This is a genomic window from Pseudomonas sp. LFS044 (genome assembly GCF_047978245.1).
In the GTDB taxonomy this organism is placed as follows: domain Bacteria; phylum Pseudomonadota; class Gammaproteobacteria; order Pseudomonadales; family Pseudomonadaceae; genus Aquipseudomonas.
On the sequence record NZ_JBFPFX010000004.1, the window covers coordinates 1 to 112,516 of the forward strand.

Annotated in this window: 107 protein-coding genes and 2 pseudogenes (1 of these 109 cut by a window edge); 55 read left to right on the top strand and 54 right to left on the bottom strand. The window is 62.6% G+C overall.

Annotation, left to right across the window (positions count from 1 at the left end; genetic code table 11):
- Window positions 1–177 precede the first annotated feature (177 nt).
- On the top strand, window positions 178–1,572 hold the full coding sequence (locus tag ACNQPL_RS04050) for a VOC family protein (RefSeq protein WP_416466038.1): 1,395 nt from the start codon (window positions 178–180) through the stop codon (window positions 1,570–1,572).
- A gap of 78 nt (window positions 1,573–1,650) precedes the next feature.
- Here ACNQPL_RS04050 and ACNQPL_RS04055 read toward each other — a convergent pair whose 3' ends face one another.
- The 3 genes and pseudogenes from ACNQPL_RS04055 to ACNQPL_RS04065 form a co-directional block, all read right to left on the bottom strand.
- Window positions 1,651–2,514, bottom strand: a complete 864-nt coding sequence (locus ACNQPL_RS04055; RefSeq protein WP_416466148.1) for a methyl-accepting chemotaxis protein — start codon at window positions 2,512–2,514, stop codon at window positions 1,651–1,653.
- A gap of 45 nt (window positions 2,515–2,559) precedes the next feature.
- Window positions 2,560–3,552: pseudogene (locus tag ACNQPL_RS04060) on the bottom strand (Cache 3/Cache 2 fusion domain-containing protein); the annotation flags it as partial.
- 259 nt (window positions 3,553–3,811) lie between these two features.
- Window positions 3,812–4,738 carry a LysR substrate-binding domain-containing protein gene (locus ACNQPL_RS04065; protein ID WP_346612627.1) on the bottom strand — a complete coding sequence of 309 codons (927 nt, stop codon included), beginning with the start codon at window positions 4,736–4,738 and terminating at the stop codon, window positions 3,812–3,814.
- Window positions 4,739–4,892: 154 nt separating this feature from the next.
- Between ACNQPL_RS04065 and ACNQPL_RS04070 the strand changes: the two genes are divergently transcribed.
- Window positions 4,893–6,281: a NorM family multidrug efflux MATE transporter gene (locus ACNQPL_RS04070; RefSeq protein WP_416466040.1), complete on the top strand. Its 1,389-nt coding sequence runs from the start codon at window positions 4,893–4,895 to the stop codon at window positions 6,279–6,281.
- A gap of 90 nt (window positions 6,282–6,371) precedes the next feature.
- Here the strand turns inward: ACNQPL_RS04070 and ACNQPL_RS04075 are convergent, their stop codons facing one another.
- Window positions 6,372–8,039 carry a putative bifunctional diguanylate cyclase/phosphodiesterase gene (locus ACNQPL_RS04075; RefSeq protein WP_416466042.1) on the bottom strand — a complete coding sequence of 556 codons (1,668 nt, stop codon included), beginning with the start codon at window positions 8,037–8,039 and terminating at the stop codon, window positions 6,372–6,374.
- A 298-nt stretch (window positions 8,040–8,337) separates the two neighbouring features.
- Here ACNQPL_RS04075 and rep point away from each other — a divergent pair, with 298 nt between their 5' ends.
- The gene (gene rep, locus ACNQPL_RS04080; protein ID WP_346612630.1) at window positions 8,338–10,347 is read left to right on the top strand and encodes a DNA helicase Rep; all 2,010 of its coding nucleotides are present in this window, start codon (window positions 8,338–8,340) and stop codon (window positions 10,345–10,347) included.
- Window positions 10,348–10,410: 63 nt separating this feature from the next.
- Window positions 10,411–10,983 carry a xanthine phosphoribosyltransferase gene (locus ACNQPL_RS04085; RefSeq protein WP_346612631.1) on the top strand — a complete coding sequence of 191 codons (573 nt, stop codon included), beginning with the start codon at window positions 10,411–10,413 and terminating at the stop codon, window positions 10,981–10,983.
- Between the two features lie 130 nt (window positions 10,984–11,113).
- Here the strand turns inward: ACNQPL_RS04085 and ACNQPL_RS04090 are convergent, their stop codons facing one another.
- The 5 genes from ACNQPL_RS04090 to dadA all read right to left on the bottom strand — a co-directional run bounded on the left by ACNQPL_RS04090 (window position 11,114) and on the right by dadA (window position 16,829).
- Window positions 11,114–12,970 carry an acetyl-CoA hydrolase/transferase C-terminal domain-containing protein gene (locus ACNQPL_RS04090; protein WP_416466044.1) on the bottom strand — a complete coding sequence of 619 codons (1,857 nt, stop codon included), beginning with the start codon at window positions 12,968–12,970 and terminating at the stop codon, window positions 11,114–11,116.
- 118 nt (window positions 12,971–13,088) lie between these two features.
- Window positions 13,089–13,493 (bottom strand): c-type cytochrome, encoded by a 405-nt coding sequence (locus ACNQPL_RS04095; RefSeq protein ID WP_346612857.1) that lies wholly within the window; start codon window positions 13,491–13,493, stop codon window positions 13,089–13,091.
- Between the two features lie 154 nt (window positions 13,494–13,647).
- Window positions 13,648–14,196, bottom strand: a complete 549-nt coding sequence (locus tag ACNQPL_RS04100; protein WP_346612633.1) for a cupin domain-containing protein — start codon at window positions 14,194–14,196, stop codon at window positions 13,648–13,650.
- Between the two features lie 110 nt (window positions 14,197–14,306).
- On the bottom strand, window positions 14,307–15,380 hold the full coding sequence (gene alr / locus ACNQPL_RS04105) for an alanine racemase (protein ID WP_416466046.1): 1,074 nt from the start codon (window positions 15,378–15,380) through the stop codon (window positions 14,307–14,309).
- Between the two features lie 147 nt (window positions 15,381–15,527).
- On the bottom strand, window positions 15,528–16,829 hold the full coding sequence (dadA, locus tag ACNQPL_RS04110) for a D-amino acid dehydrogenase (protein ID WP_416466048.1): 1,302 nt from the start codon (window positions 16,827–16,829) through the stop codon (window positions 15,528–15,530).
- 153 nt (window positions 16,830–16,982) lie between these two features.
- Here dadA and dadR point away from each other — a divergent pair, with 153 nt between their 5' ends.
- The gene (dadR, locus tag ACNQPL_RS04115) at window positions 16,983–17,471 is read left to right on the top strand and encodes a transcriptional regulator DadR (RefSeq protein ID WP_003258963.1); all 489 of its coding nucleotides are present in this window, start codon (window positions 16,983–16,985) and stop codon (window positions 17,469–17,471) included.
- A gap of 2 nt (window positions 17,472–17,473) precedes the next feature.
- Here the strand turns inward: dadR and ACNQPL_RS04120 are convergent, their stop codons facing one another.
- Window positions 17,474–17,827, bottom strand: a complete 354-nt coding sequence (locus ACNQPL_RS04120) for a YkgJ family cysteine cluster protein (protein ID WP_416466051.1) — start codon at window positions 17,825–17,827, stop codon at window positions 17,474–17,476.
- A gap of 193 nt (window positions 17,828–18,020) precedes the next feature.
- Here ACNQPL_RS04120 and ACNQPL_RS04125 point away from each other — a divergent pair, with 193 nt between their 5' ends.
- Window positions 18,021–19,313: an NAD(P)/FAD-dependent oxidoreductase gene (locus ACNQPL_RS04125; RefSeq protein WP_416466053.1), complete on the top strand. Its 1,293-nt coding sequence runs from the start codon at window positions 18,021–18,023 to the stop codon at window positions 19,311–19,313.
- Window positions 19,314–19,338: 25 nt separating this feature from the next.
- Here the strand turns inward: ACNQPL_RS04125 and ACNQPL_RS04130 are convergent, their stop codons facing one another.
- Window positions 19,339–19,569, bottom strand: a complete 231-nt coding sequence (locus tag ACNQPL_RS04130; protein ID WP_346612638.1) for a DUF1127 domain-containing protein — start codon at window positions 19,567–19,569, stop codon at window positions 19,339–19,341.
- Window positions 19,570–19,747: 178 nt separating this feature from the next.
- Between ACNQPL_RS04130 and ACNQPL_RS04135 the strand changes: the two genes are divergently transcribed.
- Together ACNQPL_RS04135 and ACNQPL_RS04140 are read left to right on the top strand one after the other, a co-directional pair.
- On the top strand, window positions 19,748–21,178 hold the full coding sequence (locus ACNQPL_RS04135; protein ID WP_416466055.1) for a PLP-dependent aminotransferase family protein: 1,431 nt from the start codon (window positions 19,748–19,750) through the stop codon (window positions 21,176–21,178).
- A 59-nt stretch (window positions 21,179–21,237) separates the two neighbouring features.
- Window positions 21,238–22,788: a phospholipase D family protein gene (locus ACNQPL_RS04140; RefSeq protein WP_416466057.1), complete on the top strand. Its 1,551-nt coding sequence runs from the start codon at window positions 21,238–21,240 to the stop codon at window positions 22,786–22,788.
- A 31-nt stretch (window positions 22,789–22,819) separates the two neighbouring features.
- On the opposite strand, the gene ACNQPL_RS04145 is transcribed toward ACNQPL_RS04140, so the two are convergent.
- Window positions 22,820–23,959 (bottom strand): MFS transporter, encoded by a 1,140-nt coding sequence (locus tag ACNQPL_RS04145; protein ID WP_346612641.1) that lies wholly within the window; start codon window positions 23,957–23,959, stop codon window positions 22,820–22,822.
- Between the two features lie 202 nt (window positions 23,960–24,161).
- Window positions 24,162–25,655 carry an aldehyde dehydrogenase gene (locus tag ACNQPL_RS04150; protein ID WP_416466059.1) on the bottom strand — a complete coding sequence of 498 codons (1,494 nt, stop codon included), beginning with the start codon at window positions 25,653–25,655 and terminating at the stop codon, window positions 24,162–24,164.
- 196 nt (window positions 25,656–25,851) lie between these two features.
- Between ACNQPL_RS04150 and ACNQPL_RS04155 the strand changes: the two genes are divergently transcribed.
- A complete protein-coding gene (locus tag ACNQPL_RS04155; protein ID WP_346612643.1) occupies window positions 25,852–26,211 on the top strand; it encodes a cupin domain-containing protein in 360 nt (119 codons plus the stop codon).
- 82 nt (window positions 26,212–26,293) lie between these two features.
- On the top strand, window positions 26,294–26,497 hold the full coding sequence (locus ACNQPL_RS04160; protein WP_416466061.1) for a hypothetical protein: 204 nt from the start codon (window positions 26,294–26,296) through the stop codon (window positions 26,495–26,497).
- Window positions 26,498–26,565: 68 nt separating this feature from the next.
- On the opposite strand, the gene rpmG is transcribed toward ACNQPL_RS04160, so the two are convergent.
- Entirely contained in the window at window positions 26,566–26,721 is a 156-nt protein-coding gene (gene rpmG / locus ACNQPL_RS04165; RefSeq protein ID WP_003253507.1) for a 50S ribosomal protein L33, read from the bottom strand.
- Window positions 26,722–26,732: 11 nt separating this feature from the next.
- Window positions 26,733–26,969: a 50S ribosomal protein L28 gene (gene rpmB / locus ACNQPL_RS04170; RefSeq protein WP_346612645.1), complete on the bottom strand. Its 237-nt coding sequence runs from the start codon at window positions 26,967–26,969 to the stop codon at window positions 26,733–26,735.
- A gap of 360 nt (window positions 26,970–27,329) precedes the next feature.
- Here rpmB and ACNQPL_RS04175 point away from each other — a divergent pair, with 360 nt between their 5' ends.
- Window positions 27,330–28,919 carry an ABC transporter substrate-binding protein gene (locus ACNQPL_RS04175; protein ID WP_416466063.1) on the top strand — a complete coding sequence of 530 codons (1,590 nt, stop codon included), beginning with the start codon at window positions 27,330–27,332 and terminating at the stop codon, window positions 28,917–28,919.
- A gap of 240 nt (window positions 28,920–29,159) precedes the next feature.
- On the opposite strand, the gene radC is transcribed toward ACNQPL_RS04175, so the two are convergent.
- A complete protein-coding gene (radC, locus tag ACNQPL_RS04180; RefSeq protein ID WP_346612858.1) occupies window positions 29,160–29,840 on the bottom strand; it encodes a RadC family protein in 681 nt (226 codons plus the stop codon).
- A 128-nt stretch (window positions 29,841–29,968) separates the two neighbouring features.
- Here radC and coaBC point away from each other — a divergent pair, with 128 nt between their 5' ends.
- From coaBC to argB, 4 genes and pseudogenes are all read left to right on the top strand, one after another.
- Window positions 29,969–31,180 carry a bifunctional phosphopantothenoylcysteine decarboxylase/phosphopantothenate--cysteine ligase CoaBC gene (coaBC, locus tag ACNQPL_RS04185; RefSeq protein ID WP_416466065.1) on the top strand — a complete coding sequence of 404 codons (1,212 nt, stop codon included), beginning with the start codon at window positions 29,969–29,971 and terminating at the stop codon, window positions 31,178–31,180.
- Between the two features lie 5 nt (window positions 31,181–31,185).
- Window positions 31,186–31,641, top strand: coding sequence for a dUTP diphosphatase (gene dut / locus ACNQPL_RS04190; protein ID WP_346612648.1), 456 nt, complete (start codon window positions 31,186–31,188; stop codon window positions 31,639–31,641).
- Window positions 31,642–31,775: 134 nt separating this feature from the next.
- Window positions 31,776–33,149, top strand: a pseudogene (locus tag ACNQPL_RS04195) (phosphomannomutase/phosphoglucomutase); the annotation flags it as partial.
- Between the two features lie 30 nt (window positions 33,150–33,179).
- Complete coding sequence (gene argB / locus ACNQPL_RS04200; protein WP_346612649.1) at window positions 33,180–34,085, top strand: acetylglutamate kinase; 906 nt, start codon at window positions 33,180–33,182, stop codon at window positions 34,083–34,085.
- A gap of 172 nt (window positions 34,086–34,257) precedes the next feature.
- Here the strand turns inward: argB and pyrE are convergent, their stop codons facing one another.
- The gene (gene pyrE, locus ACNQPL_RS04205) at window positions 34,258–34,899 is read right to left on the bottom strand and encodes an orotate phosphoribosyltransferase (protein WP_014861506.1); all 642 of its coding nucleotides are present in this window, start codon (window positions 34,897–34,899) and stop codon (window positions 34,258–34,260) included.
- A gap of 80 nt (window positions 34,900–34,979) precedes the next feature.
- On the opposite strand from pyrE, the gene ACNQPL_RS04210 reads away from it, so the two are divergent.
- Window positions 34,980–35,759, top strand: coding sequence for an exodeoxyribonuclease III (locus tag ACNQPL_RS04210; protein WP_012312131.1), 780 nt, complete (start codon window positions 34,980–34,982; stop codon window positions 35,757–35,759).
- A 138-nt stretch (window positions 35,760–35,897) separates the two neighbouring features.
- Here ACNQPL_RS04210 and rph read toward each other — a convergent pair whose 3' ends face one another.
- Window positions 35,898–36,620, bottom strand: a complete 723-nt coding sequence (gene rph, locus ACNQPL_RS04215) for a ribonuclease PH (protein ID WP_346612650.1) — start codon at window positions 36,618–36,620, stop codon at window positions 35,898–35,900.
- Window positions 36,621–36,850: 230 nt separating this feature from the next.
- Here rph and ACNQPL_RS04220 point away from each other — a divergent pair, with 230 nt between their 5' ends.
- Both ACNQPL_RS04220 and gmk read left to right on the top strand, forming a co-directional pair.
- On the top strand, window positions 36,851–37,714 hold the full coding sequence (locus ACNQPL_RS04220) for a YicC/YloC family endoribonuclease (RefSeq protein ID WP_346612651.1): 864 nt from the start codon (window positions 36,851–36,853) through the stop codon (window positions 37,712–37,714).
- A 13-nt stretch (window positions 37,715–37,727) separates the two neighbouring features.
- Window positions 37,728–38,348, top strand: a complete 621-nt coding sequence (gene gmk, locus ACNQPL_RS04225; protein WP_346612652.1) for a guanylate kinase — start codon at window positions 37,728–37,730, stop codon at window positions 38,346–38,348.
- Between the two features lie 124 nt (window positions 38,349–38,472).
- On the opposite strand, the gene ACNQPL_RS04230 is transcribed toward gmk, so the two are convergent.
- The 3 genes from ACNQPL_RS04230 to ACNQPL_RS04240 all read right to left on the bottom strand — a co-directional run bounded on the left by ACNQPL_RS04230 (window position 38,473) and on the right by ACNQPL_RS04240 (window position 42,245).
- Window positions 38,473–40,011, bottom strand: a complete 1,539-nt coding sequence (locus tag ACNQPL_RS04230) for an APC family permease (protein ID WP_416466069.1) — start codon at window positions 40,009–40,011, stop codon at window positions 38,473–38,475.
- 112 nt (window positions 40,012–40,123) lie between these two features.
- Window positions 40,124–40,897, bottom strand: a complete 774-nt coding sequence (locus ACNQPL_RS04235) for a gamma-glutamyl-gamma-aminobutyrate hydrolase family protein (protein ID WP_346612654.1) — start codon at window positions 40,895–40,897, stop codon at window positions 40,124–40,126.
- A 4-nt stretch (window positions 40,898–40,901) separates the two neighbouring features.
- Window positions 40,902–42,245 carry a glutamine synthetase family protein gene (locus ACNQPL_RS04240; RefSeq protein ID WP_416466149.1) on the bottom strand — a complete coding sequence of 448 codons (1,344 nt, stop codon included), beginning with the start codon at window positions 42,243–42,245 and terminating at the stop codon, window positions 40,902–40,904.
- A 244-nt stretch (window positions 42,246–42,489) separates the two neighbouring features.
- Here ACNQPL_RS04240 and ACNQPL_RS04245 point away from each other — a divergent pair, with 244 nt between their 5' ends.
- The 5 genes from ACNQPL_RS04245 (at window position 42,490) to ACNQPL_RS04265 (ending at window position 47,225) form a co-directional block, all read left to right on the top strand.
- A complete protein-coding gene (locus ACNQPL_RS04245; protein WP_346612656.1) occupies window positions 42,490–43,362 on the top strand; it encodes a LysR family transcriptional regulator in 873 nt (290 codons plus the stop codon).
- A 247-nt stretch (window positions 43,363–43,609) separates the two neighbouring features.
- Window positions 43,610–43,873: a DNA-directed RNA polymerase subunit omega gene (rpoZ, locus tag ACNQPL_RS04250; protein ID WP_012312123.1), complete on the top strand. Its 264-nt coding sequence runs from the start codon at window positions 43,610–43,612 to the stop codon at window positions 43,871–43,873.
- Window positions 43,874–43,932: 59 nt separating this feature from the next.
- Window positions 43,933–46,041 carry a bifunctional GTP diphosphokinase/guanosine-3',5'-bis pyrophosphate 3'-pyrophosphohydrolase gene (gene spoT / locus ACNQPL_RS04255; protein ID WP_346612657.1) on the top strand — a complete coding sequence of 703 codons (2,109 nt, stop codon included), beginning with the start codon at window positions 43,933–43,935 and terminating at the stop codon, window positions 46,039–46,041.
- Between the two features lie 23 nt (window positions 46,042–46,064).
- Window positions 46,065–46,445, top strand: a complete 381-nt coding sequence (locus tag ACNQPL_RS04260) for a RidA family protein (RefSeq protein ID WP_043199829.1) — start codon at window positions 46,065–46,067, stop codon at window positions 46,443–46,445.
- Between the two features lie 54 nt (window positions 46,446–46,499).
- Window positions 46,500–47,225: a hypothetical protein gene (locus ACNQPL_RS04265; RefSeq protein WP_416466071.1), complete on the top strand. Its 726-nt coding sequence runs from the start codon at window positions 46,500–46,502 to the stop codon at window positions 47,223–47,225.
- Window positions 47,226–47,361: 136 nt separating this feature from the next.
- Here the strand turns inward: ACNQPL_RS04265 and ACNQPL_RS04270 are convergent, their stop codons facing one another.
- The gene (locus ACNQPL_RS04270) at window positions 47,362–48,219 is read right to left on the bottom strand and encodes an NAD-dependent epimerase/dehydratase family protein (RefSeq protein ID WP_416466072.1); all 858 of its coding nucleotides are present in this window, start codon (window positions 48,217–48,219) and stop codon (window positions 47,362–47,364) included.
- 192 nt (window positions 48,220–48,411) lie between these two features.
- Here ACNQPL_RS04270 and exbB point away from each other — a divergent pair, with 192 nt between their 5' ends.
- From exbB to ACNQPL_RS04300, 6 genes are all read left to right on the top strand, one after another.
- The gene (gene exbB / locus ACNQPL_RS04275) at window positions 48,412–49,377 is read left to right on the top strand and encodes a tonB-system energizer ExbB (protein ID WP_346612660.1); all 966 of its coding nucleotides are present in this window, start codon (window positions 48,412–48,414) and stop codon (window positions 49,375–49,377) included.
- A gap of 3 nt (window positions 49,378–49,380) precedes the next feature.
- Window positions 49,381–49,809 carry a TonB system transport protein ExbD gene (gene exbD / locus ACNQPL_RS04280; RefSeq protein ID WP_028632883.1) on the top strand — a complete coding sequence of 143 codons (429 nt, stop codon included), beginning with the start codon at window positions 49,381–49,383 and terminating at the stop codon, window positions 49,807–49,809.
- The gene (locus ACNQPL_RS04285) at window positions 49,806–50,540 is read left to right on the top strand and encodes an energy transducer TonB (protein ID WP_346612661.1); all 735 of its coding nucleotides are present in this window, start codon (window positions 49,806–49,808) and stop codon (window positions 50,538–50,540) included. Before exbD ends, ACNQPL_RS04285 begins: the two co-directional genes overlap by 4 nt.
- Window positions 50,541–50,634: 94 nt before the next feature.
- Window positions 50,635–51,561, top strand: a complete 927-nt coding sequence (locus ACNQPL_RS04290) for a hydrogen peroxide-inducible genes activator (protein ID WP_346612662.1) — start codon at window positions 50,635–50,637, stop codon at window positions 51,559–51,561.
- 3 nt (window positions 51,562–51,564) lie between these two features.
- On the top strand, window positions 51,565–53,643 hold the full coding sequence (gene recG, locus ACNQPL_RS04295) for an ATP-dependent DNA helicase RecG (RefSeq protein ID WP_346612663.1): 2,079 nt from the start codon (window positions 51,565–51,567) through the stop codon (window positions 53,641–53,643).
- 78 nt (window positions 53,644–53,721) lie between these two features.
- Window positions 53,722–55,125 (top strand): aminoacyl-tRNA deacylase and HDOD domain-containing protein, encoded by a 1,404-nt coding sequence (locus tag ACNQPL_RS04300; RefSeq protein ID WP_346612664.1) that lies wholly within the window; start codon window positions 53,722–53,724, stop codon window positions 55,123–55,125.
- Between the two features lie 33 nt (window positions 55,126–55,158).
- On the opposite strand, the gene ACNQPL_RS04305 is transcribed toward ACNQPL_RS04300, so the two are convergent.
- The 4 genes from ACNQPL_RS04305 to ACNQPL_RS04320 form a co-directional block, all read right to left on the bottom strand.
- Window positions 55,159–55,533, bottom strand: a complete 375-nt coding sequence (locus ACNQPL_RS04305; protein ID WP_346612665.1) for a helicase — start codon at window positions 55,531–55,533, stop codon at window positions 55,159–55,161.
- A gap of 151 nt (window positions 55,534–55,684) precedes the next feature.
- Window positions 55,685–55,984: an HU family DNA-binding protein gene (locus ACNQPL_RS04310; RefSeq protein WP_346612666.1), complete on the bottom strand. Its 300-nt coding sequence runs from the start codon at window positions 55,982–55,984 to the stop codon at window positions 55,685–55,687.
- Window positions 55,985–56,171: 187 nt separating this feature from the next.
- Entirely contained in the window at window positions 56,172–57,320 is a 1,149-nt protein-coding gene (locus ACNQPL_RS04315; protein WP_416466073.1) for an NAD(P)/FAD-dependent oxidoreductase, read from the bottom strand.
- A 31-nt stretch (window positions 57,321–57,351) separates the two neighbouring features.
- Window positions 57,352–57,519, bottom strand: a complete 168-nt coding sequence (locus ACNQPL_RS04320) for a rubredoxin (protein WP_346612668.1) — start codon at window positions 57,517–57,519, stop codon at window positions 57,352–57,354.
- 127 nt (window positions 57,520–57,646) lie between these two features.
- On the opposite strand from ACNQPL_RS04320, the gene ACNQPL_RS04325 reads away from it, so the two are divergent.
- Together ACNQPL_RS04325 and ubiA are read left to right on the top strand one after the other, a co-directional pair.
- On the top strand, window positions 57,647–58,201 hold the full coding sequence (locus ACNQPL_RS04325) for a chorismate--pyruvate lyase family protein (RefSeq protein WP_416466074.1): 555 nt from the start codon (window positions 57,647–57,649) through the stop codon (window positions 58,199–58,201).
- Window positions 58,201–59,097: a 4-hydroxybenzoate octaprenyltransferase gene (ubiA, locus tag ACNQPL_RS04330; protein ID WP_416466075.1), complete on the top strand. Its 897-nt coding sequence runs from the start codon at window positions 58,201–58,203 to the stop codon at window positions 59,095–59,097. The genes ACNQPL_RS04325 and ubiA overlap by 1 nt, the downstream gene beginning before the upstream one ends.
- Before the next feature lie 114 nt (window positions 59,098–59,211).
- Here the strand turns inward: ubiA and ACNQPL_RS04335 are convergent, their stop codons facing one another.
- Window positions 59,212–59,583, bottom strand: a complete 372-nt coding sequence (locus ACNQPL_RS04335; RefSeq protein ID WP_416466076.1) for a hypothetical protein — start codon at window positions 59,581–59,583, stop codon at window positions 59,212–59,214.
- Between the two features lie 174 nt (window positions 59,584–59,757).
- Between ACNQPL_RS04335 and phoB the strand changes: the two genes are divergently transcribed.
- The 3 genes from phoB (at window position 59,758) to ACNQPL_RS04350 (ending at window position 63,260) form a co-directional block, all read left to right on the top strand.
- A complete protein-coding gene (gene phoB / locus ACNQPL_RS04340) occupies window positions 59,758–60,447 on the top strand; it encodes a phosphate regulon transcriptional regulator PhoB (RefSeq protein WP_003253341.1) in 690 nt (229 codons plus the stop codon).
- A gap of 48 nt (window positions 60,448–60,495) precedes the next feature.
- Window positions 60,496–61,803: a phosphate regulon sensor histidine kinase PhoR gene (gene phoR / locus ACNQPL_RS04345; RefSeq protein ID WP_346612672.1), complete on the top strand. Its 1,308-nt coding sequence runs from the start codon at window positions 60,496–60,498 to the stop codon at window positions 61,801–61,803.
- 116 nt (window positions 61,804–61,919) lie between these two features.
- A complete protein-coding gene (locus tag ACNQPL_RS04350; RefSeq protein ID WP_346612673.1) occupies window positions 61,920–63,260 on the top strand; it encodes a hemolysin family protein in 1,341 nt (446 codons plus the stop codon).
- Between the two features lie 39 nt (window positions 63,261–63,299).
- Here ACNQPL_RS04350 and ACNQPL_RS04355 read toward each other — a convergent pair whose 3' ends face one another.
- The 10 genes from ACNQPL_RS04355 to ACNQPL_RS04400 form a co-directional block, all read right to left on the bottom strand.
- Complete coding sequence (locus tag ACNQPL_RS04355) at window positions 63,300–63,599, bottom strand: addiction module antidote protein (RefSeq protein WP_416466077.1); 300 nt, start codon at window positions 63,597–63,599, stop codon at window positions 63,300–63,302.
- Window positions 63,596–63,898, bottom strand: coding sequence for a type II toxin-antitoxin system RelE/ParE family toxin (locus ACNQPL_RS04360; protein ID WP_416466078.1), 303 nt, complete (start codon window positions 63,896–63,898; stop codon window positions 63,596–63,598). The genes ACNQPL_RS04355 and ACNQPL_RS04360 overlap by 4 nt, the downstream gene beginning before the upstream one ends.
- A 41-nt stretch (window positions 63,899–63,939) precedes the next feature.
- Window positions 63,940–64,842 carry a M23 family metallopeptidase gene (locus ACNQPL_RS04365; protein ID WP_416466079.1) on the bottom strand — a complete coding sequence of 301 codons (903 nt, stop codon included), beginning with the start codon at window positions 64,840–64,842 and terminating at the stop codon, window positions 63,940–63,942.
- 238 nt (window positions 64,843–65,080) lie between these two features.
- Entirely contained in the window at window positions 65,081–65,974 is an 894-nt protein-coding gene (locus ACNQPL_RS04370) for a response regulator (protein WP_346612677.1), read from the bottom strand.
- A gap of 165 nt (window positions 65,975–66,139) precedes the next feature.
- Window positions 66,140–66,910 (bottom strand): phosphate signaling complex protein PhoU, encoded by a 771-nt coding sequence (gene phoU / locus ACNQPL_RS04375; protein WP_346612678.1) that lies wholly within the window; start codon window positions 66,908–66,910, stop codon window positions 66,140–66,142.
- Between the two features lie 79 nt (window positions 66,911–66,989).
- A complete protein-coding gene (gene pstB / locus ACNQPL_RS04380; protein ID WP_346612679.1) occupies window positions 66,990–67,823 on the bottom strand; it encodes a phosphate ABC transporter ATP-binding protein PstB in 834 nt (277 codons plus the stop codon).
- Between the two features lie 72 nt (window positions 67,824–67,895).
- Window positions 67,896–69,566, bottom strand: coding sequence for a phosphate ABC transporter permease PstA (gene pstA / locus ACNQPL_RS04385; protein ID WP_346612680.1), 1,671 nt, complete (start codon window positions 69,564–69,566; stop codon window positions 67,896–67,898).
- Between the two features lie 17 nt (window positions 69,567–69,583).
- A complete protein-coding gene (locus tag ACNQPL_RS04390; RefSeq protein WP_416466080.1) occupies window positions 69,584–71,872 on the bottom strand; it encodes a phosphate ABC transporter permease in 2,289 nt (762 codons plus the stop codon).
- Between the two features lie 138 nt (window positions 71,873–72,010).
- A complete protein-coding gene (locus ACNQPL_RS04395) occupies window positions 72,011–73,009 on the bottom strand; it encodes a phosphate ABC transporter substrate-binding protein PstS (RefSeq protein WP_346612682.1) in 999 nt (332 codons plus the stop codon).
- Between the two features lie 165 nt (window positions 73,010–73,174).
- Complete coding sequence (locus ACNQPL_RS04400) at window positions 73,175–74,464, bottom strand: MFS transporter (protein WP_416466081.1); 1,290 nt, start codon at window positions 74,462–74,464, stop codon at window positions 73,175–73,177.
- A 361-nt stretch (window positions 74,465–74,825) separates the two neighbouring features.
- Between ACNQPL_RS04400 and ACNQPL_RS04405 the strand changes: the two genes are divergently transcribed.
- Together ACNQPL_RS04405 and ACNQPL_RS04410 are read left to right on the top strand one after the other, a co-directional pair.
- On the top strand, window positions 74,826–75,224 hold the full coding sequence (locus ACNQPL_RS04405) for an acyl-CoA thioesterase (RefSeq protein ID WP_012274860.1): 399 nt from the start codon (window positions 74,826–74,828) through the stop codon (window positions 75,222–75,224).
- Between the two features lie 71 nt (window positions 75,225–75,295).
- On the top strand, window positions 75,296–76,192 hold the full coding sequence (locus tag ACNQPL_RS04410) for a D-hexose-6-phosphate mutarotase (RefSeq protein WP_416466082.1): 897 nt from the start codon (window positions 75,296–75,298) through the stop codon (window positions 76,190–76,192).
- Window positions 76,193–76,334: 142 nt separating this feature from the next.
- On the opposite strand, the gene ACNQPL_RS04415 is transcribed toward ACNQPL_RS04410, so the two are convergent.
- The 5 genes from ACNQPL_RS04415 to ACNQPL_RS04435 form a co-directional block, all read right to left on the bottom strand.
- Complete coding sequence (locus ACNQPL_RS04415; protein WP_346612693.1) at window positions 76,335–76,868, bottom strand: DUF3299 domain-containing protein; 534 nt, start codon at window positions 76,866–76,868, stop codon at window positions 76,335–76,337.
- Between the two features lie 48 nt (window positions 76,869–76,916).
- Window positions 76,917–77,162, bottom strand: a complete 246-nt coding sequence (locus ACNQPL_RS04420) for a GlsB/YeaQ/YmgE family stress response membrane protein (protein WP_027592121.1) — start codon at window positions 77,160–77,162, stop codon at window positions 76,917–76,919.
- A 108-nt stretch (window positions 77,163–77,270) separates the two neighbouring features.
- Window positions 77,271–78,353 (bottom strand): 5-(carboxyamino)imidazole ribonucleotide synthase, encoded by a 1,083-nt coding sequence (locus ACNQPL_RS04425; protein ID WP_346612694.1) that lies wholly within the window; start codon window positions 78,351–78,353, stop codon window positions 77,271–77,273.
- A gap of 10 nt (window positions 78,354–78,363) precedes the next feature.
- On the bottom strand, window positions 78,364–78,855 hold the full coding sequence (gene purE, locus ACNQPL_RS04430; protein WP_003253304.1) for a 5-(carboxyamino)imidazole ribonucleotide mutase: 492 nt from the start codon (window positions 78,853–78,855) through the stop codon (window positions 78,364–78,366).
- 240 nt (window positions 78,856–79,095) lie between these two features.
- Entirely contained in the window at window positions 79,096–80,010 is a 915-nt protein-coding gene (locus ACNQPL_RS04435) for a LysR substrate-binding domain-containing protein (RefSeq protein WP_416466083.1), read from the bottom strand.
- 182 nt (window positions 80,011–80,192) lie between these two features.
- Between ACNQPL_RS04435 and aspA the strand changes: the two genes are divergently transcribed.
- The 4 genes from aspA to ACNQPL_RS04455 all read left to right on the top strand — a co-directional run bounded on the left by aspA (window position 80,193) and on the right by ACNQPL_RS04455 (window position 85,128).
- The gene (aspA, locus tag ACNQPL_RS04440) at window positions 80,193–81,617 is read left to right on the top strand and encodes an aspartate ammonia-lyase (RefSeq protein ID WP_041168153.1); all 1,425 of its coding nucleotides are present in this window, start codon (window positions 80,193–80,195) and stop codon (window positions 81,615–81,617) included.
- A gap of 156 nt (window positions 81,618–81,773) precedes the next feature.
- Complete coding sequence (locus tag ACNQPL_RS04445; RefSeq protein ID WP_416466084.1) at window positions 81,774–82,766, top strand: AraC family transcriptional regulator; 993 nt, start codon at window positions 81,774–81,776, stop codon at window positions 82,764–82,766.
- A gap of 215 nt (window positions 82,767–82,981) precedes the next feature.
- Window positions 82,982–84,022 (top strand): histone deacetylase family protein, encoded by a 1,041-nt coding sequence (locus tag ACNQPL_RS04450; protein WP_346612697.1) that lies wholly within the window; start codon window positions 82,982–82,984, stop codon window positions 84,020–84,022.
- 2 nt (window positions 84,023–84,024) lie between these two features.
- Window positions 84,025–85,128, top strand: a complete 1,104-nt coding sequence (locus ACNQPL_RS04455; protein WP_416466085.1) for a polyamine ABC transporter substrate-binding protein — start codon at window positions 84,025–84,027, stop codon at window positions 85,126–85,128.
- A 123-nt stretch (window positions 85,129–85,251) separates the two neighbouring features.
- Here the strand turns inward: ACNQPL_RS04455 and ACNQPL_RS04460 are convergent, their stop codons facing one another.
- Window positions 85,252–86,781, bottom strand: a complete 1,530-nt coding sequence (locus ACNQPL_RS04460; protein ID WP_416466086.1) for a PLP-dependent aminotransferase family protein — start codon at window positions 86,779–86,781, stop codon at window positions 85,252–85,254.
- A gap of 90 nt (window positions 86,782–86,871) precedes the next feature.
- Here ACNQPL_RS04460 and ACNQPL_RS04465 point away from each other — a divergent pair, with 90 nt between their 5' ends.
- From ACNQPL_RS04465 to ACNQPL_RS04475, 3 genes are read left to right on the top strand one after another with little or no spacing between them, the layout of a single operon-like run.
- Window positions 86,872–87,501, top strand: a complete 630-nt coding sequence (locus tag ACNQPL_RS04465) for an FMN-binding negative transcriptional regulator (protein ID WP_346612700.1) — start codon at window positions 86,872–86,874, stop codon at window positions 87,499–87,501.
- Between the two features lie 12 nt (window positions 87,502–87,513).
- Window positions 87,514–87,960, top strand: coding sequence for a GNAT family N-acetyltransferase (locus ACNQPL_RS04470; protein ID WP_416466087.1), 447 nt, complete (start codon window positions 87,514–87,516; stop codon window positions 87,958–87,960).
- Between the two features lie 6 nt (window positions 87,961–87,966).
- Window positions 87,967–88,638: a GNAT family N-acetyltransferase gene (locus tag ACNQPL_RS04475; protein WP_416466088.1), complete on the top strand. Its 672-nt coding sequence runs from the start codon at window positions 87,967–87,969 to the stop codon at window positions 88,636–88,638.
- Between the two features lie 79 nt (window positions 88,639–88,717).
- Here ACNQPL_RS04475 and oadA read toward each other — a convergent pair whose 3' ends face one another.
- Together oadA and ACNQPL_RS04485 are read right to left on the bottom strand one after the other, a co-directional pair.
- Window positions 88,718–90,526 carry a sodium-extruding oxaloacetate decarboxylase subunit alpha gene (gene oadA, locus ACNQPL_RS04480; protein WP_416466089.1) on the bottom strand — a complete coding sequence of 603 codons (1,809 nt, stop codon included), beginning with the start codon at window positions 90,524–90,526 and terminating at the stop codon, window positions 88,718–88,720.
- Between the two features lie 11 nt (window positions 90,527–90,537).
- Window positions 90,538–91,953 (bottom strand): acetyl-CoA carboxylase biotin carboxylase subunit, encoded by a 1,416-nt coding sequence (locus tag ACNQPL_RS04485; protein ID WP_346612704.1) that lies wholly within the window; start codon window positions 91,951–91,953, stop codon window positions 90,538–90,540.
- A 203-nt stretch (window positions 91,954–92,156) separates the two neighbouring features.
- On the opposite strand from ACNQPL_RS04485, the gene ACNQPL_RS04490 reads away from it, so the two are divergent.
- Window positions 92,157–93,104 carry a LysR family transcriptional regulator gene (locus ACNQPL_RS04490; RefSeq protein ID WP_416466150.1) on the top strand — a complete coding sequence of 316 codons (948 nt, stop codon included), beginning with the start codon at window positions 92,157–92,159 and terminating at the stop codon, window positions 93,102–93,104.
- Here ACNQPL_RS04490 and ACNQPL_RS04495 read toward each other — a convergent pair.
- Entirely contained in the window at window positions 93,046–93,264 is a 219-nt protein-coding gene (locus tag ACNQPL_RS04495; protein WP_346612705.1) for a PA3496 family putative envelope integrity protein, read from the bottom strand. The two genes, ACNQPL_RS04490 and ACNQPL_RS04495, sit on opposite strands and share 59 nt — an antisense overlap.
- A 113-nt stretch (window positions 93,265–93,377) precedes the next feature.
- Complete coding sequence (gene hexR / locus ACNQPL_RS04500) at window positions 93,378–94,244, bottom strand: transcriptional regulator HexR (protein ID WP_346612706.1); 867 nt, start codon at window positions 94,242–94,244, stop codon at window positions 93,378–93,380.
- 103 nt (window positions 94,245–94,347) lie between these two features.
- On the opposite strand from hexR, the gene zwf reads away from it, so the two are divergent.
- The 5 genes from zwf to ACNQPL_RS04525 all read left to right on the top strand — a co-directional run bounded on the left by zwf (window position 94,348) and on the right by ACNQPL_RS04525 (window position 100,109).
- A complete protein-coding gene (gene zwf / locus ACNQPL_RS04505) occupies window positions 94,348–95,790 on the top strand; it encodes a glucose-6-phosphate dehydrogenase (protein ID WP_416466090.1) in 1,443 nt (480 codons plus the stop codon).
- 140 nt (window positions 95,791–95,930) lie between these two features.
- A complete protein-coding gene (locus tag ACNQPL_RS04510; RefSeq protein WP_416466091.1) occupies window positions 95,931–96,248 on the top strand; it encodes a hypothetical protein in 318 nt (105 codons plus the stop codon).
- 136 nt (window positions 96,249–96,384) lie between these two features.
- Complete coding sequence (gene uvrD / locus ACNQPL_RS04515) at window positions 96,385–98,574, top strand: DNA helicase II (protein WP_346612709.1); 2,190 nt, start codon at window positions 96,385–96,387, stop codon at window positions 98,572–98,574.
- Between the two features lie 158 nt (window positions 98,575–98,732).
- Entirely contained in the window at window positions 98,733–99,587 is an 855-nt protein-coding gene (locus ACNQPL_RS04520; RefSeq protein ID WP_346612710.1) for a Tim44 domain-containing protein, read from the top strand.
- A gap of 114 nt (window positions 99,588–99,701) precedes the next feature.
- Window positions 99,702–100,109: an SMI1/KNR4 family protein gene (locus ACNQPL_RS04525; RefSeq protein ID WP_346612711.1), complete on the top strand. Its 408-nt coding sequence runs from the start codon at window positions 99,702–99,704 to the stop codon at window positions 100,107–100,109.
- Window positions 100,110–100,243: 134 nt separating this feature from the next.
- On the opposite strand, the gene ACNQPL_RS04530 is transcribed toward ACNQPL_RS04525, so the two are convergent.
- Window positions 100,244–102,004, bottom strand: coding sequence for a cation:proton antiporter (locus ACNQPL_RS04530; protein WP_346612712.1), 1,761 nt, complete (start codon window positions 102,002–102,004; stop codon window positions 100,244–100,246).
- Between the two features lie 322 nt (window positions 102,005–102,326).
- Between ACNQPL_RS04530 and ACNQPL_RS04535 the strand changes: the two genes are divergently transcribed.
- The gene (locus ACNQPL_RS04535; protein ID WP_346612713.1) at window positions 102,327–102,812 is read left to right on the top strand and encodes an acyl-CoA thioesterase; all 486 of its coding nucleotides are present in this window, start codon (window positions 102,327–102,329) and stop codon (window positions 102,810–102,812) included.
- On the opposite strand, the gene pdxY is transcribed toward ACNQPL_RS04535, so the two are convergent.
- Window positions 102,809–103,681: a pyridoxal kinase PdxY gene (gene pdxY / locus ACNQPL_RS04540; RefSeq protein ID WP_416466092.1), complete on the bottom strand. Its 873-nt coding sequence runs from the start codon at window positions 103,679–103,681 to the stop codon at window positions 102,809–102,811. The genes ACNQPL_RS04535 and pdxY overlap by 4 nt on opposite strands.
- Before the next feature lie 120 nt (window positions 103,682–103,801).
- Between pdxY and ACNQPL_RS04545 the strand changes: the two genes are divergently transcribed.
- Entirely contained in the window at window positions 103,802–104,194 is a 393-nt protein-coding gene (locus ACNQPL_RS04545; RefSeq protein ID WP_346612715.1) for a DUF3301 domain-containing protein, read from the top strand.
- On the opposite strand, the gene ACNQPL_RS04550 is transcribed toward ACNQPL_RS04545, so the two are convergent.
- Genes ACNQPL_RS04550 through zigA form a run of 3 tightly spaced genes read right to left on the bottom strand, consistent with a single transcriptional unit; the run spans window position 104,195 to window position 107,037 of the window.
- Window positions 104,195–105,166: a CobW family GTP-binding protein gene (locus ACNQPL_RS04550; RefSeq protein WP_416466093.1), complete on the bottom strand. Its 972-nt coding sequence runs from the start codon at window positions 105,164–105,166 to the stop codon at window positions 104,195–104,197.
- 39 nt (window positions 105,167–105,205) lie between these two features.
- Window positions 105,206–105,832 (bottom strand): DUF1826 domain-containing protein, encoded by a 627-nt coding sequence (locus ACNQPL_RS04555; RefSeq protein ID WP_416466094.1) that lies wholly within the window; start codon window positions 105,830–105,832, stop codon window positions 105,206–105,208.
- Entirely contained in the window at window positions 105,829–107,037 is a 1,209-nt protein-coding gene (gene zigA, locus ACNQPL_RS04560; protein WP_416466095.1) for a zinc metallochaperone GTPase ZigA, read from the bottom strand. The genes ACNQPL_RS04555 and zigA overlap by 4 nt, the downstream gene beginning before the upstream one ends.
- 112 nt (window positions 107,038–107,149) lie before the next feature.
- Between zigA and ACNQPL_RS04565 the strand changes: the two genes are divergently transcribed.
- On the top strand, window positions 107,150–107,530 hold the full coding sequence (locus tag ACNQPL_RS04565) for a glutamine synthetase (RefSeq protein WP_346612719.1): 381 nt from the start codon (window positions 107,150–107,152) through the stop codon (window positions 107,528–107,530).
- Between the two features lie 27 nt (window positions 107,531–107,557).
- Window positions 107,558–108,445: a GTP cyclohydrolase FolE2 gene (gene folE2 / locus ACNQPL_RS04570; RefSeq protein WP_416466096.1), complete on the top strand. Its 888-nt coding sequence runs from the start codon at window positions 107,558–107,560 to the stop codon at window positions 108,443–108,445.
- Window positions 108,446–108,449: 4 nt separating this feature from the next.
- On the opposite strand, the gene ACNQPL_RS04575 is transcribed toward folE2, so the two are convergent.
- Window positions 108,450–108,977, bottom strand: coding sequence for a DUF3617 domain-containing protein (locus ACNQPL_RS04575; RefSeq protein ID WP_346612721.1), 528 nt, complete (start codon window positions 108,975–108,977; stop codon window positions 108,450–108,452).
- A 131-nt stretch (window positions 108,978–109,108) separates the two neighbouring features.
- Between ACNQPL_RS04575 and cls the strand changes: the two genes are divergently transcribed.
- Window positions 109,109–110,548, top strand: a complete 1,440-nt coding sequence (gene cls / locus ACNQPL_RS04580; protein WP_346612722.1) for a cardiolipin synthase — start codon at window positions 109,109–109,111, stop codon at window positions 110,546–110,548.
- Window positions 110,549–110,584: 36 nt separating this feature from the next.
- On the opposite strand, the gene cfaB is transcribed toward cls, so the two are convergent.
- Window positions 110,585–111,775, bottom strand: coding sequence for a C17 cyclopropane fatty acid synthase CfaB (gene cfaB, locus ACNQPL_RS04585; protein ID WP_416466097.1), 1,191 nt, complete (start codon window positions 111,773–111,775; stop codon window positions 110,585–110,587).
- Between the two features lie 199 nt (window positions 111,776–111,974).
- Here cfaB and lpdA point away from each other — a divergent pair, with 199 nt between their 5' ends.
- A protein-coding gene (gene lpdA / locus ACNQPL_RS04590; protein ID WP_416466098.1) for a dihydrolipoyl dehydrogenase crosses the window boundary here: on the top strand, window positions 111,975–112,516 show its start. It continues 859 nt past the right edge of the window; the window shows 542 of its 1,401 coding nt (coding positions 1–542); it begins with the start codon at window positions 111,975–111,977; its stop codon lies beyond the right edge, outside the window.

The following is a 112,516-nucleotide window of genomic DNA, read 5'->3' on the forward strand; positions in this document are numbered from 1 at the left end:
CCTACAGGCACAGCACAGTTGCTGAAACTTGTGCTGTGCCTGTAGGAGCTGGCTTGCCGGCGATAGGGCCCTGAAGATCGATCAAAAAAGGAATGACACACTCACTTTTTTTCGCTTGTGGCCGTAGTGCATTCCCAGCTTTCATGTAAGCGTCCGAACCCAACCAGGAAGCTAGCGATGCCCGCCCACGATTTCGTCAGCCCCGACAGCATTCGCGCGCAGTTCTCTGCCGCCATGTCGCTCATGTACAAACAGGAAGTGCCGCTGTACGGCACGCTGCTGGAGCTGGTGAGCGAAATCAACCAGCAGGTCATGGCCGAGCAGCCCAAGGTGGCCGAGGCCCTGCGCTGGACCGGCGAGGTCGAGCGCCTGGACCAGGAGCGCCACGGTGCCATCCGCGTTGGCAGCGCCGAAGAGCTGGCCACCATCGCCCGGCTGTTCGCGGTCATGGGTATGCAGCCGGTCGGCTATTACGACCTCAGCTCCGCCGGCGTGCCGGTGCACTCCACCGCGTTCCGCGCGGTGCACGAACAGGCGCTGCACATCAGCCCGTTCCGCGTGTTCACGTCGCTGCTGCGCCTGGAATTGATCGACAACCCCGCATTGCGTGAGCTGGCGCAGACCATTCTGGCCAAGCGCAAGATCTTCACTGCCCGCGCTCTTGAGCTGATTGCTCAATGCGAGCGCGATGGCGGCCTGAACGCAGCCGACGCCGAGGCCTTCGTGCAGGAAGCGTTGCACACCTTCCGCTGGCACAAGGACGCCACGGTCACTGCCGAGCAGTACCAGCAGCTGCACGATCAGCATCGGCTGATCGCCGATGTGGTGGCGTTCAAGGGCCCGCACATCAACCACCTGACCCCGCGCACCCTGGACATCGACGCCATTCAGCTGGGCATGCCGGCCAAGGGCATCCCGCCGAAGGCCGTGGTCGAAGGCCCGCCCACCCGCCGCCACCCGATCCTGCTGCGCCAGACCAGTTTCAAGGCGCTGCAGGAGAAGGTCGCGTTCAGCGACCAGCACGGCAGCGAAGGCAGCCACACCGCGCGCTTCGGCGAGATCGAACAGCGAGGCGCTGCGCTGACGCCGAAGGGCCGCCAGCTGTATGACCGGCTGCTCGACGCTACCCGTGCGGCCCTGGGCGGTGCGCCAGCGGAGGCCAACGCCGAGCGTTACGTGGCGCTGTTGCACGCACACTTTGCCGAGTTCCCCGATGACCTGGCGCAGATGCGTGAGCAAGGCCTGGCGTACTTCCGTTATTTCGCCACCGAAAAAGGCCTGGCCGCGCGAGAGCAGGCTGATCGCCCGACTACCCTGCAAGGCTTGATCGACGCTGGCCATGTGCATTTCGAGGCCTTGGTGTACGAGGACTTCTTGCCGGTGAGTGCGGCGGGGATTTTCCAGTCGAACCTGGGTGACGATGCCCAGGCTGAATATGGCAGCAATGCCAACCGCGATGCCTTCGAGGCGGCGCTGGGGCTGCGGGTGCAGGATGAGCTGGCCTTGTATGCGCAGAGTGAGCAGCGGTCGCTGCAGGCTTGTGCGCAAGCGTTGAACCTGCGGTCGCTGTAAAAAAGGGCCGCTTTGCGGCCCATCGCGGCTGAAGCCGCTGCTACAGGTACGGCGGCGGGAGTGTGGTCAGCGGTTTATCTATACCCGAAACCGATCCACTTCCTGGCGCAACTGCGCCGCCAACCCCTCCAGCTCACGCGCGGTGAAGGCCAGTTCATTGGCCACATCCCGCTGTTCACTGTTGGCCTGGGCAATGCTCTGCAGGTTGCGGCTGAGCACGGTCGCGGTGCTGCTCTGCTCCTGGGTGGCCGTACTGATCACCGTGAACTGCTCACCCGCCACCCGGCTCTGCTCGTCGATGCGCGCCAGGGCCTCGGCCACCTTGTCGTTGCGCTGCAGGCCTTCCTGCATCAACTGATTACCCTGCTCCAGCGTGCTGATGGCGTGGCCGGTCTGTTGCTGGATGCTGGCAATCATCCCGGAAATCTCATCGGTCGCCTGGCGAGTGCGTGCTGCCAGGCCGCGGACCTCATCTGCGACCACGGCGAAACCGCGGCCCTGTTCGCCAGCACGCGCCGCTTCGATGGCAGCGTTGAGGGCCAGCAGGTTGGTCTGCTCGGCGATCGCGGTAATCACCCCGACGATGCCGCCGATCTCTTGCGAACGTGCGCCCAGCGTGTCCATCACGGTCGCGGTGCCTCCCAGTGCCTCGGCGATCTGGCGCAAAGAGCTCGACGCTTCATCCATGGCCGTGCGGCCAATCCGAGTCTGCTGGGCGTTGTCGCGGGCCATGCGCTCGGTGCCCGCCATGTTGTCGGCAATGTTCATCGAGGTGGCGCTGAATTCTTCCACTGCACCGGCCATGCTGGTGATTTCACCGGACTGCTGGTCCATGCCCTCACAGGCGCCCGCCGACAGGCCGGCCAACGAACGGGCGCGGCCACTGACCTGCTCGGAAGCACCGCGAATGTGCTCGACCATGGTCGCCAGCGCTTCGCCCATCTTGTTGAAACTGCGCGCCAGCTGGCCGATCTCATCATGGCTGGTCACGGCAAGGCGGGCATTGAGGTCGCCAGCGCCCAAGGCATTGGCCTGGCGCACCAGGTCGTCGAGCGGGCGCAGTTTGCGGCGCAGCAACCACAGGGTGGCGGCCACGGCCAGCAGCATCGCCAACAGGCTGCCGATGGCCAGGCGCAGGCCAACGCTCCAGGTTACCTCGCGGATCTCTGCCAAGGGCATGCTGGCAACCACGGTCCATGGGCCTTCGGCAAACGGCGCGGAGGCGCTGAACGAAGGCTGGTCGGCATTGGCTGGCGGCACCAGCCATTGGCCCTGCTCGTCACGAATGGCCAGCGACCCGGTTTCACCAATACGGAAGCGTTTGAGGTTGCTGAACTGCGCATTCTGCGCGTCGGTGTAGTCGAAACCGACGAACAGTACGGCAATGATCCGGCCGTTGCCGTCGTTCACCGGTACATAGCGGGTCATGTAGTTGCGCTCGAACAGCACCGCCCGGCCCACGTACATCTGCCCCGCCAGCAGCTTCGCGTACGCCGGATGCTGGCGGTCGAGCTGGGTACCGATCGCGCGGCTGCCATCCTGTTTTTTCAGGTTGGTGGTGATGCGCACGAAGTCGTCACCGCTGCGCACGAACAGCGTGGCGATGCCGGCGGTCATCTGCTGGAATTCGTCCACCTGCTGGAAATCGTTGTTCAGCAAGTGGTTACCCAGGTACAGGGCCGGCGTGGCCTGCCCGGCAACCTGTACCGTTTCGCCGGCATGCAGCGAAAGGCCCGAGGCAAAGCGACGCTCGAACAAGCCGCTAAGGCGTTGGGTGTTGTCCTTGAGCGAACCATGGAAGGTTTCCAGCTGGTCGGCCAGCAGCCGCGCTTCGCTGGCCAGGTGCGCCTGGCGCGTGGCGAGGTTGGCGTCGTCCAGGGAACGGAGGGCGAACAGAGTACTGCCGGTGATCACCAACGCCAGCACAATGGCGAGGGCGATACCGAGCTGCGAAGCAATTCGGGCACGCGGTTGAGACATGGGGAAGCTCCTGGCAGGTGGCCTGGATCATCCTGATCACGTGGACCGCCTGCTGTTTGTCGACGGAGAATCGCGCCCTCTTTCCGGGACGCTGGTGCAAGTAAATCGGCGTCGGTGGCGAATACTTGAGTGTCGGACCGGGGTATTCGCAAACGTTTTCTTTAGCCTGCACTGGCCTCATCGCGGGCAAGCCCGCTCCTACAGGGATTGCGGGGGTTCAAGCTCTGCGGTGTGCCTGGGAAGAGGCCAGTGAGGGCGATCAAAGACCCGGCAGAATGCGCACATCCGGCAAGTTCACCGCCGCCGCCTCTTCCTGCAAAAACACACTCAAGCGCCGCAACCGCTCACCCCCTGGGCGGGTGCGCGGCCACACCAGGTAGTAATCCATGCCACTGGGCACTGCTGTCGGCCAGGGCAGGCTCAAGCGCCCGTGGGCCACGTCTTCGGCAACCATCAGCAGGTCGCCCATGGAGATCCCGTAGCCGCGGGCCGCAGCGATCATGCCCAGTTCCAGCGTGTCGAACACCTGCCCGCCCTTGAGCGAAACGCTGTCGGCCAGGCCCATGCGCTCCAGCCATTCGCGCCAGTCACGCTTGTCGGGGGTGGGGTGCAGCAGCTCGATGCCGGCCAACCGGCGTTGGTCCAACGGGCCTTCCTTGAGCAAGTCCGGTGCACCCACCGGAATCAACAGCTCGGAGAACAACCGCCGGACCTCCCAGTCCGGCGGGAACACGCCGTCACTGAGCAGTACTGCGCAGTCGAAGGGCTCCTGATTGAAGTCGACATGATCGACGTCCATCCAGGCGCTGGTCAGTTGCACTTCGTTGCCGGGCTGCAAGTGACGGAACTGGCTCAGGCGCGCCAGCAGCCAGCGCATGGTCAGGGTTGAAGGCGCCTTCATGCGCAAGATGTCGTCTTCGCCGCGCAAGGTATCGCACGCCCGCTCCAGTGCGGCGAAGCCCTCACGCACGCCCGGCAACAGCACCCGCGCGGCCTCGGTCAGTTGCAGGCTGCGGCCGCTGCGGATGAACAGGCGGCAGGCGAAGTGATCCTCCAGGGTACGAATGTGCCGGCTGACCGCACTCTGGGTGATCGACAGCTCATGGCCGGCACGGGTGAAAGAGCTGAGCCGGGCGGCGGCTTCGAATGCGCGCAGCGCATACAGCGGAGGCAGCTGACGGGACATGGGGCACCTGCATACGGGGCGGCGAAGGGATGCTTGTGATCATATATGCATGAGTTGAACTCATGCCAACCATCGCTTTTATCCTTTTGTGCAAAGTTGACCGAAGCCTCAGAATCGTCCCTCGCTCACAGAGTCAGGCAAAAAGGACCCCACCATGCACGTTGCGCCCACCACAGAACTCAAGGCTTTGCTGCGCCTGGCCGGGCCGCTGATCGCCTCGCAGTTGGCGCACATGCTGATGGTGCTCACCGACACCCTGATGATGGCCCGCATCAGCCCCCAAGCCCTGGCGGGCGGTGGCCTGGGCGCGGCGAGCTATTCGTTCGTGTCGATCTTCTGCCTGGGCGTGATTGCGGCGGTCGGTACGCTGGTGGCTATTCGCAAGGGCGCCAATGACATCGAAGGCGCCACCCGCCTTGCGCAAAACGGCCTGTGGCTGGCCTGGGGCCTGGCACTGGTCGCGGCGCTGGCCCTGTGGAACCTCAAACCGGTGCTGCTGCTGTTCGGCCAGCAGCCCGAAAACGTCGAGTCGGCCACGCAATTCCTCACTTTGTTGCCGCTGGCGCTTCCCGGTTACCTGACCTTCATGGCCTTGCGCGGCTTCACCAGCGCTTTGGGCCGTTCGACGCCGGTGATGGTCATCAGCCTGGTCGGCACGGTGCTCAACTACCTGTTCAACGTCGCGCTGATCGAAGGCATGTTCGGCCTGCCCAAGCTGGGGCTGATGGGCATCGGCATGGTCACTGCCGTGGTATCGATGGGCATGGCAATCGCCTTGGCCCTGTACATCCGCTGGCACCCGGCCTACGCCGAGTACCCGCTGCGCAAGGGCTTGTCGCGCCCTTCCCTGCCCGCCCTGCGCGAACTGTGGCGGCTGGGTTTGCCAATCGGCGGCACCTACATGGTGGAAGTCGGCCTGTTCGCCTTTGCCGCCTTGTGCATGGGCGTGCTTGGCAGCACGGAGCTTGCGGCCCACCAGATTGCCCTGCAGATCGTCTCGACCGCATTCATGGTACCGACCGGGCTGTCCTATGCGGTGACCATGCGGGTCGGGCTGTACTACGGCGCCGGCAACCTGCTGGCAGCACGCAGTGCCGGGCGCGTGGGCATCAGCTTCGGCGCGATGATCATGTTCGCCTTCGCCGCGCTGTTCTGGCTGCGCCCGGAAATGCTGGTGAGCCTGTTCATCGATAGCAATGACCCGGCGTTTGCGCAGATCTACCAGTTGGCGGTGAGCCTGCTGATGGTCGCGGCCTGGTTTGAACTGTTCGACGGCGTGCAGACCATTGCCATGGGCTCGATACGGGGGCTGAAGGATGCCAAGACCACCTTCCTGATCGGGCTTTGCTGCTACTGGCTGGTCGGGGCGCCGAGTGCGTGGCTGCTGACGTTCAACTTCGGTGGCGGCGCGGTGGGGGTGTGGTGGGGGCTGGCGTTGGGCTTGGCCTGTGCATCGGTGGCGTTGACCATTGCCTTCGAGTGGCGAATGAAGCGGATGCTAGGGAAGGCCGGCGTCAGCAAAAAGGCTGCTGTTTCGGCCTGACTTCAGGGCCCCATCGCCGGCAAGCCGGCTCCTACAGGGATGCCACAGCCCTGGAGGTCGGCGTGGGAGCCGGCTTGCCGGCGATAGGGGCTAGAGCACCTGCGCCAGCTTGCGCTCGGACGCCTGCTGCAAATACGCCACCAACTCCCCCACCGGCAGCGGCTTGCTGACCAGAAACCCTTGCACCTGGTCACAACCAAACCCACGCAGCAACGCCATCTGTTCGTGGCTCTCGACACCCTCGGCCACGACCTCGAGGTTGAGGTTGTGCGCCAGGTTGATCATCGCGTGCACCAGCTTGCGGTTCTCTTCGCGCATCTCCATGCCAGCGACGAAACTGCGGTCGACCTTGAGCAGAGTGATCGGCAGGCTGTTCAAATGCACGAACGAAGAGAAGCCGGTGCCGAAATCGTCCAGCGAGAACCGCACGCCAAGGCGCCCCAGGGCATCCATGGTCTGGCGGACCAATTCGTTGCGGCGCATGACCGCCGTCTCGGTCAACTCGAACTCCAGCCAGCGAGCATCGACGCCGTGCTCGATGATCAAGCGGCTCAGCGTGGCCAATAGCTGGCTGTCCTGGAACTGGCGAAAGCTCAGGTTTACCGCCATGTGCAGCGGCGCCAGGCCGCTCTCGCGCAGGGCCTGCATGTCGCGCAACGCGCGGGAGATGACCCAGTAGCCCAGCGGCACGATCAGCCCGCTCTGTTCGGCCAGCGGCACGAATTCGCTTGGCGGCAACAGGCCGCGCTCGGCATGGCGCCAGCGCACCAAGGCCTCCAGGCCGACGATGCGGCCGTCGGCCAGGTTCAGCCGCGGCTGGTAGTGCAGTTCAAGTTCATCGCGGCGCAGGGCCCGGCGCAGTTCGCCTTCCAGGTCGGCAAGGCTGCGGGCGTTGCGGTTGATCCGTTCGTTGAACACATGGAAGGTGCAGCCCTGGCTGCTCTTGGCCTGGCGCATGGCGATGTGCGCATGCCACATCAACGGGTCCGCGCCACTTTGCGCGCGGGCGTGGGCCAGGCCCAGGCTGCAGCCGAGCAGCAGGCTTTCGCCGTCGATCCAGTACGGCTCGGCCAAGGCCTCGACGATGCGTTCGGCAATGAACTCGGCGCGGCCAGTGTCGCGGCGCGTGTCGATCAGCAAGGCGAATTCGTCGCTGCCCAGGCGCGCCAGCTGGTCACCGGCCTCCAGTTGCAGCTTGAGGCGCGACACCACCTGCAGGATCAGGCGGTCGCCACCCTGATGGCCGAGGGCATCGTTGACGTGGCGAAAGTTGTCCAGGTCCAGGTGCCCGAGGGCCACCCCGCGCCCGTCGTTCTCGGCCAGGCGAGCGGTCAGCAGGGCCTGGAAGCCCTGGCGGTTGGCGATACCGGTCAACGGGTCCTGTTCGGCCAGGCGCTGCAAGGTGGCAACCAGCACCCCGCGTTCGCGCACATGACGCAACGAACGGCGCAGGGCATCGGCATTGAGTTGGTCACGCACCAGCCAGTCGCTGACACCCGTGGGCGGCGCCTCGGGCTCGTGATCGAGCAACAGAATGGTCGGCAAGTCGCAGCGCCCGGGCGCCGGTTGCAGGGCCGGGGTTGCCAGTATCACCGCCTGACGGTCATGGCTGAACAGGCTGTCGACCGCCGCCCAGTTCGGCGCGGTCAGCAGTACTGCTGAACCTTCCAACGGCAGCAGGCATTCGCGCAGCAAGGCGGCCCACTCCGGCTCATCAGCCAACAACAGCAAACGCAAAGGTTCGACAGGCGTGGACAAGCGGGCTCCTTAAAGCTTGGACGGTGACACGAGGGAGGCCGGGTATGCTACTGCAGAAATGAAAATGATTTTCACTTTTAGACATATCCCTGCCCACAGCGCGTCCCGACACATTTTGACGTGCATCCTGCTCGAAAGTCGCTCAACCGGCAAATACGATTTTTTCAGTTAATAGCATTAGCCAAACTAATGATCTGCGCAGGCAGAAAGTCTGACTCACACGTCAGACGGTCGCGCCACAACGGCCCCATGCCTGTTAGAATGCGCGGCTATTTTCTGGCGACCCCCGGTTTCTAGCATGTCCCGACTCAATCCCAGGCAACAGGAAGCCCGTGACTACGTCGGCGGCCCTCTTTTGGTGCTCGCCGGTGCAGGCTCCGGCAAGACCAGCGTAATCACGCGCAAGATTGCCCACCTGATCCAGAACTGCGGCATCCGTGCCCAGTACATCGTCGCGATGACCTTCACCAACAAGGCCGCGCGCGAGATGAAGGAACGGGTCGCTACGCTGCTGCGCCCGGGGGAAGGCCGGGGCCTGACGGTGTGCACGTTCCACAACCTGGGGCTGAACATCATCCGCAAGGAGCACGACAAGCTGGGCTACAAGCCAGGCTTCTCGATCTTCGACGAGTCCGACATCAAGGCGCTGCTGTCGGACATCATGCAGAAGGAATACTCGGGCGACGACGGCATCGACGAGATCAAGAACATGATCGGTGCCTGGAAGAACGACCTGATCCTCCCCGCCGAAGCCCTGGAAAAAGCCCGCAACCCGCGCGAACAGACCGCCGCCATCGTCTACACCCACTACCAGCGCACGCTCAAGGCGTTCAACGCAGTGGACTTCGATGACCTGATCCTGCAGCCGGTCAAGCTGTTCCAGGAGCACCCCGAGGTGCTCGAGCGCTGGCAGAACCGCGTGCGTTACCTGCTGGTGGACGAATACCAGGACACCAACGCCAGCCAGTACCTGCTGGTGAAAATGCTCATTGGCATGCGCAACCAGTTCACCGTGGTGGGTGACGACGACCAGTCGATCTACGCCTGGCGTGGCGCGCGCCCCGAGAACCTGATGCTGCTCAAGGAGGATTACCCCTCCCTGAAGATCGTCATGCTCGAGCAGAACTACCGCTCCACCAGCCGCATCCTGCGCTGCGCCAACGTGCTGATCGCCAACAACCCGCATGCGTTCGAAAAGCAGCTGTGGAGCGAAATGGGTGTGGGCGACGAGATCCGCGTGATCCGCTGCAAGAACGAGGAAGCCGAGGCCGAACGCGTAGCCATGGAAATCCTCACCTTGCACCTGCGCACCAACCGCCCGTACAGCGACTTCGCCATCCTCTACCGCGGCAACTACCAGGCCAAGCTCATCGAACTGAAGCTGCAGCACCACCAGGTGCCCTATCGCCTGTCGGGCGGCAACAGCTTCTTCGGCCGCCAGGAGGTCAAGGACCTGATGGCCTACCTGCGCCTGTTGGTGAACCCGGACGACGATAACGCCTACCTGCGGGTGATCAACGTGCCGCGCCGGGAAATCGGCTCGACTACCCTGGAAAAGCTCGGCAACTACTCGACCGAGCGCGGCATCTCGATGTACGCCGCCAGCGAGGAGCTGGGCCTGGGCGAGCACCTGGACGCTCGCTATACCGAGCGCCTGCAGCGCTTCAAGCACTGGCTCGACGGGGTGCGCCACAAGGTGGCCCTCGATGACCCGATCGCGGCGCTGCACGAGATGATCCGCGACATCGACTACGAGAACTGGATCCGCCAGCAGACCGCCAGCGACAAGGCTGCGGAGTTTCGCATCAGCAACGTCTGGTTCCTGGTCGAAGCGCTGAAGAACACCCTCGAAAAGGATGAAGAGGGTGACATGACGATCGAGGACGCCATCGGCAAGCTGGTGTTGCGCGACATGCTCGAGCGTCAGCAGGAAGAGGAAGAAAACGCCGAGGGCGTGCAGATGATGACCCTGCATGCCTCCAAAGGCCTGGAATTCCCTTACGTGTTCATCATGGGCATGGAGGAGGAAATTCTCCCCCACCGCTCGAGCATCGAGGCCGACACCATCGAAGAAGAACGCCGCCTGGCCTACGTGGGCATCACCCGCGCACGCCAGACCCTGGCCTTCACCTTCGCCGCCAAACGCAAGCAATACGGCGAAATCATCGATTGCACGCCCAGCCGGTTCCTTGATGAACTGCCGCCAGACGACCTGGCCTGGGAAGGCCTGGACGATGCGCCCGTTGAAGTCAAAGCCGCGCGGGGCAACAACGCGCTGGCCGATATCCGGGCAATGCTCAAACGCTGATCAACCATTACTCTTTAACTTTGCCGCTTCTTGCGGCCACCTTTGCTACATCGGAGATACACAGTGGAAGCACTGCAGCAGAAGATTCGCGAAGAAGGCATCGTGCTTTCCGATCAAGTTCTCAAAGTCGACGCGTTTCTCAACCACCAGATCGACCCTGCCCTGATGCAGTTGATCGGTGACGAGTTCGCCCGCCTTTACGCCGATGCCGGCGTGACCAAGATCGTCACCATCGAAGCCTCGGGTATTGCCCCGGCGGTGATGACCGGCCTGAAGCTGGGCGTACCGGTGATCTTTGCACGCAAGCACCAGTCGCTGACGCTGACCGAGAACCTGCTGACTGCTACGGTGTACTCCTTCACCAAGCAGACCGAGAACACCGTGGCCATTTCGCCGCGCCACCTCAACAGCAGCGACCGCGTGCTGGTCATCGACGACTTCCTGGCCAACGGCAAGGCGTCGCAGGCGCTGATCTCGATCATCAAGCAGGCCGGCGCCACCGTGGCAGGCCTGGGTATCGTCATCGAGAAGTCGTTCCAGGGCGGCCGTGCCGAGCTGGACAGCCAGGGCTACCGCGTTGAATCGCTGGCTCGGGTGAAGTCGCTGGAAGGTGGCGTGGTCAGCTTTATCGAGTGATCGCCAGGGGGCCCTTCACGGCCCTTTTCGACCGGTCCGGCGCCCCGGCAAGGCCGCTCCTGCAAGGCAATCCATACCCTCGCAGGAGCGGCCTCGTGTGCGATGGGCTGCAAAGCAGCCCCGGCAATCTTCAGGTCGCCGCCAACCCTGCCAGCAATAGCCGCTGATACAGCTCTTCCTTCAAGCCCTGCGGAGCGTCCAGCCCCATCCGCTGCAAGTGCCGTTGATACCCCTCCGGCCCCGGCGCATCCAGCGCGGCCTTGCCCAGCTCCAGCACCTCGCTCAACTTGAACTTGCTCTTGAGCCAGTTCAACGCCCGCAGCAAGTCTCGCTCCTCGGCGGTAAAATCCGTGCCCAGCGGATACTCCGGGAACAGCCGCACATGCCGCGCTCTGATTGATTCAAGCCGCTCAGGCGTGTTGTCGGTAAACCGCGCATCCAGCTGAAAATCCTTTGCCAACTTGCCGGCCTTTTTGGCCTGCTCGATCAGCTCAGCCTGAAACCGCGAATCACTGACCGCCAGCAACCGCGCAATCACTTCACTGTCGGTCTGCCCGCGCAGGTCAGCGATGCCGTACTCGGTCACCACAATGTCGCGCAAGTGCCGAGGGATGGTGCAGTGGCCGTAGGCCCAAAGCAGGTTGGAACTGACGTCGCCGCCCGCCTCACGCCAACTGCGCAGCAGCAGGATCGAGCGCCCGCCCTCCAGCGCATGGCCCTGGGCGACGAAGTTGTACTGCCCGCCAACACCGCTGAGTACGCGGCCATCCTCCAGCTGGTCGGCCACCCCCGCACCGAGCAAGGTCATGGTGAACACCGTGTTGATGAAGCGCGCATCGCGGCGTTGCCGGCGCTTGAGTTCCTCCTGGCCATACAGCTCGTTGATGAAGCTGATACGCGTCATGGCAAAACGCGCGCGCTGCTCCAGTGGCATGTCCCGCAAACGTTGGTAGAACGCCCGCGGGCCGAGGAAGAAGCCGCCGTGCACCAGCACACCCTGCTCGTCGGCCGGGCGCCGCACCACGCCCGCCTCGGCCAACGCCAGCAGGCCGTTGACGAACATCTCGCTGCAGCCGTAGAGGCCTTGGGCGAAGGCATGCAGCCCGCCTTCACGCTCGATCAGCGCCTGCCATGGGCCGACGTCCAGTTCATCCATCAAGGCCCGGTAGCCGACGTTGTCGCCCTGGCGGGCCAGCAACGCGGCGGCCACCGCATCGCCCATGGCACCAATGCCGATCTGCAGCGTGCCGCCATCGCGCACCAGCGTGCTGGCGTGCAGGCCGATGCAATGGTCCTGGGTGGTGACCGGCATGTTCGGGGTAGAGAACAGGCGGTGTTGCTCGGCCTGGTCGATCAACAGGTCGAATGCCTCCATGCCCAGCTCCGCATCGCCGGGCATGTAGGGCAGCTCGGCATGCACCTGGCCGAGCATGAGGATGGTTTCACCGGCCTCGCGCCGCTTGGCGACCATCGGCAGCAGGTCGAGGGTGATGTCGGGGTTGCAGGCCAGGCTCAAGTGCACCGGTTTTTCCGGCGTGGCGGCGACCAGTTGGGCGATCAGGTTCAAACCCTTGGCGTTGATGTCGCGGGCGGCGTGGCTGTAGTTGCTGCTGACGTAGTCCTGCTGGGCGCAATCACTGTGCAGCAGGCTGCCGGGCTGCATGAAGAACTGCTCGACCCGGATGTTCGGCGGTAGCTGATCGTTGCGCAGGTCGGCGAGGTAGGTGAGTTCTTCGTAATCGGCGAATACGCGCTCGATGAAGGGCTCGAGAAAACGCCGCTGCAGGCCGTCGCCCAGGGGTGGCCGCCCAAGCGACAACGCCGTGTAGATCGTCAGCTGTCGCTCCGGCAGTTCGCGCACCCGGGCATACAGCGCATTGACGAAGGCATTGGGTTTGCCAAGACCCAACGGCAGGCCCATGTGAATGTGTGCCGGCAGGCGTGACAAGACCTGCTCGACTGCCTGGTCGATGGAACAGAGGTGCATCTTGGCCTCCTGAGTCTTCCGTGGGTTCAGGGGTTGGACATGAACCGCCGCGGGTTCGTTGCCTGCACAAAAACAAAGCCCGCCATTGCAGGCGGGCCGTGGGTGACTCAGCCGTGGCTCAAAGCCCGGACATCTTCTGGATGGCGCCCTTCAGGTCATCATCCGAGCAATCGGCACAGGTGCCTTTCGGTGGCATGGCGTTGATGCCGGTAATGGCCTTGGCGAGGATGCCATCCAGGCCACCCTGGTGGTCGGCGCGCTCTTTCCAGGCGGCGGTATCACCGATTTTCGGCGCACCCAGCAGGCCGGTGCCATGGCAGGCATTGCAGTGCTTGGCGATGATGTCATCCGGGGTCTTGGCGCCGCCACCGCCGGCGGTGGCCGCCACTTCCATGCCTTTGCATTCCTGGCCTTGAACACATACCTGGCCAACCGGCTCCAGGCGTTTGGCGATGTCGTCGTTGGTCGCAGCGGTTGCGCTCATTGCCCATAGGGCGAATACGGCTGCTGGTACGGCCAGCATCTTCTTGATTTGGTTCACGCGTACACCCTCATGGTGGCTAATCACGCCCGCGGCCACGGTAATGCGAGCGTTGAAAAGTATAGCGGGAACCCGGAAGCCGTGAAACGACCCTACTCGGGAAAGGGATATTGCCGAAACAAAGCACTGCGCTGGATCAAAAGTTCGACGGCGTGGCGGCGCTGATCAGCCGGGCGGGCTCATTGAATGGGTTGCGAAAGCGGTGCGGGCGGGTGCTTTCGAAGTAGTAGCTGTCGCCTTCCTCAAGGATGAAGATCTCGTTGCCGACTACCAGTTCCAGGCGGCCTTCCAGGAGGATGCCGGTTTCTTCGCCATCGTGGGTGAGCATCTCGGCGCCGGTGTCGGCACCCGGTGGGTAGACCTCGGTGAGAAACGCTATGGCACGGTTGGGGTGCGACTTGCCCACCAGCTTCATGGTCACCGCGCCATCGGAGATGTCGATCAGCTCATGGGCCTTGTAGACGATCTGGGAAGGGCTTTCGGCTTCAAGCTCCACCGAGAAGAACTCGACCATGGACATGGGAATGCCGCTCAGCACCTTGCGCAACGAGCTGATCGAGGGGCTTACGCTGTTTTTCTCGATCATCGAGATGGTGCTGTTGGTCACACCCGCGCGTTTGGCGAGTTCACGCTGGGACAGGCCCTTGAGCTTGCGGATGGCTTGCAGTCGTTCGCCGACGTCCAAAGCTGGAGCCTCCTGAAACGATGAGATGGCGGGGTGAATGTGAACGATATCATGGCAATGCCGTTCAGTATTTACAACACACCGCCCCTCAGGCTGTCCGCTTCAGCGTGTCATTCGCCGTAATAGTCCAGCGGCACGCGCTTCAAGTTGCAGAAGATCTGGTAGGGAATCGTTCCAGCGTGCATCGCCACTTCGCTGGCCAGCACCTGCTTGCCCCACAACTCGACCGGGCTGCCGATGTTCGCCTCGGGCACATCGGTGAGGTCGATGCACAGCATGTCCATGGAGACGCGGCCAATCAGCTGGCTGCGCTTGCCGGCGACCATCACCGGTGTGCCGGTCGGCGCCTGGCGAGGGTAGCCATCGGCGTAACCCATGGCGACCACACCGACCCGGGTCGGCCGCGGGCTGATGAACTTGGCGCCGTAGCCTACCGGCTCGCCGGCTGGCAGTTCCCGCACGCTGATGACGCGCGATTGCAGGGTCATTACCGGCTGCAGGCGCTCGGCCTGGGCCTGCTGCACTTCGAACGGTGTGGCACCGTACAGCATGATGCCTGGCCGTACCCAGTCACTCGGGGCCTGCGGCCAGGCCAGTACGCCGGGCGAGTTGCGCAGGCTGCATTCCGCAGCCAAGCCTTGGCGGGTGGCGTTGAACACGGCTATCTGCTGGGCGGTGGCGTCGTCGTCCAGTTCGTCGGCACGGGCGAAGTGGCTCATCAGCACGATGCGCGAAACTTTGCCGCTGGCCAGCAGGCGCTGGTAGGCCTCTTGATAGTCCTTGGCGTGCAGGCCGACACGGTGCATGCCGCTGTCGAGCTTGAGCCAGACAGTCAGCGGCTTGTGCACCGAGGTCTTTTCGATGGCTTCCAGTTGCCACAGCGAATGCACCACACACCACAGGTCGTGTTCAGCCATCAGTGCCAGTTCGCTGGCTTCGAAGAAGCCTTCGAGCAGCAATATCGGGCCCTTGATACCCGCCCCGCGCAGCTCCAGCGCCTCTTCGATGCACGCCACGGCAAAGCCGTCTGCTTCGGTTTCCAGGGCCAGGGCGCAACGCACGGCACCGTGCCCGTAGGCATCGGCTTTGATCACGGCGAGGGCTTTGGCGCCGGTCAGTTCACGGGCGAGGCGGTAGTTGTGGCGCAGGGCCTGCAGGTCGATCAGGGCACGGGCGGGGCGCATGGCGGCAGCCTTATGGTGGTTCAGGTTGAAAACAGTGTTGGATTCATCACCGGCAAGCCGGCTCCCACAGGTACTGCACAGTGTTCAATCCTGTGCTGCCCCTGTAGGAGCGGGCTTGCCCGCGAGAGGCCGGTACAGGCGAACTTACTACTGGTGAACAGGTGCCGTCTGCCCTTGCTTGGCGTCTTCTCGGGTGTTGCCATACCGGGAAATATCCAGGCCTTCGGCGCTGATCTGCGGCTTTCTGCGCGCAATCAGGTCGGCCAGCAGGCGACCGGAACCACAGGCCATGGTCCAACCCAGCGTACCGTGACCGGTGTTGAGGAACAGGTTGCGGAACTTGGTGGCACCTACGATCGGCGTACCGTCCGGGGTGGCCGGGCGCAGGCCAGTCCAGAAACTCGCCTGGCTCAGGTCACCGCCACGAGGATAAAGGTCGTTGACGATCATCTCCAGCGTTTCGCGCCGGCGCGGGTTCAGCGACAGGTCAAAACCGGCGATTTCAGCCATGCCGCCGACCCGGATGCGGTTGTCGAAACGGGTGATCGCAACCTTGTAGGTTTCGTCGAGAATGGTCGAGGTCGGCGCCATGTCGGCGTTGGTGATCGGTACGGTCAGTGAATAACCCTTCAGCGGGTACACCGGCGCCTTGATGCCCAGCGGCTTGAGCATCTGCGGCGAGTAGCTGCCCAGCGCCAGCACGTAGCGGTCGGCGGTTTCCAGCTTGCCGTCGATCCACACACCGTTGATACGGTCACCCGCGAAGTCCAGGCGCTGAATGTCCTGGCCGAAACGGAATTCCACGCCCAGGTTGCGGGCCATTTCGGCGAGCTTGGTGGTGAACAGCTGGCAGTCGCCGGTCTGGTCGTTGGGCAGGCGCAGGGCGCCGGCGAGGATATCCTTGACCCCGGCCAGCGCCGGTTCGACGCGGGCAATGCCATCGCGGTCGAGCAATTCATAAGGCACGCCGGACTGCTCGAGCACGGCGATGTCCTTGGCGGCGGCATCCACCTGAGCCTGGGTGCGGAACAGCTGGGTGGTGCCCAGGGTACGGCTTTCGTAGGCGATGCCGGTTTCGGCACGCAGCTCGTCGAGGCAGTCGCGGCTGTACTCGGACAGGCGCACCATGCGTTCCTTGTTCACCGCGTAACGGTTGGCGGTGCAGTTGCGCAGCATCTGCGCCATCCACAGGTACTGATCGACGTCGCCGGTCAGCTTGATGGCCAGCGGCGCGTGGCGCTCCAACAGCCATTTCACGGCTTTCAGCGGCACACCTGGGGCAGCCCAGGGCGAGGCATAGCCGGGCGAGATCTGGCCGGCGTTGGCAAAGCTGGTTTCCATGGCCACCGCCGGCTGGCGATCGACCACCGTGACCTCGAAACCTTGCCGGGCCAGATAATAGGCACTGGCGGTTCCGATGACACCGCTCCCAAGTACCAGAACTCGCATTGTTGATCCCTCGCACGCGGCGCACCGCATTTTTGTTGAAATGGCTTGGATGCGCGCAGTATAAAAATTACAGACCAGTGCAATTCACTATATAAAAGCCTATATTTGGCGAGAATTCTCGGCAAAATCGCCTTTCACGGAGGGGCATCCCCTATGAGAACCCAGCACCAGAGCAAGCGTGAACTGGACAAGATCGACCGCAACATCCTGCGGATCCTGCAGAATGACGGGCGTATTTCCTTCACCGAACTGGGCGAAAAAGTTGGGCTGTCCACCACCCCTTGCACCGAACGCGTACGCCGCCTGGAGCGCGAAGGCATCATCATGGGCTACAACGCCCGGCTCAACCCGCAGCACCTGAAGGGCAGCCTGCTGGTGTTCGTGGAGATCAGCCTGGACTACAAGTCTGGCGACACCTTCGAGGAATTCCGCCGCGCGGTGCTCAAACTGCCGCACGTGTTGGAATGCCACTTGGTATCGGGTGATTTCGACTACCTGGTGAAGGCACGTATTTCGGAGATGGCGTCGTATCGCAAGCTGCTGGGCGACATCCTGCTCAAGCTGCCGCACGTGCGCGAATCGAAGAGCTACATCGTGATGGAAGAAGTGAAGGAAAGCCTCTGCCTGCCGATCCCGGACTGAGGCTAGACCAGCACTTGGCGGGTAGTGGCAATGAACTGGTGAACGAGCTGCTCGGCCTCGGGCTCGATCATCGGGTCCGGGCCGCGCCCGCGGGGGCAGGCCATGCGTGGGGTGGTGCCGAACAGGCGGCAGATCATCGGCCGCTCTTCGTACACCGTGCAGCCGTTGGGGCCCAGGTGCACGCAGTCCAGGCGTTGCATGGCCGCCTCCTGCTCGGCCTGCGACTTGCGCGGCAGGCGGGCCATTTCTTCGGCAGACGTGGTCACCGGGCCGCAGCAATCGTGGCAGCCGGGTTCGCATTCGAAAGAAGGGATGAGTTCACGCAGGAACTGGATCTTGTGGCGGTTGCAGGACATGGTGGATACAAGGCAAGAATTTGGGTTGGATTATAGGCCCATTCGCCGGCAAGCCGGCTGCCACCGGTAACCCACTGGTCTCATGAGAAGTGAAGATTCAGTAGGCGCCGGCTTGCCGGCGATGAGGCCGGTTGCCCCACCTTGAAACCCCACTTATCCTCCCCTTTCTGCCAAGACACTCAGGACCTGCCCAATGATCCACAGCGCGCAGCACGCCGCCTCCTACTACGCCGCCAGCAGCGCGCCACACCCTGATCACCCCTTCCTGCAAGGCGAGCACAGCGCAGACGTGTGCATCATCGGCGGCGGCTACTCGGGCCTGAACACTGCCATCGAGCTGGCCGAACGCGGCCTGTCGGTGATTCTGCTGGAGGCACGCAAGCTTGGCTGGGGTGCCAGCGGGCGCAATGGTGGCCAGCTCATACGCGGCGTCGGCCATGGCCTGGAGCAGTTCCTGCCGGTGATTGGTGAGGACGGTGTGCGCAGCATGAAGTTGATGGGGCTGGAAGCCGTGGAAATCGTCCGTGAACGGGTCGAGCGCCACGCCATCGCTTGCGACCTGACCTGGGGCTACTGCGATTTGGCCAACAAGCCCGGCGAGCTGCAAGGCTTCGCCGAAGAGGCTGAGGAACTGCGCAGCTTGGGCTACCGCCACGAACTGCGGCTGGTGCAAAAGGACGATATCCACAGCGTGGTCGGCTCCAACCGTTACGTTGGTGGCCTGATCGACATGGGCTCGGGGCACCTGCACCCACTCAACCTGGCACTGGGCGAAGCGGCGGTGGCCAGCCGCCTGGGTGTGCGGTTGTTCGAGCAGTCAGAGGTCAGCCGGATCGAGTACGGCCCTGAAGTAAAGGTGCACACCGCCCAGGGCCGGGTGCGCGCCAAGACCTTGGTGATGTGCTGCAACGCCTACCACAATGACCTCAACCGCGAGCTGGGCGGTAAGGTGCTGCCTGCCGGCAGCTATATCATCGCCACCGAACCGCTTGGCCAGGCACGCGCGCGCCAGCTGTTGCCGCAGAACATGGCGGTGTGCGACCAGCGCGTGGCACTGGACTACTATCGCCTGTCCGCCGACCACCGCCTGCTGTTCGGTGGCGCCTGCCATTACTCCGGCCGCGACCCGCAGGACATTGCCGCCTACATGCGGCCAAAGATGCTCAAGGTCTTCCCCGAACTGGCCGACGTGCGCATCGACTACCAGTGGGGCGGCATGATCGGCATCGGCGCCAACCGCCTGCCGCAGATCGGCCGCCTGGCCAGCCAGCCGAACGTCTACTACGCCCAGGCCTACTCCGGCCATGGGCTCAACGCCACTCACCTGGCTGCGCGCCTGCTGGGCGAGGCGATCAGCGGCCAGCAGAGCGGGCGCTTTGACCTGTTCGCCAAAGTGCCGCACATCACCTTCCCCGGCGGCAAGCATTTACGCTCGCCGCTGCTGGCGTTGGGGATGCTCTGGCACAGGCTCAAAGAGCTGGCGTGAAGCCGCAGCGATTGAGGTGGGCGTCTCATTCCTTCCAGAAGGGTTTTTGCCCTTCAACCCGGGCCTGCTCCCAGCTCAGCCCGATATCACGCAGCTGATTGTCATCCAGCTGCAGCAGCGCCCTGCGGGTGCGCCAGCGGTGCAGCATCAGCCCCCAGCGGCCCAGGTCGGCCGGTGCATTGCAGACCTTGGCCTTCTGCCCTGCTTCCAGTTCCTTGACCATCAGTTGCAAGCGCACATCGCTCATGCCACCCATCGCTGCGTTCTCCCATTCAGTGGTTACCGTAGAGAGAGCATGCGCGCTGACGGCCTAAGCAATACAGAACCAACACAGCCTTATTATTCCCATACAGAATTGGCGGCAAACCAGCTGAATGCTGTATTTTCGGCAACACTGTACTGGTCTGTGCTGTGATTTTGCGCTGGAGTATGCCGTGACGCTCTACCTGAACCTCGCCGAACTGCTCGGCGCCCGCATCGAGCAAGGTCTTTACCGCCCCGGCCAGCGCCTGCCATCGGTGCGCGCACTGAGCATGGAGCATGGCGTCAGCTTGAGCACCGTGCAGCAGGCCTACCGCATGCTGGAAGACAGCGGCATGGTGTCGCCAAGGCCCAAGTCGGGCTATTTCGTCAGCGATCACCGCCACCCCGCCGCCCTGCCCGCCGTCAGCCGCCCGGCCCAACGCCCGGTGGACATCTCGCAGTGGGAGCAGGTGCTCGAGCTGGTGCGCAGCACCCCGCGCAAGGACGTGATCCAGCTCGGCCGCGGCATGCCCGACATCGACAGCCCCAGCCTCAAGCCCTTGCTGCGCAGCCTCGCCCAGCTCAGCCGCCGGCAGGACATGCCGGGGCTGTATTACGACAATATTCACGGCAACCTCGCCCTGCGCGAACAGATCGCTCGCCTGATGCTCGACTCCGGCTGCCGCCTGGGGCCTGCCGACCTGGTGGTAACGACCGGTTGCCACGAGGCGCTGTCGTGCAGCATCCGCGCGGTGTGCGAGCCAGGTGACATTGTTGCGGTCGACTCGCCAAGCTTCCACGGGGCCATGCAGACCCTCAAGGGCCTGGGCATGAAAGCGTTGGAAATCCCCACCGACCCGATCACCGGCATCAGCCTGGAAGCGCTGGAGCTGGCCTTGGAGCAGTGGCCGATCAAGCTCATCCAGATCACCCCGAGCTGCAACAATCCGCTCGGCTACATCATGCCCGAAGCACGCAAGAAGGCCCTGCTAAGCCTGGCCCAGCGCTATGACGTGGCGATCCTGGAAGACGATGTGTATGGCGACCTGGCCTACACCTACCCGCGCCCGCGTACCCTCAAGTCGTTCGACGACGACGGCCGCGTGCTGCTGTGCAGCTCGTTCTCCAAGACCCTCGCCCCTGGCCTGCGCATCGGCTGGGTCGCGCCTGGGCGCTACCTGGAGCGGGTGCTGCACATGAAGTACATCAGCACCGGCAGCACCGCCACCCAGCCACAGCTGGCCATCGCCGATTTCATCGCCGCCGGGCATTACCAGCCGCACGTGCGGCGCATGCGCAGCCAGTACCAGCGCGGCCGCGACCTGATGAGCGATTGGGTCAGCCGCTACTTCCCAGCGGGCACCCGCGTCAGCCGGCCCCAGGGCGGCTTCATGCTGTGGGTGGAATTACCTGAACATTTCGATACGCTGCGGCTGAACCGCGCTTTACTGGAACAGGGCGTGCAGGTGGCCGTAGGCAGCATCTTTTCGGCCTCGGGCAAGTTCCGCCACTGCCTGCGGATGAACTTCGCCGCGCGGCCCACCCCGCAAATCGAGGATGCGGTGCGCAAAGTGGGTGAAACCGCCCTTCGTCTACTGGATGAAGACAACACTGGCGGGTAACTTTGCGCCGCCTTCCACGGTCCAACTCTCAGGCCTTTGCTGTACAGGACGATTCACCTTTGAGACTCCAGCGAGCTCTGCCTCTGCTGCTGGTGCTGCTCGGCCTTGCAGGCTGCGCCAGCGTCGGCATGCCCCGCGAAACCAGCCAGGCACTACCGGCCAAGGATTCTGCCTTCGGCCGCTCGGTGCTGCGCCAGGCCGCCCCCTATGAAGGGCGCTCCGGTTTTCGCCTGCTGCCCAACAGCAACGAGGCCTTCCGCGCCCGTGCCGAGCTGATCCGCAACGCTCAGGCGAGCATCGACCTGCAGTACTACATCGTGCACGATGGCCTCAGCACCCGCGCCCTGGTTCACGAACTGCTGCGCGCCGCCGACCGAGGTGTGCGCGTGCGCATCCTGCTCGACGACACCACCAGTGATGGCCTGGACACCATCATGGGCACCCTCGACGCCCATCCGAATATCCAGATCCGCGTGTTCAACCCGCTGCACCTGGGCCGCAGCACCGGCGCCACCCGGGCGGTGGGCCGTCTATTCAATTTGTCGCGCCAGCACCGGCGCATGCACAACAAGCTGTTCCTGGTGGACAGCAGCATGGCGATCGTCGGCGGGCGCAACCTGGGCGACGAGTATTTCGATGCCGAGCCCAACCTCAACTTCACCGACATCGACATGCTCGGCGTGGGCCCGGTCGCGGAACAGCTCGGGCACGGCTTCGACCAGTACTGGAACAGCGCCCTCAGCCGGCCTATCGGTGACTTCCTCTGGCAGCAGCCTGACGCTGACGACCTGCGCGCCAGCCGCCATCGTCTGGAGGTATCGCTGGCCGAGGCACGGGTAAAACGCAAGGCGCTGTATGACCGCTTGATGGCCTACCAGTCCCAACCGCGCCTGGATGTCTGGCGCAACGAGCTGATCTGGGCCCACAGCTCGGCACTCTGGGATGCGCCGAGCAAGGTGCTGGCCGATGACGAGCCGGACCCGCACCTGTTGATGAGCCAGCAGTTGGCGCCGGACCTGGCCAGCGTGCACAAGGAGCTGATCCTGGTATCAGCCTACTTCGTGCCGGGGGAGCCAGGCCTGCTGTACCTGACTGGCCGTGCCGACGCCGGGGCGTCGGTGAGGCTGCTGACCAATTCGCTGGAAGCCACCGATGTACCGGCGGTGCATGGTGGGTATGCGCCGTACCGCCGGGCGCTGCTCGAGCACGGCGTGCAGCTGTTCGAGCTGCGGCGCCAGCCTGGCGACCCCAGCGCCGGCCGGCTGAGCTTCCGTGGCAGCTCCGATTCGAGCCTGCACAGCAAGGCGATCGTCTTCGACCGGCGCAAGACGTTCATCGGCTCGTTCAACTTCGACCCGCGCTCGGTGCTGTGGAACACCGAGGTGGGCGTGCTGGTGGACAGCCCGGAACTGGCCGAATACACCCGCGAGCTGGCCTTGCAGGGTATGGCCCCAGCGCTGAGCTATCAGGTCAGGTTGGCGGATGACAAGCTGGTCTGGGTGACCGAGGACAACGGCCAGCTGCACACACTGACGGCAGAGCCCGGCGGGCTGTGGCGGCGTTTCAATGCGTGGATCAGCAAGGCGGTCGGTCTGGAGAAGATGCTGTAGCTGCCGAGGGCGCTTTGCGCCCCACAGAACATCAGGCAGCGGCAGGTTCGAAGGCGCCACGGCGGCGGGTCAACACCACCAGCCCCGCCGCCCCGAAAGCCATCAGCAGCGGCAACGCATGACCGCTGAGCCACTGGCTCCCCGCACCGGCCAGCAACGGCCCCAACAGGCAGCCTATACCCCACAGCTGCGCCACATGGGCGTTGGCGCGCACTAGCGCATCATCCCGATAACGCTCGCCGATCAGTATCAGCGACAAGGTGAACAAACCACCGGCACTGGCTCCGAACAGCACCCACAGCGGCCAGATCACCGGCGTGTGCAGCAGCAGCGGAATCGCCAGGCTGGAACACAGCAAGGTGACCGCGCAACCGGTGAACAGCGTGCGCCGCGACATGTGGTCGGCCAACGCACCAATGGGCAGCTGCAGCACCGCGTCACCGACCACCACCGTGCTGACCATGAACAGCGCAAGCTCGGTGCTGAACCCCTGCTGCAGGCAATACACCGGCAACAGGGTAAGGATCATGGCTTCGAAAGAAGCGAACAATGCAATCGCCCAGGCGATCACTGGCAGACGACGGCAGAAGGCAAACAGGTCGCGGAAGGTAACGCTGCACGCCTCGGTGCTCGGCGCACCGCCGCGCCCCAACAGCAACAAGGGCGCCAGCAGCAACAGGCCGGTCGCGGCCCAGAAACCGAAGTCATCGTCGGACCCGAGAAAGCCCAGCACCAGCGGCCCGGCCAGCTGGCTCAAGGCATAGCTGCTGCCATACAGCGCCACCAGCCGACCACGCCACTGCTCGACCACCAACTGGTTGATCCAGCTTTCGCCGAGAATGAACACCACGGTCAGCGACATGCCGATCAATAAGCGCAGCGCCAGCCACAACGGGTAGCTCGGCAGCAACGCCAGCAGGCCAATCGACAACGCCCCGCCCCACAGGCACAGGCGCATGGCCGAAGGCACGCCGACCCAACCGGCCAGGCGGCTGGCCAGGCTGGCGCCAATCAGTACGCCCAGCGCCGGCATCGCCGCCATCACACCGATGGCAAAGCTGCCGTAGCCCCAGGCCTCCAGGCGCAGGGACACCAGCGGCATGCTCACACCAAGCGCCAGCCCGACACTGAGCACCGATGCCAGTACGGCGAAGTAGGTACCCCAACGCATTGCAGCCTCCCAGGCAGAATTCGTGAACAGCAAAAACGACGAAGCCGGGGCAGCGTGAGCCGACCCGGCTATTGTTGGGGCTGCTGTGCAGCCCATCGCCGGCAAGCCGGGCTCCCACAGGTACATCGGAGGCCTTGAGGGCTGCGAAGAGCCTGTAGGAGCTGGCTTGCCGGCGATTGGGCCGCAACGCGGCCCCCTGGTATTACAGCTTGATCCAGGTCGCTTTCAGCTCGGTGTACTTCTCCAGTGCGTGCAGCGACTTGTCACGGCCATTGCCCGACTGCTTGAAGCCACCGAACGGCGCGGTCATGTCGCCGCCGTCGTACTGGTTGACCCAGACGCTGCCAGCGCGCACGGCGCGGGCGGTCTTGTGGGCCTTGGAGATGTCCGAGGTCCAGATACCAGCGGCCAGGCCGTAAGGGGTGTCGTTGGCGATGGCGATGGCTTCTTCGGCGGTGTCGAAGGTGATCACCGACAACACTGGGCCGAAGATTTCTTCCTGGGCGATCTTCATGGCATTGGTCACGCCGTCGAAGATGGTTGGCTCGACGTAGGTACCGCCCGTCTCTTCGAGGATGCGCTTGCCACCGGCCAGCAGCTTGGCGCCGTCCTGGTGCCCGGCGTCGATGTACGACAGCACGGTGTTCATCTGCTGGGTGTCGACCAGCGCGCCGACGGTGGTCTGCGGGTCCAGTGGGTTGCCCGGTTTCCAGCCTTTGAGGGCTTCGACCACCATTGGCAGGAACTTGTCCTTGATCGAACGCTCGACCAGCAGGCGCGAACCCGCAGTGCAGACTTCGCCCTGGTTGAAGGCGATGGCGCTGGCAGCGGCTTCGGCAGCGGCCTGCAGGTCCGGCGCGTCGGCGAAGACGATGTTCGGGCTCTTGCCGCCGGCTTCCAGCCAGATGCGCTTCATGTTGGATTCGCCGGCGTAGATCATCAGTTGCTTGGCGATCTTGGTCGAACCGGTGAACACCAGGGTGTCGACGTCCATGTGCAGGGCCAGGGCCTTGCCCACGGTGTGGCCGTAACCCGGCAACACGTTCAGCACACCGGCCGGGATGCCGGCTTCGATGGCCAACTGAGCGATGCGGATGGCGGTCAGCGGGGATTTTTCGGATGGCTTGAGCACCACCGAGTTACCGGTGGCCAGGGCCGGGCCGAGTTTCCAGCAGGCCATCAGCAGCGGGAAGTTCCACGGTACGATGGCACCGACCACGCCCACTGGCTCGCGGGTAACCAGGCCGAGCTGGTCGTGCGGGGTTGGCGCGACTTCGTCGTAGACCTTGTCGATGGCTTCGGCATTCCAGTGCAGGGCTTGGGCCGCGCCTGGGATGTCGATGCTGGAGGAGTCGCCGATCGGCTTGCCCATGTCCAGGGTTTCGAGCAGCGCCAGCTCTTCAACGTTCTTGCGCAGCAGTTCGGCGAAGCGAATCAGCTTGGCCTTGCGCTTGGCCGGGGCCAGGCGCGACCAGACGCCGGAGTCGAAGGTGGCGCGGGCGTTTTCCACGGCGCGGTTGGCGTCGGCCAGGTCGCAGCTGGCGACCTTGGCCAGGAAGCGTCCGTCGACCGGGCTCAGGCAGTCGAACGTTTCACCGGATGCGGCGTCGGTGTATTCGCCGTTGATGAAGGCACGGCCTTCGATCTTCAGTTGCTGGGCACGTTGTTCCCAGTCCGCACGGGTCAGGGTGGTCATACGAAACTCCTCCTCTTGTTTAGGTGCAACGCCGCACTGAGGACTCACAGGCGTTGTCAGAATTCTGGCCGGGCGACAAGCGCACACTGGCAAGCGATACCCTAAACCAGGCCGTGTAAACTATCAATATATTTGACACGAAAGGCCTAAATGCCTACTGATGTGCATTTTATTAAACAACAACAGGAGCCGCACCATGAGCATCGCCAGCATCATCGACTTCGCCCAGGTCCTCACCGAGGCCGAACGCTACCGCCCAGCGGCGGAAAAAATCCTCAAGGGCGAGCCGGATCAGGCGGTCTACAACCACTACTCCAGCCCTTGCGGCCAATTTGCTGCAGGCGTCTGGGAAGGCGAAGTGGGGCAATGGACCGTGAGCTACACCGAGCACGAGTATTGCGAGATCGTCCAGGGCGTTTCGGTGCTGCGCGACCAGGATGGCGGCGCCAAGACCCTGCGGGCGGGTGACCGGTTCGTCATCCCGGCGGGCTTCAAAGGCACTTGGGAGGTACTGGAGCCGTGCCGCAAGATCTATGTGATGTTCGAGCAAAAATAATTATGTAGCTCATGCTTCACGCAGCACTGAAAGAGGATGGCCCTGCCCGCGTCGGGCCATCCTCTTTCAAAGGTAACCCAGCATGAACAACGAAGAAGTGCTGCAAGCCCTGGCTCACCTGATCGGTACGCCATACGAACCCTCCGTGAAAGCGACTATCACTGAAATTACCGGTCGCGCACGCGTTGTAGGCCCCAAAGAAATCAGCACGAAGGAGTACGACATTGATCGCATCCACATCAATGCCGACGCCAATAGCCTGATCCAGGGCTTCAGCTTCAACTGACCTGCCGTGCAGGCATAAAAAAACCCGCGTCCTTTCGGATGCGGGTTTTTTTTCAGGTCGCCGATCAATTACTTGATCTTGGCTTCCTTGTACACCACGTGCTTGCGAACAACCGGATCATATTTCTTGATCTCGATTTTGTCCGGGGTGGTGCGCTTGTTCTTGTCGGTGGTGTAGAAGTGGCCGGTACCGGCACTCGAAACCAGACGGATCAATTCACGCATGATGTTCTCCCTTAAACCTTGGCGCCAGCTTTACGGATGTCAACCAGAACGGCGTCGATGCCGCGCTTGTCGATGATACGCATGCCCTTGGCAGAAACGCGCAGACGCACGAAGCGGTTCTCGGTTTCAACCCAGAAACGGTGGTGCTGCAGGTTTGGCAGGAAACGACGACGGGTTTTGTTGTTTGCGTGGGAAATGTTGTTCCCGGTTACTGGACCCTTACCAGTAACTTGACAGACTCTCGACATGACTCAGCCCTCTAAAACCACATGCCCAACCCGGCATGGGTTGGCCGCTTAATCTCTCAGTCTTTGGCGCCAGGCGCCGTGATTCTGGAGGTCTTATCGACCGGATCCGCTGATGCGACAGGCCGAGCCCCTAGAAAAGAGCGCTGCTTTATACCAGAAAGACTGCGTTGCAACAACAGATGATGAGCATCTAGCTGAGACAAATGGTGCGCGAGCAGCATAGCGACTGGCTCGCCGCGCTGTCGACCACTCGTCGCCAACCGGCAGAAAAAGAGGGTGGTCATTTGCTGATCCGCGCACTAGGGTAGGACGTTTCCAGACTGCACTGGCAGATGGGCCACTGACAGCCAAGGAGTCACGATGCGTGCCGCCGCCTTTTCCTTATTGATTACCTCCCTGTTTGCCGCCGGCATCGCCCAGGCAGCCCCGCTGAGTGTCTGCAGCGAAGCCAGCCCCGAAGGTTTCGACGTGGTCCAGTATAACTCGCTGACCACCACCAATGCCTCGGCAGACGTGCTGATGAACCGCCTGGTGGAGTTCGACGCAACCCAAGGCAAGGTCGTACCCAGCCTGGCGCAAAGCTGGACGGTTTCGGCTGACGGCCTGACCTATGACTTCAAGCTGCGCGATGGCGTCAAATTCCACACCACGCCGTACTTCAAGCCAACCCGTGAACTGAACGCCGACGACGTGCTGTTCAGCTTCCAGCGCATGCTCTACCCCGCCCACGCCTGGCACAAGACCGCGCCGGGTGGCTACCCGCACGCGCAGTCGTTGCAACTGAGCAGCCTGATCAAGTCGATCGATGCGACGGAGCCGAACAGCGTGCGCTTCACCCTGAGCCACGCCGACGCCACCTTCCTGGCCACCCTGAGCATGGGCTTCGCTTCGATCTACTCCGCCGAATACGCCGACAAGCTGCTCAAGGCCGGTACGCCGGAAAAACTCAACAGCCAGCCGATCGGCACCGGCCCGTTCGTCTTCCAGCGCTTCCAGAAGGATGCCGTGGTGCGCTACCGCGCCAACCCTGACTACTTCGACGGCAAACCTGCCGTCGACCCGCTGATCTTCGCGATCACCACCGATGCCAACGTGCGCTTGCAAAAGCTCAAGCGCGGCGAATGCCAGGTAGCCCTGTCGCCCAAGCCCTTGGACATCGCCGAAGCGGGCAAGGACGGTAACCTCAAGGTCGCGACCACGCCTGCCTTCATGACTGCCTTCGTCGCCATCAACAGCGAACACCCGCCGCTGGACAAGCCCGAAGTACGCCAGGCCATCAACCTGGCTTTCGACAAGCAGGCCTACCTCAAGGCCGTTTTTGAAGACACCGCCACCGCCGCCAATGGCCCCTACCCACCCAACACCTGGAGCTACGCCAAGGACCTGCCCGGATACCCGCAGGACCTGAACAAAGCCAAGGCTCTGTTGACCAAGGCCGGCTTTGCCGATGGTTTCAGCACCACTATCTGGACCCGCCCGTCGGGCAGCCTGCTCAACCCCAACCCGAGCCTGGGCGCGCAGATGCTGCAGGCAGACCTGGGCAAGATCGGCATCAAGGCCGAGATCCGCGTGATCGAATGGGGCGAGCTGATACGCCGGGCCAAAGCGGGCGAGCATGACCTGCTGTTCATGGGCTGGGCCGGTGACAACGGCGACCCGGACAACTTCCTCAGCCCGCAGTTTTCCTGCGCAGCGGTCAAGTCGGGCACCAACTTCGCGCGGTTTTGCGACAACCGCCTCGATCAGCTGATCAGTGCCGGCCGTACCACCAACGACCAGAGCGTGCGCAGTCGGCTTTACCAGCAGGCGCAGACCTTGATTCAGCAGCAGGCTTTGTGGGTGCCGCTGGCGCATCCGACGGCAGCGACGCTGTTGCGTGACGGGGTCGAGGGGTATCAGGTGAGCCCGTTCGGGCGCCTGGATTTCAGCAAGGTTTCGGTAACCCGCTGAGCCCGAGGGCGCCTGCACTGGCCCTTTCGCGGGGCAAGCCCGCTCCCACAGAATCAACGCTAACTTACTGATTTGGCGGGGATCCTGTAGGAGCGGCTTCAGCCGCGAACACCGGCCAACCCGGTGCCATCCACCGCGGCGCCTGCTTCGCGGCTGAAGCCGCTCCCACAGGTTCTCCGCCCTTCCCTGCGGGGAGTGGGAGCGGGCCTGCCCTGCGAAGAGGCCGGCACATGGACACCGCTAAGCAACGATCCACCCCTGCTCGACCATCGACAACGGCTCCCCATCACCGACAATGATGTGATCGAGTACCCGCACATCGATCAGCCCCAACGCGCGCTTCAACGATAGCGTCATGTGCACATCCTCCTGGCTCGGCTCGCTGTTCCCCGAAGGGTGGTTGTGGCAAAGAATCAACGCCGCCGCATTGTGCAGCAACGCCCGGCGCACTACTTCGCGCGGGTAGATGCTGGCCCTGTCAATCGTCCCCCTGAACAGGATCTCGAACGCCAGCGGCCTATGCTTGGTATCCAGAAAAAGGCAACCGAACACTTCACTGGTCTCATGGCGCAGCATGGCCTTCAGGTAACGCCGCACCGCCACTGGGCTTTCCAGAACAGGCGTGCGCTCGATGCCTTCATCCAGATAACGTCGGCCAATTTCCAGCAGCGCCTGCAACTGCGCGTATTTCACCGGCCCCAGGCCAGGCTCGCGCAAAACGGCTTCGCGATCCGCCTCAAGAAACTGCCGCAGCCCTCCAAACCGCACCAGCAGCCCGCGCGCCAGGTCCAGCACGTTACGCCCGGCCACGCCCGAGCCCAGCAACACGGCCACCAGTTCGGCATCCGATAACACCACCGCCCCTCGCGACAACAACTTCTCCCTCGGCCGTTCATCAACCGGCCACTCCCTGATATTCATCCCTGCTCCTTGGTCCTGCTGCGGCACGTTTGGGCCCTGTGTTAATCTATTTCGCCTCGTACATGCGACGTTCTGCCGCAGGCAGTCTTGTTCGTCGCCGCCCGCTCTCACTGGAAAAAGGCAAGCCTATGCAGCGGCTGTATCGCAAGCGCATCGTTCTCGGCGTAGGGGGCGGCATTGCCGCCTACAAGAGCGCCGAACTGATTCGCCGTCTCCTGGAGCACGGCGCGCAAGTGCGCGTCGTCATGACCCGCGGTGGTGCTGAATTCATCACCCCGCTGACCTTGCAGGCGCTGTCCGGCCACCCGGTACACATGGATCTGCTCGACCCCGCCGCCGAAGCGGCCATGGGCCACATCGAACTGGCCAAGTGGGCCGACCTGGTGCTGATTGCCCCGGCTACCGCCGACCTCATGGCACGCATGGCCCAAGGCATGGCCGACGACTTGCTGACCACGCTGGTGCTGGCCACGGACGCCACCGTGGCCGTGGCCCCGGCCATGAACCAGGCGATGTGGCGCGACCCGGCCACCCAAGCCAACCTTGAGGTGCTCAAGGGCCGTGGCATCCAGGTGTTCGGCCCGGCGTCCGGCAGCCAGGCCTGCGGCGACGTGGGCCTGGGCCGCATGCTCGAAGCCACCGACCTGGCCTGGTGCGCCGCCGAAAGCTTCAAGCGCCAGGCGCTCACCGGCAAGCACGTGCTGATCACGGCCGGCCCGACCCAGGAAAACATCGACCCGGTGCGCTACATCACCAATCATAGCTCGGGGAAGATGGGCTTCGCCCTGGCCGAAGCGGCCGCCGAAGCCGGTGCTCGGGTGACCCTCGTCACCGGCCCGGTGCACCTGCAGACCCCCGACCGGGTCAACCGGATCGACGTGGTCAGCGCGCGGGACATGCTCGCAGCCTGTGAGGCGGGCATGCCATGCGACCTGTTCATCGCCTCGGCAGCAGTTGCGGACTACCGCCCAGAGGTGGTTGCCACGCAAAAACTCAAGAAGGATCCTACGACCGGCGACGGCATGCTGCTGCAGATGGTGCGCAATCCCGATATCCTTGCCACCATCGCTGGCCGCAACGACCGCCCGTTCAGCGTCGGCTTTGCCGCCGAGACCGAACATTTGCTCGATTACGCCACGCGCAAGCTCAAGGACAAGAACCTCGACCTGATCGTCGCCAATGATGTGGCCAACCCCAGCATCGGCTTCAACAGCGAAGAGAACGCCTTGACCGTGATCGACCGCCAGCAGCACCAGACCCTCTTCGCGCAGACCAGCAAGGGCAAAATTGCCCGGCAACTGCTCGCCTTCATCGCCGAACGGCTCAATCAGGTTCAATAAGTTCCATGCACGCTCTTCAAGCCAAGATTCTCGACCCACGCCTGGGCAGCGAATTCCCGCTGCCGCAATACGCCACACCCGGCTCTGCCGGCCTCGACCTGCGCGCCCTGCTGAAAGAAGACACCGTCCTCGAGCCGGGCCAGACCCTGCTGATCCCTACCGGCCTGTCGATCTACATCGGCGACCCGGGTTTGGCGGCCATGATCCTGCCGCGCTCGGGCCTGGGCCATAAGCACGGCATCGTGCTGGGCAACCTGGTCGGCCTGATCGACTCGGATTACCAGGGCGAGCTGATGGTGTCGTGCTGGAACCGCGGCAACACGCCATTCACCATCGCTGTCGGCGAACGCATCGCCCAGCTGGTGCTGGTGCCGGTGGTGCAAGCGCATTTCGACATCGTCGAGGCGTTTGACGAAAGCCAGCGCGGCAGCGGCGGGTTTGGCCACTCCGGCAGTCACTGACCGCCCGTCGAACGTTCAGGCCATGGATGGCGAACTCTCTGACGAAACCACCGTCCAAGCGTTCAGTTTGCGCCTGCCCAGACAGCCTTTGACTAATGGAGCTTCCAGAGATGAACGATATGGCCCACCTGGTCCCCGCATTGCCTGACAGCATTTTCCGCGCCTATGACATCCGCGGCGTGGTCGGCAAGACCCTGCACGCCGAAACCGCCTACTGGATCGGCCGCGCCATCGGCGCCCAGACCCTCGCCCAGGGCGAGCCACAGATCTCCGTTGGCCGCGACGGCCGCTTGTCCGGCCCGATGTTGGTCGAGCAACTGATCCAAGGCCTGGTCGACGCCGGTTGCCAAGTCAGCGACGTCGGCCTGGTGCCGACACCCGCGCTGTACTACGCAGCCAACGTGCTGGCCGGCAAGTCCGGTGTGATGCTTACCGGTAGCCACAACCCGTCTGACTACAACGGTTTCAAGATCGTCATCGCCGGCGATACCTTGGCCAACGAGCAGATCCAGGCCCTGCTGACCCGCCTGAAAACCAACGACCTGACCCGTGCCGAAGGCAGCGTGGAAAAGGTCGAGATCCTTCAGCGCTATTACCAGCAAATCGTCGCCGACGTGAAGCTGGCGAAGAAGCTCAAGGTAGTGGTGGACTGCGGCAACGGCGCTGCCGGTGTGATCGCGCCACAGCTGATCGAAGCCTTGGGCTGCGAAGTCATCCCGCTGTTCTGCGAGGTGGATGGCAACTTCCCCAACCACCACCCGGACCCGGGCAAGCCCGAAAACCTTGAAGACTTGATCGCCAAGGTCAAGGAAACCAACGCCGACATCGGCCTGGCCTTCGATGGCGACGGCGACCGAGTGGGCGTGGTGACCAACACCGGCAGCATCGTCTACCCCGATCGCCTGCTCATGCTGTTTGCCCAGGACGTGCTGTCGCGCAACCCAGGCGCCGAGATCATCTTCGACGTCAAATGCACCCGCCGCCTGACCCCGCTGATTGAACAGCACGGCGGCCGCGCACTGATGTGGAAGACCGGCCACTCGTTGATCAAAAAGAAGATGAAACAGACTGGCTCGCTGCTGGCAGGCGAGATGAGTGGGCACATCTTCATCAAGGAACGCTGGTTCGGCTTCGACGACGGCATCTACAGCGCCGCCCGCCTGCTGGAGATCCTCAGCAAGGCCGGGCAAGACGCCGAAAGCCTGTTCGCGGCGTTCCCGAACGATATTTCCACGCCGGAAATCAATATTGATGTGACCGACGAGGGTAAATTCAGCATCATTGATGCACTGCAACGCGACGCCGACTGGGGCGAAGCCAGCCTGACCACCATCGACGGTGTGCGGGTCGACTACGCCCAGGGCTGGGGCCTGGTACGCGCCTCCAACACCACACCGGTGCTGGTACTGCGCTTCGAGGCCGAAAGCGACGCCGAATTGCAACGTATCAAGGATGTTTTCCGCGCCCAGTTGCTGCGGGTTGCCCCTGAGCTGCAACTGCCGTTCTGACCGACTATCTGTTCCTTACAGGAGCCCTGCATGACCCTCGATCGCGATGCCGCTTCCCATGTAGCCGAGGTTTTGTCCGAAGCACTGCCTTACATCCGCCGCTTTGTCGGCAAGACCCTGGTGATCAAGTACGGCGGCAACGCGATGGAGAGCGAAGAGCTCAAGACCGGCTTTGCCCGGGACATCGTGCTGATGAAGGCCGTGGGCATCAACCCGGTGGTCGTGCACGGCGGTGGCCCGCAGATCGGTGACCTGCTCAAGCGCCTGTCGATCGAAAGCCACTTCATCGATGGCATGCGCGTCACCGACGCGGCGACCATGGACGTGGTTGAAATGGTGCTGGGTGGCCAGGTCAACAAGGACATCGTCAACCTGATCAACCGCCACGGTGGCAGCGCCATCGGCCTGACCGGCAAGGACGCGGAGCTGATCCGCGCCAGGAAGCTCACCGTGAGCCGCCAGACACCAGAGATGACCCAGCCGGAAATCATCGACATCGGCCACGTAGGCGAGGTGGTCAGCGTCAATACCGACCTGCTCAACATGCTGGTGAAGGGCGACTTCATCCCGGTGATCGCGCCCATCGGCGTGGGTGCCAACGGTGAGTCGTACAACATCAACGCCGACCTGGTCGCGGGCAAGGTGGCCGAAGCACTGAAAGCCGAGAAGCTGATGCTGCTGACCAACATCGCCGGCCTGATGGACAAGCAAGGCCAGGTGCTGACCGGCCTGACCACCGAGCAGGTCAATGAGCTGATCGCCGACGGCACCATCTACGGCGGCATGCTGCCGAAGATCAAGTGCGCGCTGGATGCGGTGCAGGGCGGCGTAACGACCTCGCACATCATCGACGGCCGCGTGCCGAATGCGGTGCTGCTGGAGATCTTCACAGACAGTGGCGTGGGCACCCTGATCAGCAACCGCAAGCGTCACTGATTCGTCTGCACTGGCTTCATCGCCGGCAAGCCGGCTCCCACAGGTAACTCACTGAACCAAAAAACAGCGGGGATCATTGTGGGAGCCGGCTTGCCGGCGATAGGGCCAGAAAAGGCACAGATACAAAAAAAGGCGACCCGCAAAGGTCGCCTTTTTCGTTACCGAGCCGGCATCAGATACCGTACTGCGCCCGATAAGCCTCGACAGCAGGCAGATGCTGCTTGAGCTGCGGGTCATCAGCCAGGAACTCCAGCACCTGGGTCAGCGAAACAATGCTGACTACCGGAATACCGAAGTCACGTTCCACTTCCTGGATCGCCGACAGCTCGCCATTGCCGCGCTCTTCGCGGTTGAGGGCGATCAGCACGCCAGCGGCCTTGGCCTGCTGGGCGTTGATGATCTGCATGACCTCGCGGATGGCGGTACCGGCAGTGATCACGTCATCGATGATCAACACTTCACCGGCCAGAGGCGCGCCTACCAGGCTGCCGCCTTCACCGTGATCCTTGGCTTCCTTGCGGTTGAAGCACCATGGCACGTCGAGCTGATGCTGATCGGCCAGGGCCACGGCGGTGGTCGCCGCCAGGGGGATGCCCTTGTAGGCTGGGCCAAACAACACGTCGAAGGGGATCTTGCTGTCGACGATGGCCGCCGCGTAGCAACGACCCAGCTCAGCCAGGGCGGAGCCTGTGTTGAACAGGCCGGCATTGAAGAAATACGGGCTGGTACGCCCCGATTTCAGGGTGAATTCACCGAAGCGCAGAACGCCGCGATCGATGGCAAAACGGATAAAGTCGCGCTGATACGGCTGCATGGAAAGTCCCGGACACCACGGATTTAGCTAAATGGGTTGAGCTCGGGTATCATACACGCACGAGATTTTTGGGGCCATTTATGCGGATCATCAGTGTGAACGTAAATGGCATTCAGGCTGCGGCCGAGCGTGGATTGCTCAGCTGGTTGCAAGCCCAGAATGCCGACGTCATCTGCCTTCAGGATACCCGCGCCTCGGCCTTTGAACTCGACGACCCAGCTTTCCAGCTCGATGGCTATTTCCTTTATGCCTGCGACGCGGAGGTGCCCGCCCAAGGTGGCGTGGCGCTTTACTCGCGCATGCAGCCCAAGGCAGTCATCACCGGCCTGGGCTTCGAGACAGCCGACCGCTACGGGCGTTATCTGCAAGCAGATTTCGACAAAGTCAGTATTGCCAGCCTGCTGCTGCCTTCGGGCATGAACGGCGACGACGACTTGAATCAGAAATTCAAGTTGATGGACGACTTCGCCAAGTACCTGGACAAGCAGCGCCGCAAGCGCCGCGAATACATCTACTGCGGCTCGTTCTACGTGGCACAGCAGAAGCTCGACATCAAAAACTGGCGTGACAGCCAGCAGTCGCCGGGCTTCCTGCCGCCGGAGCGTGCCTGGATGGATGCGATCACTGGCGACATGGGCTATGTGGATGCCCTGCGCGAAGTCAGCCGTGAAGGCGACCAGTACAGCTGGTGGCCAGACAACGAACAGGCCGAGATGCTCAACCTGGGCTACCGGTTCGACTACCAGATCCTCACCCCGGGCCTGCGCCGCTTTGTGCGCAACGCTCGCCTGCCGCGTCAGCCGCGCTTCTCGCAACACGCGCCGCTGATCGTCGACTACGACTGGACGTTGACCATCTAAAAAGCATTGGGGCCGCTTCGCGCCCCATCGCCGGCAAGCCGGCTCCCACAACGACCGCGCAGACCTCAAGTCATGCGCCGTAGCTGTTGGAGCCGGCTTGCCGGCGATGGGCCGCAAGGCGGCCCCAATTGCTATCAATCAGTCAGCGAGCGCGGCGTTCTGCAGCTCGAAGATATCGTTCATGCCCTTTTGCGCCAGCGCCAGCATGGCGTTGAAGTCTTCAGGCTGGAACGGCGCACCTTCGGCAGTACCCTGCACTTCGATGAAACCACCGGCGCTGGTCATGACCACGTTCAAGTCGGTTTCGGCAGCGGAGTCTTCCGGGTAGTCCAGGTCGAGCACCGCTTCGCCCTGGTACATGCCCACCGATACCGCAGCGATCATGTGCTTGAGCGGGTTGCCAGCCTTCAGGCCGCCACGCTTCTTGATCACTGCCAGGGCATCGACCAGCGCGACCATGGCGCCAGTAATCGACGCGGTGCGGGTACCGCCGTCGGCCTGGATCACGTCGCAATCGATGTACAGGGTGATGTCACCCAGCTTGCTCATGTCCAGCGCGGCACGCAGCGAGCGGCCGATCAGGCGCTGGATTTCCAGGGTACGGCCACCCTGCTTGCCACGGCTGGCTTCACGCTGGTTACGCTCACCGGTGGAGCGCGGCAGCATGCCGTATTCGGCAGTCAGCCAACCTTGGCCCTGACCTTTGAGGAAGCGCGGCACGCCGTTTTCAACGCTGACCGTGCAGATGACCTTGGTGTCACCGAACTCGACCAGTACCGACCCTTCGGCGTGCTTGGTGTAGTTGCGGGTGATGCGGATCGAGCGGAGCTGATCGGCGGCGCGACCACTTGGACGTTTCATCTGGGATACCTGTACTGGGACTTTGAATCTGCCCAGCATTATAGAGCCCGCTGCCCGGCGAGGACATGCTTATTGTCGCGTCGCGGACAGCCTGTCGCCTTTTCCCCCTGCCAGATGGCGGCTCTGTAACATGGGCGGATTGGGCGCCAAGGCGCCACTGCGCTACAATCCTGCGCCTTGCAGCCAAAAGGCTGCCCCCCCGTTCACTTCATCTACGCGAGGTACTCCCCATGGTGCACAGCATGACCGCTTTTGCTCGTGTCGAGCGCGCAGGCAGCCAAGGCACCCTGGTCTGGGAACTGCGCTCGGTCAACCACCGGTACCTGGAACCCCACCTGCGCCTGCACGACGCCCTGCGCGACCTGGAAGGCGCGGTGCGTGAAGGCCTGCGCCAAGGCCTGTCGCGCGGCAAGGTCGAGTGCACCTTGCGCCTGCACGAAGACAGCAACGGCAAACCGCTGAAAGTCGACCACGTACGCGCTGCACAACTGGTCGCCGCCGCCGAAGAGGTGGCCGGCCTGATCAAGCAGCCGGCGCCGCTCAACCCTCTGGAAGTGCTGTCCTGGCCGGGCGTGCTGGTGGCCGATGCCAGCGACCCGCAGGCACTCAATGCCGAAGCCTTGGCGCTGTTCGACGAAGCCTTGGCTGAACTCAAGGCCGGGCGCCTGCGCGAAGGCCAGGAACTGGCCAGGCTGATCAACGAGCGCCTGGACCAAATGGCCACCGAGGTCACCACCTTGCGCGCCCTGGTCCCGCAGATGCTGGCAGCCCAACGGCAGAAGATCATCGACCGCTTCGGCGACCTCAAGGCCGAGCTCGACCCACAGCGCCTGGAGCAGGAGATGGTGCTGCTGGCGCAAAAGAGCGACGTTGCCGAGGAACTCGACCGCCTCAGCACCCACGTCAACGAAGTACGCCGGGTGCTCAAGTCCGGCGGTGCTGCCGGGCGGCGCCTGGACTTCCTGATGCAGGAACTCAACCGTGAGGCCAACACCCTGGGCTCCAAGGCCTTCGACCCGCGTAGCACGCAAGCGGCGGTCAACCTGAAGGTGCTGATCGAACAGATGCGTGAACAAGTACAGAACATCGAGTAAGGCCACCCCAACCATGAATCACAGCAGCGGCACCCTTTATATCGTCTCGGCCCCATCCGGCGCCGGCAAGACCAGCCTGGTAACGGCCTTGACCAAGGACGACCAGCAGATCCGCGTCTCGGTCTCGCACACCACCCGCGCCATGCGCCCGGGTGAGCAGCACGGGGTGAACTACCACTTCGTCGTTCACGAAGAATTCAAGGCATTGATCGACCAGGGTGACTTCCTGGAGCACGCCGAAGTATTCGGCAACTTCTACGGCACCTCGCGCAGCGCGCTGCAGCAGACCCTCGACCAAGGCTTCGACCTGATTCTCGAAATCGACTGGCAAGGCGCCCAGCAGGTCCGCAAGCTGATGCCTGAGGCCCTGTCGGTATTCATTCTGCCGCCAAGCCAGGAAGCCCTGCGCCATCGTCTGGACGGCCGCGGCCAGGATAGCGAAGCGATCATCGACGGGCGCATGAAGGAAGCGGTCAGCGAGATGGTGCACTACGACGAGTACGACTACGTCATCATCAACGATGAGTTCGGCGCGGCGCTGGAGGAGTTGAAGGCGGTGTTTGTCGCCAACCGGTTGCTGCTGAAGAAACAGCAGCAGCGTCACGGGGCGCTGCTGAAAGAACTGCTTTCCTGATAGAGCGAACGGGGCTGCTCTGCAGCCCAATCGCCGGCAAGCCGGCTCCTACAGAACATGCAACACTGCCATGACTGTGGGAGCCGGCTTGCCGGCGATTGGGCCGCAAAGCGGCCCCTTTCGTTTATTCCTGCAACTGCAGGGTCGCCTGCTGTCGCAGGGTAGCCCCCAGGAAGTAAGCCGGCGCGCGCATCCGCGAGAGCATCATCAGCACGATGCCCAGTGCAGAGATGATCGCCGCAATCACGAACACCAATCCAAGCCCGGCCACATGCGAGCCGCTGCCGAATTCCGGCGAGGCGCTGTCGATGGCGGTGCGCACGAAGATTACCGACAGGATCACCCCACCCACCAGCGGGCACAGGCCGCGCATGAAGAAGTGGCGCAGGCTGGTGAACAGGCTGTGGCGGAAGTACCAGACGCAGGCGAAAGCCGTCAGCGAATAGTAGAAGCAGATCATCATGCCCAGCGCGGTGATGGTGTCAGCCAGCACGTTTTCGCTCAGGGTACGCATGGTCACGTAGAACAGCCCTGCGGCAATGCCGGCGCAGATGGTCGCGTAGCGCGGCGTCTGCGAGCGCGGGCACACCTTGGCAAAGCGTTCTGGCACCGCCCCGTAGTAACCCATCGCAAGCAAGGTGCGCGCCGGCGAGACGAAGGTCGACTGCAGCGAAGCTGCGGTGCTGGCCAGCACCGCGATGGACATCAGAATCGCCAGCGGCCCCATGACTGGACCTGCCAGGTGAGCGAAGACGTTCTCCTGGATGCGCGGGTTGTTCAGGCCCAGGCCGTGCTCGCTGATACCGGCAAATTGCAGGGTAGCGATGGCGGTCAACAGGTACAGGCCGAGAATCAGCAGTACCGTCCAGGTCGCCGCCTTGCCCGGCACCTCGTCGCTGCCTATCGATTCTTCGCTGACAGTCAGGCACACGTCCCAGCCCCAGAAGATGAAGATCGACAGCGAGAGCCCCGCGGCAAAGGCCGAGAACGACTCGACCCCGAACGGGTTGAACCAGGCGAAGTCGAATTCCAGCGGCGGCGGCGCGGTGGTCTCGCCGAAGGCGGCGAAGGCGAAGCCGATCAGCACCAGCAGCTGCAGCGCCACCAGGCCATATTGCACGGTCATGGTAGTGGCCATGCCGCGGCAACAGATCCACACCGCCATGGCGATGAACACGCAACAGGTCGTGATGTTGATCAGCAGGTTGTCCGCCAGGGCCGCCAGCTCAGGGTTGCCGGTTATCTGACCAAGGAACAGGTAGAAGAAGTCGACGGCAACGCCCGCCAGGTTGGACAACACGATGGTGGTGGCGACGACCAGCCCCCAACCACCGATCCAGCCGATCATTGGGCCGAAGGCGCGGGCCGACCAGGTAAAGGAAGTACCGCTGTCAGGCTCCGCTGCGTTCAGCTCGCGGTAGCCCAGGGCAACCAGCAGCATGGGCAGGAAACCAACGATGAAAACGGCCGGAAGGTGAGCACCGACCTCCCGCACGGTGGGGCCAAGGGCGCCAGTCAGGGTGTAGACCGGAGCGATCGTGGAAATGCCCAACACCACGCTGGCCAGCAGGCCGAGTCGGCCTTTGGCCAAGCCTTTGCTGCGCTGAGTGCTGCCCGAGTCGGCCACATCGGGTGGGCGGCCGGCTTCTGAATAATTGCTCATGAGTATTTGCCGTAAATATTGGTATTGTTTTCGCAGGCCCTGCAAACAGGCCTGCGTTCACTCATAGAAAGCGTGCAGCGGGAGGTGCGTCATCCAGGACTTGCGGCTGACATCAACCGGCCTTGCGGCGTGAAACCTCCCGAGCAGCATGGGCAATGCAGGCCTCGCGGAACGCCTGGAAAAGGCGCAGGGAGACCGGGTTTTCGGCGAAACGCCATTCCGGGTGCCACTGCACGCCGAGGACAAAGCCCGGCGCATCAGGCATCGACACCGCTTCGATCAGGCCATCCGGGGCCCGTGCTTCGACACGCAGGCCCGGGGCCAGGCGGTCGATGCCCTGGCTGTGCAGCGAGTTGACCTCGAATTGCGCAGCCAGGCCCAGGCGCTCGAACACCCCGCCAGGCTCTATGCCGACAGGGTGACGAGGGCCGTATTGCACCTCCAGGGGTGCATCCTCAGGTTCTCGGTGGTCCAGGTAGCCCGGCAGCTCCTGCACACGCTGGTGCAAGCTGCCGCCAAGGGCCACGTTCAATTCCTGAAAGCCACGACAAATGCAGAACACCGGCACGCCGGCGGCAATGGCTGCCTGCAGCAGCGGCAAGGTCAGCCTGTCACGAGCAAGATCGTGCCGGGTCCCTTCCGCGCTGGGGGCGCCATTGTAATGATGCGGCTCGACATTTGAAGGCGAGCCGGTAAAAAGAATGCCGTCGAGCTGGGCCAGCAGCGCCTGCGTGTCGCTGCCGCCATCGCGGGCCGGCAGGATCAGCGGAAGCCCGGCGAAGCCGGCCGCCTCGACATACTTGTCGCCCACCGTGTGCGACGAGTTCTTCCCCACCTGCTGGCGGCAGGCGCTGACACCGATCAAGGGGACCGCATTTGCGCTCATGGGCTTACACCGTGTGCAGGTACCAGTTGTACTCGAGGTCGGAAATCGACACTTCGAACTCGGCCAGTTCGCTTTCTTTGCAGGCCACGAAGATATCGATGTAGTCCGGGCTGATGTATTGGTTGAGCACTTCGCTGTCATCCAGCGCACGCAGGGCGTCACGCAGGTTGTTCGGCAGGCTCTGCTCCAGCTGCTCGTACGAATTGCCTTCGATCGGCGCGCCAGGCTCGACCTTGCTGGTCAGGCCGTGGTGGATGCCGGCAAGCACGGCTGCGAGCATCAGGTACGGGTTGGCGTCGGCGCCGGCCACGCGGTGCTCGATGCGCACGTTTTCGCTGCTGTCGGTCGGCACGCGAACGGCTACGGTGCGGTTGTCCAGGCCCCAGCTCGGCGCATTCGGCACGTAGAACTGTGCGCCAAAACGGCGGTACGAGTTGATGTTCGGGCAAAGAAACGCCATCGACGCCGGCATGGTCTCCAGCACGCCGCCAATGGCATGGCGCAGGGCATCGCTTTGCAGCGGGTCTTCATGGGCGAAGATGTTCTTGCCGGTTTTCTTGTCCAGCAGCGAAATATGCACGTGCAGGCCATTGCCCGCCTGGCCCGGGTAGGGCTTGGCCATGAAGGTGGTGTCCATTTCATGGTCGTAGGCGACGTTCTTGATCAGGCGCTTGAGCAGGATCGCGTAGTCGCAGGCCTTCAGCGGATCGGCCACGTGGTGCAGGTTGACTTCGAACTGCGCCGGGGCGCTTTCCTTGACGATCGCATCGGCCGGCAGGCCTTGCTCCTTGGCCGCTTCCAGCATGTCCTGGAGGCAGTCTGCATATTCGTCGAGGTCGTCGATGAGATAAACCTGGGTCGACTGCGGACGCTTGCCGGAGATCGGCGAACGCGGCGGCTGCGGGCGACCGTTGAGGTTGTCCTGGTCGATCAGGTAGAACTCCAGCTCGAACGCCGCGCAGATATCCAGCCCCAGGTCGTCGAATTTGCTCACCACCTGGCGAAGCACCTCGCGCGGGTCGGCGAAGAACGGCTCGCCTTCGATCTCGTGCATGGTCATCAGCAACTGGGCGGTGGGGCGTTTCTGCCAGGGTTCGTTGCACAGGGTGCCGGGGATCGGGAAGCAGATGCGGTCGGCATCACCGATATCCAGGCCGAGGCCGGTGCTTTCAACCGTCGAGCCGTTGATATCCAGGGCAAACAACGAAGCCGGCAGGTTGATCCCCTTCTCGTACACCTTGTGCAGGCTGGCCCGCTCGATGCGCTTGCCGCGTACCACGCCGTTCATGTCGGAGATCAGCAGATCGACGTACTGGGTGTCCGGATGGGCCTGGAGGAAGTCTTTCATCTCGCTGGAAGAACTGGCGCACGGGGTGACCGACGTCATGGTGTACATCCTTTGATTTGCTGCGGCGATGTGGGGATACGGCTGGCGCCTCACGGGCGACGATGGTTGCAGCTGTTGTTTTTTTCACTTTCCCATCGTGGGGATTGGTTACCCGACCGGGCGCATTGATTCCCAGGGGCGGTTCCACTATAAAATGGCCTCAACGCAACAGACATTGGCATTTCGGCAAGCAGAGCGTGCACCAATGCAATATCAGATTACCCATGCCGACCTCTCGTTGGTCCTGGCCCTGGAGCGCGGGCGCTCATTGGCCAAGGCCGCTGAGCTGCTCAAAGTCGACGTTTCGACCGTGTTCCGTTCGATCCGCCGGCTTGAATCGGCACTCGGCACCGCGCTGTTCGTCAAAAGCCGCAAAGGCTACCTGCCGACCGACACCGCACAGGCCCTGGCCGAACAGGCCGAACGCGCCGAGCAGGCGCTGGAAGCCGCGCGCATCGCCATGACCAGTGGCGAGCAGGTGGTCAGTGGTACCGTTCGTCTGACCTGTACCGAAGCAGTCATGCATAGCTTGCTGCTGCCGGCGTTGGCCGAGTTCATGCCGAATTACCCGGCGCTGTCGCTGGAAATGGGCACCTCCAACACCTTTGCCAACCTCAGCCGGCGCGATGCCGACATCGCCCTGCGGCTGACCAATACCCCGCCGGAGCACCTGGTCGGCCGCTGCCTGGGTTCCACGTCCTACGTGATCTGTGGCCAGCCGCAGTGGCGCGAGCGCTTGGCTGAGGGGCATGCCAGCGTGCCATGGATAGCCCCTGACGACTCGATGCAGGACCACCCCACCGTGGTTTGGCGCAACCAGCAATACCCGGGGCTGAGCCCCCGTTACCAGTGCAGCAGCATGTCGACCATCGCCCAGTTGGTAAGCACCGGGCTGGGCGTGGCGGCCCTGCCCGACTACATGGTGCATGCCCTGCCCGGTGTCGACGCCCTCAGCGGGCCACTGGCCGGGTGCGACACTCAGCTGTGGCTGCTGACCCGGCCGGATTGCCGCGCGTTGCGATCGGTGCAGACATTGTTCGAAGAACTGACACCGCGGTTGCGTGGCGCGATGTTGTGAGATACAAGATGAGGGTGTCTGTTCCGGGCCTTTCGCGCGCAAGCCCGCTGCTGCAGGGATCGGCCCTGGCCTGTTGACTTACACTGCCCCTGTGGCAGCGGGCTTGCCCACGCAGCAAGCACCACAGGTCTGCAAGGCAACCACCCGGCAAAACAGCGCTTCCCTATTGGCTGGTGATTTTTTAAACTATCGAGTCCGCCTGCCCATATTGGGCTGCAGCCCATCGCATTTGCTACTGAGGAAGACCATGGCCCGCGTAACTGTTGAAGACTGCCTGGAACACGTGGATAACCGTTTTGAGCTGGTCATGCTCTCGACCAAGCGCGCCCGTCAGCTGGCTACCGGCGGCAAAGAGCCACGTGTAGCATGGGAAAACGACAAACCAACCGTCGTTGCGCTGCGTGAAATCGCCGAAGGCATCGTCACCAACGAATTCATCGCTGCTGAAGAGATCGTCACCGAGGATCCGGTCTTCGCCGCGTTCGAGGACGAGTCCAACGAGGCTGTCTAAGCCATGCCTGGTCGACGTCGCGCGGCACAAGGCCCTCTTCCTCGGCAAGAGGTGAAACCATGCCGGGCATAGAAGCCTTAGCCGAACGGCTGTCGACCTACCTGGGCCCCGAACAGGTCAACCTGGTTCGCCGGGCCTATTTCTACGCCGAACAGGCCCACGATGGGCAGCGCCGCCGCAGCGGCGAGCCCTACGTGACCCATCCGCTGGCTGTGGCCAGCATCCTCGCAGACATGCACATGGACCATCAAAGCCTGATGGCGGCCATGCTGCACGACGTGATCGAAGACACCGGCATCGCCAAGGAAGCCCTCAGCCAGCAGTTTGGCGAGACGGTTGCCGAGCTGGTCGATGGGGTCAGCAAACTGACCCAGATGAACTTCGAGACCAAAGCCGAGGCGCAGGCCGAAAACTTCCAGAAGATGGCCATGGCCATGGCCCGCGACATCCGCGTGATTCTGGTCAAGCTGGCCGACCGCCTGCACAACATGCGCACCCTGGAAGTGCTGTCTGGCGAAAAACGCCGACGCATTGCCAAGGAAACCCTCGAAATCTACGCCCCCATCGCCAACCGCCTGGGTATGCACACAGTGCGCGTGGAATTCGAAGACCTCGGCTTCAAGGCCATGCACCCGATGCGGTCATCGCTGATCCACCGGGCAGTGAAGAGCGCTCGCGGCAATCGCAAAGAGATTGTCGCCAAGATCGAACACTCGCTGGCCAACTGCCTGGCCGCCGACGGTATCCAGGGCGAAGTCAGCGGGCGGCAGAAACACCTCTATGGCATCTACAAGAAGATGCGCGGCAAGCGCCGCGCCTTCACCGAGATCATGGACGTGTACGCCTTCCGCATCATCGTCGACAAGGTCGACACCTGCTACCGCGTGCTCGGCGCCGTGCACAACCTGTACAAGCCGCTGCCCGGGCGCTTCAAGGATTACATCGCGATCCCCAAGGCCAACGGCTATCAGTCGTTGCACACCACGCTGTTCGGCATGCACGGCGTGCCCATCGAAATCCAGATCCGCACCCGCGAGATGGAAGAGATGGCCAACAACGGCATCGCTGCGCACTGGTTGTACAAATCCAATGACGACGAGCAGCCCAAGGGCAGCCATGCCCGCGCGCGCCAGTGGGTCAAGGGCATCCTCGAACTGCAGCAGCGTGCCGGCAACTCGCTCGAGTTCATCGAGAGCGTGAAGATCGACCTGTTCCCCGACGAGGTCTACGTCTTCACGCCCAAAGGCCGGATCATGGAGCTGCCCAAAGGCTCCACCGCCGTCGACTTTGCCTACGCGGTGCACACCGATGTCGGCAACAGCTGCATCGCCTGCCGCATCAACCGCCGCCTGGCGCCGCTGTCCGAGCCGTTGCAGAGCGGCTCGACGGTCGAGATCGTCAGCGCCCCGGGCGCACGGCCGAACCCGGCCTGGCTCAACTTCGTGGTCACCGGCAAGGCCCGCACGCACATCCGCCACGCGCTCAAGCAGCAACGCCGCTCCGAGTCGATCAGCCTCGGCGAGCGCCTGCTGAACAAGGTGCTGACCGGCTTCGACAGCAGTCTGGAGAAGATCCCGCAGGAGCGCGTGAACGCGATCCTCGCCGAGTACCGCCTCGAGCTGATCGAAGACTTGCTCGAAGATATCGGCCTGGGCAACCGCATGGCCTATGTGGTCGCCCGCCGCCTGCTGTCGGCCGAAGGCGAACAGCTGCCGGCACCGGAGGGCCCACTGGCGATCCGTGGCACCGAAGGCCTGGTATTGAGCTACGCCAAGTGCTGCACGCCGATCCCGGGCGACCCGATCGTCGGCCACCTGTCGGCAGGCAAAGGCATGGTCGTGCACCTGGAGAACTGCCGCAACATCAGTGAAATCCGCCATAACCCCGAGAAATGCGTGCAGCTTTCCTGGGCCAAGGACATCACCGGCGAATTCAATGTCGAATTGCGTGTCGAGCTGGAGCACCAGCGCGGCCTGATTGCGTTGCTGGCCAGCAGCGTCAATGCCGCCGACGGCAACATCGAGAAGATCAGCATGGATGAACGCGACGGCCGCATCAGCGTTGTCCAACTGGTGGTCAGCGTGCACGACCGCGTGCACCTGGCTCGTGTGATCAAGAAGCTGCGTACGCTTACCGGCGTGGTCCGCATCACCCGCATGCGTACGTAGTCCGCCAACCGCAAGGAGTCATCATGAGCAAGACCGTCATCAACAGCGACAAGGCCCCTGCCGCCATCGGTACCTACTCGCAAGCGATCAAGGCCGGCAACACCGTGTACATGTCGGGCCAGATCCCGCTGGACCCGAAAACCATGGAGCTGGTCGAAGGCTTCGAAGCCCAGACCGTGCAGGTGTTCGAGAACCTCAAGTCGGTGGCCGAAGCCGCTGGCGGTTCGTTCAAGGACATCGTCAAGCTGAACATCTTCCTCACCGACCTGAGCCACTTCGCCAAGGTCAACGAAGTGATGGGCCGCTACTTCGAGCAGCCGTACCCAGCCCGCGCCGCCATTGGCGTTGCCGCGCTGCCGAAAGGCGCCCAGGTCGAAATGGACGCCATCCTGGTCATCGAGTGATGCCGCAGGTGACGGGCGCCCTGCCCGTCACCTTCCTGTTCAAGGTTACCCACCATGCGTCAAGCACTGCCCCTCGCGCTGGCAGCCCTGCTTCTGAGCGGCTGCGCCAGTCACAAACCCGAAGATTTCAACGGCACCTGGATCAACCAGGACGCCATCAAAGCCGCCGTCAAAGGTGGCAGCCTGCGCCAAGCCCTGAACCAACATGGCCCGGTCTTCGAGTGGAAGCTCGATGTGGCCACTCAGCAGGCCAGCTTCAGCAACGGCTTCGAGGCTGCCGATGGCCAGCTGATCGCCAACGACAAGCAATGGCAAGCCAGCTTCCCGGGCGGCCAGACCGAACAACTGGCACTGGATGGCGACGAACTTAAAACCGTCGACCCGTCCGGCGCCGAACAGACCTTCATGCGCGCCCAGCAGCCCGGCAATGCGCCGCTGGGTGGCAGCTTCGAAAAAGCACTGTACCAGGCATACCTGGGCGGTGACTGGAAGATCATCGAAGGTGAGGGCAAAGGCAGCCTGGTGCGTTTCGCCGACAACGGCGCCGTGACCGGCCTGCCCGGCCCCGACCGTTATGCGCTGTGCCTGGCAGGCGACTGCGCCAGCATGGGCGGCAGCAACGACAGCCTGTGGCTGGAGCGCAACCAGCGCGGCGCGCCGTTCATCTTCAAGCGTGATGACGACAAGCTGGAGATTTTCCAGGCGGTGAACCGTGCGCAGCCGGATGAGATGCCACAGTTGGCTGCTGGTGCTCGTCAGTGGGTGCTGGAGAAAGACTGACTCAAGCCCCGCCTGGCTTCACAGGCCCTATCGCCGGCAAGCCGGCTCCCACAGTTACAGTGCGGCCTCAGGCCTGACACTGCCCAGAGTGGGAGCCGGCTTGCCGGCGACAGGGCCAGCAGAGACATGGCAGGTTTCAGCCCTCGCCTTTCAGGATGGCCGCGTACCCTTCTTTGTAACTGGCATACTGCGGCACCCAGCCCAATGCCCGCACCCGGGCATTGCTGCAACGCTTGCTGCCGGTGCGGCGCACGCGCTGTTCATCGGACCATTCGGTGACGCCCATGTACGAACGAAGCCAGGCCACCACATCGGCCAGTGGCGCCGGGTCATCGTCGACCCCTATGTAGCAATCGTCCAACGCCACGCCATCGGCGTCGGCCTGCAGCAGGAACCCCAACAGGCTGGCAGCATCCTCGGCATGAATGCGGTTGCCATAAAGTGGCGGCTCTTCAGCCACACGGTACCCTAGGCGCACCTGGCTCAGTAACCACTCACGGCCCGGCCCGTAAATGCCGGTCAGCCGCACGATACTGGCCGGGATGCCGCTGCCCAGCGCCAGCCGCTCGGCCTCCAGCATCACACGGCCCGAATACCCTTCAGGCTCGGTGGCCGCGGCCTCATCGACCCACTCACCGTCTTTTTGTGCAAATACGCTGCTGCTGGACACAAACAGCAGGCGCCGCGGCTGTTGCCCGCGCTCGGCCAGCCACGCCAGCACATGGCGCAAACCTTCAACGTACGCAGCCTGATAGCCGGCCTCGTCATGCTGGCTGGCGGCTACGCAGTACACCAGGTAATCGGGCGCGCGCTGCGGCCAGGCTAGCGGAATGCCTGGGTCGGCGAGGTCGGCAGCGACCGGCATAACACCCTGCGCAAGCTGATCGACCGAGCGCCGCAGGCCACTCACCTGCCAACCACGAGCAAGCAGTTGCCGGGCCAGGCGACCACCTACATCGCCACAACCTACGATCATTGCGGAAAGGTCTGACATCACAAAACTCCCTAGACCAAAGGCTCAGGCTAGCCGGATTACACGATAGGCGGCTAGACCATAGGCGAAAAAAGCAACAAGATTACTTTTGTTAACAAGAATTACTTGCAATAATGGCGCCCCTATATGTTCTCGGCCTATCTCGAGGCCTTGGAGAACGCTCACTCTTTTTCTTCATCAGGTCCGGCCAGCATGACACGTACTCAACCTTCCGCTTCGCCAACCCCGTCGCGCGCCTGGCGCGCCATCGCCGCGCTGATGTTCAGCCTGGTGCTGGCCCCAGTGGCCATGGCCGATGAGCCTAACGCCAACGCCGCCACCCCGGCTGCCGCAGCTGCCCCGGCCAACCCGGCACCGGCTGCAGCCGATGGCCAGGCCGCCACTCCGGTCGATGCCGCTGCGCCCGCCGCCGCCGACCCAGCCGTGCAGGAACTGGTCGAAGATACCTCGCTGGGCATGGCCCACGACCTGTCCCCATGGGGCATGTACAAGAACGCCGATATCGTGGTCAAGATCGTCATGATCGGCCTGGCCATCGCCTCGATCATCACCTGGACCATCTGGATCGCCAAAGGCTTCGAGCTGATGGGCGCCAAGCGTCGCCTGCGCGGCGAGATCGCCCAGCTGAAGAAGTCCGCCACCCTCAAGGAAGCCAGCGACGTCTCCAACAAGGAAGGCACCCTGGCCCATACCCTGGTCCACGATGCCCTCGAAGAGATGCGCCTGTCGGCCAACGCGCGCGAAAAAGAAGGCATCAAGGAACGCGTCAGCTTCCGCCTGGAGCGTCTGGTTGCCGCCAGCGGTCGTACCATGAGCAACGGCACCGGCGTGCTGGCCACCATCGGTTCCACCGCACCGTTCGTGGGCCTGTTCGGGACCGTGTGGGGCATCATGAACAGCTTCATCGGCATCGCCAAAACCCAGACCACCAACCTGGCCGTGGTCGCCCCAGGTATCGCCGAAGCCCTGCTTGCCACCGCCCTGGGCCTGGTTGCAGCAATCCCGGCCGTGGTGATCTACAACGTCTTCGCTCGCTCCATCGCCGGCTACAAGGCACAGGTTTCCGACGCTTCTGCGCAGGTACTGCTGCTGGTCAGCCGTGACCTCGACCATCAGGGTGGCGAGCGCGCCGCCCCGCACATGGTGAAAGTGGGGTAAGCCATGGGCCTGCATCTCAACGAAGGTGGCGACGACCTCGCCGAAAACCACGAAATCAACGTCACGCCGTTCATCGACGTCATGTTGGTACTGCTGATCATCTTCATGGTTGCTGCGCCCCTGGCTACGGTCGACATTAAAGTCGACCTGCCAGCCTCGACCGCCAAACCGGCGCCGAGGCCCGAAAAACCGGTGTTCGTCAGCGTCAAGGCCGACCAGAAGCTGTATGTCGGCGACGATCAGGTGCCTGCCCCCGACCGCCTTGGCCCGATGCTCGATGCCAAGACCAAGGGTGACAAGGAAACCACCATCTTCTTCCAGGCCGATAAAGGCGTGGATTACGGTGACCTGATGGAAGTGATGAACAACATGCGCGCGGCCGGCTACCTCAAGGTCGGTCTGGTAGGTCTAGAGACGGCAGCCAAGAAATGACGAAACCGCGCTCAAACGTGGCGCGCTACGGTGGCAGCCTGGCGATCGTGCTGGGCGTGCACGTGGTCGCTGTGCTGCTGACGCTCAACTGGTCGGTGCCCCAGGCCATCGAACTGCCCCCGGCAGCCATGATGGTCGAGCTGGCACCGCTGCCCGAGCCCGCACCGCCGCCACCCCCCAAGGCCGCACCACAGCCGCCGGCACCGGTTGAAGAACCGCCGTTGCCAAAAGTTGCCGAGGCGCCGAAACCGAAAATCGCCATCGCCAAGCCGCCCAAGCCCAAACCCAAGCCTCAACCGCCGAAGCCTGAGAAAAAGCCTGAGCCGCCGAAAGATGAACCACCGGCCAAGGAACAAGTAGCCGACACGCCGCCAAGCAACACGCCACCGCAGAAGTCGGCGGCACCGGCGCCAAGCATTGCCTCCAACAGCCAAGCGTTGCCGACCTGGCAGAGCGACCTGCTGCGCCACCTGGCGAAGTACAAGCGCTACCCGGAAGACGCACGCCGTCGCGGCCTGCAGGGCATCAACCGCCTGCGGTTCGTGGTCGACGCCGAAGGCAAGGTGGTGTCGTACTCGATGGCTGGGGGTTCGGGCAGCGCGGCACTGGACCGGGCAACCCTGGAAATGATCCGCCGAGCTGGCACCGTACCCAAGCCGCCAGCAGAGTTGCTGAACAACGGCACGATCGAAGTAGTGGCACCGTTCGTCTACTCGCTGGACCGTCGCTGATACTTTTGTTTCTGTCACAAATCGGCAAGTCTGATAACGTGCGTCTATCAATTGCAGCCGCTATGCTGGGCTCGCAACTTCATGGACGCACGTTATGACCCTCACAGAATTACGCTACATCGTCACCCTCGCCCAGGAGCAGCACTTCGGCCACGCCGCCGAGCGTTGCCATGTGAGCCAGCCGACCCTGTCCGTCGGGGTGAAGAAGCTCGAGGACGAGCTTGGCGTGCTGATCTTCGAACGCAGCAAGAGCGCGGTACGCCTGACCCCGGTCGGCGAAAGCATCGTCGCCCAGGCGCAGAAGGTATTGGAGCAGGCCCAGGGAATTCGTGAGCTGGCCCAGGCTGGCAAAAACCAGCTGACCGCCCCGCTCAAGGTCGGCGCCATCTATACCGTCGGCCCTTATCTGTTCCCGCACCTGATCCCCCAGCTGCACCGTGTGGCGCCGCAGATGCCGCTGTACATCGAAGAAAACTTCACCCACGTGCTGCGCGAAAAGCTGCGTAACGGCGAACTGGACGCGGTGATCATTGCCCTGCCGTTCAACGAAGCCGACGTGCTGACCCTGCCGCTGTACGATGAGCCCTTCTGTGCCCTGATGCCTGCCGACCACCCATGGACGGCGAAAAAGACCATCGACACCGCCATGCTCAACGACAAGAGCCTGCTGCTGCTCGGCGAGGGTCACTGCTTCCGCGACCAGGTCCTGGAAGCTTGCCCGACACTGAACAAAGGCGGTGAAGGTGCCAAGCACACTACGGTCGAGTCCAGCTCGCTGGAAACCATCCGCCACATGGTCGCCTCGGGCCTGGGCGTGTCGATTCTGCCGCTGTCGGCGGTGCACAGCCACCATTACGCACCGGGCATCATCGAAGTGCGCCCGCTCACCGCGCCAGCACCGTTCCGTACCGTAGCCATCGCCTGGCGCGCCAGCTTCCCACGGCCGAAGGCCATCGAGATCCTTGCCGACTCGATCCGCCTCTGCTCGGTGGCCAAGCCGGCTGTGGAACAAACGGCCTGATTCATGACTGAGCTGTCGAAGGTCTCGGTCACCGCGCTCAAGGGCGTAGGCGAAGCCATGGCGGAAAAACTCGCCAAGGTCGGCCTGGAAAACCTGCAGGACGTACTGTTCCACCTGCCCCTGCGTTACCAGGACCGCACCCGCGTGGTGCCTATCGGTGCCCTGCGCCCGGGTCAGGATGCCGTGATCGAAGGTGTGGTCAGTGGTGCCGATGTGACCATGGGCAAGCGCCGCAGCCTTGTCGTGCGCCTTGGGGATGGCACCGGCGTGCTGAGCCTGCGCTTCTATCACTTCAGCAATGCGCAAAAAGAAGGCCTCAAGCGTGGCACCCACTTGCGCTGTTATGGCGAGGCCCGCCCCGGCGCCTCGGGCCTGGAGATTTACCACCCCGAGTACCGTGCACTGAATGGCGATGAGCCGCCGCCCCCGGTCGAGCAGACCCTGACGCCGATCTACCCGTCCACCGAGGGCCTCACTCAGCAGCGCCTGCGCCTTCTCTGCCAGCAGAGCCTGGGCATGCTGGGCCCGCGCAGCCTGCCAGACTGGCTGCCGGACGAGTTGGCCCGGGATTACCACCTGGCGCCGCTGGACGACGCTATCCGCTACCTGCACAACCCGCCAGCCGACGCCGACCTCGACGAACTCGCCGAGGGCCAGCACTGGGCCCAGCACCGCCTGGCCTTCGAAGAGCTGCTCACCCACCAGCTGTCGCAACAGCGCCTGCGTGAAAGCCTGCGCAGCCTGCGGGCGCCAGTACTGCCCAAGGCCAAGCGCCTGCAGGCGCAGTACCTCGCCAACCTGGGCTTCCAGCCCACCGGCGCGCAACAGCGGGTGGCCAACGAGATCGCCTACGACCTCAGCCAGGCAGAGCCAATGCTGCGCCTGGTGCAGGGCGATGTCGGCGCCGGCAAGACCGTGGTTGCCGCCCTGGCTGCGTTGCAGGCGCTGGAAGCCGGCTACCAGGTGGCGCTGATGGCGCCCACCGAAATCCTCGCCGAGCAGCACTACATCACCTTCAAGCGCTGGCTCGAACCGCTGGGCCTGGAGGTCGCCTGGCTGGCCGGCAAGCTCAAGGGCAAGGCCCGCGCCAGCGCCCTGGAGCAGATCGCCAACGGCGCACCGATGGTGGTGGGTACCCATGCGCTGTTCCAGGAAGAAGTGCAGTTCAAGCACTTGGCCCTGGCGATCATCGACGAGCAGCACCGGTTCGGTGTGCAGCAGCGCCTGGCCCTGCGCAAGAAGGGTGTGGCCGGCGAACTGTGCCCGCACCAGCTGATCATGACCGCCACGCCGATTCCGCGAACCCTGGCCATGAGCGCCTATGCCGACCTCGACACCTCGGTACTCGACGAACTGCCGCCAGGGCGTACCCCGGTGAATACCGTGCTGGTCGTCGACAGCCGCCGCTTCGAAGTGGTCGAGCGGGTGCGCGCCGCGTGCGCCGAGGGGCGCCAGGCCTACTGGGTCTGCACTCTGATCGAAGAATCCGAAGAGCTGACCTGCCAGGCGGCCGAGAGCACCTACGAAGAGCTTGGCAGCGCCTTGGGCGAGCTGCGCGTGGGCCTGATCCACGGGCGCATGAAGCCTGCGGAAAAGGCTGCAGTGATGGCTGAATTCAAGCAAGGCAACCTGCAGCTACTGGTTGCAACCACGGTGATCGAGGTGGGCGTGGATGTGCCCAACGCAAGCCTGATGATCATCGAGAACCCTGAGCGCCTGGGCCTGGCCCAGCTGCACCAGCTGCGCGGTCGGGTAGGTCGGGGCAGCGCGGTGAGCCACTGTGTATTGCTCTATCACCCACCTTTGTCACAGATCGGCCGCGAACGCCTGGGGATCATGCGCGAAACCAATGACGGCTTCATCATCGCCGAAAAAGACCTGGAGCTGCGCGGCCCTGGCGAAATGCTCGGCACCCGCCAGACCGGCCTGCTGCAGTTCAAGGTCGCCGACCTGATGCGCGATGCCGACCTGCTGCCAGCCGTGCGCGATGCAGCCCAGGCCCTGATTGCGCGCTGGCCGGAGCATGTCAGCCCACTCCTCGACCGCTGGCTGCGCCACGGCCAGCAATATGGCCAAGTGTGACGCCAGTACCAGAATGGATCCAGCTTTGCGACCAGACTGGTTATACTTCGCGTTTAAAAGAATCAGTGGATACGGACCATGACTGAAGTTGCCCTGGACACCGCAGCCCCACACACACCGTCTGTCATCCGGCTGTTGCTCGAAAAACTCGGCATAGCCTACCGCGAGGTGCCAGAGCACCCGCAACTGCCAGCCAGCTCACGCGTGCAGGCGATCCTGCTCGACGACGAGATTGGCGCATTGATGGTGCTGTTTCCGCAGAGCAAGCTGCTGGACCTCAATCGCCTTGAGGAACTCACCGGCCGCAAGCTCAAGGCCGTGCCGGTGGCACGCCTCACGCAGATGCTCGACAAGCACCACCTCAAGGCCCTGCCGGCCATTCCCGCACTCACCAGCTCGCCCTGCCTCTACGAAGAAAAGTTGCTTGGTGCCGAAAGGTTGCTGATCCAGTCTGGCGAAGCCGGCCTGTTGTTGGAAATCGAGGCCGACGCTTTCAAGCGCATGTTGAAAAAGGCCAGCGGTGGCAGTTTCGGCCAACCGGTTCGGGAGATTCGCCCCAACCTCGACCGCCCGGACGACGACTCCAAAGAGATTACCCAGGCCGTTCAGGCATTCACTGCCCGGCGCATCCAGAAACGCCTGGAAGAAACCATCGAGATTCCACCGCTGGCCAATACCGCGCAGAAGATCATCAAGCTGCGTGTCGACCCTAACGCCAGCATCGACGATATCACCGGCGTGGTCGAAACCGACCCGGCGCTGGCCGCCCAGGTGATCAGCTGGGCGGCATCGCCCTACTACGCATCACCTGGCAAGATCCGTTCGGTGGAAGATGCCATCGTTCGGGTGCTGGGCTTTGATCTGGTCATCAACCTGGCCCTTGGACTGGCGCTGGGCAAGACCTTGAGCCTGCCCAAGGACCAACCGCAGCAGGCCACACCGTACTGGCAGCAGTCTATCTACACCGCTGCGATCATCGAAGGCCTGACCCGCGCCATGCCGCGCGCAGAGCGGCCTGAAGCCGGCCTGGCTTACCTGTCGGGGTTGCTGCACAACTTCGGTTACCTGCTGCTGGCGCACGTGTTCCCGCCGCACTTCTCGCTGATTTGCCGGCATCTGGAGGTCAACCCGCACCTGTGCCACACCTATGTTGAACAGCACCTGCTGGGCATCAGCCGCGAGCAGATCGGTGCCTGGCTGATGAAGCTGTGGGACATGCCGGAAGAACTTCAGACCGCGCTGCGTTTCCAGCATGACCCGTCGTACGAAGGCAGTTACTCCGCATATCCCAACCTGGTGTGCCTGGCGACCCGCCTGCTGCGCTCGCGCGGGATCGGTTCGGGCCCGCAGGAAGCGATCCCCGACGCGCTGCTGGAGCGCTTGGGGATCACCCGCGAGAAGGCCGAGGATGCCGTGAACAAGGTACTCGAGGCCGAGAACCTGTTGCGTGAACTGGCTTCGCAGTTCAACGCGCCGCATTGATTTGCCTGGGGCCGCTATGCGGCCCCAACGATTTCAGCCCTTCTTCTTCGGCTTCAGGTACTTCATCAAACCCTGGAACCACATCACCAGCGCCGGATTACCTTTGATCTGGATGCTCTTGTCCTGAATGCCCTGCATGAACGCCAGCTGCTTGTTGCTCGCCTGCATCGTGGCAAAGCCGTAGGCCGCGTCTTTGAAGGCTATGGCGAAGGCCGGTTGAGGATGGCTGCCGCCCTTGCTGCTGATGCGCTCGCCGCTGACGATGAAGTGCCGGGCAACCTTGCCGTCCAGCGTCTGCATCTGGAACACCAGGTCCTTGTCCTTGAGTTGTTGCTGAAACGCCGGGTTGTTACGGCTGGCTCTGGCCATCAGCAGCCCCATGGCCCAGAGCAGAAAGCGAAACTTCATCAACGTGCCCCGAATAAAAAATGACTGAGGCGCGCAGTTTAGCCTTTTCCAGAACTATTTATGCAAGTTCGCTGCACGATGTTTGCAGAACGAACAACGGGCGCCCGGAGGCGCCCGTTTGGACAGAGGCTAAGGGTTTGTCAGCCGTCGATCACTTGGCTTTCTTGGCCGGCTTGGCGGGAACGTTGACGCTGTCGCGCAGGTTCTTGCCCGGTTTGAAGGCAACGGTATTGCTGGCCTTGATCTTTACCGGCTCACCGGTCTGGGGGTTCTTGCCGGTACGCGCACCCCGATGGCGTTTTTCGAAGGTGCCGAAACCGACCAGCGTAACGGTGTCCTTGTCCAGGGCACCGGTGATGCTGTCGAGAATCGCATTCAGCACCTCATTGGCCTTTTCCTTGGTCAGATCGGCCCTTTCGGCGATGACGGCGGCGAGTTCTGGTTTACGCATAGTGAAGCCTCTTTGACGGGATTTCTTGTTGTTATTGCCGTGCTGCCAGAAAGCAGCGTTCAAGGCACCGCAGGCTCTAATCTGCGGCAGACGGAAGTGAGAATGGCACGCCCTCCGGGGCCGCGCCAGTATCTGGGCGGCCATTGTGCAGGCAATAACAGGATAAACCCGACAGAACGCCCGCTATTTACGCCATGAGCGCCGGTAACTGCCGATTCAACGCCAGTTTTTCCATGACCGCGTTACCCGTCAGGGCGTAACCCAGCAACTGGCCATCGGCGGCGAAACAGAGGGCTTTCAGGTCACTGCCTTGCCCTTCGACCTGCCAGCTACCTTCACGGCCCTGCGGCACAGGGGAAACCACCAAGGGGCAGGCCGGCGTTTTCACGGTGACGGGCATCGGCCCATAGCTGACCGCCGTCGGGTTGCCTGCCAGCGTTTGCGCCAGGGCACGTGCGCAGGCCATCAGGGGCATCACATAGAGCAGGTTGATGCCATCGACCTCGGCGCAATCGCCCAGCGCGAAGATGTTGGCGTGGGAAGCCCGCAGTTGGCGGTCCACGACCACCCCGCGATTGGTCTGCAGGCCGGCGGCAGCAGCCAGGTCGGTGCGCGGGCGCAGGCCGATGGCCGACACCACCAGGTCGCAGGGGATGACACTGCCATCGGACAGATGCGCTTCAAGGCCATCACTCACCTGCTGCAGGCGTGTCAGCACCGGGCCGAGGTGAAAGCGCACGCCCAGGCCCTGCAGGCCACCCTGCACTGCAGCGGCCGCTGCGGGGTGCAGTAGCGTCGGCATGACCTGTTCACACGGCGCCACCACATCCACCTGGAAGCCGCCAAGGCTCATGTCATTGGCGAACTCGCAGCCGATCAGGCCGGCGCCGAGGATCAACACACGCCGCTTGCCAACTGCGGCAGCACGGAAACGCGCATAGTCCTCCAGGTCATTGATCGGGAACACCTGCCCGGCGCCGTCGCCCTCGATCGGCACCTGGACGGTCTGCGCGCCCCAGGCCAGCACCAGGTCGCGGTACTCCACCGCCTCTTCACCGATCCACAGCCGCTTGTGGCCGGGGTCAATGCCGCTGATACGGGTGTGCGTGCGCACCTCGGCCTTCAGCTGCGCGGCCATGGCGCCCGGCTCGGCCATGCACAGGCCGTCTGCGTCCTTCTGCTTGGCAAAGCCTGTGGAGAGCATGGGCTTTGAATAGGAGCGGCCGTCGTCGGCGGTAATCAGCAGCAGCGGCGTCTCGCCATCAAGCTTGCGAAATTCACGGGCCAGGTTGTAGCCGGCCAGGCCGGTACCGATGATCACCACGGGGGACGTCATGTCGTGCTTTCCTCTGTTAACGGAAGTGCGATCAGCCGATGGCGATCATTTCAAAGTCGCTTTTGCCGACGCCGCAGTCGGGGCACAGCCAGTCTTCAGGCACATCTTCCCAGCGGGTACCCGGCTCGATGCCATCGTCCGGCCAGCCTTCGGCTTCGTCATAGATCAGGCCACAGACAATACATTGCCACTTCTTCATCGATTCTGGTTCCTCGGTGTTCAGGCTTTGTTATTCGGGCTCGTGGCCCGTTCACGGGCATTATGCAAGCAGTCGAGGCAATCATGCTAAGCTCGCCGCCTCTCTGGCTGTAACAAAGCATACCGACGTGTCGTACGAATCCCCGCAAGCAGCCGCTGTCGCGTGGCTGCCGTATTCACAGCTGGCGAATATCGACCAGCCTACTCTCGACTGGCTGTTCGACGAAGGTTCCCTGACTCGCCGCCTGACCCGCCTGTCCCACGACCACTTCAGCGTCACGCCCTTGTTCGAAGGCTGGCAGCCGCTGCGCGATGACGAATGCCTGGCGCTGGGCATCGGACCGGGCGCAGAAGGCTGGGTGCGCGAGGTGTACCTGCGCGGCCACGGCGAGCCTTGGGTGTTCGCCCGCAGCGTGGCCAGCCGCAGTGCGTTGGAGCGCGGCGGGCTGGACCTGGAAACCCTGGGCAGCCGTTCGCTGGGCGAACTGCTGTTCTGCGACCAGGCGTTCGTCCGCCACCCCATCGAGGTGTCCACTTATCCACAGCGCTGGTTGCCTGCCGAAGCAGCCCATGACGGGTTATGGGGGCGGCGTTCGCGCTTCGAACGCGACGGCCTCGACCTGCTGGTGGCCGAAGTCTTCCTGCCGGCATTGTGGCGAGCGGCCAAGGAGGATAACCGCTGATGTACCTGCAACTGCTCAAATCCCTCAACCGCGTGCACCCACGCGCCTGGGACTTCGTCCAGCTCAGCCGCATGGACAGGCCGATCGGTATCTACCTGCTGCTGTGGCCGACTCTGTCGGCGGTGTGGATTGCCGGGCAAGGTTCGCCCACCCTGGCCAACGTGCTGATCTTCGGCCTCGGCGTGGTGCTGATGCGCGCCGCTGGCTGCTGCATCAACGACTTCGCCGACCGCAAGGTGGATGGCCACGTCAAACGCACCGCCGACCGCCCACTGGCCAGCGGCCGGGTCAAACCGCGCGAGGCATTGGCGCTGTTCGCCATCCTGGTGGCCGTGAGCTTCCTGCTGGTGCTGTGCACCAACAGCCAGACCGTGTGGCTGTCATTCGGTGCGGTGGCCCTGGCGTTCTGCTACCCGTTCATGAAGCGCTACACCTATTACCCGCAGGTGGTGCTGGGCGCCGCGTATTCCTGGGGCATTCCCATGGCCTTCACCGCCGCCGGCGGCGAGCTGCCGGCCAGTGCCTGGCTGCTGTACATCGCCAACCTGCTGTGGACGGTGGGCTATGACACCTATTACGCCATGGTGGACCGCGACGATGACCTGAAGATTGGCGTGAAATCGACCGCGATTCTGTTTGGGGATGCCGACCGGAGCATCATCCTGACCCTGCAGCTGCTGTCGCTGGGTTGCTTGCTGCTGGCGGGTAGCCGCTTCGAGCTGGGTGGCTGGTTCCACCTGGGGCTGCTGGGTGCGGCGCTGTGCTTTGCCTGGGAATACTGGTCCACGCGCAAGCTGGACCGCGAGTCGTGCTTCAAGGCGTTTCTGCACAATCACTGGGCAGGGCTGCTGGTGTTCATCGGGGTAGTGCTCGACTACACAGTGCGTCAAGGCTGATGGCCCTATCGCCGGGCAGCCAGCTCCCACAGGTACAGCGCTGCCTGCGAGGCCTGCACAAAAACTGTGGGAGCTGGCTTGCCGGCGATGGGCCGCGAAGCGGCCCCGGCAGGCTCAAGGCTTGGCGACATGCCAGACGTCTTTCACCCCGTCACCGGTCATGTCACCGGCTTTCTTGTCCTTGACGAAGGTGTACAGCGGTTTGCCATCGTAGGCCCACTGCATCGAGCCGTCATCGCGCGTGACATGCGTCCACTTGTCTTTCGGCGCTTCATCATCCTTCTTCACAATCAGCGGCGGCCAGTTCTTGGCGCAATCGGCATTGCACACCGACTTGCCGTTAGCGTCCTTGTCGAAGGTATACAGCGTCATGCCATTGTGATCGACCCACATGCCGTCCTTCTCCATGGCATGGTGGGCCGACGCCACCCCTGGCAGCGCCAGCGCAGCGAAAAGGGCCATCCAGCTCAGCGTGTGTCGTGTCATTGGAATCACCATAAATTCGGGGGTGGAGAGCGTTCAGATTGCCGCCGCGGCGGCCCTTTCAAGCCTAGCCCAGTCACGCAATGTCGCCAGAACGGCCAACCCTCTGTCACACAGCTGCAATAATTCCGTTATCTAATGCGGGCCAGACACGATATTCCAGGAGAGGTTTAGAGCATGGTTGGCAGAAACATTCTGATCGTCGACGACGAAGCACCTATTCGCGAGATGATCGCCGTTGCCCTGGAAATGGCCGGCTATGACTGCCTGGAAGCCGAGAACTCGCAGCAGGCCCATGCGATCATCGTCGACCGCAAGCCTGACCTGATCCTGCTCGACTGGATGCTGCCCGGCACCTCCGGCATCGAACTGGCCCGCCGCCTCAAGCGCGATGAGCTGACCGGTGATATTCCGATCATCATGCTGACCGCCAAGGGTGAAGAGGACAACAAGATCCAAGGCCTGGAAGTCGGTGCCGATGACTACATCACCAAGCCGTTTTCGCCACGCGAGCTGGTAGCGCGCCTGAAGGCCGTGCTGCGCCGCACCGGCCCCAGCGACAGCGAAGCGCCGATCGAAGTCGGTGGCCTGCTGCTCGATCCGATCAGCCACCGCGTGACCATCGACGGCAAACCGGCCGAAATGGGCCCCACCGAATACCGCCTGCTGCAGTTCTTCATGACCCACCAGGAGCGCGCCTACACCCGCGGCCAGTTGCTCGACCAGGTTTGGGGCGGCAACGTCTACGTCGAGGAGCGCACGGTCGACGTGCACATCCGTCGCCTGCGCAAGGCGCTGGGTGAGGCGTATGAAAATCTGGTACAAACCGTCCGGGGCACTGGCTACCGCTTCTCGACCAAAAGCTGATCGAGCACCTGAGCGCAAGCCTGCACGTCGTTGTACAAGGACCGTCAATTGAACCAGAACTGGCACGCGACCCTGATTCGCCACTTGTTGCTGCTGATCACCGTCTGCCTGATTGGCGGCCTGGTCAGCGGCTATTACGGCTGGAGCCTGGCCATCGGCCTGGGCTTCTACCTGGGTTGGACCCTCAAACAGCTGCTGCGCCTGCACGACTGGCTGCGCAACCACAAGCCCGATGAAGCACCGCCCGATGGCTATGGCCTGTGGGGCGAGGTATTCGACAGCATCTACCACCTGCAGCGCCGCGACCAGCGCGTACGCGGCCGCTTGCAGGCGGTGATCGACCGGGTGCAGGAGTCCACCGCCGCCCTGCGTGACGCGGTGATCATGCTCGACAGCGACGGTAACCTGGAGTGGTGGAACCGCGCAGCCGAAACCCTGCTGGGCTTCAAGACCCCACAGGATGGCGGCCAGCCGGTCACCAACCTGGTGCGCCACCCACGCTTCAAGGAATACTTCGAGTCGGAAAACTACGCCGAACCGCTGGAAATCCCCTCCCCGATCAATGACCGCATGCGGGTGCAGCTGCACCTCACCCGCTATGGCAACAACGAGCATCTGATGCTGGTGCGCGATGTCACCCGCATCCATCAGCTCGAGCAGATGCGCAAGGACTTCGTGGCCAACGTCTCGCACGAGCTGCGTACGCCGCTGACGGTGATCAGCGGCTACCTGGAAACCCTGCTGGATAACGTCGAGGACGTGAACCCGCGGTGGAGCCGGGCGCTGCAGCAGATGAGCCAGCAAGGTTCGCGCATGCAAACGCTGCTCAACGACCTGCTGCTGCTGGCCAAGCTGGAAGCCACCGACTACCCCTCGGACAACCAGCCGGTGCCGGTCGATGCGTTGCTGGCCGCGATCAACAACGACGCCCAGGCGCTGTCCGGCCCCCGCAACCAGCGCATTACCCTGGAGACCTCGCCCGGCCTGCGTTTGAAGGGCAGCGAGTCGGAACTGCGCAGCGCGTTCTCCAACCTGGTGTTCAATGCGGTGAAATACACCCAGGACGCCGGCAGCATCCGCATCCGCTGGTGGGCCGACGAACAGGGCGCCCACCTGTCGGTGCAGGACTCGGGGGTTGGTATCGATGCCAAACACCTGCCACGCCTGACCGAACGCTTCTACCGCGTCGACTCCAGCCGAGCCTCCAATACCGGGGGTACCGGGCTGGGGCTGGCGATCGTCAAGCATGTGCTGATGCGCCACCGCGGGCGCCTGGAGATCAGCAGCGTGCCAGGCCATGGCAGCACGTTCACCTGTCACTTCCCACTGGCACAATTGGCCAACGACAAGGGTTGATGCCAAGGGCCACTTTGCTTTTGTCGCCCCAGCCGCTACATTGGATCCCCTGTGCCAGCAAACGCTGGCACTTTTCTTTCTACCTTTTCTAAGACGGACCCCGTAAAAACTCCATCATGGACCCTTCCCCTGGTATCAGCCTCACCTCGCTCTTCGCCGATTTCGGCATGATCCTTTTTGCCTTGTTCCTGGTGCTGCTCAACGGCTTCTTCGTTGCCGCCGAGTTCGCCATGGTCAAGCTGCGCTCCACGCGCGTCGAGTCCATCGCCGAACAGCACGGCTGGCGCGGCAGCATCCTGCGCAAGGTACACAACCAGCTCGACGCCTACCTGTCGGCCTGCCAGCTGGGCATCACCCTCGCCTCGCTGGGCCTTGGCTGGGTCGGTGAACCGGCATTCGCCCACCTGCTCGAACCACTGCTGGCCTATTTCGGGGTCGATACCCCCGAACTGATCAAGGCCGTGTCGTTCTTCGTCGCCTTCTTCGTCATCTCGTACCTGCACATCGTGGTCGGCGAGCTGGCGCCCAAGTCCTGGGCGATCCGCAAGCCCGAGCTGCTGTCGCTGTGGACGGCCGTGCCGCTGTACCTGTTCTACTGGTTGATGTACCCGGCCATCTACCTGCTCAACGCCAGCGCCAACACCATCCTGCGCATTGCCGGCCAGGGCGAGCCAGGCCCGCACCACGAGCACCATTACAGCCGCGAAGAGCTCAAGCTGATCCTGCACTCCAGCCGAGGCCAGGACCCAAGCGACCAGGGCATGCGTGTGCTGGCCTCGGCCGTGGAAATGGGCGAGCTGGAGGTGGTCGACTGGGCCAACTCCCGTGAGGATATGGTCAGCATCGACGCCCATGCACCGCTCAAGGAAATCCTCGCCTTGGTGCGCCGCCACAAGTTCAGCCGCTACCCGCTGTACGACGCCGAGCGTGAAGAGTTCACCGGGCTTCTGCACATCAAGGACCTGCTGCTGGAGCTGGCCGAGCTGGAACACCTGCCGGAAACCGTCGACCTCGAAGACCTGGCCCGTCCGCTGGAGCGCGTGTCGCGGCATATGCCGCTGTCGCAGTTGCTGGAGCAGTTCCGCAAGGGTGGCGCGCACTTCGTGCTGGTCGAGGAAGCCGATGGCAAGGTGATCGGTTACCTGACCATGGAAGACGTGCTGGAAGTGCTGGTGGGTGACATTCAGGACGAGCACCGCAAGACCGAGCGCGGCATCCTCGCCTACCAGCCGGGCAAGCTGCTGGTGCGTGGCGACACGCCGCTGTTCAAGGTCGAGCGCCTGCTAGGCATCGACCTTGACCACATCGAGGCGGAAACCCTGGCCGGGCTGATTTACGAGACCCTCAAGCGCGTGCCTGAAGAAGAGGAAGTGCTGGAGGTCGAGGGCCTGCGCATCATCATCAAGAAGATGAAAGGGCCGAAGATCGTGCTGGCCAAGGTGCTCAAGCTCGATTGACGCAACCGGGCCGCATCGCGGCCCCATGGATAATGCTGGTCAGTTTGCAGGTTTTATGTGCTTGCGGGTCGTCAGGTCCAAACCAACGGCTCGCATCACCGCCAGCATTGTTTTCAAGGTGGGGTTGCCCTTTTCCGAGAACGAACGGTAGAGGTGCTCCCGGGAAACGCCTGCCTCATTCGCTATGGCCGACATTCCCTTAGCGCGAGCGACCACACCAAGAGCCTGCGCGATGTAGGCTGCATCACCCGTTTCGAAAGCGTCTTCCATAAACACGGCGATTGATTCTGCGTCCGTCAGCGCTTCGGCTGGATCATAGTCATAGAACTGTTCTTTCATTCGTCGTCACTCCACTGGCTGGCCAGGGTTTTCGCTGTCTCGATATCGCGTGCCTGGCTGCTCTTGTCTCCACCACACAACAACAATACCAGCTGATGTCCACGCTGCTGGAAATACACGCGGTAACCGGGGCCGTGGTGGATACGCAGTTCACTAATGCCTTGACCCACAGGCTGAACATCACCTAGCAATCCATGCGCCAGACGAAAAATACGTGCGGCGATGATAGCCCTTGCCCGCTTGTCCCGAAGCTTGCGTTCCCAATTCCTGTAGGTGGCAGTTTGTTTGATGCTCTTCATACAGCACTTGTAGCTTATAAATCACACACGAGCAAGTATCCTCAAGGGTTGCCGGCCGTGAAGTCCGGCAGCCCGCCGATCGGCCGGTCGAACTGAAAGGGTATCGACTCCAGCGCCAGCCCGACGTTGCGCTGCACCACGAAGTGCAGGTGTGGCCCGCTGCTGTTGCCGGTATTGCCCGACTTCGCCAGCGCCTGCCCCAACGCCACCTGCTGCCCCTCGGTTACCACTACCGAACCGCGCATCAGGTGCAGGTACACGCCCATGGTGCCGTCCGGGTGCAGAATGCGCACGAAATTGCCTGAGGGGTTGGTGCCTCGCCCGGTCTGGTTGTTCTCGACTTTCACCACCATCCCGCCCCGCGCCGCAATGATCGGTGTGCCTTCCGGCATGGCGATGTCCATGGCGTAACGGCCCTTGGGGCCGAAATGGCTGAAGCGGCCGTTGGGCCCCTGGCTGAGCCGGAACGGCCCGCCTTTCCACGGGAAGGGGTAGCGATAGGCCTGCGAACGCTGGCCAGGGTCGCCCATGGCGTATTGAAAGTTGCTGGCATACTTCAGCGGCCCGCCGGGCGCCGCCAGCACCGAGCTGAGCACCTTGGTAGAGCGCGGCCCGACCACGGCACGTATCAGCCGCGGGCCATTGCCGCCGAAGGCATTGGCCAGCTGGTCGATGCGCAGCTCGACCTGCATGGGCACGTAAAGCTCGTTACGCACCACGAAGCGAACACCGCCGGGGAACGGCTCGGTCTGCAGGCGCACCTGGCGGTCCAACCGCTCGAACATCGGCTCGCGCAGCTCGAAGGCTTTTGCGCCTGGGCTGGGCCGCTCGGAGTAGGAAGCCACGCCGAAATTGTCGGTGGTCTTGTAGATGGTCATGCCCAAACTCGACGCCGAGGCCGAAAGCAAGGCACACAAAAGCAGCAAGCGGGCGATGGCGGGCATGATAGTGGCTTTTTGACAGGTGATGTTCTGTCGAAGCCTAGCAGCGGGATTTGCGGAGCGGTATGACAGTTGGTCGGATGCCGGCTCCCACAGGGTAGCCACAGACTTCAGGCCCGCAAGCGCACCGCATACCCTGTAGGAGCGGCTTCAGCCGCGAAGCAGGCGCCGCGGTGAATGGCACCGGCTTCGCCGGTGTTCGCGGCTGAAGCCGCTCCTACAGGATCCCCGGAAGGCCAGATCAGGCGCCGGGGGTGAAATGCTTCTGCGCCGTACCACGGGCGATCAGCCGCGACAGGTAATCGAGCTTCTGCGCATCCTGATCGACGAACTTGAACGTCAGCTGCAACCAGTCGCTGTCAGGCTTAGGCTCCAGCGCTGCCACGGCATGCAGGTAACCATTCAACCGCGCCACCTCGGCGCTCTCGCCCTGCTCCAGGTCAAGCACCGCCCCTTCCAGCACCTGTGGCAGGTTGGCACTGCGACGCACCACCAGCAGCGCCTCCTTGAGGCTCAGGGCCTTGATGACACAAGGCTGGGTGCCGCTGGACAGGCGCAACTGGCCCTGGCCACGGCCGGACTGTGCAGCAGCAGCTGCAGTCTGCGGCTGCGGAGCGTTGATCAACGGTTTGGCCGCTGCAGGTGCCGCAACCTTGACCGCTTCAGGCTTGCCGCCAGTCAGCGCGCTCAAGGAATCGTTGGCAAAGGCCGAGTTGACCCGCGCCGGGCCGCCTGCCATCAGGCTGTCGAGCTTGCCGATCCTGGTCAGGGCCTTTTTTACCTTGGTCAGCAGCTGCTCATTGGTGAACGGCTTGCCGACGAAGTCGGACACGCCGGCCTGGATGGCCTGAATCACGTTCTCCTTGTCGCCACGGCTGGTCACCATGATGAACTGCAGGCTCTTCATCTCTGGCTGCTGACGGCACCAGGTGAGCAGTTCCAGGCCGGACATTTCCGGCATCTCCCAGTCGCACAGCACCAGGTCGAACTGCTCTTTGCCCAACAGGGTCATGGCCTTGCGGCCGTTGACCGCGTCTTCGATGACCATGCCGGGGAAGGCATTACGCAGGCACTTCCTTACCAGATCACGAATGAACGGCGCGTCATCCACGACCAGCACATTGACTTTACTCATCGATACTCCTCTTGAACCCGGACTAGCCTACCGTCGATTGGTGGCCATTTGCCAATACCTGGGCCACGCCGGGACTTCTTTGCATCGTTCGCGGGTGCCTGCTGACTGCTCTGGCGCAAACGAAAACGCCCGGCGAAGGCCGGGCGTCGATGCTCGGGAGCAATCTTATTTATCGTCCGGTTCAGCCGGAACATTAGCGATTTCGGCCTCATCCAGCGCAGTACCCTGGACTTCTGCCTTCATGCGCTTGAGGCCCATGTGGCGCACATCGGTGCCGCGAACCAGGTAGATCACCAGCTCCGAGATGTTGCGCGCGTGGTCGCCGATACGCTCCAGCGAACGCAGGGCCCAGATGACGCTCAACACCCGCGAGATCGACCGCGGGTCTTCCATCATGTAGGTCACCAGCTCGCGCAGAGCGGTCTTGTACTCACGGTCGATGGTCTTGTCGTATTGCGCCACCGACAGCGCCAGGTCGGCGTCGAAGCGGGCGAAGGCGTCGAGCGCATCACGCACCATGTTGCGTACCTGGTCGCCGATGTGGCGCACCTCGACGTAACCGCGCGGCGACTCGCCTTCCTCGCACAACTGGATGGCGCGGCGGGCGATCTTGGTCGATTCGTCACCAATGCGCTCCAGGTCGATCACCGACTTGGAGATGCTGATGATCAGCCGCAGGTCGGAGGCCGCCGGCTGGCGACGGGCGAGGATGCGCACGCACTCCTCGTCGATGTTGCGCTCCATCTGGTTGATCTGCTCGTCGACTTCACGCACCTGCTGGGCCAGACCCGAGTCGGCCTCGATCAGCGCGGTGACCGCGTCGTTGACCTGCTTTTCGACCAGGCCGCCCATGGCCAGAAGGTGGCTGCGCACCTCCTCCAGCTCGGCGTTGAACTGTTGGGAAATATGGTGCGTCAGGCTTTCTTTGTTGATCATCGTTTCGCTCCGCGAAGAAGCTGCAAGCTTCAAGTAGTTCGTATCGTTCCCTGGCCCCCGCTCCCACGGGGGGAGGTGCCTAGCCGTAGCGACCGGTGATGTAGTCTTCGGTCTGCTTCTTCGCCGGGTTGGTGAACAGGGTGTCGGTATCACCGAATTCGACCAGTTTGCCCATGTACATGAAGGCGGTGTAGTCCGAAACACGGGCCGCCTGTTGCATGTTGTGGGTCACGATAACGATGGTGTACTTGGATTTCAGTTCGTAGATCAGCTCTTCGACCTTCAAGGTCGAGATCGGGTCAAGTGCCGAGCAAGGTTCGTCGAGCAGCAGTACTTCAGGCTCCACGGCGATGGTACGGGCAATCACCAGACGCTGCTGCTGGCCACCGGACAGGCCCAGAGCCGAGTCGTGCAGGCGGTCCTTGACCTCGTCCCACAGGGCGGCGCCCTTCAGGGCCCACTCGACGGCCTCGTCGAGCACGCGCTTCTTGTTGATGCCCTGGATCCGCAGGCCGTAGACCACGTTCTCGTAGATGGTCTTGGGGAACGGGTTGGGCTTCTGGAACACCATGCCGACGCGGCGGCGCAGCTCGGCCACGTCCTCGCCCTTGCGGTAGATGTTGTTGCCGTACAGGTTGATGGCGCCTTCAACGCGGCAGCCGTCAACCAGGTCGTTCATGCGGTTGAAGGTACGCAGCAGGGTCGACTTGCCGCAGCCGGACGGGCCGATGAAAGCGGTCACGCGCTGCTTGGGGATATTCAGGCTGACGTCGAACAGGGCTTGCTTGTCGCCATAGAACAGGCTCAGGCCCGGTACTTCGATGGCAACGGTTTCTTCGGCCAGGCGCAGGCTCTGCTTGTCGCGGCCCAGGGCAGACATGTCGATGCCGTGGGTGTGGGATTCTTGCTGCATGGTCAACTCCATACGCTATCAATTCGTTTCAAAGGGCCGCCCGACTGCGGGCGGCACGCTTGCAAATCAGGCTCAGTGGTCGAGCGCCTTGTACTTCTCGCGCAGGTGGTTACGGATCCACACCGCCGAGAGGTTGAGGGTGGCAATTACCATTACCAGCAGCAGCGCGGTGGCGTACACCAGTGGCCGCGCGGCCTCGACGTTGGGGCTCTGGAAGCCGACGTCGTAGATGTGGAAGCCCAGGTGCATGATCTTCTGGTCCAGGTGCAGGTACGGGTAGTTGCCGTCCAGCGGCAACGACGGCGCCAGCTTCACGACACCCACCAGCATCAGCGGCGCCACTTCACCGGCAGCGCGGGCCACGGCGAGGATCATGCCGGTCATCATCGCCGGGCTGGCCATCGGCAGCACGATCTTCCACAGGGTCTCGGCCTTGGTCGCACCCAGCGCCAGCGAACCCTCACGGACCGTGCGTGGGATGCGCGCCAGGCCTTCTTCGGTGGCCACGATCACCACCGGCACCGCCAGCAGCGCCAGGGTCAGCGATGCCCACAGCAGGCCCGGGGTACCCAGGGTCGGTGCCGGCAGCGATTCAGGGAAGAACAGCCGGTCGATCGAACCACCCAGCACGTAGACGAAGAAGCCCAGGCCGAACACGCCGTAGACGATCGCCGGAACGCCCGCCAGGTTGTTCACGGCGATGCGGATCAGGCGGGTCACCGGGCCTTGCCTGGCGTATTCACGCAGGTAGACCGCGGCCAGTACGCCGAACGGTGTAACGATCACGGCCATGATCAGGGTCATCATCACGGTACCGAAGATCGCCGGGAAGATACCGCCCTCGGTGTTGGCTTCACGCGGGTCGTCGCTGAGGAACTCCCAGACCTTGGCGAAGTAGGTGCCCATCTTGGTCAGCCCGGACATGCCGTTCGGCTGGATGGCATGCACCACCTTGCTCAGGTTGATCTCCACTTCGCGGCCGTTGCCGTCGCGGGCAACCAGGCTGTCGCGGGCGAACGCCTGGTGCAGGCCGCTGAGGCGGTCTTCGATGGCCTTGTAGCGGCTGTTCAGCTCGGCGCGCTCGGCGTCCATGTCGGCCTGGGCAGCAGCGTCCAGCTTGCCTTCCAGCTCCAGCTTGCGACCGTGCAGGCGCAGGCGTTCGAGGCCATGGTTGATGGCACCGATGTCTTTCTTCTCGAGCTGCTGCAGTTCGCCGTTGAGTTGGTTGGCGCGCTTGAGGCGGGCTTGCAGCTCATTCCAGGCATCAGCGCCTTGGGCAACGACACGGCCTTCTTCCTTGACGCTGACCAGGTAGCCATAGAAGTTGCCCCACTCGCGGCGCTCCAGGGCAATCAGGTCGGCCGGGTGCTGTTCATCGACCAGCCAGTCGCCGACCACCCAGGTGAAGTCGCTGCCGTTGAGGTCGCGGTTACCCACCTTGATCAGCTCGCGAGTCATGAACTCCGGGCCTTCGTCCGGTACCGGCAAGCCGGCACCTTTCAGGCGGGCGCGGGGCACTTCTTCCTTCTGTACCACTTCACCGACCACGATGTGGTCAGCCTGGCCCGGCACCTTGTAGGTTGCCTGGACCAGGTCGGCCGGCCAGAAGTGGCCCAGGCCGCGCACGGCGATCACAGCCAGCAGGCCGACGGTCATGATCACCGCCATGGCCACCGCGCCACCGCTGATCCAGACGCCGGGGGCGCCGCTCTTGAACCAGCCTTTGAGGGAATCCTTTTTCACGGATCTCTACCTTTCTATCAAAGCGACGAGTATTTCTTGCGCAGACGCTGGCGAATCAGCTCGGCCAAGGTGTTCATGACGAAGGTGAACATCAGCAGCACGAGTGCAGCGAGGAACAGCACGCGATAATGGCTGCCGCCGACTTCCGACTCGGGCATCTCGACCGCCACGTTGGCGGCCAGGGTGCGCATGCCTTCGAACAGGTTCATCTCCATCACCGGGGTGTTGCCGGTGGCCATCAGCACGATCATGGTCTCGCCCACTGCACGGCCCATACCGATCATCAGTGCCGAGAAGATACCCGGGCTGGCGGTCAGGATGACCACGCGGGTCAGGGTCTGCCACGGCGTCGCACCCAGGGCCAGGGAGCCCAGGGTCAGGCTGCGCGGCACACTGAACACGGCGTCTTCGGCGATCGAGTAGATGTTCGGGATAACCGCAAAGCCCATGGCGATACCGACTACCAGGGCGTTGCGCTGGTCGTAGGTGATACCCAGGTCGTTGGTGATCCACAGGCGCATGTCACCGCCAAAGAACCAGGTCTCCAGGTACGGGCTCATGGTCAGGGCGAACCAGCCGGTGAACAGGATCACCGGGATCAGGATCGCAGCTTCCCAACCATCCGGCACACGCAGGCGGATCGACTCCGGCAGGCGGCTCCAGATGAAGCCCGCCAGCAGGATGCCGAACGGCATCAGCACGAACAGGCTGAACACACCCGGCAGGTGACCTTCCAGGTACGGTGCCAGGAACAGGCCGGCGAAGAAGCCGAGGATCACCGTCGGCATCGCTTCCATCAGTTCGATCACCGGCTTGACCTTGCGGCGCATGCCCGGGGCCATGAAATAGGCGGTGTAGATCGCAGCGGCAATGGCCAGCGGTGCCGCCAGGATCATCGCGTAGAACGCGGCCTTGAGGGTACCGAAGGTCAGTGGCGACAGGCTCAGCTTGGGCTCGAAGTCGGTGTTCGAAGCGGTCGACTGCCAGACGTACTTGGGCTCGTCGTAGTTCTCGTACCAGACCTTGCCCCACAGTGCGCTGAAGGACACTTCAGGGTGCGGGTTCTTCAGGCTCAACGGCAGCAGCTTGCCACCTTCTTCGATGATGATGCGGTTGGCGCGTGGCGACAGGGCCAGGATGCCAGCCCCTTCGGCAGCCGGCTCCACCAGCAGCGTACGGTGTGCAGTGCTGTGGAACACACCAAGCTTGCCGTCGCTGTCCAGGGCGATGAAGCCCTTGCGGCGCTCTTCGGCATCGATCTGCACAACCGGCGCCTTGCCCATCTGGAAGGTGCGGATCTGCTTGAAGCGCGATTCACCATCCGCGTCGCGGGCCATGAACCACTGGGCCAGGCCACCTTTAGAGTCACCCACGATCAGCGAGATGCCGCCGACCAGTTGCGCGGTGGCGGTGATCTCGGTGTCGGCGCTCTCGGACAGCTTGTAGCGGCCGTTGAGGCTCTTGTCACGCAGGCTGAAGACGTCTGCGGTGGCACGGCCGTTGATCACGTACAGCCACTGCTGACGCGGATCGATGAAGATGTTCTTCACCGTCTCGGTCATCTGCGGCAGTTCGATGCGGTTCTCTTCGGTGGTGACCTCGTCGGTCATCATGTTCTCGGTGCGCGTCAGCTCGAGCACCTGCAGGTGCGCACCGGTAGAGCCGGCCAGCAGCAGGGTATCGCCGTTGACGTTGACGCTGACGTGTTCCAGCGCACGGCCTTGGTCATCGAGCACGAAGGGCTCCTGGCCGTACGGGTAGTCGATGCCGGGGGCGATGGTCTTCTTGTTGTCCGGGTAAGTGATCTTGTAGGTGTGGTGGAACACCAGCGCCTTACCGTTGGACAGCCCCAGCACCACCATCGGGCTACCCGGCTGGTCGGTGCTGATCGAACTGACTTGCGTGCCTGCTGGCAGCGGCAGGTCGACACGCTTGAGCTCATTACCAGTCTTGGTATCGAAGAACAGTGCCTGACCCTTGTCCGAAACGCGCATGCCGACCAGGTTCTGCTCTTCAAGGGCGATCATCAGCGGCTTGCCGGCATCCTGCTGCAGCCAGGTCGGCTCCAGTGCCTTCTTGCTGGTCAGCTCGGCGCCCTGGAACAGCGGCAGCACCACGTAAGCCAGATAGAAGAAGATCAGGGTGATGGCTGCCAGCACGGCAAGCCCGCCCACCAGTACATACCAGCGGGTCAGGCGATCCTTGAGAGCGCGCATGCGGCGCTTGCGTTGCAACTCGGGCGTATTGAAATCAATCCGCACGGGAGGGGAATTTTGGGTCATTGTGGAGTTGGCCAGATCATTCATGCGCACACCCTAGCGGTCCCGTATGACAAAAACATGACAGTGCATTGACGCAAAAAAGCCCGCCGCTCAGGAACCCTGGCTTCGGACCGAGAATTCGTGGAGGAGGCCAGCAGCAGTGCCGGCCTCTTCCTCAGTTACTTACTTCTTTGCAACGTTACCGGCGTGGGACAGGCCCAGGTCAGCCAGGGTCTTGTCGACCACTTTGGCCGGCAGCGGGATGTAACCATCCTTCACCACGACCTGCTGGCCAGCTTGCGACAGCACCAGCTTGATGAACTCGGCGTCCAGCGGGGCCAGAGGCTTGTTCGGGGCTTTGTTGACGTAGACGTAGAGGAAGCGCGACAGCGGATACGAACCGTTCAGGGCGTTGGCTTCGTTGTCTTCGATGAACTCACCGCCTTCTTTCTTGGCCAGGGCCACTGTCTTGACGCTGGCGGTCTTGTAGCCGATGCCCGAGTAGCCGATGCCGTTCAGCGAGGAGCTGATCGACTGCACGACCGAAGCCGAACCAGGCTGTTCGTTGACGTTAGGCTTGAAATCGCCTTTGCACAGGGCTTCTTCCTTGAAGTAGCCGTAGGTGCCCGACACCGAGTTACGGCCGAACAGCTGCACTGGCTTGTTGGCCAGGTCGCCGGTCACGCCCAGGTCACCCCAGGTTTTGACATCGGCCTTGGCGCCGCACAGGCGGGTGGACGAGAAGATCGCATCGACCTGGGCCATGGTCAGGCCTTTGATCGGGTTGTCCTTGTGCACGAATACGGCCAGGGCGTCGACGGCAACCGGGATGGCAGTCGGCTTGTAGCCGTACTTCTGCTCGAACGCCTGCAGCTCGACGTCCTTCATCTTGCGGCTCATCGGGCCGAGGTTGGCGGTGCCTTCGGTCAGCGCGGGTGGCGCGGTGGAGGAGCCGGCAGCCTGGATCTGGATGTTTACGTTTGGATATTCCTTCTTGTAGGCCTCGGCCCACAGAGTCATCAGGTTGGCGAGGGTGTCCGAACCGACGCTGGAGAGGTTGCCCGAAACACCGGTGGTCTTGGTGTAGGTCGGGATTGCTGGGTCGACAGCGGCTACCGCATTGGCGGTTGCTACGCCAGCGGCGGCGAAGGTAAGGGCCGCCATCAAACGCTTCAGTTTCATGCCTTGCTCCTAGCAGGAATATTGGGGGTGTTGGATGGATCGGGCCCAAGTATCTGCAGGCCGCATGAACACGATATGACTTCAATATGACAATTGGATGAAAGGCCATCACCGGAAACCCGGGATGGCCTTTCAAGATGTTGCAGGAGCGGAATTAGTTAGGTTTCAGCGCTTATTCGCGAGCAGGTACAGGCCCACAATCAGACCGACGGCGCACAGGCCGGCAACATAATAAGCAGGTGCCATCGGGCTAACCTTGAGCAGCGCGGTAACCACCATCGGCGTCAACCCGCCGAAGATCGCGTAGGCCATGTTGTAAGAGAAAGACAACCCGCTGAACCGCACTACCGGCGGGAAGGCCTTGACCATCACGTAGGGCACGGCACCGACAATACCGACGCACAAACCGGTCAGCGCATACAGCGGGAACAGCAGGTCGGGGCGGGTCGGCAAGCTGTGGTAGAAGGTCCAGGAGCTGGCCAGCAGCAACAGGCTGCCAACGATGAACACGCGCCCGGCACCGAAGCGGTCGGCCAGCCGGCCGGCTGCGATGCAGCCGAGGCTGAGCAGGACGATGGCCAGGCTGTTTGCCTTGAGCGAATCGCTGGGGCTGACCTGGTAGAAGCTCTGCAGCAGCGCCGGGGTCATCAGGATCACCACCACGATGCCGGCCGACAGCAGCCAGGTCAGCAGCATCGACAGGACGATCGCGCCACGGTGGTCACGCAGCACCGCACGCAGCGGCAGCTCTTCGGCCAGCGCCTTGCGCTGCTGCATCTCGGCGAACACCGGGGTTTCGTGCAACCAGCGGCGCAGGTACACCGAGAACAGGCCGAATACGCCTCCCAGCAGGAACGGGATGCGCCAGGCGTAATCCGCCACCTCAACGGGGGTAAAGACACTGTTGATCAGCGTGGCGACCAGCGAGCCCAGCAGGATGCCCGAGGTCAGGCCCGCCGTCAGCGTGCCGCAGGCGTAGCCAGTGTTGCGTGCCGGTACGTGCTCGGAGACGAACACCCACGCGCCCGGCACCTCGCCACCGATCGCCGCCCCCTGAATCACGCGCATCAGCAACAGCAGGATCGGCGCCCACAGGCCGATCTGTGCATAGGTCGGCAGCAGGCCCATGATCAACGTTGGCAGGGCCATCATGAAGATGCTCAGGGTGAACATCTTCTTGCGCCCGAGCAGGTCGCCGAAGTGGGCCATGACGATCCCGCCCAGCGGGCGGGCCAGGTAGCCGGCGGCAAAGATGCCGAAGGTTTGCATCAAACGGAGCCATTCGGGCATGTCGGGCGGGAAGAACAGCTTGCCGACCACCGTGGCGAAGAACACGAAAATGATGAAGTCGTAGAACTCCAGGGCTCCGCCGAGGGCGGACAGTGAAAGGGTCTTGTAGTCACTGCGGGTCAGCGGCCGCGAGGGCTGATCGATACTGCTCGGCACGGAGGTCATCGCTCGTTCTTCTCTTGTAGGTCATGCAGGCCGCTTGGCGCGCGGCTTCTGGATTGCTGGGACAGGCGAAGATAGCAAATTGCCGAGCCGTGCTGAAAGCGATACAAAATCCATACAGATATTCATGAATGTGCGGTCGTCGCTGGGCGTTCGGCTATATATACTGGCCGCTCGTAGGAAAACGTTGCTGCCCACCTGGGATGTTGTGCGAAAACGCCGGTCTTTACTGTCAGACGGTTTCGCAGAGTTTCCCTATGGCCGTCCAGCGAAACGAAATCGGCGTAGTATGTTTCAAGCTGAATCGTTTACCCGGCCTTTGCGCCACACCAACGAAAGCGTCACGGGTCAGAGGCCCCACCGCATGATTGAGCTCGAACAAGAAGATCCTATCCCGCAAGGCGATCTGGCCTTGCAGATTACTGCGTTGCCCCGCGAAACCAACGGTTTCGGCGACATTTTTGGCGGCTGGCTGGTCGCCCAGATGGACCTCGCCGGCACGGCCATGGCCAGCCGCGTCGCTGGCGGCCGGGTGGCCACGGTGGCGATCGACCGCATGGCGTTCCTGGTGCCGGTAGCCGTGGGCGCGCAGCTGTCCTTTTATACCCAGACCCTGGAAATCGGCCGCAGCTCGATCCAGATGATGGTCGAGGTGTGGAGCGACGACCCGCTTTCCAGCGAATGGCGCAAGGTCACCGAAGCAGCGTTCGTCTTCGTTGCCATCGATGGCAGCGGCCGCACCCGCTCGGTGCCTCGTCGCTGAGCCACTCGCGCGTTAAACTCATTGCACGTCACCGGGTCGAAGGCCCACAGGCAATCAATGAGACAAGCGCAATGGCTACCTTCAAGGTCGAAACCGAGCTACACGGCGAACTCAACTGCTGGCGTATTACCAGCGACCGTGCCGAACTACTGATCGCCCAGCAGGGTGCGCAGATCCTCAGCTACCAGCGTGTCGGCGAGCCGCCGCTGCTTTGGCTGAGCGACCAGGCCATCTTCCAGCAGGGCAAGTCGGTGCGCGCGGGCGTGCCGGTATGCTGGCCGTGGTTTGGTAACCTGCAGCGCAACCCGGCAGCCGTACAAGGCATGTACCTTGGCAAGCAGGCCCCCGCCCATGGGTTGGCCCGCACCCGTGACTGGAAGTTGCTGGGCATTGAAGAAGCGGGCAGCGCACTGCGCATCGAATTCGAGCTGCCAGAAGCCCAGGGTGATCTGCCGGACTGGCCGCATGACGTCGAGCTGAGGCTGACGGTAGTGATGGGGGATGCACTTGAGCTGACCCTGACCAGCCGCAACCTGGGCAACACCCCAGTCACCATCAGCCAGGCCCTGCACAGTTACTTTGCCGTCAGCGATGTACGCCAGGCACGGGTCGAAGGTGTCGAAGGGCTGGGTTATATCGAGACCCTGGCGGACTGGGAACAGCGGCAGGAGCAGGGTGCGCTGGCGTTTACCGGTGAGACCGACCGTATCTACCTGAATACCCCTGCTCGGCTGAGCATCGTCGACCCGCACTGGGACCGGCGCATTACCCTGACCAGTAGCGGTTCGCGCTCGGCGGTAATCTGGAACCCTTGGACCGACCGGGCCAGGGAGCTACCCGACATGGCCGATGATGGCTGGCAGCGGATGTTGTGCATCGAGACGGCGAATGTCTGGGATGATGTGGTCGAGTTGAAGCCAGGGGCGAGCACTGCGCTGAAGGTCGCCATCGGCTGTGAAGTGATCTGAGCCTTGCAGTGATATCACCGGCCCTATCGCCGGCAAGCCGGCTCCCACAGGTACACTGCACTGCTTGAACACTGCGGGGTACTTGGGGGCAGTCCAACTTGTGGGAGCCGGCTTGCCGGCGATAGGGCCAGTACAGTCACCCTCAAAGATCAGCGTCCTCTACCACCCTCACCTTCCCCGCATCCAGCGCATAGGCCGCATCGGCCAGGTCATTGCTGACCTTCTCCACCTTCAACGTCCCGCTAACCCAAAGCGGCGTGTAGATGTCGTCGATCTTCAATCCCTTTGCATAGCGCACCAGCACCAGCTGGTTCGGCGGCGGGGGCGGCACGTGAATGCAGGCGCCAGGGTACGGCACCAGGAAGAACAGGGTGCTGTTGCCCTTGGCATCGCTCTCCAGCGGCACCGGGTAACCACCCAAGCGGATTTCCTTGCCGTTCATTGCCGCCACGGTCTTGGTCGAATACATCACCGCCGGCAAACCCTTGCTCTGCTTCAGGCCACCCTTGTCGGTGAACGTACCCATGGCCTCCGGCGAGTTGTGGTCGATCTCGGGCATTTGCTCGAGGGCTTTCTGGTCCGACTTTGGCATCAGCTCCAGCCAGTCGGTTTCAGGCAGCTCGGCATGGGCCAGGGTGCTGGCCAGAAGCAGGGGAATGAGGAAAAAGGCACGCATGGAAATGCTCGGCAACTCGGATGAATTGCCGAGCATTCTAACCAGTATTCAGCGTTTCTTGATTAATCCGTAGATCACCAGAAGCACCACGGCACCGACCAGCGCGCCGAAGAAGCCCGCAGCCTGCCCGGCCTGGTAGATCCCCAATGCCTGGCCACCGTAAGTGGCGAGCAGGGAGCCGGCAATACCCAGCAGGATGGTCATGATCCAGCCCATGCTGTCGTCGCCCGGCTTGATGAAGCGGGCCAGCAGGCCGACGATGAGGCCGATGAAGATGGTTCCGATGATACCCATGGCATTCCCTCTGCAGTGAAGATGGAGCAAGCCAAAGCCTAGACGGGCTTTGGCTCGTTGCCATGTTCAGAGGGCCAGCCGCTTGCAGAAGTTCGATCCAAAGCCCGATCAGTTGCTGATCAGAGCCTCTACTTCGGCAATCTTGCGCTCGAGCGTGGCCATATCACTGCAACGCAGGGTGGCGTGGCCGACCTTGCGCCCGACCTTGAAGGCCTTGCCGTAATGGTGCAGGTGGCAGTCGTCGATGGCGACGACCTTGTCCACCGCCGGCACTTCACCGATGAAGTTGAGCATGGCGCTCTCGCCGACCTTGGCAGTGGAACCCAGCGGCAGGCCGGCAACGGCGCGCAGGTGGTTTTCGAACTGGCTGCACTCGGCGCCTTCGATGGTCCAGTGCCCGGAGTTGTGTACCCGCGGAGCGATTTCGTTGGCCTTGAGGCCACCGTCGACTTCGAAGAACTCGAAAGCCATCACGCCCACGTAGTCCAGCTGCTTGAGCACCCGGCCGACGTAGTCTTCGGCCAGCGCTTGCAGCGGGTGCGCCTGGCTAGCCACCGACAGGCGCAGGATGCCGCTGTCGTGGGTATTGTGCACCAGCGGGTAGAAGCGCGTTTCGCCGTCGCGGGCACGCACGGCCACCAGGGAGACCTCGCCGGTGAACGGTACGAAGCCTTCCAGCAGGCACGGCACGCTGCCCAGCTCGGCAAAGGTGCCAACCACGTCTTCAGGTGTGCGCAGAACCTTCTGGCCCTTGCCGTCATAACCCAGGGTACGGGTCTTGAGCACGGCTGGCAGACCGATGCTGGCAACTGCGGCGTCGAGGTCGGCCTGCGAGAGGATGTCGGCGAAAGCCGGGGTCGGAATACCCAGGTCGCGGAACATGCTCTTCTCGAACAGGCGGTCGCGGGCGATGCGCAGCGCTTCGGCGCTGGGGTAGACCGGAACGAACTGCGAGAGGAAGGCCACGGTTTCGGCCGGGACGCTTTCGAACTCGAAGGTCACCAGGTCAACTTCGTCGGCCAACTGGCGCAGGTGGGCCTGGTCGCCATAGTCGGCACGCAGGTGATCGCCCAGCGGCGCGGCGCAGGCGTCAGGCGCCGGGTCGAGGAAGGCGAAATTCATGCCCAGCGGGGTGCCCGCCAGGGCCAGCATGCGGCCCAACTGGCCGCCACCGATTACACCGATCTTCATGGGTTCAGCCTCAAGCCTGACGTGGGTCTGGATTGTCCAGCACGGTGTCGGTCTGCTCGGTGCGGAACTGCTTGAGCGCCGCGTGATACTGCGGGTACTTGGCGCCGAGGATGCTCGCCGACAGCAGCGCGGCGTTGACCGCACCGGCACGGCCGATGGCCAGGGTGGCAACCGGTACACCGGCTGGCATCTGCACGATCGACAGCAGCGAGTCGACGCCCGACAGCATCGACGACTGCACCGGCACGCCCAGCACCGGCAGGTGGGTCTTGGCCGCGCACATGCCTGGCAGGTGGGCAGCGCCACCAGCGCCAGCGATGATCACCTCGATACCACGCCCTTCGGCTTCTTCAGCGTACTGGAACAGCAGATCCGGGGTGCGGTGGGCGGAGACCACCTTCACTTCGTAGGGAATGCCGAGTTTTTCCAGCATATCGGCGGTGTGGCTAAGGGTGGACCAATCGGACTTGGAGCCCATGATCACGCCAACCAGTGCACTCATCGTCGAGCCTCTCCTGCAAGCGCCTTCTGGCGCGCTAAAAGCAACAAGCCACGCAGGTGGACCGGCGTGGCTTGTCATACGGATTCTGAATCGACCAGGTTGGCCGAAGGCGCGGGATTATAGCGTATTCATCGGTAAACCGCCCAGCCCTCCATGCACATTGGCGGATCAAAGGCAAGCTGTCCCGCGAGACAACTTTTCAGCGCGTCCGGCGTTCTCGCCAACCCTGTGCATGAACCCTCAAACCGCCCCTTCACCCTGGGCGCTCGTCTCCAGCTTGCGCCACAGCAGCCGCACGTTGGCCTTGCGCACCAGCGCACAGCGGTACAGACGGATTTCCAGTGGCACATGCCACTGGCTACCGCCGCAGATCGCCAGTTCGCCACGGTCCAGCTCGCCGCGCATCGACAGGCGCGGCACCCAAGCGATGCCCATGCCTTCCAGGGCCATGCTCTTCAAGCTGTCGGCCATGGCTGTTTCATAGACGGTGGTATAGCGCAGGTTGCGCTGGCGCAGCAGCAGGTTCACCGATCGGCCCAGAAACGCGCCAGCGCTGTAGGCCAGCAATGGCACGCTGCTATCGCCTTCGAGGTCGAACAAAGGCTTGCCGTCGGCACCCACTGCGCATACCGGCAGCATTTCAGTGGTGCCCATGTGCAGCGAGGGGAAGATCTCGGCGTCCATCTGCAGGGCTGCATCCGGGTCGTAGAATGCCAGCATCAGGTCGCAGCCACCCTCGCGTAATGCATGCACCGCATCTCCGACGTTAGTGGCAACCAGGCGCGTGGCGATGTTCAAACCATCGTTGCGCAACTGGGCTACCCAGCGGGGGAAAAAGCCCGATGCCAGGGAGTGAGCCGCCGCGATCTGGATGACCTCGCCCTGCCCGCCTTCGAGGTGATGCAAGTGGCGGAGAACTTCGCTCAACTGGTCGACAACTGTACGCGCGGTGACCAGAAACAGCTGGCCGGACTCGGTCAGTTCAATGGGCGTGCGGGAACGATTCACCAGCGTCAGCCCCAACGCCGCTTCCAGGCTGCGGATACGTCGGCTGAAGGCCGGCTGAGTGACGAAGCGCCGCTCTGCGGCTTGCGAAAAACTGCGGGTGGAGGCCAGGGCACTGAAGTCTTCCAGCCATTTGCTTTCCAGGTTCACGAAGCATCTCTCCCGGCGTGCACCAAAATGGAACACGCTCGATTGTCAATTGGCGTCACATCAAACACTATGCCGTTTGTGCATAGGTTAGCGTGCAACAGCATTGGCCGCAAAATCCGCTTCGGGCCTAGGATTGGCGCCATTCCGGCATGTGCCGGGTCAAATTCGAGATGATATCCATCATGTCCTCCGCTGCATCGTTCCGCGTCGAAAAAGATCTGCTTGGTACCCTTGAAGTTCCTGCTGATGCCTACTACGGCATCCAGACCCTGCGCGCTGCCAACAACTTCCACCTCTCCGGGGTTCCGCTGTCGCACTACCCGAAGCTGGTAGTCGGCCTGGCGATGGTCAAGCAGGCAGCTGCTGACGCCAACCGTGAGCTGGGGCACCTGAGCGATGCCAAACATGCCGCGATCAGCGCAGCCTGCGCACGGCTGATCAAGGGCGACTACCACGAGCAGTTCGTGGTCGACATGATTCAAGGCGGTGCTGGTACTTCTACCAACATGAACGCCAACGAAGTCATCGCCAACATCGCGCTGGAGGCCATGGGCCATCAGAAGGGTGAGTACCAGTACCTGCACCCGAACAACGATGTAAACATGGCACAGTCGACCAACGACGCCTACCCTACCGCTATTCGTCTGGGCCTGCTGCTGGGTCACGACGCGCTGCTGGCCAGCCTCGACAGCCTGATCCAGGCGTTCGCTGCCAAAGGTAAAGAGTTCGACCACGTATTGAAGATGGGCCGTACCCAGCTGCAGGACGCTGTGCCGATGACCTTGGGCCAGGAATTCCGCGCCTTCGCCACCACCATGACCGAAGACCTCAACCGTCTGCGTTCGCTGGCACCCGAGCTGCTGACCGAGATCAACCTGGGTGGTACTGCCATCGGTACCGGCATCAACGCCGACCCGGGCTACCAGATGCTCGCCGTACAGCGCCTGGCAACCATCAGCGGCCAGCCGCTGGTACCGGCTGCCGACCTGATCGAAGCCACCTCCGACATGGGCGCCTTCGTGCTGTTCTCCGGCATGCTCAAGCGTACTGCGGTCAAGCTGTCGAAGATCTGCAACGACCTGCGCCTGCTGTCCAGCGGCCCACGCACCGGCATCAACGAAATCAACCTGCCAGCGCGTCAGCCAGGCAGCTCGATCATGCCAGGCAAGGTCAACCCGGTTATCCCGGAAGCCGTCAACCAAGTCGCCTTCGCCATCATGGGCAACGACCTGGCACTGACCGTCGCCGCCGAAGGTGGCCAGCTGCAGCTGAACGTGATGGAGCCGCTGATCGCCTACAAGATCTTCGACTCGATCCGCCTGCTCCAGCGCGCCATGGACATGCTGCGCGAACACTGCATCGTCGGCATCACCGCCAACGAACAGCGCTGCCGTGAACTGGTCGAGCACTCGATTGGCCTGGTCACCGCCCTGAACCCGTACATCGGCTACGAAAACGCCACCCGTATCGCCCGCGTCGCCCTCGAAACCGGCCGCGGTGTGCTGGAACTGGTGCGCGAGGAGAAGCTGCTGGACGAAGAGATGCTCAACGACATCCTGCGTCCGGAAAACATGATCGCTCCACGTCTGGTTCCGCTGAAGGCGTAACCCGACCGCTGCAAACAGTCTCACCAGGTCGAGGGACTAGACACCTCTCAACCTTTGCAGGGCCCGAGCGCACGCTCCGGGCCCTTTTTTTTGCCTGCGCCTTCCCGGCACACAACTTGCTCCATAATGCCTCCCAGCCCCACGGGAATACCGAGCATGCTGCACAGCCACCTGACCACCCTCAACGCGGTTTCGCTGATCCTCAACCTGTTCCAGGAACAAGGGTGCGAGGCCACGGCGCTGCTGGCTGGCAGCGGCATAGGCCCGGCAGACCTTGGCCATGCCGATGCGCGCATCACCACCCAGCAAGAGTTGCAGGTCTGTGCCAACGCAGTGGCGCGGCGTGAGGACATCGGCCTGGAGCTGGGCCGGCGCATGCACGTGTCGTGCTACGGCATGCTCGGTTACGCCTTGCTCTCCAGTGCCACTTTGGGTGACGCCTTGCGCCTGGCGCTGCAGTATCCGGCACTGCTGGGAACAGTTTTCCAACTGCGCCTGATCGACGACGGCCGACGCGTGTGGTTCAGCGCCAACGAATACCGTGATATTCCTGAGTTGGCTGCGTTCAATGCCGAGTTCTGCCTGGTTTCGCTGAAAGTCATCTGCGACGACCTCCTCGGCCGCCCGCTGCCACTGCTCGGTGCCCGCTTCGAACATGCCCGGCCCGGCTACCACGCGCGCTATACCGGTGCATTCCAGTGCCCGCTAGCCTTCGAGGCGCAAGACAACGCCTTTGCCTTCGAGCGACGCTGGCTGGGCACACCGCTGCCGCTGGCCGACCCGATTACCCACAAGGCCATGAGCGAACGCTGCCGGCGCCTGAACCTGGAGTTCACCGGGCGCCAGGCCTGGCTGGGGCGGATTCGCCAACTACTGCTGCAACAGCTGGACGCGGCACCCGGCCTGGAAGGCCTGGCCCGGCAGATGAACTGCTCGTCGCGCACCTTGCGCCGGCACTTGCAGGCGCTGGGCAGCAGTTATCAACAGTTGCTCGACGAGCTGCGCTTCGAGCGTGCCAAGCAGTTGCTGAGCGATGAGCAGATGCCGATCTACCGGATTGCGGAGGCTTTGGGGTTCAGCGAGACCGCCAGCTTCCGCCATGCCTTCCAGCGCTGGAGTGGTGTGGCACCCAGCCACTTCCGCGGTTGACCTGTTCCGGCCCTATCGCCGGCAAGCCGGCTCCCACAGGTCCTGCGCTGCATTCCAGGCCTGTGCAGTACTTGTAGGAGCTGGCTTGCCGGCGATAGGGCCAGCACAGGCCAACAGCTTTGGCCACATCGATCCCCTTTTGGCCGTTTGCGTCGTTCTCCCGCGCCGAGGCGCCCGTGAAAATGGGCCAACGCCAGTACCACCGGAGAACAACAATGCTGACGATCTATTCCGATGATCACCGCCTGCACCACGGCCGCTGCGAGCTGATCGACGGCAAGCTGATGCCTTGCTTCGAAATGCCTTCGCGCGCCGACCATGTGCTCGACCAGGTGAAAAAGCGCAACCTGGGCGACATCCAGGGCCCGACCGATTTCGGCCGCGCGCCGCTGCAGCGCATCCACAGCGCCGACTACCTCAACTTCTTCGAAGGTGCCTGGGCACGCTGGGCCGCCCTGGGCCACGACGGCGACCTGCTGCCCTTCACCTGGCCAGCCCGCACCCTGCGCCAGGTCAAACCGACCGGTCTGCACGGCGAGCTGGGTTACTACAGCTTCGATGCTGGCGCGCCAATTACCGCAGGCACATGGCAGGCCGCCTACAGTGCTGCCCAAGTTGCGCTCACTGCCCAGGCTGCGATCCAGCAAGGCGCCCATTGCGCCTTCGCCCTGTGCCGCCCACCAGGGCACCATGCTGCAGCCGAGGTCATGGGTGGTTATTGCTACCTGAACAACGCCGCGATTGCCGCCCAAGCCTTCCTCGACCAAGGCCATACCAAAGTGGCCATCCTCGACGTGGACTACCACCACGGCAACGGCACTCAGGACATCTTCTACTCGCGCGACGACGTGTTCTTCGCTTCGATCCACGGCGACCCACAGGCCGAGTTCCCGTTCTTCCTCGGCTATGCCGACGAAACCGGTGAAGGCGCAGGCCTTGGCTGCAACGTCAACTACCCGCTGCCAGCCGGCAGCGACTGGGCGGCCTGGAGTGCGGCTCTGGAAGCGGCCTGCCAGCGCATTGCCGCCTATGACGCTGATGTCCTGGTGATCTCACTCGGCGTGGACACCTTCAAGGACGACCCGATCTCCCAGTTCAAGCTGGACAGCCCGGACTACCTGGAAATGGGCAAACGCATTGCCCAACTCGGCAAGCCGACCCTGTTCGTGATGGAAGGCGGCTACGCTGTGGAAGAAATCGGTATCAACGCGGTCAATGTGCTGGAAGGCTTCCAGCGCGCCCAGCCAGGAGCCTGATAATGGTCCGACTCAAGCGTCTGCTCGCCCCGTTCATCGCTGCCACCCTGTTCACTGGCGCCATCCAGGCCCATGCAGAACAGCGCACGTTGCGTGTGTACAACTGGTTCGACTACATCACCCCGCAGACCTTGACCGATTTCCAGAAGGACAGCGGCGTCAAGCTGACCTACGACATCTTCGACACCAACGAAGCGCTGGAGGCCAAGCTGCTGACTGGCAACTCCGGCTACGACGTGGTGGTGCCGTCCAACGTGTTCCTGGCCAAGCAGATCGAAGCGGGCGTGTTCCAGCCACTGGACCGCAGCAAGCTGCCGAACTGGCAACACCTGGACCCGGCGCTGATGAAGCTGATCGAGGCCAACGACCCGGGCAACAAGTTCGCCGTACCCTACATGTACGGCACCGTGCTGATCGGCTTCAACCCGGACAAGGTCAAGGCCGTGCTCGGCGACCAGGCGCCAGTGGACAGTTGGGACCTGATATTCAAGGAAGAGAACATCGCCAAACTCAAACAGTGCGGCGTGGCGCTCCTTGACTCGCCGTCGGAGATCCTGCCGCTGGCGTTGAAGTACCTGGGCCTGGACCCGAACAGCGACAAGCCGGACGACTACAAGAAGGCTGAGGCCTTGCTGCTGAAGATCCGCCCACACATCACCTACTTCCACTCCTCCAAGTACATGGCGGACATCGCCAATGGTGACATCTGTGTCGCAGTCGGTTATTCCGGCAGCTTCTCGCAAGCCGCCAACCGCGCACGGGACGCGAAGAACGGTGTGGTGGTGGACATGCGCCTGCCCAAGGAAGGCGCACCGATCTGGTTCGACATGCTGGCGATACCCAAAGGGGCGGCCAACCCGGAGGATGCGCATACGTTCATCAACTACCTGCTGCGCCCGGAAGTGATCGCGCCGATCAGCGACTTTGTGGGGTACCCGAACCCGAACAAGGATGCGACCGACAAGGTCAGCCCGTCGATCCGCAACAACCCCAACCTGTACCCGACCGCGGACGCGATGGCCAAGCTGTATACGCTCAAGCCTTTGACGCGCGAGGCAGAGCGGGCGCGGACACGGGCCTGGACCAAGATCAAGTCCGGGACCTGAGCCTGAGGGCTGCTGCGCAGCCCAATCGCCGGCAAGCCGGCTCAACAGGTTCTCTACTGTTCTCAAGGCAGTGATCATCCTGTAGGAGCCGGCTTGCCGGCGATTGGGCCGCATTGCGGCCCCCTACTTTCTCCACGCCTTGCGCAACCGCATCAACGCCTCGGCAATTTCCCCCTCCGGCACCGCCGCAAACCCCAGCACCAGCCCCGCACGGTTATCCACAGGCACCTCGCTATCCTCCAGCCAATAGCTGCTCAGCGGATTCACTTCCACCCCCGCCGCCTCTGCCCTGGCCACCAGCTCCTGCTCACGCGCAAAGTTATCCACATCCACTTTCACATGCAGCCCAGCTGCCACTTCAGGCATCGCCCCAAGCCCCGGCACATCCACAGGCCAACCGGCCTTGAGCACATTGCGCCGGCTCAACGCCGCCCGGCGCATACGGCGGATATGCCGCTGGAAGTGCCCTTGGGCCATGAATTCGGCCATCACACACTGGGTGCCCACCTCGGAATGCCGCATCGCCAACGCCCTGCCCTGGCTGAACGCCTGAACCAGGCGTGCCGGCAGCACCAGGTAGCCAAGCCGCAAGGCCGGGAAGGCGATCTTGCCAAACGTGCCGACGTAAAGCACCCGCCCTTGGCGGTCCAGCGCCGCCAGCGGCGCCAGGGGCGCACCGCTGTAGCGGTACTCGCCGTCGTAATCGTCCTCTACGACCCAGCCATCGTGACGCTCGGCCCAGGCCAGCAGCGCCAGGCGCCGGGCCAGGCTCATGGTCACCCCGGTCGGGTACTGGTGAGCGGGGGTGACGTAGGCGAGGCGACAGTCCCGCAGTTGCTCCAGACGCGCGCAATCCATGCCCTCCCCATCCACCGCAATACCCGTCACCTTGGCGCCGGCAACGGCGAAGGTATGGCCGGCGGCGCGATAGCCAGGGTTTTCCACAGCCACACCGTCGCCTGGCTGCAACAGCAACTGTGCACAAAGGCTGATGGCTTGCTGCGCGCCACTGGTGATCACAATTTGTTCAGCCGTGCAGGTCAAGCCCCGTGACCGTCGCAGGTAAGCGGCGATCAGTTCGCGCAGCGTGAACTCGCCTGCTGGGTCACCGTAGCCTAATTGCGCAGGGTCCGGATTGCGCCAGAAACCCGCCTGCAGCTTGGCCCACACGCCAAACGGGAACAGGTCGAATGCCGGGATGCCCACGCGAAAAGCACGCGGTGCACCCGGTCTTGGGAGCGGCAGATGGTGAATTTTCAGACGTTCCAACGGCTCACTGGACAGTGTGTTGCTGGATAAATCCTCAGTATTATCCGATGAAAATGTGGATAAACCTGTTGATAAACCCCGGGATAACCCTGTGGATAGTTGTGTGGATAGTTTTTCCAGCCGGCTTACATAAGTGCCATCCCCTACACGGCTTTCGATATAGCCCTCGGCATACAACTGGTCGTAGGCACGCACCACGCTGTTGCGCGAAAGCGCCAGCATGTTCGCCAGATCGCGGGTCGCCGGCAGCCGCGTGCCACTGCTCAGACGCCCGTCCAACACCCGAGCACGCAAAGCCTCGTACAGCTGCTGGCTGAGCCCACGCCGGCGGTCCAGCACCAGGCCGGCGCAATCGAAAGGCAACACAAGAGGACGCACGGTCATGGCATTGGACCTATCAAAACTGTTGTTAATGGATCTTACCCTGAGCCAATAGCCTGCCTAGGATGGAGCCATTCGACAAGGAACCTGCACATGTACAACAGCAAGCCCCACCAGGAACACGACCGCGAGCGCTTGCATCAGCACATGCTCGATACCCGCCTGGCTGTGTTGGTGAGCCAAGGCGCGCAGGGACTGCTGGCCACGCACCTGCCCGTTCTGCTCGATCCCGATGAGGGCGAGTTCGGCACCGTCTACGCCCATCTCGCACGCGCCAATCGCCAATGGCAAGACCTGGAGCAAGGCGGCGAAGCGCTGCTGGTATTCCCCGGCGCCGATGCCTATGTCAGCCCTGCGTACTACCCCAGCAAGGCCGAGAACCCCAAAGTGGTGCCCACCTGGAACTACCTGGCCGTGCATGCGTACGGCCCGGTCGAGGTTATCCACGAAGCAGCGCCCCTGCTGAACATCGTCAGCCGCCTGACCGATCGCCATGAACAAGGCCGCAGCGAGCCGTGGAAAGTGGCCGATGCGCCCCGCGACTACCTCGACGGCATGCTCCGCGCCATCGTCGGCATCCGCCTGCCCATCGCCCGCCTGCAAGGCGCGCGCAAGCTCAGCCAGAACCGTTCGGCACAAGACATCGCCGGCGTGCGCGACGGCCTGAGCAGCAGCACCGATTACCTGGACAACCAACTCGCGGCGCAGATGCGCCAGCTCTGAAGGAATAGCCCCATGCCCAGCCTTACCCTGCGCCCTGTCAGTGCCCAAGACCACGCCGCCTGGCTTGCCCTGTGGCAGGCGTACCTGCGCTTTTACCAGACCGAGCTGGCCGATGAGGTCAGCCTCAGTACCTGGCAGCGCCTGCTCGACCCGAACGAACCCACCCATTCGACCCTGGCCTGGGTCGATGGCAAGGCGGTGGGGATGGTCAACTTCATCTACCATCGTTCCAACTGGAGCATCGAGAACTCCTGCTACCTGCAGGACCTCTATGTGGACAGCACACAGCGTGGCCTGGGCATCGGCCGCCAGCTGATCGAGCACGTCTACGCCACGGCCAAGGCCGACGGGTGTATCAAGGTGCACTGGCTGACCCACGAAACCAACGCCACTGCCATCAGCCTGTACGAGCAGGTTGCCGAGCGGCCGGGCTTCATCCAATTTCGCAAAGGGCTGTAGGCAGACATGACTGACGCATTGAACTGGAAACCTGCCGCCACCCCGCAGGCCGGGGCTATCGAAGGCCGCTTCATCCGCCTGGAAAAACTCGACCCCGCACGCCACGGTGACGATCTGTGGAAAGCGCTGCAGGGCCCGGATTCCGATCCCGTGCTTTGGGATTACCTGCCCTACGGCCCCTTCACCGAGCGGGCTCCCTTCGACCGCTGGCTGGAAGGCAACGCCGCCGGGCGCGATCCGCTGTACTACACCGTCATCGACCGGATCAGCGGCCAGGCCCAAGGCATTCTTACGCTGATGTCGATCGTGCCCGACCACGGGCGCATCGAGATCGGCCATATCGCCTTCGGCGCCCCCATGCAGCGCACGCCGAAGAGCACCGAAGCGGTGTACCTGCTGGCCAAGCTCGGCTTCGAACTGGGCAACCGCCGCCTGGAGTGGAAGTGCAACAATGCCAATGCCCGCTCCAAGCGTGCAGCCGAGCGCTTCGGCTTCCAGTTTGAAGGGGTGTTCCGCAAGCACCTGGTGGTGAAGGACCATAACCGCGATACGGCGTGGTATTCGATCACCGATGATGAATGGCCGCAGGTGGCGGCCGGGTTCGAGCGGTGGCTGAGCGAGGAGAATCAGGGGGCTGAGGGGCAACTGAGGACGCTTGAGGCGTGCCGCAACGGCTAAAGCTGAGGCCGGTATAGTCAGAAAAAAAAGGGGAGCATCCGCCCCCCAGAGGTTACCCGCTAGTAGATGAGGGCTTCTGTCAGCCCTCGATCTCGATCAGGATCTCACCCGGCGTGACGCGATCACCCTTGGCGACATGGATGGCCACGACCTTGCCGGCGATGGCCGCCTGCACTTCGGTTTCCATCTTCATCGCTTCGGTGATCAGCACGGCCTGGCCGGCCTTGACCGTGTCGCCTTCCTTGACCAGCACATCGACGATGTTGCCTGGCATGGTGGTGCTGACATGGCCTGGGGCGCTGGCCTGCTTGCGCTTGCTGCTGCCGCCACCGACGAACTCGTTGAGTGGCTCGAACACCACTTCTTCCGGCATGCCGTCGATCGACAGGTAGAAGTGGCGCTTGCCTTCGGCCTTGACGCCCACACCGGTGATGTCGACGCGGTAGGTTTCGCCGTGCACGTCGATGACGAACTCGGTCGGCACGCCCTCACCGCCAGGGGCGGCGACTGCGCCGGCTTCAGGGATCGGCAACAGGGCTTCGGGGGTCAGCGTGCCGGCTTCGCGTTCTTCGAGGAACTTGCGGCCAATGTCCGGGAACATGGCAAAGGTCAGCACGTCCTCTTCACTGCGCGACAGCGCGCCGATGTCGGCACGCAGCTTGGCCATTTCCGGCTTGAGCAGGTCGGCCGGGCGCACGTCGATCACGTCTTCGCTGCCGATCGCCTGGCGGCGCAGCTGTTCATTCACCACACCCGGGGCCTTGCCGTAACCGCCTTGCAGGTACAACTTCACTTCGTTGGTGATGGTCTTGTAGCGCTCACCGGCCAGCACGTTGAAGAACGCTTGGGTGCCAACGATCTGCGAGGTCGGCGTCACCAGCGGCGGGAAGCCGAGGTCTTCGCGCACCCGCGGGATTTCCGCCAGCACTTCGTTCATGCGGTTCAGCGCGCCCTGCTCCTTGAGCTGGTTGGCCAGGTTGGAAATCATCCCGCCCGGCACCTGGTTGACCTGCACGCGGGTGTCCACGGCGGTGAACTCGCTCTCGAACTGGTGGTACTTCTTGCGCACGGCATAGAAGTACAGGCCGATCTCCTGCAACAACTCCAGGTCCAGGCCAGTGTCGAACTCGCTGCCCTTGAGCGCAGCGACCATCGATTCGGTACCCGGGTGGCTGGTGCCCCAGGCGAAGCTGGAGATGGCGGTATCGATGTGATCAGCGCCATTTTCCACGGCCTTGAGCTGGCACATGGCGGCCAGGCCAGCGGTGTCGTGGGAGTGGATGAACACCGGCAGCGATTGCTCGGCCTTCAGCGCCTTGACCAGCTCGCCGGTGGCGTAAGGGGTCAGCAGGCCGGCCATGTCCTTGATCGCCACCGAGTCACAGCCCATGGCTTCCATCTGCTTGGCCTGGTTCACGAAGGCCTCGATGGTGTGCACCGGGCTGGTGGTGTAGGCGATGGTGCCCTGGGCATGCTTGCCGGCAGCCTTCACTGCCTCGATGGCCACACGCAGGTTACGCACGTCGTTCATGGCGTCGAAGATGCGGAACACGTCGATGCCGTTGACCGCAGCCTTGGCCACGAACGCTTTGACCACGTCATCGCTGTAATGGCGGTAGCCCAGCAGGTTCTGACCGCGCAGGAGCATCTGCAGGCGGGTGTTGGGCAAGGCGTTGCGCAGCTTGCGCAGGCGCTCCCACGGGTCTTCCTTGAGGAAGCGCACGCAGGCGTCGAAGGTTGCGCCGCCCCACACTTCGAGCGACCAGTAGCCGACCTTGTCGAGCTTGTCGCAGATCGGCAGCATGTCTTCGGTACGCATGCGGGTGGCCAGCAGGGACTGGTGGGCGTCGCGCAGGATCGTGTCGGTTACGTGGATTTTCTTGGACATTATTGGATTCCTCACAGGCCTGCGTGGGCGGCGATGGCGGCGGCGATGGCCAGGGCCAGCTCTTCGGGTTTGCGCTTGATCGAGTAGTTGGTCAGTTCAGGGTGGCTTTCGACGAAGCTGGTGTTGAACTGGCCGCTACGGAATTCTGGATTGCGCAGGATCTCCTGGTAGTACGCGGCGGTGGTCTTCACCCCTTGCACGCGCATGTCATCCAGGGCCCGCAGGCCGCGGTCCATGGCCTCTTCCCAGGTCAACGCCCAAACCACCAGTTTCAGGCACATGGAGTCGTAGAACGGCGGAATGGTGTAGCCGGTGTAGATGGCTGTGTCGGTGCGCACGCCCGGGCCGCCGGGGGCGTAGTAACGGGTGATCTTGCCGAAGCTGGGCAGGAAGTTGTTCTTCGGGTCTTCGGCGTTGATGCGGAACTGCAACGCGAAGCCGCGGTGCTGGATGTCTTCCTGCTTGACCGACAGCGGCAGGCCCGAGGCGATGCGGATCTGCTCACGGACAATGTCGATACCGGTGATTTCTTCGGTGATGGTGTGTTCCACCTGCACGCGGGTGTTCATCTCCATGAAGTACACCTCGCCCTCGGCGAGCAGGAACTCCACGGTACCGGCGTTCTCGTAGTTCACCGCCTTGGCCGCACGTACCGCCAGGTCGCCGATGTAGGCGCGCTGTTCGGGAGTGAGCTGCGGGCTCGGGGCAATTTCGATGAGCTTCTGGTTACGGCGCTGGATCGAGCAGTCGCGCTCGAACAGGTGCACCACGTTGCCGAAGCTGTCACCGAGGATCTGCGCTTCGATGTGCTTTGGGTTGACGATGCACTTTTCCAGGAACACTTCCGCCGAACCGAAGGCTTTAGTGGCCTCGGAAATGACCCGGGGGAAGTTCTGCTCCAGTTCTTCACGGCTGTTGCAACGGCGAATACCACGCCCGCCGCCGCCCGAGGTGGCCTTGAGCATCACCGGGTAGCCGATGCGCTCGCCTTCACTCAGGGCTTCGTGGATGTCGGCAACGTTGCCTTCGGTACCAGGGGTCACGGGCACCCCGGCCTGGATCATGGTGCGGCGCGCTTCGGTCTTGTCGCCCATGCGGCGAATGACCTCGGCCGCCGGGCCGATGAACTTGATCCCGCGCTCGGCGCATATCTCTGCCAGTTCAGCGTTTTCCGACAGGAAACCATAGCCCGGGTGCAGGGCATCACAGCCGGTTTCGACAGCAAGGTTTACCAGCTTGCGCGGGTTCAGGTAGCCGGCCAGCGGCTCGGCACCAATGCTGTAGGCCTCGTCGGCGCGCTTGACGTGCAAGGCGTGACGGTCGGCGTCGGAATAGATCGCGACAGAGCGAATGCCCATCTCGGCGCAGGCACGCACGATCCGCACTGCGATTTCACCCCGGTTGGCGATCAGGATTTTTTTTATCACTGGAGTCTTCCCAAAGCCGTAGGAACAGTCGACCCGGTTCTACCGGTCGGCGCGTGACCAGACGTCGCTGGCCAGTCGCGTATTCACCCTAGCGCTGTAGGTCGATAAACAAAAATCAATATTTGTTAGGGGCTGTATTAGCAAAAGCTTATAGTTGAGTAACAAGGTTTTGCCGGAGCAGGTAAAAAATGCGTAAGTCATTGATGCGTATGACTTTGCGTCAGTTGCAGATCTTCAACGAAGTGTGTGATTTGCGCTCGTACAGCCGTGCGGCGGAAGAGATGGCGCTGACGCAACCCGCCGTAAGTCTACAGATCCGCCAGCTGGAGGAACTGGTTGGGCAGCCGTTGTTTGAGTATGTCGGCAAAAAACTCTACCTGACCGAGGCCGCCGAGGCGCTGCAACGCGCCAGCCGGGATATTTTCGGGCGCCTGGAAAGCCTCGACATGCAACTGTCGGACATGCAGGGCTCACTGCAAGGGCAGCTTAAACTGGCGATCGAATCCAGCGCCAAGTACTTCGTGCCACACCTGTTCGCCGCCTTCAAGCAGCGCCACCCGGAGGTCAACCTGACCCTTACGGTGGTTAACCGCGCTCAGGCGATCCGGCGCCTTTCCGATAACCGCGACGACCTGATCATCATGTCGATGGTGCCGCAGGACATGGGCCTGGAGTTTCTGCCGTTTCTGAACAACCCGATCGTCGCCGTGGCGCCGCCGGAGCATGCCCTGTGCAAGCTTGAGCAGCTGCGCCTGCAAGACCTGGAGCCTCATACCTTGCTGGTCCGTGAACAGGGGTCGGGCACGCGCAAGGCCTGCGAGGAGTACTTCAAGGACAAGCGCGTGCACTTCACCCAGACGCTTGAAGTGGCCTCGGCAGATGCCCAGCGCGAATGCGTGATCGCAGGCCTGGGCATTGCCCTGCTGACCCGCCACGCCGTCAATATGGAATTGGCTGCAGGGGTGCTCAGGGAGTTGCCTGTAGAGGAATTGCCCCTGTATCGCAGCTGGTGCGTGGTGCAGGCCAAGGCCAAGCGGCAGTCGCCGGTGGCCTTGGCGTTCCTGGCGTTCATCCGCAGCGAACGTGCGCTGATCAGCGCGCTTGTTGAACGTTTTTCGGGGAAGCCGCTGCTGAAGCCTGCCACACCGTGAGCTCTTGCAGCTCAGGGTAGTCCGCCAGGTCGCGGAGCAGTTGTCGTTGGTCGCAATAGCTTTCGATCGCGCGGCGGTACTCCATGCGGCGCTGATCCCTTTCCTGCTGTTTGCGAGCCTTGGCGTTTGGTAGGTACGAGCCATCGAAATCACGAGCCATGCCTGTCTCCCTGATCGAGTGCGAGGAGCTTCAGACTGGCTTCAATGGTTTACCGTTTTGCTGAGAAATGGTGACAAATCGGTGAAATTTGCAGCTGCTGCCTACACCCTCGATCAGTCGTCCATCGCCTTGATCGACTTGGGTGACAACCGCAGGCTGCGCAAGCTGCGCTTGACGCTCTTCAGGTGATTGACCAGGCTCGGCCCGCGGGCCATGGCCACGCCCATGGCCAGCACGTCGATCACCACCAGGTGGGCGATACGCGAGGTCAACGGGGTGTAGATTTCGGTGTCCTCGTGTACATCGATCGCCAGGTTGACGGTAGACAGCTCCGCCAATGGGGTTTGGCTCGGGCACAAGGTGATCAGGTTGGCGCCGCTCTCTCGCACCAGGTTGGCAGTAATCAGCAAATCCTTGGATCGGCCGGACTGAGATATGCACACCGCCACGTCACCCGGCTTGAGCGTGACCGCCGACATCGCCTGCATGTGCGGGTCGGAATAGGCCGCGGCACTCAGCAGCAGCCGGAAGAACTTGTGTTGAGCGTCCGCCGCTACCGCGCCGGACGCACCGAACCCATAAAACTCCACACGCTGCGCCTGGGCCATGGCACTCACCGCGCGCTGCAACGCCTGCGGGTCGAGGTGCTCGCGCACTTCCATCAGGGTGTGCAGGGTGGTGTCGAAAATCTTCAGGCTGTAGTCGGCAACCGAGTCGTCTTCATGGATCGCAAACTGACCGAAACTGGCGCCAGCGGCCAGGCTCTGCGCCAGCTTTAGCTTGAGGTCCTGAAAGCCCGAACAGCCAATCGCCCGGCAGAAGCGCACGATGGTCGGCTCGCTGATGCCCACGTTGTGCGCCAGGTCGGCCATCGAGCTGTGCATGACGGCAGCCGGGTCTAGCAGCACATGGTCTGCCACTTTCAATTCCGATTTGCGCAGCAGGTGGCGCGATTGGGCGATATGTTGCAACAGATTCACGGGCTGGACTCGGTTATGATCGGCTGGCCGGGATGTAGCTTTCTTGTAGTTATACTACATGGACGCCAACCCGCCCAGTTAAACGAACGTGGAGAGTGGCGGTTTGACGATTCCTTGCGACATTCTGGTGTTCGGCGGCACCGGCGATCTGGCCCTGCATAAACTGCTGCCAGCGCTCTACCACCTGTACCGCGAGGCGCGTCTGAACCCTGCCGTGCGCGTCATTGCCCTGGCCCGGCGCAACATAACGCGCAACGAATACCTCAGGCTCGCAGAACGCCACTGCCGGGCGCAGATCGCCCGAAGCGACTTCGATGAAGACGTGTGGCAACGCTTTTGCGCACGCCTGGACTACTTCCCCATGGATGCTGCGCAGAGCGCCGATTTCGGCCGGCTGGCCCGCTACCTCGGCGAACCTGGCGGGCTGGCCCGCATTTATTACCTGGCCACCGCGCCCAACTTGTTCGTGCCGATTGCCAATAACCTGCGCGTGGCCGGGCTCGCGGACCACGAAGCGCGCATCGTGCTTGAAAAACCGATCGGCCATTCGCTGGAGTCGGCCACCGCCATCAACGAAGCGATCGGCGCAGTATTCGACGAATCCCAGGTATTTCGGATCGACCACTACCTGGGCAAGGAGACGGTACAGAACCTCATGGCCCTGCGCTTCGCCAATGCGCTGCTTGAACCGGTGTGGCGCAACGGGCAGGTCGACCATGTACAGATCAGCGTCTGCGAAACCCTCGGTGTAGAGAACCGTGGCAGCTACTACGACCGCGCTGGTGCAACACGCGACATGCTGCAGAACCACTTGCTGCAGCTGCTGTGCCTGGTGGCCATGGAGCCGCCCGCGCAGTTCGAAGCCGAGGCGGTGCGCGACGAGAAGGTGAAGATCCTGCGTGCCCTCAAGCCGATCACCGGCCAGGACGTGCAGGACAAGACCGTACGCGGCCAATACGGTGCGGGGAGAATCGGCGGTCAGGAAGTGCCTGCCTATTACTTCGAGAAAGACGTGGACAACGACAGCGACACCGAAACCTTCGTCGCCGTGCACGCCCACATCGACAACTGGCGCTGGGCCGGCGTGCCTTTCTACCTGCGCACCGGCAAACGCATGGCGCGTCGTTCGTCGCAGATCGTCATTCAGTTCAAGCCCGTGCCGCATGAGCTGTTCAGCGGTGGCCAGGTCAACCAGCTACTGATCCAGTTGCAGCCAGACGAGCGCATCAGCCTGCGCATGATGACCAAGAGCCCGGGCAAGGGCATGCGCCTGGAGCCGGTCGACCTCGACCTGAACCTGGCGCAAGTCTTCGGCCAGACCCGTCGCTGGGAGGCCTACGAGCGCTTGCTGCTGGATGTACTGGAGGGGGACTCTACCCTGTTCATGCGGCGCGACGAAGTTGAAGCGGCATGGGCGTGGATCGATCCGATCATCCAGGGTTGGGAGGATCACTTTCAAGCGCCCCGCCACTACGCCGCAGGTAGCAGCGGCCCAGAGCAAGCCAACAGCCTGCTGGCACATCAGGGCAGAACCTGGCATAGCTGAAGCCATTGCCGATTTCAGTCGTTCCCCAATGCAGGGCAACCGTTGACACAGAAGAAAGCCGTCCCGCTCCCAATGCTCCCGTGCAGTAGAGAAAGTCGCACTGCGCCTCTGGCGTAAACTCAACTGCCAAGGGATCCATCATGAGCAAAATCGAAAATCTGTATGCGTACAACCTTGAAGTTCCAGGCCAACCGACTTGCTTTGAAGTTCAGGGAACGGTGACCGTTGCCCACCCGGGTATCGAGCCTGTGCTGGTAGAACCCAAGAGACGTCACAGAGGTGGCTGGGAAGTGCTTCAGCTGAATCTGGAGGACAAGGGGGGAGCGACCCTTCAGGTTCTTACCGAGAAACCGGTATTTTACCGGCGCGAACGTGCGAGCTCGTGGAAAAGGCTGGAAATCATCCAGCCCGACGGCCCGCAGATAGTCGAGATCGGGCACCGTGTAGCCATCGACTGATGGCTGACAATGCCGGATCGTTGCGAGCGGTTTGGCATTGTGCTGCAGCCAAAACCCGATGAGCGACGTCCCATGAAGGTGAACATTTATACAGTAGGCGTTTGCCCCGTAACCGGCCTGCCCCTAGAATGGCCGGATGCACACAGATGACCTCTCCCTCCTGCTGAATTCCCTCAACGATGCCCAACGCCAGGCCGTCGCGGCCACGCTCGGGCGTCAGCTGGTGCTTGCTGGCGCCGGCTCCGGTAAAACCCGCGTGCTGGTGCACCGCATCGCCTGGCTGATCCAGGTGGAGCAGGCCTCGCCGCACTCGATCCTGTCGGTGACCTTCACCAACAAGGCCGCCGCCGAGATGCGCCAGCGTATCGAGCAACTGTTGGGCATCAACCCTGCCGGCATGTGGGTGGGCACCTTCCACGGGCTGGCGCACCGGCTGTTGCGGGCACACTGGCAGGAAGCGCGGCTGGTGCAGAACTTCCAGATTCTGGACAGCGATGACCAGCAGCGGCTGGTCAAGCGGGTGATCCGCGAGCTTGGCCTCGACGAGCAGCGCTGGCCGGCACGCCAGGCCCAGTGGTTCATCAACGGGCAGAAGGACGAAGGCCTGCGCCCGCAGCACATCCAAGCCAGCGGCGACCTGTTCCTGGGCACCATGCGCAGCATCTATGAGGCCTACGAACAGGCCTGCGAACGCGCCGGGGTCATCGACTTTTCCGAACTGCTGCTGCGCGCCCTCGACCTGTGGCGCGACAACCCAGGCCTGCTCGAGCACTACCAGCGGCGCTTCCGTCACCTGCTGGTGGACGAGTTCCAGGACACCAACGCCGTGCAGTACGCCTGGCTGCGCCTGCTGGCTGGCAGCGGCGGCGGCAGCCTGATGGCCGTTGGCGACGACGACCAGTCGATCTACGGCTGGCGCGGCGCCAAGATCGAGAACATTCACCAGTACACGGCCGACTTCCCAGACGCCGAAATGATCCGCCTGGAGCAGAACTACCGCTCCACCAGTGGCATCCTGAAGGCGGCCAACGCCTTGATCGCCAATAACAGCGGGCGCCTGGGCAAGGAGCTGTGGACCGACCTGGGCGAAGGCGAGCCGCTCACCCTGTATGCGGCTTATAACGAGCACGACGAAGCGCGCTACGTGGTCGAGACCATCGAGAGCCTGATCAAGCAAGGCAGCTCGCGCAACGAAATCGCCATCCTGTATCGCTCCAACGCCCAGTCGCGGGTGCTGGAAGAGGCCCTGCTGCGCGAACGCATCCCGTATCGCATCTATGGCGGCCAGCGCTTCTTCGAGCGTGCCGAAATCAAGAACGCCATGGCCTACCTGCGCCTGCTGGAAGGGCGTGGCAACGACGCGGCCCTGGAGCGGGTAATCAATGTGCCGCCGCGCGGCATTGGCGAGAAGACTGTCGAAGCCATCCGTGAGCACGCTCGCCACAGCCAGCTGTCGATGTGGGGGGCCATGTGCCAACTGCTAGCCGCCAAGGCCCTCAAAGGCCGCGCCGCCAGTGCGCTGGGCGCGTTCATCGAACTGATCGAGAACCTGTCGGGCAAAGTCGCGGACATGCCGCTGCACACCATGACCCAGACGGTCATCGAGCAGTCCGGCCTGATCCTCTATCACCAGGAAGAAAAGGGTGAAAAGGGCCAGGCACGGGTAGAAAACCTTGAGGAACTGGTCAGCGCCGCCCGCAACTTCGAAACCAGCGACGATGACGGTGACCTCTCGCCGCTGTCGGCGTTTCTCGGCCACGCCTCGCTGGAAGCCGGTGAGGCACAGGCTGACGAGCACGAAGACAGCATCCAGCTGATGACACTGCACAGCGCCAAGGGCCTGGAGTTCCCCTATGTGTTCCTGGTGGGCATGGAAGAAGGCCTGTTCCCGCACAAGATGAGCCTGGAAGAGCCCGGCCGCCTTGAAGAGGAACGCCGCCTGGCGTACGTAGGCATTACCCGCGCCATGCGCCAGCTGTTCATGACTTATGCCGAAACGCGCCGCCTGTATGGCAGTGAGACCTACAACAAGGTGTCACGCTTCGTACGGGAAATACCGGCGGGCCTGGTTCAGGAAGTGCGCCTTTCCAACAGCGTCAGCCGCCCGTTCGGCGGCGCCAAAGCCACTGGCGCCAGCAGCCTGTTCGCCAATGCCAATATTCCGCAGACCTCGTTCAACCTCGGCCAGCGGGTACAGCATTCGGTCTTTGGCGAAGGCGTGATCCTCAACTTCGAAGGTTCCGGTGCCCAGGCGCGGGTGCAGGTGAACTTCGCCGAAGGCAGCAAGTGGCTGATGCTGGGGTATGCCAAGCTCGAGGCCATCTGAAGCCGCACCGGCCCTGTTCGCGGGCAGCCCCGCGACAGGCCGGACCTGGCTGCTTGTAACATTCAGGCAAAAGCTCGAAACATTATGTCGCTGGTCATGTGCCGGGGAACCTGTGCAACATGACGCGCGTGCAATCCACAACAGGGGATATCCCATTTATGCAACGTTTTCTTAGCATCGCACTGGCGCTCTGCGTCGGCCTGACGCTGAGCCTGGACGCCAACGCCAAGCGCTTCGGCGGCGGCAAGAGCTCGGGCTCCGCGCCTATTCACCAGACTCGCCAGGCTACGCCAACCACGCCTGCCGCCGCGCCGACCGCTCCGGGCCGCGCTCCGGCCGCCGCCAGCGGTGCTTCGCGCTGGCTGGGCCCACTCGCCGGCCTCGCCGCTGGCGGCCTGCTGGCATCCATGTTCATGGGTGACGGCTTCGAAGGCTTGCAGATCATGGACTTCCTGATCGTCGCCTTGATCGCTTTCCTGGTGTTCCGCTTCATCGCCGCGCGACGCCGTCAGCAGCAGCCGCAAATGGCCGCTCCGGGCCACGCGCCGTTCCAACGTGAAGCGCACGGCCAGCCTGCCCAGCCGTCGATCTTCGGTGGTTCGGCCGCACCTGCCGCTGCAGCTGCGCCGGTAATCAACGCCCCGGCCTGGTTCAACGAGCAGAGCTTCCTGGCCGCGGCCCAAAGCCACTTCCAGTCGCTGCAGCAGCACTGGGATGCCAACGAGATGGACAAGATTGCCGAGTTCGTGACACCGCAGATGCTTGAGTTCCTCAAGCGTGAGCGCGCTGACCTGGGTGATGGCTTCCAGGCCACGTACATCGACAACCTCGAAGTGCAGCTGGATGGCGTGGACGATCGCGCCGACCGTACCGACGCCACCCTGACCTTCCGTGGCGTGTCGAAGACCTCGCGCTTCGACCAGGGCGAAGCCTTCAGCGAAAGCTGGCACATGGTTCGTGCCCAGGGCGAGAACCAGCCTTGGCTGGTTGCCGGTATCCGCCAAAACGGCTAACCGACGTACGTTGCACAAAAAACCCCGGGCCTGCCCCGGGGTTTTTGCTTTTGCCAGACCGGCCTACTAGGGTATAACGCGCAGCGTTGTCATCAAGGTAAGAGGATACGAACCGTGGAAGAAGTGATCGAACAACTCCGTGAAGCCAATGAGCCGGTACCGGTACCCCTGGAGCTTCCCGACGAAGATCAGCTGGTCGAGGTCGAGGAACAGCTGTTCATCAACATTCCATTCGTGTTCAAAGAGTTTCTGCTGACCGTCAGCGACGTGGTGTACGGCTCGCTGGAGCCGGTGACCGTCACCGACCCACAGTCGCATACCTATCTGCCTGAAGTCGCGGCCAGTGCCTGGGATGCAGGCGTTCCGCGCGAACTGATACCGATCTGCCAGGACGGTGATGATTACTACTGCGTGGAAGAAGACGGCACCGTGGTGCTCTGGTCCGCTGAAGAAGAAATCGTTACCGAAGAAAGCTGGGAATCAGTCTGGCACTGGGCGCGTGACGTCTGGCTCGAAAGCTGATTCAAAGCCCGCCGCAGTAAGTGCTACCTCATAGCTATCTGTGGCCGTAATATCGCCAGGCTTTCTGCGCCTGGCGACATCGCTACCGCTCCATCCCCTCGGCCGACAGTCAAAACTCGCGCAGAGGCACGCCCTTAGTGCGAATTCTCGCGGCTGTTCTCCAGCGTTTCCAGCAAGGCGATCTGCATGCGTGAATGCACGCGGATGAACCAGCGCCAGAGCACCGCCACCACCACCGCCGCCACTACTGCGATGATAAGTAGCAGTTCGTTGGTCGGCAGGATGCTCGCCGACAATGCAGACAGCAGCAGGAAGATCACCAGCAGCGACAGCAGCGGAATCACCTCTGCCACTACACGGCGCACGCGCTGGGTATGGCGGCCGGCCATTTCAGGCTTCACGCCCATCTCGGCCAGCAACATGGAGAGTGCTTTGAGCTTGCGGTAGGCCGCAATCAGGAACGGCAAAGAAAGCAGCAGCGCTGCACCCCAGATCATCGCCTTTTGCTGGCTGACATCGCCGACCCACTCACTGAGCCACGTGCCGATACGCCCGGCAAAATACCCACCGCTGAAGAAGATTGCGATCACCAGGGCCAGGTTCACCCCAACCTGCAGCAGGATGCGGCGGATCATCGCCGCCAGCATCGCGCTCTCACCCTGGGGCTGAATGCTGCGTAACCACTCGCCATACAGTGAAAGCACGCGCGATAGCCGGCTTGGCATAACCTTGCCGAGCTTTATCGACAGCGGGTCGGCCGCACGGATCAGGTACGGCGTTAACAAGGTAGTGATAGCCGAAACCGCCACGGCGACCGGGTAAAGGAAGTCGCTGGTCACCTGCAGCGTCATGCCCAGGGCCGCAATGATGAATGAAAATTCGCCAATCTGTGACAGCCCCATGCCTACGCGCAGCGAGGTACGCCCGTCATTGCCGGCAATGAACGCGCCCATGCCGCAAGACAGCATCTTGCCCAGTACCACGGCCAGGGTGATGACCACGATCGGCCAGGCGTAGTCGAGCAGCACCTGGGGGTCGATCATCAAGCCGATGGCGACGAAGAAGATGGCGCTAAACAGGTCGCGCACCGGTTCGATCAACCGTTCGATTTTCAGCAACTGGCGCGACTCGGCCATGATCGCACCGATCAGGAAGGCGCCCAGTACCATGCTGTACTCGAGTTTTACCACCAGCAGGCAGAAGCCAAAGCACAGCCCCAGCACGGTGATCAGCAACATTTCGTTGCTCTCGAATTTCGCCACGTAGGCGAGCAGCCGCGGCACCAGCAGAATGCCGATGACCAACGCCACTATCATGAACAGCGACAGTTTGCCGACTGTGGAGAACACCTCGCCGGAACTGACCGAGCCACTCACCGCGATGCCTGAAAGCAGGGCGATGATACCGATGCCGAGGATGTCCTCGACGATCAGCACCCCGAAGATCAACTGGGCAAAGCGCTCGTTCTTCATCTTCAGGTCGTTGAGCGCTTTGACGATGATGGTGGTCGAGGAAATGGCCAGGATCGCCCCGAGGAACAGCGAATCCATGGTGTTCCAGCCGAACCAGCGGCCAATCTCGAAACCGATCCAGATCATCAGCACAATTTCGAGGAACGCTGCAATAAACGCTGTGGCCCCCACCTTGAACAGCTTGCGCAGGCTGAACTCCAGCCCGAGGCAGAACATCAGGAAAATCACCCCCAGCTCTGCCAAGGTCTTGATCGTGTCTTCGTCGTGGATCAGGCCAAACGGTGGGGTATGCGGGCCGATGATGAAGCCGGCGACGATGTAGCCCAGCACCACTGGCTGCTTGAGCCGATGAAAGAGAATCGTCACCACCCCGGCGACCAGCATGATCACTGCCAGATCCTGGATGAAGCTGATGGCATGCATGGCGCGATACTCCTTTCTCGATGCCCGGGCAGACCGCTCCTCTGCCTAGGCAAACCCGAGCGAGCAGCAAGTACATACTGTATTGAATGCAGGAAGGCCCATGATGCATGGGCGTACTCAGGTTAACATCGCACCCCGCCGCAAAATGCCGGTGCAATATGTAGAAACAGATCGGCCGGTTAACGGCCCCTGATGGCATGATCGGCGTGACGACGGAGCGTCAGCCAACGTCCCGTACCAGGAAGGCAAAACTTCAAGAGGGGAAACAGAAGTGTCAGCAGATACCCGCCCCGATTCAGCGCAACCTCACCGTGAGCACACTATGGAACCTGGAAACGCCCAGCTGAGCATGACCGTCCTGATGACCCCGGACATGGCCAACTTTTCTGGCAACGTACATGGCGGCACCCTGCTCAAGTACCTCGATGAAGTGGCCTACGCCTGCGCCAGCCGTTATGCCGGCAGTTATGTGGTCACGTTGTCGGTCGACCAGGTGATTTTCCGCGAGCCGGTGCATGTCGGCGAGCTTGTGACGTTCCTGGCCTCGGTCAACTACACCGGCAATACCTCCATGGAGGTGGGCATCAAGGTAGTGACCGAGAACATCCGCGAGCGCTCGGTGCGCCATTCCAACAGCTGCTTCTTCACCATGGTTGCGGTCGATGACAACCGTCGCCCGGTAGCAGTACCGCCGCGCCAACCGCATTCAAGTGAAGAAAAACGCCGTTTCCTACAGGGCCAGCAGCGCCGGCAGATCCGCCAGGAGCTGGAAAAGCGTTACCAGGACCTGAAGACCGACGCGCTTTAAAACGCCAGGCGCTGCGCCTCGAAGCGCACGCGCGGATGGGCGATACGGTCTTGAGCCCGCACCAGCTGCAACTCGTAGCGGGTGCAGGCCTGGGTCTCCAGCAGTACTTCATGCACCGCCGCTGCGGTGAACTCGAACGCCTGCACCCAGCTGTCACCCAGTAGTACCCGGGCGAGGAACAGCCCGGAGGTCAAGTCGCCTACCCCGACCGGCTGGCGCGGGAATGCCAGCAGCGGGCGGCGCAGGTGCCAGCTTCCGTCTCGGGTGACCAGCAACATCTCGAACATGTCTTCGGCACGCCCCGGATAAGACAGATGCTTGACCAGCACCACCTGTGGCCCGCGCTCCAGCAGCCCACGGGCCATGCTGACGCAATCTTCCAGCGACTGCGCCCGCCGGCCGCAGAAACTGTCCAGCTCCAGCTGGTTGGGGCACAGTATGTCCGCCTGGGCCGCCGCCTCTTCCAGCAAGAACTCGCTGACCTCCTGCGGGACGATGCAGCCCTTTTCCGCGTGGCCCATGACCGGGTCGCACAGGTACAGTGCCCTCGGATTCACCGCCTTGATCCGCGCCACACCCGCGAGTATCGCCCGGCCCTGTTCGGCGCTGCCCAAGTAGCCAGACAGCACGGCATCGCAGTGGCCCAATTCCCCGATGTTGGAAATGCCTTCCACCAGCGCAGGAATTTGCGCTGGAGCAAGCACTTCTCCTGCCCACTGGCCATACTGAGTGTGATTGGAGAACTGCACGGTGTTGAGCGGCCAGACATTGACCCCGATCCGCTGCATGGGGAACACCGCGGCGCTGTTGCCGGCGTGGCCGAACACCACGTGGGACTGAATGGCGAGCAGGTGCGGGGTACGTTTCATGCGAGCGTTTTCCAAAGCTGTTTCAAGGATTGTGCGTCGCGCAGTATGAACTCGATTGCCACCTGTACGACAGACCAGGGACGCAGTTAAGCTGGATCGACCTGTTTGGAGCATATGCAAATGTTGACCCTGGAGAATCTCTTCGTCCTGATGCTGGTGGCCACGGCAGGCGCTTGGTTATGGCACAACCATGGGCTGCGCGAAAAAGCCCTGGAGCGGGTCAAACAGCACTGCGCCAAGCTTGACCTGGAGTTGCTCGACGATGCCGTCGCGCTCAAGCGCATCGCGTTCATCCGCGACGCCAACGGCAGAAAGCGCCTGGCTCGTGTGTATGCCTTCGAATTCACCGTAACCGGCGAACAACGCCACCCAGGTACGGTGACCCAGTTCGGTGCCCACAGCGTGCAGATCGAACTGGCGCCCTACCCGTTCGAAATCAATACCCCGCCACGCAGCGGCAACGTGATCGAAATGCAGCAGTGGCGCCAGGAGCACAATCGCTGGCGCAATTGATCACGCCACACGGCATTCATCTAATGCGGCTTGCAGGGCTTGCTGAGGTTGCGGCTGGTCGAAGATCAGCTCGATGCGCGTGTCCTTGCGCCAGTCACTCGCCTGCCAGGCTGGCAGGTCGCCGTCGAGGCCGTTGAAGGACTGCCAACCATCAGAGGTGTGGATAACACCCTTGGCCCGGCGCCAGTGAAGCCCATCGAGGAAAGCCCTCAAGGCCTGTGGATAAAACTGCTGGCTGGGATGCCAACGCCAACCGATGCTCCAGCCCCCGTCGCCTTGCTGAGCGTGACAAATTGGCCGATGAGGATCTGTCCACAGGGTAGTCAAGCCTGTGGATGGACTATCCACACTGGTGTTATCCACAAAAAACGGCAAATAAGGCTCTGTGGATGAAAGCGGAAGGCTGGAAATTGCTAACATCCCCTGCGCTGTCCAATGCCCAGCAATTTCGGCAAATTCCTTATTTATCAACAACCTATGATTTTCATCAACACCTTCGCTCTTGTTGAAAATCAGCAGTGAAGTCGCTCGTAACGCCTCTAGTTGTGCACAGGGCAACTGACCACCCCGAATCAGTGCTTGAGCATCCACGACCATTACCAGCGGCTGCACCGCCAGCACACCCTTCCAGGGGGCTTGCCTCAGCTGATTCAGTAACTGCAGGGGATGCCCCAGCCCCGAAGGCTCGATGAACAAGCGATCCGGTCGAGCTTTGCGCAACAGGCGGCCCAAGCCGACCTGGAACGGCGCGCCATTCACACAGCACAGGCAACCACCCGCCACTTCCGCGATGGCGATGCCGTCTTCATCGCGGCTGAGAAGCGCCGCATCGAGGCCAACCTGGCCGAATTCATTGACCAGCACAGCCCAGCGCTCACCGGCCGGGCGCTGAGCCATCAACTGGCGAATGACGCTGGTCTTGCCAGCCCCCAGAGGGCCGGCGATGACGTGGGTAGGGATGTTCTGCAGCATGGGTCTACTTCTGGGCGGATTTCCCCCAACTATGCCCCTTCATGCCAGCCAGTCAAGGCTGAGCAGCAGGCGCCTGTCCTGGCTAGCCGGCGAGCGATGAACCAGCCCTGCACCATCATTCCCCTGCCATTTCTCACCCTTGAGCACGGCAACATCCCCAGCTTGCAGGCTTCTAATGTTATCCACAGGCGCTGCAGCGAGGTGTAGGCCGGCCCGTTCGATCGCCCCTTCATCCAGCCATTCGCTTCCGGGGCCCACGTAAGTGGTCAACAGCCGCACCGGCACGTTATCCACATGGAATCGCGGGCACATTGCACCTTGCAGCACCCGCAGTCGGAGCCCCACGCGCCGGGCACCCAGCAGGCAGGTGTAGGCCGAAACCAGCCAGCGGACGTCTGCCACGAAGCTTTCGTAGCCATGCAGGTCAGCTGTCTCCCTCAGCAAATCGGGAAGTAGCACAGGCTCATGCTCACTGACCTCGATTACTCGCTGGTCCGCCAGCGGTTGCCCGAGGCTGACGGCCAGCGTGGCGAAGTCTTCAAGCTGCGCTGGCAGGCGACGCTGCCAGACAGCCAAATTGACGCCATCCTGAAAAATGTCGGTCAGTACCTGGGCTGAGTGCCCCACGCTCTGGCGGATATCCACAGGCCGCAAGGCAGGTTTCATGAGGCCTCCTCGGCATGCCAGGGCCCGAACGGATCTTGCAGCCGCAACCAGCTCATCGGGCCTGCCTCCATCTCCTCATCACTCAACAAGCAGGCGTCAAGCTCTGTGGATAACTTAGCAAGATCGATGTTCTGCCCGATGAAGACCAGTTCCTGACGGCAGTCGCCGCTCTCCGCTACCCAGTGTTTGTGAATCTGGGCCGTGCTCTGCTCATCCTGCGGCCAGTGCTCCCTTGGTACGAATCGCCACCAGCGCCCAGCCAACCCATGACGCATCATGCCGCCTGCTTGCGACCAACTGCCGGCCTCCTGGTATTTGCTGGCCAGCCAGAAGAAGCCTTTCGAACGCAGCAGCCGCCCGTTGCTCCAGTCCCTGTGGATAAAGTCGAAGAAGCGTTGCGGGTGAAACGGCCTGCGGGCTTCCCAGGTGGTTGCAGCAATGCCGTACTCTTCGGTCTCTGGCACATGCTCCCCGCGCAATTCCTGCAGCCAGCCTGGCGCCTGTGCGGCCAGCTCGAAATCGAACAGGCCGGTATCTAGGATCCGCGCCAGCGGTACCTCACCCATGACCATCGGCACGATCTGCGCCCGGGCATTGAGGCTGCGCAAAATCGCCAGCAGTTCCTCGCGCTCGTGCTGGCTGATCAGGTCGATCTTGCTCAGCAACAGCACATCGGCGAACTCGACCTGTTCGATCAGCAGATCACTGATGGAGCGCTCATCGTCATCACCCAACGTCTCACCGCGGCTCGCCAGGCTGTCGGCTGCCTGATAATCACGCATGAAGTTCAGGCCATCGACCACCGTCACCATGGTGTCCAGGCGCGCCATGTCAGACAGGCTGCGCCCCTGCTCGTCGCGGAAGGTAAACGTCTCGGCTACCGGCAACGGCTCGGAGATGCCGGTGGACTCGATCAGCAGGTAATCGAAGCGGCCTTCCTCGGCAAGGCGTGCGACTTCTTCCAGCAGGTCTTCGCGCAGGGTGCAACAGATGCAGCCGTTGCTCATCTCGACCAGTTTCTCCTCAGCACGGTTGAGGCTGACATTGCGCTGGACCTCGCTGGCATCGATGTTGATTTCACTCATGTCGTTGACGATGACGGCGACCCGCAGGTTGTCACGATTACGCAGTACATGGTTGAGCAAGGTGCTTTTGCCGGCGCCGAGAAAGCCGGACAACACGGTGACAGGAAGGCGATTGGACATGGCGAAACCTCTTCAGGCGGACGCATTCGAAACGATGCATTGCATAATGTTATAAAGTAACAATACAATTTCGCCAAGCCGTACTCGTCGGAAGATTTCTCGGGAGATGGAAATGAGCCTGTCACGTGCTGCCGCGTTGCTGCTGCTCGCCGCATCTTCGCCGCTGCTGGCCATGCCACACAGCAATGGGCTGGCGCTATGCACGCGCAGTGCAACCCTGCTGGCCTGCAGGGTTGCTGACGGCAGCTATTACAGCGTGCGCACTGAGGGCAGCCATTTCTACCTGCGCGGCTTCGATAGTGCGACTCGCCGGCTGTGGGCGCAAACCAATAGCCGCTACGGCACGCTGACATTCTTTACCGGCCTGGCCAGTGACGGCGAGGCCTGGGTTGGCTACAGCCGGCGGGTGGGCTGGACCACGCTGAACCGCGTTTCAAGTTCAACTGGCCAACGTTTCAATCTGCATTGCAGCCTGGTCGGCGGATGCCGCTGACACACATTTTCATGCCTGGTATTGCTCATGACTAGCCTGACGCTCCCTGATATCGCAGCACAGACACAGCCGCACGCAACACCACTCGATTGGGTCGGCATGTGCGGGATAGCCCTGCCAATACAATTTGATGGGCGCACAGTGGCGGCCCACGCGGATGCCGGCGTGAGCCTGGTAGATGGCTCCTCACGCGGCATCCACATGTCTCGGTTGTACCTCTCATTGCAACGGTTGGAGCACCAGCCTCTGAGCCCATTGGCAATCCGTCGCTTGCTGACAGATTTTCTGGTCAGTCACCAAGGCCTGGCTGATGCGGCGTATCTGCGTCTGACCTTTGAGCACTTGCTGAAACGGCGCGCGTTGATCAGCCCATTGGCAGGCTGGAAATCTTATCCGGTAACCGTCGAGGCACGGGTCGAGAACGAGATGTTCCACGTGGAACTATTTGTCCGCGTGCCCTATTCATCCACCTGCCCTTGCTCGGCAGCACTCGCAAGGCAATTGATCCAACATCAATTCCAAGCAGATTTCGACGAGCAGGACGTGGACCGCGATGTGCTTCTGGAGTGGCTAGGCAGCAGCCAAGGCATCGTTGCCACACCTCATAGCCAACGAAGCTTTGCTGATGTCCACACACGTTTGCGCGATAGTCTGGAGAGCTTGCCTGTCACCCAGCTGATCGACTCAATCGAAGCCAGCCTGGGTACCGCTGTACAGACAGCTGTTAAGCGAGCCGATGAACAGGCGTTCGCCTTGGCCAACGGCCAGAACTTGATGTTCTGTGAAGATGCCGTGCGGCGACTGCACGTGTCGCTGCGACAGCTGGATTGGTGCGCGGCGTTCAAGCTGCGTGTGGAACATGCAGAAAGCCTGCATGCCCACGACGCGGTTGCCTGCAACCAATGGCGTTGGTGAACGATCAGGTGCGCGGTTTGACAGTCCCGCAGTCGCTACCCAACCAAACGGCACGGGTGTTCATGCTGCCCTGCTGCTGGACGCCCGAGGCATTGAAGGTGCCGTTAACCTGGGTAGTGAATTCCTTGTCGCTAAGGAAAGTTGCCTGCCCGCTACCCTGAGCCTTCGGGCAGCTGAATTGAAACTTCCAGACGTTACCCGTGCGGTCGGTAATCTTCTGAGTGCAACCCGACTTCGGGTCTTGCAGTGGGATGTCGTTGGTCTGCACCTGCTCCGGGGTGAGGCATGAGCGGACGCCGTTACCGCCGACAGTAACGCCCTGCTTGGCCAGCACCCCTTCCATCATTGCCCGTTGTTCTGGCGGCAGGTTCTTCAGCTGACCGAGCATGAACTGCATATCCGGCAGTGGCTTGCCATCGACCTGCATGTTGCTGGTGGTCAGCTCCCACAAGCCAGGTTGCAGCATCTGCGCATGCACCAGCGGGCTGCTCAGCCCTACAGCCAGAGCCAACAGTGGCAGACGAATCTTCATGGACGAACGCTCCTCGAAATAACCGGCTCTGTGGCCGGGCTCAGGCTTAGACGCCAAATCCGCTTTCAGGTTGCAAGGCGGGCCTGGAACGTGTTCTGTTATCCGCTGTGTATTCGGCAAGCAGGATGCGTATGGATTACCACAGCCCTTACTTCTTCGGCTACGTGCTCGGCGTCATTCACTTGCTAGGCATCATCGCTGCACTGCATGCGGTGTTCACCGTGCGTACTGCCCAAGGCGCGATTGCCTGGGCGATGTCGCTGATCTTTATCCCTTACTTCACCCTTATCCCTTACCTGGTTTTTGGCGCACGCTCTTTTTACGCTTACATCCAGGCACGGCGTCAGGCCAACCAGGAGATGCACGTGGCCATGGCCAATCTCAACTGGCGGCCGTGGGTGGAGGAAGCGCTCACTGCCCGCGAGTCCGAGAGTTATGCGGCGTTAAGGGCCATGCCAAAACTTGGACGGATGCCTTGCCTGGCCAACAATCAGGTGAAGCTACTGATCGACGGCAAGGCGACGTTCGATGCCATCTTCGCTGCCATCGGCCAGGCCCGGGAAGTGGTCCTGGTGCAGTTTTTCATCATCCACGACGACACCCTCGGCAAGGCACTGCAGCAACTGTTGCTGCGCAAAGCTGCAGAAGGTGTGCAGGTGTTCGTACTCTATGACCGGGTCGGAAGCCACGCCCTGCCCGCCAGTTACAGCCAGGTGCTGCGCAACGGCGGTGTGCAGATCCACGCCTTCGCTACCCGGCGCGGATGGTTCAATCGCTTCCAGGTCAACTTCCGTAACCACCGTAAGATTGTCGTCGTCGATGGTGTGGCCGGGTTCATTGGGGGGCATAACGTCGGTGATGAATACCTGGGTGAACACCCTCGCCTTTCGCCCTGGCGTGACACCCACGTGCAGATAGGCGGGCCGGTACTGGCCTGCCTGCAAGAGTCGTTCGCCGAAGACTGGTACTGGGCAACGCGCCAGCTTCCACCGCTGATCCTGCCCGACACCTACCCGGACAATGGTGTCCTTTGCCAGGCCTTGGCCAGTGGCCCGGCAGACCCTCAGGAAACCTGCTCGCTGTTCTTCATCGAAGCCATCCATTCCGCTACCCGGCGCGTATGGATTACCAGCCCGTACTTCATCCCCGACGAAGCCGTGTTCGCTGCCTTGCGTCTGGCTGTGTTGCGTGGCGTGGATGTGCGCATCCTTATCCCGTCACGCCCGGACCACCGGATCGTCTATGCGGCCTCCAGCCTGTTCGCGTTTGAAGCGGTGCGGGCAGGCGTGCGCATGTTCCGCTATCAGCCGGGCTTTCTGCATCAGAAGGTGGTGCTGGTGGATGACGAGGTCAGCGCCATCGGCAGTGCCAACCTGGACAACCGATCGTTCCGGCTCAACTTCGAAATTACGCTGCTGACAGTCGACCGGCAGTTTGCCGATGAGGTCGAGGCGATGTTGATCGATGACTTCGAACAGGCCAGGGAAATTACTGCAGAGGACAGCCGGGATACCCACCGTATCCAGCAACTGGGGATGCGGATCGCGCGGCTGATTTCGCCCATCCTCTGACATGACCGGGGCCGCTATTGCGGCCCCGGTCTGGTTTCAACGGTAAATGTCTTCCCGGGTCCAGGGCAGATCGTGGTGGCCGTCTGCGTAAGGTTTCGCGGCCAGAATCTGGTGCAGGTTGATCCAGCCTTTCTGGAATGCATAGGCACAGCCCGCCAGGTACAAACGCCAGATGCGCAGGGTTTTCTCAGGCACCAGCGCCGCCGCCTTGTGCAACTGGTTCTCCAGGTTTTCACTCCAGTGGTGCAACGTCTTGGCGTAATGCAGGCGCAGGCTCTCGACGTCGACGACCTCCAGGCCTGCCTCGCAGATGTTCGCACTGATCATCGACAAGTGCGGCAGTTCGCCATTGGGGAACACATAGCGATCGATGAATTCACCGGCCCCTCTCCCCACCGGGCGGCCGTCGACATGCTTGGCGGTGATGCCGTGGTTCATCACCAGGCCACCTTCACGCACGGCGCCAAACAGCTTCTGGCAATACAGCGCCAGGTTGGCATGCCCGACATGCTCGAACATGCCGACACTCACCACTTTGTCGAACCGGCCATCCTGGGGCAGGTCGCGATAGTCGAGGATTTGCAGGTCAACCTGTTTGGCCAGACCTTCATCCTTGACCCGCTGCCGACCAAGCTTGAGTTGCTCCTTGCTCAAGGTAATGCCAAACACCCTGGCACCGTATTCCCGCGCGGCAAAGCGCGACAACCCGCCCCAACCACAACCCACATCGAGCAGGTAGTCGCCCGCCTGCAGGCGCAACTTGCGGCAGAGGTGGTCGAACTTGTCTTGCTGGGCTTGATCCAGGGTGTGGTCCGGCTCACGGAAATATGCGCAGGAATACGCCATGTCCTGGTCGAGCCAGAGTTGATAGAACGCGTTGGAGACGTCGTAGTGGTAGGAAATGGACTTGGCGTCGGTACGCTTGTCGTGGGCCAGCCGCGGTGGCGGCGCCTCGTCCTCATCCTCGCCAGCCAGCAGGGCCACACTCAGCTCGTCACATACGCGAATGGCTTCACCGATATCGCCTTCCAGCTCCAGCTTGCCTTCCACGAAAGCAGCGCCCAGTTCATCCAGGCTTGGGTGGGTCAGCTGGCTGATCAGCTGCGGCTCCTTGACCAGAATGGTCACCTGAGGGCTGGGTCCCAGATCGAACTGATTGCCGTCCCACAGTTTGAGGCGAAGTGGCAAATGCAGGCTCTGCAGTGCCGGCGGAAGTTGCGCAAGCATGAACGACCCTCCTTCTGGGCTCGATGCATGAAATTTCGAACACCACCGAAAGAGGGTAGTTCATCCGTGCAAAGTTTCCGCTAACCGCGACCAAGGTCTAGAACCATCTGATCTTATGGACATGCGATATTGTATACAATTTAGCGCGCGCAGCTTAACCTTGTGCCCCTCTGCGCTTCTTCATCTGGAGTAAAAACTCGTGAAATCCTATGACGTGGTGATCATCGGTGGCGGCCCTGGCGGCTACAACGCGGCCATTCGCGCCGGCCAATTGGGCCTGAGCGTCGCCTGTGTGGAAGGCCGCTCTACCCTCGGCGGCACCTGCCTGAACGTTGGCTGCATGCCATCCAAGGCGTTGCTGCATGCCTCCGAGCTTTATGAGGCGGCCAGCGGCGACGAGTTCGCCCACCTCGGTATCGAAGTGAAGCCAACCCTGAACCTCGCCCAGATGATGAAACAGAAGGACGAGAGCGTGAGCGGCCTTACCAAAGGCATCGAGTACCTGTTCCGCAAGAACAAGGTGGAATGGATCAAGGGCTGGGGCCGCCTGGACGGCGTAGGCAAGGTCATCGTCAAGGCCGAGGATGGCAGCGAAACCGAGCTGCAGGCCAAGGACATCGTCATCGCTACCGGGTCCGAGCCCACTCCCCTGCCGGGCGTGACCATCGACAACCAGCGCATCATCGACTCCACCGGTGCCTTGGCCCTGCCTCAGGTGCCCAAGCACCTGGTGGTAATCGG

Coding starts and splice junctions, on each gene's coding strand:
- ACNQPL_RS04460 (WP_416466086.1), bottom strand. CDS start 86,781: ATGACCGTGCGTCCTCTTGTGTTGCCTTTCGATTGCGCCGGCCTGGTG.
- ACNQPL_RS04145 (WP_346612641.1), bottom strand. CDS start 23,959: ATGCGTTGGGGTACCTACTTCGCCGTACTGGCATCGGTGCTCAGTGTC.
- ACNQPL_RS04425 (WP_346612694.1), bottom strand. CDS start 78,353: ATGAAGATCGGTGTAATCGGTGGCGGCCAGTTGGGCCGCATGCTGGCC.
- ACNQPL_RS04120 (WP_416466051.1), bottom strand. CDS start 17,827: ATGTCCTGCAACCGCCACAAGATCCAGTTCCTGCGTGAACTCATCCCT.
- ACNQPL_RS04520 (WP_346612710.1), top strand. CDS start 98,733: ATGCAACGTTTTCTTAGCATCGCACTGGCGCTCTGCGTCGGCCTGACG.
- ubiA (WP_416466075.1), top strand. CDS start 58,201: ATGTACCTGCAACTGCTCAAATCCCTCAACCGCGTGCACCCACGCGCC.
- ACNQPL_RS04095 (WP_346612857.1), bottom strand. CDS start 13,493: ATGCTGGCCGTACCAGCAGCCGTATTCGCCCTATGGGCAATGAGCGCA.
- dut (WP_346612648.1), top strand. CDS start 31,186: ATGCACGCTCTTCAAGCCAAGATTCTCGACCCACGCCTGGGCAGCGAA.
- rpmG (WP_003253507.1), bottom strand. CDS start 26,721: ATGCGTGAATTGATCCGTCTGGTTTCGAGTGCCGGTACCGGCCACTTC.
- dadR (WP_003258963.1), top strand. CDS start 16,983: ATGAGAACCCAGCACCAGAGCAAGCGTGAACTGGACAAGATCGACCGC.
- ACNQPL_RS04360 (WP_416466078.1), bottom strand. CDS start 63,898: ATGAAGAGCATCAAACAAACTGCCACCTACAGGAATTGGGAACGCAAG.
- ACNQPL_RS04405 (WP_012274860.1), top strand. CDS start 74,826: ATGATTGAGCTCGAACAAGAAGATCCTATCCCGCAAGGCGATCTGGCC.
- ACNQPL_RS04450 (WP_346612697.1), top strand. CDS start 82,982: ATGCTGACGATCTATTCCGATGATCACCGCCTGCACCACGGCCGCTGC.
- folE2 (WP_416466096.1), top strand. CDS start 107,558: ATGACTAGCCTGACGCTCCCTGATATCGCAGCACAGACACAGCCGCAC.
- ACNQPL_RS04365 (WP_416466079.1), bottom strand. CDS start 64,842: ATGCCCGCCATCGCCCGCTTGCTGCTTTTGTGTGCCTTGCTTTCGGCC.
- ACNQPL_RS04130 (WP_346612638.1), bottom strand. CDS start 19,569: ATGGGTGGCATGAGCGATGTGCGCTTGCAACTGATGGTCAAGGAACTG.
- ACNQPL_RS04400 (WP_416466081.1), bottom strand. CDS start 74,464: ATGACCTCCGTGCCGAGCAGTATCGATCAGCCCTCGCGGCCGCTGACC.
- ACNQPL_RS04240 (WP_416466149.1), bottom strand. CDS start 42,245: ATGAAAGACTTCCTCCAGGCCCATCCGGACACCCAGTACGTCGATCTG.
- rph (WP_346612650.1), bottom strand. CDS start 36,620: ATGAAACGTCCAAGTGGTCGCGCCGCCGATCAGCTCCGCTCGATCCGC.
- ACNQPL_RS04420 (WP_027592121.1), bottom strand. CDS start 77,162: ATGGGTATCATCGGAACCATCTTCATCGGCCTCATCGTCGGCCTGCTG.
- ACNQPL_RS04285 (WP_346612661.1), top strand. CDS start 49,806: ATGACGAAACCGCGCTCAAACGTGGCGCGCTACGGTGGCAGCCTGGCG.
- ACNQPL_RS04090 (WP_416466044.1), bottom strand. CDS start 12,970: ATGCACCTCTGTTCCATCGACCAGGCAGTCGAGCAGGTCTTGTCACGC.
- ACNQPL_RS04260 (WP_043199829.1), top strand. CDS start 46,065: ATGAGCAAGACCGTCATCAACAGCGACAAGGCCCCTGCCGCCATCGGT.
- cfaB (WP_416466097.1), bottom strand. CDS start 111,775: ATGCTTGCGCAACTTCCGCCGGCACTGCAGAGCCTGCATTTGCCACTT.
- argB (WP_346612649.1), top strand. CDS start 33,180: ATGACCCTCGATCGCGATGCCGCTTCCCATGTAGCCGAGGTTTTGTCC.
- rpoZ (WP_012312123.1), top strand. CDS start 43,610: ATGGCCCGCGTAACTGTTGAAGACTGCCTGGAACACGTGGATAACCGT.
- ACNQPL_RS04510 (WP_416466091.1), top strand. CDS start 95,931: ATGAGCAAAATCGAAAATCTGTATGCGTACAACCTTGAAGTTCCAGGC.
- ACNQPL_RS04245 (WP_346612656.1), top strand. CDS start 42,490: ATGCAATATCAGATTACCCATGCCGACCTCTCGTTGGTCCTGGCCCTG.
- ACNQPL_RS04395 (WP_346612682.1), bottom strand. CDS start 73,009: ATGAAACTGAAGCGTTTGATGGCGGCCCTTACCTTCGCCGCCGCTGGC.
- ACNQPL_RS04150 (WP_416466059.1), bottom strand. CDS start 25,655: ATGACCACCCTGACCCGTGCGGACTGGGAACAACGTGCCCAGCAACTG.
- ACNQPL_RS04555 (WP_416466094.1), bottom strand. CDS start 105,832: ATGAAACCTGCCTTGCGGCCTGTGGATATCCGCCAGAGCGTGGGGCAC.
- ACNQPL_RS04300 (WP_346612664.1), top strand. CDS start 53,722: ATGACTGAAGTTGCCCTGGACACCGCAGCCCCACACACACCGTCTGTC.
- spoT (WP_346612657.1), top strand. CDS start 43,933: ATGCCGGGCATAGAAGCCTTAGCCGAACGGCTGTCGACCTACCTGGGC.
- ACNQPL_RS04475 (WP_416466088.1), top strand. CDS start 87,967: ATGACTGACGCATTGAACTGGAAACCTGCCGCCACCCCGCAGGCCGGG.
- pstB (WP_346612679.1), bottom strand. CDS start 67,823: ATGCAGCAAGAATCCCACACCCACGGCATCGACATGTCTGCCCTGGGC.
- ACNQPL_RS04050 (WP_416466038.1), top strand. CDS start 178: ATGCCCGCCCACGATTTCGTCAGCCCCGACAGCATTCGCGCGCAGTTC.
- ACNQPL_RS04065 (WP_346612627.1), bottom strand. CDS start 4,738: ATGTCCCGTCAGCTGCCTCCGCTGTATGCGCTGCGCGCATTCGAAGCC.
- ACNQPL_RS04070 (WP_416466040.1), top strand. CDS start 4,893: ATGCACGTTGCGCCCACCACAGAACTCAAGGCTTTGCTGCGCCTGGCC.
- ACNQPL_RS04265 (WP_416466071.1), top strand. CDS start 46,500: ATGCGTCAAGCACTGCCCCTCGCGCTGGCAGCCCTGCTTCTGAGCGGC.
- ACNQPL_RS04155 (WP_346612643.1), top strand. CDS start 25,852: ATGAGCATCGCCAGCATCATCGACTTCGCCCAGGTCCTCACCGAGGCC.
- ACNQPL_RS04220 (WP_346612651.1), top strand. CDS start 36,851: ATGGTGCACAGCATGACCGCTTTTGCTCGTGTCGAGCGCGCAGGCAGC.
- exbD (WP_028632883.1), top strand. CDS start 49,381: ATGGGCCTGCATCTCAACGAAGGTGGCGACGACCTCGCCGAAAACCAC.
- ACNQPL_RS04055 (WP_416466148.1), bottom strand. CDS start 2,514: ATGGGCGAAGCGCTGGCGACCATGGTCGAGCACATTCGCGGTGCTTCC.
- phoU (WP_346612678.1), bottom strand. CDS start 66,910: ATGATCAACAAAGAAAGCCTGACGCACCATATTTCCCAACAGTTCAAC.
- ACNQPL_RS04125 (WP_416466053.1), top strand. CDS start 18,021: ATGATCCACAGCGCGCAGCACGCCGCCTCCTACTACGCCGCCAGCAGC.
- ACNQPL_RS04410 (WP_416466082.1), top strand. CDS start 75,296: ATGGCTACCTTCAAGGTCGAAACCGAGCTACACGGCGAACTCAACTGC.
- ACNQPL_RS04320 (WP_346612668.1), bottom strand. CDS start 57,519: ATGAAGAAGTGGCAATGTATTGTCTGTGGCCTGATCTATGACGAAGCC.
- rpmB (WP_346612645.1), bottom strand. CDS start 26,969: ATGTCGAGAGTCTGTCAAGTTACTGGTAAGGGTCCAGTAACCGGGAAC.
- ACNQPL_RS04490 (WP_416466150.1), top strand. CDS start 92,157: ATGCGTATGACTTTGCGTCAGTTGCAGATCTTCAACGAAGTGTGTGAT.
- ACNQPL_RS04350 (WP_346612673.1), top strand. CDS start 61,920: ATGGACCCTTCCCCTGGTATCAGCCTCACCTCGCTCTTCGCCGATTTC.
- ACNQPL_RS04370 (WP_346612677.1), bottom strand. CDS start 65,974: ATGAGTAAAGTCAATGTGCTGGTCGTGGATGACGCGCCGTTCATTCGT.
- ACNQPL_RS04465 (WP_346612700.1), top strand. CDS start 86,872: ATGTACAACAGCAAGCCCCACCAGGAACACGACCGCGAGCGCTTGCAT.
- oadA (WP_416466089.1), bottom strand. CDS start 90,526: ATGTCCAAGAAAATCCACGTAACCGACACGATCCTGCGCGACGCCCAC.
- purE (WP_003253304.1), bottom strand. CDS start 78,855: ATGAGTGCACTGGTTGGCGTGATCATGGGCTCCAAGTCCGATTGGTCC.
- ACNQPL_RS04305 (WP_346612665.1), bottom strand. CDS start 55,533: ATGAAGTTTCGCTTTCTGCTCTGGGCCATGGGGCTGCTGATGGCCAGA.
- ACNQPL_RS04545 (WP_346612715.1), top strand. CDS start 103,802: ATGTTGACCCTGGAGAATCTCTTCGTCCTGATGCTGGTGGCCACGGCA.
- ACNQPL_RS04455 (WP_416466085.1), top strand. CDS start 84,025: ATGGTCCGACTCAAGCGTCTGCTCGCCCCGTTCATCGCTGCCACCCTG.
- ACNQPL_RS04335 (WP_416466076.1), bottom strand. CDS start 59,583: ATGACACGACACACGCTGAGCTGGATGGCCCTTTTCGCTGCGCTGGCG.
- pdxY (WP_416466092.1), bottom strand. CDS start 103,681: ATGAAACGTACCCCGCACCTGCTCGCCATTCAGTCCCACGTGGTGTTC.
- gmk (WP_346612652.1), top strand. CDS start 37,728: ATGAATCACAGCAGCGGCACCCTTTATATCGTCTCGGCCCCATCCGGC.
- ACNQPL_RS04315 (WP_416466073.1), bottom strand. CDS start 57,320: ATGACGTCCCCCGTGGTGATCATCGGTACCGGCCTGGCCGGCTACAAC.
- rep (WP_346612630.1), top strand. CDS start 8,338: ATGTCCCGACTCAATCCCAGGCAACAGGAAGCCCGTGACTACGTCGGC.
- ACNQPL_RS04530 (WP_346612712.1), bottom strand. CDS start 102,004: ATGCATGCCATCAGCTTCATCCAGGATCTGGCAGTGATCATGCTGGTC.
- ACNQPL_RS04160 (WP_416466061.1), top strand. CDS start 26,294: ATGAACAACGAAGAAGTGCTGCAAGCCCTGGCTCACCTGATCGGTACG.
- zigA (WP_416466095.1), bottom strand. CDS start 107,037: ATGTCCAATCGCCTTCCTGTCACCGTGTTGTCCGGCTTTCTCGGCGCC.
- ACNQPL_RS04415 (WP_346612693.1), bottom strand. CDS start 76,868: ATGCGTGCCTTTTTCCTCATTCCCCTGCTTCTGGCCAGCACCCTGGCC.
- ACNQPL_RS04535 (WP_346612713.1), top strand. CDS start 102,327: ATGGAACCTGGAAACGCCCAGCTGAGCATGACCGTCCTGATGACCCCG.
- ACNQPL_RS04495 (WP_346612705.1), bottom strand. CDS start 93,264: ATGGCTCGTGATTTCGATGGCTCGTACCTACCAAACGCCAAGGCTCGC.
- ACNQPL_RS04175 (WP_416466063.1), top strand. CDS start 27,330: ATGCGTGCCGCCGCCTTTTCCTTATTGATTACCTCCCTGTTTGCCGCC.
- ACNQPL_RS04290 (WP_346612662.1), top strand. CDS start 50,635: ATGACCCTCACAGAATTACGCTACATCGTCACCCTCGCCCAGGAGCAG.
- phoB (WP_003253341.1), top strand. CDS start 59,758: ATGGTTGGCAGAAACATTCTGATCGTCGACGACGAAGCACCTATTCGC.
- ACNQPL_RS04550 (WP_416466093.1), bottom strand. CDS start 105,166: ATGCTGCAGAACATCCCTACCCACGTCATCGCCGGCCCTCTGGGGGCT.
- alr (WP_416466046.1), bottom strand. CDS start 15,380: ATGCGCCCCGCCCGTGCCCTGATCGACCTGCAGGCCCTGCGCCACAAC.
- ACNQPL_RS04230 (WP_416466069.1), bottom strand. CDS start 40,011: ATGAGCAATTATTCAGAAGCCGGCCGCCCACCCGATGTGGCCGACTCG.
- ACNQPL_RS04270 (WP_416466072.1), bottom strand. CDS start 48,219: ATGTCAGACCTTTCCGCAATGATCGTAGGTTGTGGCGATGTAGGTGGT.
- ACNQPL_RS04575 (WP_346612721.1), bottom strand. CDS start 108,977: ATGAAGATTCGTCTGCCACTGTTGGCTCTGGCTGTAGGGCTGAGCAGC.
- uvrD (WP_346612709.1), top strand. CDS start 96,385: ATGCACACAGATGACCTCTCCCTCCTGCTGAATTCCCTCAACGATGCC.
- recG (WP_346612663.1), top strand. CDS start 51,565: ATGACTGAGCTGTCGAAGGTCTCGGTCACCGCGCTCAAGGGCGTAGGC.
- ACNQPL_RS04390 (WP_416466080.1), bottom strand. CDS start 71,872: ATGAATGATCTGGCCAACTCCACAATGACCCAAAATTCCCCTCCCGTG.
- ACNQPL_RS04355 (WP_416466077.1), bottom strand. CDS start 63,599: ATGAAAGAACAGTTCTATGACTATGATCCAGCCGAAGCGCTGACGGAC.
- ACNQPL_RS04310 (WP_346612666.1), bottom strand. CDS start 55,984: ATGCGTAAACCAGAACTCGCCGCCGTCATCGCCGAAAGGGCCGATCTG.
- ACNQPL_RS04210 (WP_012312131.1), top strand. CDS start 34,980: ATGCGGATCATCAGTGTGAACGTAAATGGCATTCAGGCTGCGGCCGAG.
- ACNQPL_RS04445 (WP_416466084.1), top strand. CDS start 81,774: ATGCTGCACAGCCACCTGACCACCCTCAACGCGGTTTCGCTGATCCTC.
- dadA (WP_416466048.1), bottom strand. CDS start 16,829: ATGCGAGTTCTGGTACTTGGGAGCGGTGTCATCGGAACCGCCAGTGCC.
- coaBC (WP_416466065.1), top strand. CDS start 29,969: ATGCAGCGGCTGTATCGCAAGCGCATCGTTCTCGGCGTAGGGGGCGGC.
- cls (WP_346612722.1), top strand. CDS start 109,109: ATGGATTACCACAGCCCTTACTTCTTCGGCTACGTGCTCGGCGTCATT.
- radC (WP_346612858.1), bottom strand. CDS start 29,840: ATGAATATCAGGGAGTGGCCGGTTGATGAACGGCCGAGGGAGAAGTTG.
- ACNQPL_RS04470 (WP_416466087.1), top strand. CDS start 87,514: ATGCCCAGCCTTACCCTGCGCCCTGTCAGTGCCCAAGACCACGCCGCC.
- ACNQPL_RS04565 (WP_346612719.1), top strand. CDS start 107,150: ATGAGCCTGTCACGTGCTGCCGCGTTGCTGCTGCTCGCCGCATCTTCG.
- aspA (WP_041168153.1), top strand. CDS start 80,193: ATGTCCTCCGCTGCATCGTTCCGCGTCGAAAAAGATCTGCTTGGTACC.
- pyrE (WP_014861506.1), bottom strand. CDS start 34,899: ATGCAGCCGTATCAGCGCGACTTTATCCGTTTTGCCATCGATCGCGGC.
- exbB (WP_346612660.1), top strand. CDS start 48,412: ATGACACGTACTCAACCTTCCGCTTCGCCAACCCCGTCGCGCGCCTGG.
- ACNQPL_RS04235 (WP_346612654.1), bottom strand. CDS start 40,897: ATGAGCGCAAATGCGGTCCCCTTGATCGGTGTCAGCGCCTGCCGCCAG.